Annotated in this window: 99 protein-coding genes, 2 pseudogenes and 1 riboswitch (1 of these 102 running past the window's edge); of the genes and pseudogenes, 43 read left to right on the forward strand and 58 right to left on the reverse strand. The window is 64.8% G+C overall.

The annotated features are described in order from the left end of the window. The 6 genes from AC1DLO_RS00005 to fabF all read left to right on the forward strand — a co-directional run. Positions 1-510, forward strand: a 510-nt coding sequence (locus AC1DLO_RS00005; protein ID WP_476888317.1) for a transketolase-like TK C-terminal-containing protein, incomplete at its 5' end; no start/stop codon positions are given. 188 nt (positions 511-698) lie between these two features. After that, positions 699-1,943: a PucR family transcriptional regulator gene (locus tag AC1DLO_RS00010; protein WP_476888318.1), complete on the forward strand. Its 1,245-nt coding sequence runs from the start codon at positions 699-701 to the stop codon at positions 1,941-1,943. Between the two features lie 88 nt (positions 1,944-2,031). Beyond that, positions 2,032-2,961 (forward strand): ACP S-malonyltransferase, encoded by a 930-nt coding sequence (locus AC1DLO_RS00015; protein WP_476888319.1) that lies wholly within the window; start codon positions 2,032-2,034, stop codon positions 2,959-2,961. Beyond that, positions 2,958-4,019, forward strand: coding sequence for a beta-ketoacyl-ACP synthase III (locus AC1DLO_RS00020; protein WP_476888320.1), 1,062 nt, complete (start codon positions 2,958-2,960; stop codon positions 4,017-4,019). Before AC1DLO_RS00015 ends, AC1DLO_RS00020 begins: the two co-directional genes overlap by 4 nt. A gap of 107 nt (positions 4,020-4,126) precedes the next feature. After that, positions 4,127-4,372, forward strand: coding sequence for an acyl carrier protein (locus AC1DLO_RS00025; RefSeq protein ID WP_184737393.1), 246 nt, complete (start codon positions 4,127-4,129; stop codon positions 4,370-4,372). Positions 4,373-4,512: 140 nt separating this feature from the next. Continuing rightward, a complete protein-coding gene (gene fabF, locus AC1DLO_RS00030) occupies positions 4,513-5,748 on the forward strand; it encodes a beta-ketoacyl-ACP synthase II (RefSeq protein WP_476888321.1) in 1,236 nt (411 codons plus the stop codon). A gap of 159 nt (positions 5,749-5,907) precedes the next feature. Here fabF and AC1DLO_RS00035 read toward each other — a convergent pair whose 3' ends face one another. The 17 genes from AC1DLO_RS00035 to AC1DLO_RS00115 form a co-directional block, all read right to left on the reverse strand. Continuing rightward, a complete protein-coding gene (locus AC1DLO_RS00035) occupies positions 5,908-6,411 on the reverse strand; it encodes a DUF3145 domain-containing protein (RefSeq protein WP_476888322.1) in 504 nt (167 codons plus the stop codon). Between the two features lie 269 nt (positions 6,412-6,680). Then, positions 6,681-7,646, reverse strand: coding sequence for a tyrosine recombinase XerC (locus tag AC1DLO_RS00040; RefSeq protein WP_476888752.1), 966 nt, complete (start codon positions 7,644-7,646; stop codon positions 6,681-6,683). A gap of 75 nt (positions 7,647-7,721) precedes the next feature. Beyond that, the gene (gene dprA / locus AC1DLO_RS00045; protein ID WP_476888753.1) at positions 7,722-8,864 is read right to left on the reverse strand and encodes a DNA-processing protein DprA; all 1,143 of its coding nucleotides are present in this window, start codon (positions 8,862-8,864) and stop codon (positions 7,722-7,724) included. A gap of 134 nt (positions 8,865-8,998) precedes the next feature. After that, positions 8,999-10,540: a YifB family Mg chelatase-like AAA ATPase gene (locus AC1DLO_RS00050; RefSeq protein WP_476888323.1), complete on the reverse strand. Its 1,542-nt coding sequence runs from the start codon at positions 10,538-10,540 to the stop codon at positions 8,999-9,001. Continuing rightward, positions 10,541-10,897 (reverse strand): YraN family protein, encoded by a 357-nt coding sequence (locus AC1DLO_RS00055; protein ID WP_476888324.1) that lies wholly within the window; start codon positions 10,895-10,897, stop codon positions 10,541-10,543. Positions 10,898-11,010: 113 nt separating this feature from the next. After that, a complete protein-coding gene (locus AC1DLO_RS00060) occupies positions 11,011-11,355 on the reverse strand; it encodes a DUF2469 domain-containing protein (protein WP_059387678.1) in 345 nt (114 codons plus the stop codon). A gap of 78 nt (positions 11,356-11,433) precedes the next feature. Beyond that, on the reverse strand, positions 11,434-12,207 hold the full coding sequence (locus AC1DLO_RS00065; protein WP_476888325.1) for a ribonuclease HII: 774 nt from the start codon (positions 12,205-12,207) through the stop codon (positions 11,434-11,436). After that, a complete protein-coding gene (gene lepB / locus AC1DLO_RS00070; RefSeq protein WP_476888326.1) occupies positions 12,207-13,142 on the reverse strand; it encodes a signal peptidase I in 936 nt (311 codons plus the stop codon). Before lepB (AC1DLO_RS00070) ends, AC1DLO_RS00065 begins: the two co-directional genes overlap by 1 nt. Next, positions 13,143-13,820, reverse strand: coding sequence for a signal peptidase I (gene lepB / locus AC1DLO_RS00075; protein ID WP_476888327.1), 678 nt, complete (start codon positions 13,818-13,820; stop codon positions 13,143-13,145). It lies immediately after the preceding gene. A gap of 76 nt (positions 13,821-13,896) precedes the next feature. Continuing rightward, positions 13,897-14,256 carry a 50S ribosomal protein L19 gene (gene rplS / locus AC1DLO_RS00080; RefSeq protein WP_059387674.1) on the reverse strand — a complete coding sequence of 120 codons (360 nt, stop codon included), beginning with the start codon at positions 14,254-14,256 and terminating at the stop codon, positions 13,897-13,899. Between the two features lie 288 nt (positions 14,257-14,544). Then, positions 14,545-15,390 carry a tRNA (guanosine(37)-N1)-methyltransferase TrmD gene (gene trmD / locus AC1DLO_RS00085; RefSeq protein WP_476888328.1) on the reverse strand — a complete coding sequence of 282 codons (846 nt, stop codon included), beginning with the start codon at positions 15,388-15,390 and terminating at the stop codon, positions 14,545-14,547. Beyond that, the gene (gene rimM, locus AC1DLO_RS00090; RefSeq protein WP_476888329.1) at positions 15,391-15,951 is read right to left on the reverse strand and encodes a ribosome maturation factor RimM; all 561 of its coding nucleotides are present in this window, start codon (positions 15,949-15,951) and stop codon (positions 15,391-15,393) included. It abuts the gene before it with no gap. Positions 15,952-16,080: 129 nt separating this feature from the next. Next, entirely contained in the window at positions 16,081-16,323 is a 243-nt protein-coding gene (locus AC1DLO_RS00095) for an RNA-binding protein (RefSeq protein WP_028267532.1), read from the reverse strand. 1 nt (position 16,324) lies between these two features. After that, entirely contained in the window at positions 16,325-16,747 is a 423-nt protein-coding gene (gene rpsP, locus AC1DLO_RS00100) for a 30S ribosomal protein S16 (RefSeq protein WP_184737373.1), read from the reverse strand. Between the two features lie 194 nt (positions 16,748-16,941). Continuing rightward, the gene (locus AC1DLO_RS00105; RefSeq protein WP_184737371.1) at positions 16,942-17,385 is read right to left on the reverse strand and encodes a hypothetical protein; all 444 of its coding nucleotides are present in this window, start codon (positions 17,383-17,385) and stop codon (positions 16,942-16,944) included. Between the two features lie 77 nt (positions 17,386-17,462). After that, positions 17,463-18,335: a VOC family protein gene (locus tag AC1DLO_RS00110; protein WP_476888330.1), complete on the reverse strand. Its 873-nt coding sequence runs from the start codon at positions 18,333-18,335 to the stop codon at positions 17,463-17,465. Positions 18,336-18,413: 78 nt separating this feature from the next. Beyond that, a complete protein-coding gene (locus AC1DLO_RS00115; RefSeq protein ID WP_476888331.1) occupies positions 18,414-19,508 on the reverse strand; it encodes an amidohydrolase family protein in 1,095 nt (364 codons plus the stop codon). A 109-nt stretch (positions 19,509-19,617) separates the two neighbouring features. After that, positions 19,618-19,725, forward strand: a riboswitch (TPP riboswitch). Between AC1DLO_RS00115 and thiC the strand changes: the two genes are divergently transcribed. Further along, positions 19,721-21,541 carry a phosphomethylpyrimidine synthase ThiC gene (thiC, locus tag AC1DLO_RS00120; protein WP_476914367.1) on the forward strand — a complete coding sequence of 607 codons (1,821 nt, stop codon included), beginning with the start codon at positions 19,721-19,723 and terminating at the stop codon, positions 21,539-21,541. It overlaps the preceding riboswitch by 5 nt. On the opposite strand, the gene AC1DLO_RS00125 is transcribed toward thiC, so the two are convergent. After that, entirely contained in the window at positions 21,542-22,291 is a 750-nt protein-coding gene (locus AC1DLO_RS00125; RefSeq protein ID WP_184737363.1) for an alpha/beta fold hydrolase, read from the reverse strand. 56 nt (positions 22,292-22,347) lie between these two features. Continuing rightward, positions 22,348-23,919, reverse strand: coding sequence for a signal recognition particle protein (gene ffh / locus AC1DLO_RS00130; protein WP_476888333.1), 1,572 nt, complete (start codon positions 23,917-23,919; stop codon positions 22,348-22,350). Between the two features lie 151 nt (positions 23,920-24,070). Here ffh and AC1DLO_RS00135 point away from each other — a divergent pair, with 151 nt between their 5' ends. Further along, positions 24,071-25,471 (forward strand): glucose-6-phosphate dehydrogenase, encoded by a 1,401-nt coding sequence (locus AC1DLO_RS00135; RefSeq protein WP_476888334.1) that lies wholly within the window; start codon positions 24,071-24,073, stop codon positions 25,469-25,471. A gap of 99 nt (positions 25,472-25,570) precedes the next feature. Here AC1DLO_RS00135 and AC1DLO_RS00140 read toward each other — a convergent pair whose 3' ends face one another. Then, positions 25,571-25,909 (reverse strand): P-II family nitrogen regulator, encoded by a 339-nt coding sequence (locus AC1DLO_RS00140; RefSeq protein WP_028264639.1) that lies wholly within the window; start codon positions 25,907-25,909, stop codon positions 25,571-25,573. After that, positions 25,906-27,240 (reverse strand): ammonium transporter, encoded by a 1,335-nt coding sequence (locus AC1DLO_RS00145; protein WP_184737357.1) that lies wholly within the window; start codon positions 27,238-27,240, stop codon positions 25,906-25,908. Before AC1DLO_RS00145 ends, AC1DLO_RS00140 begins: the two co-directional genes overlap by 4 nt. 226 nt (positions 27,241-27,466) lie before the next feature. Here AC1DLO_RS00145 and AC1DLO_RS00150 point away from each other — a divergent pair, with 226 nt between their 5' ends. Then, positions 27,467-28,702 (forward strand): MFS transporter, encoded by a 1,236-nt coding sequence (locus AC1DLO_RS00150; RefSeq protein ID WP_476888335.1) that lies wholly within the window; start codon positions 27,467-27,469, stop codon positions 28,700-28,702. 30 nt (positions 28,703-28,732) lie between these two features. Here the strand turns inward: AC1DLO_RS00150 and ftsY are convergent, their stop codons facing one another. From ftsY to AC1DLO_RS00185, 7 genes and pseudogenes are all read right to left on the reverse strand, one after another. Beyond that, positions 28,733-29,956 carry a signal recognition particle-docking protein FtsY gene (ftsY, locus tag AC1DLO_RS00155; protein WP_476888336.1) on the reverse strand — a complete coding sequence of 408 codons (1,224 nt, stop codon included), beginning with the start codon at positions 29,954-29,956 and terminating at the stop codon, positions 28,733-28,735. Positions 29,957-29,976: 20 nt separating this feature from the next. Next, positions 29,977-33,570 carry a chromosome segregation protein SMC gene (smc, locus tag AC1DLO_RS00160; RefSeq protein WP_476888337.1) on the reverse strand — a complete coding sequence of 1,198 codons (3,594 nt, stop codon included), beginning with the start codon at positions 33,568-33,570 and terminating at the stop codon, positions 29,977-29,979. A gap of 98 nt (positions 33,571-33,668) precedes the next feature. Continuing rightward, positions 33,669-33,833, reverse strand: a pseudogene (locus AC1DLO_RS00165) (bifunctional DNA-formamidopyrimidine glycosylase/DNA-(apurinic or apyrimidinic site) lyase); the annotation flags it as partial. A gap of 282 nt (positions 33,834-34,115) precedes the next feature. After that, positions 34,116-34,325 (reverse strand): helix-turn-helix domain-containing protein, encoded by a 210-nt coding sequence (locus AC1DLO_RS00170; RefSeq protein ID WP_193593483.1) that lies wholly within the window; start codon positions 34,323-34,325, stop codon positions 34,116-34,118. A gap of 2 nt (positions 34,326-34,327) precedes the next feature. Continuing rightward, positions 34,328-37,441: a type I restriction endonuclease subunit R gene (locus AC1DLO_RS00175; RefSeq protein ID WP_476888338.1), complete on the reverse strand. Its 3,114-nt coding sequence runs from the start codon at positions 37,439-37,441 to the stop codon at positions 34,328-34,330. Continuing rightward, positions 37,438-38,604 (reverse strand): restriction endonuclease subunit S, encoded by a 1,167-nt coding sequence (locus AC1DLO_RS00180; protein ID WP_476888339.1) that lies wholly within the window; start codon positions 38,602-38,604, stop codon positions 37,438-37,440. Before AC1DLO_RS00180 ends, AC1DLO_RS00175 begins: the two co-directional genes overlap by 4 nt. A 47-nt stretch (positions 38,605-38,651) precedes the next feature. Next, positions 38,652-40,598 (reverse strand): type I restriction-modification system subunit M, encoded by a 1,947-nt coding sequence (locus AC1DLO_RS00185; protein ID WP_476888340.1) that lies wholly within the window; start codon positions 40,596-40,598, stop codon positions 38,652-38,654. 530 nt (positions 40,599-41,128) lie between these two features. Here AC1DLO_RS00185 and AC1DLO_RS00190 point away from each other — a divergent pair. Together AC1DLO_RS00190 and AC1DLO_RS00195 are read left to right on the forward strand one after the other, a co-directional pair. Further along, positions 41,129-42,595 carry a recombinase family protein gene (locus AC1DLO_RS00190; RefSeq protein WP_476888341.1) on the forward strand — a complete coding sequence of 489 codons (1,467 nt, stop codon included), beginning with the start codon at positions 41,129-41,131 and terminating at the stop codon, positions 42,593-42,595. A 67-nt stretch (positions 42,596-42,662) separates the two neighbouring features. Beyond that, on the forward strand, positions 42,663-43,376 hold the full coding sequence (locus AC1DLO_RS00195; RefSeq protein WP_476888342.1) for a hypothetical protein: 714 nt from the start codon (positions 42,663-42,665) through the stop codon (positions 43,374-43,376). A gap of 24 nt (positions 43,377-43,400) precedes the next feature. Here the strand turns inward: AC1DLO_RS00195 and AC1DLO_RS00200 are convergent, their stop codons facing one another. Both AC1DLO_RS00200 and AC1DLO_RS00205 read right to left on the reverse strand, forming a co-directional pair. Further along, positions 43,401-43,559, reverse strand: a complete 159-nt coding sequence (locus AC1DLO_RS00200; protein ID WP_476888343.1) for a hypothetical protein — start codon at positions 43,557-43,559, stop codon at positions 43,401-43,403. 135 nt (positions 43,560-43,694) lie between these two features. Next, entirely contained in the window at positions 43,695-46,358 is a 2,664-nt protein-coding gene (locus AC1DLO_RS00205) for a UvrD-helicase domain-containing protein (protein WP_476914368.1), read from the reverse strand. Between the two features lie 467 nt (positions 46,359-46,825). Here AC1DLO_RS00205 and AC1DLO_RS00210 point away from each other — a divergent pair, with 467 nt between their 5' ends. The 3 genes from AC1DLO_RS00210 (at position 46,826) to AC1DLO_RS00220 (ending at position 48,724) form a co-directional block, all read left to right on the forward strand. Next, positions 46,826-47,770, forward strand: coding sequence for a hypothetical protein (locus tag AC1DLO_RS00210; RefSeq protein WP_476888345.1), 945 nt, complete (start codon positions 46,826-46,828; stop codon positions 47,768-47,770). Between the two features lie 266 nt (positions 47,771-48,036). Then, positions 48,037-48,336, forward strand: a complete 300-nt coding sequence (locus AC1DLO_RS00215; RefSeq protein WP_476888346.1) for a DUF4193 domain-containing protein — start codon at positions 48,037-48,039, stop codon at positions 48,334-48,336. After that, a complete protein-coding gene (locus AC1DLO_RS00220) occupies positions 48,308-48,724 on the forward strand; it encodes a hypothetical protein (protein WP_476888347.1) in 417 nt (138 codons plus the stop codon). Before AC1DLO_RS00215 ends, AC1DLO_RS00220 begins: the two co-directional genes overlap by 29 nt. A 307-nt stretch (positions 48,725-49,031) precedes the next feature. Here AC1DLO_RS00220 and AC1DLO_RS00225 read toward each other — a convergent pair whose 3' ends face one another. From AC1DLO_RS00225 to AC1DLO_RS00235, 3 genes are all read right to left on the reverse strand, one after another. Beyond that, entirely contained in the window at positions 49,032-49,850 is an 819-nt protein-coding gene (locus tag AC1DLO_RS00225) for a nuclease-related domain-containing protein (protein ID WP_476888754.1), read from the reverse strand. Between the two features lie 873 nt (positions 49,851-50,723). Then, positions 50,724-51,125: an SHOCT domain-containing protein gene (locus AC1DLO_RS00230; protein ID WP_476888348.1), complete on the reverse strand. Its 402-nt coding sequence runs from the start codon at positions 51,123-51,125 to the stop codon at positions 50,724-50,726. Between the two features lie 166 nt (positions 51,126-51,291). Beyond that, positions 51,292-52,206: a hypothetical protein gene (locus AC1DLO_RS00235; protein ID WP_476888349.1), complete on the reverse strand. Its 915-nt coding sequence runs from the start codon at positions 52,204-52,206 to the stop codon at positions 51,292-51,294. Between the two features lie 184 nt (positions 52,207-52,390). Between AC1DLO_RS00235 and AC1DLO_RS00240 the strand changes: the two genes are divergently transcribed. Then, positions 52,391-53,338, forward strand: coding sequence for a hypothetical protein (locus AC1DLO_RS00240; protein WP_476888350.1), 948 nt, complete (start codon positions 52,391-52,393; stop codon positions 53,336-53,338). A 162-nt stretch (positions 53,339-53,500) separates the two neighbouring features. Here the strand turns inward: AC1DLO_RS00240 and AC1DLO_RS00245 are convergent, their stop codons facing one another. The 4 genes from AC1DLO_RS00245 to AC1DLO_RS00260 all read right to left on the reverse strand — a co-directional run bounded on the left by AC1DLO_RS00245 (position 53,501) and on the right by AC1DLO_RS00260 (position 57,134). Next, positions 53,501-55,552: an ATP-binding protein gene (locus tag AC1DLO_RS00245; protein WP_476888351.1), complete on the reverse strand. Its 2,052-nt coding sequence runs from the start codon at positions 55,550-55,552 to the stop codon at positions 53,501-53,503. A 216-nt stretch (positions 55,553-55,768) separates the two neighbouring features. Continuing rightward, the gene (locus tag AC1DLO_RS00250; RefSeq protein ID WP_476888352.1) at positions 55,769-55,975 is read right to left on the reverse strand and encodes a zinc finger domain-containing protein; all 207 of its coding nucleotides are present in this window, start codon (positions 55,973-55,975) and stop codon (positions 55,769-55,771) included. Positions 55,976-56,101: 126 nt separating this feature from the next. Continuing rightward, positions 56,102-56,272, reverse strand: coding sequence for a hypothetical protein (locus AC1DLO_RS00255; protein ID WP_160147650.1), 171 nt, complete (start codon positions 56,270-56,272; stop codon positions 56,102-56,104). A 10-nt stretch (positions 56,273-56,282) separates the two neighbouring features. Continuing rightward, positions 56,283-57,134: a hypothetical protein gene (locus AC1DLO_RS00260; RefSeq protein ID WP_476888353.1), complete on the reverse strand. Its 852-nt coding sequence runs from the start codon at positions 57,132-57,134 to the stop codon at positions 56,283-56,285. A gap of 205 nt (positions 57,135-57,339) precedes the next feature. On the opposite strand from AC1DLO_RS00260, the gene AC1DLO_RS00265 reads away from it, so the two are divergent. Beyond that, a complete protein-coding gene (locus tag AC1DLO_RS00265) occupies positions 57,340-58,512 on the forward strand; it encodes a hypothetical protein (protein ID WP_476888354.1) in 1,173 nt (390 codons plus the stop codon). Here the strand turns inward: AC1DLO_RS00265 and AC1DLO_RS00270 are convergent. Beyond that, positions 58,493-58,984, reverse strand: coding sequence for a helix-turn-helix domain-containing protein (locus AC1DLO_RS00270; RefSeq protein WP_142938930.1), 492 nt, complete (start codon positions 58,982-58,984; stop codon positions 58,493-58,495). The two genes, AC1DLO_RS00265 and AC1DLO_RS00270, sit on opposite strands and share 20 nt — an antisense overlap. Before the next feature lie 442 nt (positions 58,985-59,426). On the opposite strand from AC1DLO_RS00270, the gene AC1DLO_RS00275 reads away from it, so the two are divergent. The 20 genes from AC1DLO_RS00275 to AC1DLO_RS00370 all read left to right on the forward strand — a co-directional run bounded on the left by AC1DLO_RS00275 (position 59,427) and on the right by AC1DLO_RS00370 (position 89,658). Further along, on the forward strand, positions 59,427-59,810 hold the full coding sequence (locus AC1DLO_RS00275; protein WP_071416501.1) for a hypothetical protein: 384 nt from the start codon (positions 59,427-59,429) through the stop codon (positions 59,808-59,810). 172 nt (positions 59,811-59,982) lie between these two features. Then, a complete protein-coding gene (locus tag AC1DLO_RS00280; RefSeq protein WP_476888355.1) occupies positions 59,983-61,284 on the forward strand; it encodes a hypothetical protein in 1,302 nt (433 codons plus the stop codon). A gap of 58 nt (positions 61,285-61,342) precedes the next feature. Continuing rightward, positions 61,343-63,661, forward strand: coding sequence for a phage tail tip lysozyme (locus tag AC1DLO_RS00285; protein ID WP_476914369.1), 2,319 nt, complete (start codon positions 61,343-61,345; stop codon positions 63,659-63,661). Between the two features lie 134 nt (positions 63,662-63,795). Continuing rightward, positions 63,796-64,770, forward strand: a complete 975-nt coding sequence (locus tag AC1DLO_RS00290) for a hypothetical protein (RefSeq protein WP_476914370.1) — start codon at positions 63,796-63,798, stop codon at positions 64,768-64,770. Beyond that, on the forward strand, positions 64,770-65,492 hold the full coding sequence (locus AC1DLO_RS00295; RefSeq protein ID WP_476914371.1) for a hypothetical protein: 723 nt from the start codon (positions 64,770-64,772) through the stop codon (positions 65,490-65,492). The genes AC1DLO_RS00290 and AC1DLO_RS00295 overlap by 1 nt, the downstream gene beginning before the upstream one ends. Before the next feature lie 73 nt (positions 65,493-65,565). Continuing rightward, positions 65,566-66,372: a hypothetical protein gene (locus tag AC1DLO_RS00300; RefSeq protein WP_476888359.1), complete on the forward strand. Its 807-nt coding sequence runs from the start codon at positions 65,566-65,568 to the stop codon at positions 66,370-66,372. Continuing rightward, the gene (locus AC1DLO_RS00305; RefSeq protein ID WP_476888360.1) at positions 66,369-67,100 is read left to right on the forward strand and encodes a hypothetical protein; all 732 of its coding nucleotides are present in this window, start codon (positions 66,369-66,371) and stop codon (positions 67,098-67,100) included. Before AC1DLO_RS00300 ends, AC1DLO_RS00305 begins: the two co-directional genes overlap by 4 nt. Positions 67,101-67,152: 52 nt before the next feature. Further along, positions 67,153-67,689 (forward strand): hypothetical protein, encoded by a 537-nt coding sequence (locus tag AC1DLO_RS00310; RefSeq protein WP_476888361.1) that lies wholly within the window; start codon positions 67,153-67,155, stop codon positions 67,687-67,689. Next, on the forward strand, positions 67,689-68,705 hold the full coding sequence (locus AC1DLO_RS00315; protein WP_476888362.1) for a hypothetical protein: 1,017 nt from the start codon (positions 67,689-67,691) through the stop codon (positions 68,703-68,705). Before AC1DLO_RS00310 ends, AC1DLO_RS00315 begins: the two co-directional genes overlap by 1 nt. 94 nt (positions 68,706-68,799) lie before the next feature. Further along, the gene (mobL, locus tag AC1DLO_RS00320) at positions 68,800-71,076 is read left to right on the forward strand and encodes a relaxase MobL (protein ID WP_476914372.1); all 2,277 of its coding nucleotides are present in this window, start codon (positions 68,800-68,802) and stop codon (positions 71,074-71,076) included. A gap of 159 nt (positions 71,077-71,235) precedes the next feature. After that, positions 71,236-71,775, forward strand: a complete 540-nt coding sequence (locus tag AC1DLO_RS00325; RefSeq protein ID WP_071416492.1) for a hypothetical protein — start codon at positions 71,236-71,238, stop codon at positions 71,773-71,775. 87 nt (positions 71,776-71,862) lie between these two features. Then, positions 71,863-72,657 (forward strand): hypothetical protein, encoded by a 795-nt coding sequence (locus AC1DLO_RS00330; protein WP_476888364.1) that lies wholly within the window; start codon positions 71,863-71,865, stop codon positions 72,655-72,657. 25 nt (positions 72,658-72,682) lie between these two features. Next, a complete protein-coding gene (locus tag AC1DLO_RS00335) occupies positions 72,683-72,955 on the forward strand; it encodes a hypothetical protein (RefSeq protein WP_476888365.1) in 273 nt (90 codons plus the stop codon). Between the two features lie 153 nt (positions 72,956-73,108). Further along, on the forward strand, positions 73,109-74,875 hold the full coding sequence (locus AC1DLO_RS00340) for an AAA family ATPase (protein ID WP_476888366.1): 1,767 nt from the start codon (positions 73,109-73,111) through the stop codon (positions 74,873-74,875). Between the two features lie 132 nt (positions 74,876-75,007). Beyond that, positions 75,008-77,077, forward strand: coding sequence for a hypothetical protein (locus tag AC1DLO_RS00345; protein ID WP_476888367.1), 2,070 nt, complete (start codon positions 75,008-75,010; stop codon positions 77,075-77,077). A gap of 125 nt (positions 77,078-77,202) precedes the next feature. Then, a complete protein-coding gene (locus tag AC1DLO_RS00350; RefSeq protein ID WP_476888368.1) occupies positions 77,203-81,297 on the forward strand; it encodes a type IV secretory system conjugative DNA transfer family protein in 4,095 nt (1,364 codons plus the stop codon). 166 nt (positions 81,298-81,463) lie between these two features. Next, positions 81,464-87,025: a hypothetical protein gene (locus AC1DLO_RS00355; RefSeq protein WP_476888369.1), complete on the forward strand. Its 5,562-nt coding sequence runs from the start codon at positions 81,464-81,466 to the stop codon at positions 87,023-87,025. Position 87,026: 1 nt separating this feature from the next. After that, complete coding sequence (locus AC1DLO_RS00360) at positions 87,027-88,781, forward strand: hypothetical protein (RefSeq protein WP_476888370.1); 1,755 nt, start codon at positions 87,027-87,029, stop codon at positions 88,779-88,781. Between the two features lie 30 nt (positions 88,782-88,811). After that, a complete protein-coding gene (locus AC1DLO_RS00365; RefSeq protein WP_476914373.1) occupies positions 88,812-89,177 on the forward strand; it encodes a hypothetical protein in 366 nt (121 codons plus the stop codon). A 109-nt stretch (positions 89,178-89,286) separates the two neighbouring features. Then, complete coding sequence (locus tag AC1DLO_RS00370) at positions 89,287-89,658, forward strand: HU family DNA-binding protein (protein WP_071416746.1); 372 nt, start codon at positions 89,287-89,289, stop codon at positions 89,656-89,658. 235 nt (positions 89,659-89,893) lie between these two features. Here AC1DLO_RS00370 and AC1DLO_RS00375 read toward each other — a convergent pair whose 3' ends face one another. Next, entirely contained in the window at positions 89,894-90,268 is a 375-nt protein-coding gene (locus AC1DLO_RS00375; protein WP_476888372.1) for a hypothetical protein, read from the reverse strand. Positions 90,269-90,421: 153 nt separating this feature from the next. Between AC1DLO_RS00375 and AC1DLO_RS00380 the strand changes: the two are divergent. From AC1DLO_RS00380 to AC1DLO_RS00400, 5 genes and pseudogenes are all read left to right on the forward strand, one after another. Next, positions 90,422-90,982, forward strand: a pseudogene (locus AC1DLO_RS00380) (ATP-dependent DNA ligase); the annotation flags it as partial. 113 nt (positions 90,983-91,095) lie between these two features. Continuing rightward, positions 91,096-92,577: a tyrosine-type recombinase/integrase gene (locus AC1DLO_RS00385; protein ID WP_476888373.1), complete on the forward strand. Its 1,482-nt coding sequence runs from the start codon at positions 91,096-91,098 to the stop codon at positions 92,575-92,577. Positions 92,578-92,681: 104 nt separating this feature from the next. Beyond that, complete coding sequence (locus AC1DLO_RS00390) at positions 92,682-94,307, forward strand: hypothetical protein (protein WP_476888374.1); 1,626 nt, start codon at positions 92,682-92,684, stop codon at positions 94,305-94,307. Next, positions 94,304-96,349, forward strand: coding sequence for a hypothetical protein (locus AC1DLO_RS00395; protein WP_476888375.1), 2,046 nt, complete (start codon positions 94,304-94,306; stop codon positions 96,347-96,349). The genes AC1DLO_RS00390 and AC1DLO_RS00395 overlap by 4 nt, the downstream gene beginning before the upstream one ends. Beyond that, positions 96,346-96,759, forward strand: coding sequence for a hypothetical protein (locus AC1DLO_RS00400; RefSeq protein WP_476888376.1), 414 nt, complete (start codon positions 96,346-96,348; stop codon positions 96,757-96,759). Before AC1DLO_RS00395 ends, AC1DLO_RS00400 begins: the two co-directional genes overlap by 4 nt. A gap of 196 nt (positions 96,760-96,955) precedes the next feature. Here AC1DLO_RS00400 and AC1DLO_RS00405 read toward each other — a convergent pair whose 3' ends face one another. The 9 genes from AC1DLO_RS00405 to AC1DLO_RS00445 form a co-directional block, all read right to left on the reverse strand. Further along, positions 96,956-98,029 (reverse strand): LacI family DNA-binding transcriptional regulator, encoded by a 1,074-nt coding sequence (locus AC1DLO_RS00405; RefSeq protein WP_476888377.1) that lies wholly within the window; start codon positions 98,027-98,029, stop codon positions 96,956-96,958. Positions 98,030-98,149: 120 nt separating this feature from the next. Beyond that, positions 98,150-99,151 carry a sugar phosphate isomerase/epimerase family protein gene (locus AC1DLO_RS00410; protein ID WP_476888378.1) on the reverse strand — a complete coding sequence of 334 codons (1,002 nt, stop codon included), beginning with the start codon at positions 99,149-99,151 and terminating at the stop codon, positions 98,150-98,152. A 1-nt stretch (position 99,152) separates the two neighbouring features. Next, positions 99,153-100,301: a Gfo/Idh/MocA family protein gene (locus AC1DLO_RS00415; protein ID WP_476888755.1), complete on the reverse strand. Its 1,149-nt coding sequence runs from the start codon at positions 100,299-100,301 to the stop codon at positions 99,153-99,155. A gap of 65 nt (positions 100,302-100,366) precedes the next feature. Beyond that, a complete protein-coding gene (locus AC1DLO_RS00420) occupies positions 100,367-101,485 on the reverse strand; it encodes a Gfo/Idh/MocA family protein (RefSeq protein ID WP_476888379.1) in 1,119 nt (372 codons plus the stop codon). Continuing rightward, entirely contained in the window at positions 101,482-102,234 is a 753-nt protein-coding gene (locus tag AC1DLO_RS00425; protein WP_476888380.1) for a sugar phosphate isomerase/epimerase family protein, read from the reverse strand. Before AC1DLO_RS00425 ends, AC1DLO_RS00420 begins: the two co-directional genes overlap by 4 nt. Before the next feature lie 85 nt (positions 102,235-102,319). After that, positions 102,320-103,216 (reverse strand): carbohydrate ABC transporter permease, encoded by an 897-nt coding sequence (locus AC1DLO_RS00430; protein ID WP_476888381.1) that lies wholly within the window; start codon positions 103,214-103,216, stop codon positions 102,320-102,322. 12 nt (positions 103,217-103,228) lie between these two features. Continuing rightward, the gene (locus AC1DLO_RS00435; protein WP_476888382.1) at positions 103,229-104,188 is read right to left on the reverse strand and encodes a carbohydrate ABC transporter permease; all 960 of its coding nucleotides are present in this window, start codon (positions 104,186-104,188) and stop codon (positions 103,229-103,231) included. A gap of 2 nt (positions 104,189-104,190) precedes the next feature. Further along, the gene (locus tag AC1DLO_RS00440) at positions 104,191-105,486 is read right to left on the reverse strand and encodes a sugar ABC transporter substrate-binding protein (RefSeq protein ID WP_476888383.1); all 1,296 of its coding nucleotides are present in this window, start codon (positions 105,484-105,486) and stop codon (positions 104,191-104,193) included. Positions 105,487-105,653: 167 nt separating this feature from the next. Then, positions 105,654-106,736 carry a LacI family DNA-binding transcriptional regulator gene (locus tag AC1DLO_RS00445; RefSeq protein WP_476888384.1) on the reverse strand — a complete coding sequence of 361 codons (1,083 nt, stop codon included), beginning with the start codon at positions 106,734-106,736 and terminating at the stop codon, positions 105,654-105,656. A gap of 320 nt (positions 106,737-107,056) precedes the next feature. Between AC1DLO_RS00445 and AC1DLO_RS00450 the strand changes: the two genes are divergently transcribed. After that, complete coding sequence (locus tag AC1DLO_RS00450; protein WP_476888385.1) at positions 107,057-107,515, forward strand: hypothetical protein; 459 nt, start codon at positions 107,057-107,059, stop codon at positions 107,513-107,515. Between the two features lie 69 nt (positions 107,516-107,584). Next, complete coding sequence (locus AC1DLO_RS00455; protein ID WP_476888386.1) at positions 107,585-108,118, forward strand: hypothetical protein; 534 nt, start codon at positions 107,585-107,587, stop codon at positions 108,116-108,118. 64 nt (positions 108,119-108,182) lie between these two features. Here AC1DLO_RS00455 and AC1DLO_RS00460 read toward each other — a convergent pair whose 3' ends face one another. The 10 genes from AC1DLO_RS00460 to AC1DLO_RS00505 form a co-directional block, all read right to left on the reverse strand. Beyond that, positions 108,183-108,440: a hypothetical protein gene (locus AC1DLO_RS00460; protein WP_476888387.1), complete on the reverse strand. Its 258-nt coding sequence runs from the start codon at positions 108,438-108,440 to the stop codon at positions 108,183-108,185. After that, positions 108,437-108,778 (reverse strand): hypothetical protein, encoded by a 342-nt coding sequence (locus AC1DLO_RS00465; protein WP_476888388.1) that lies wholly within the window; start codon positions 108,776-108,778, stop codon positions 108,437-108,439. Before AC1DLO_RS00465 ends, AC1DLO_RS00460 begins: the two co-directional genes overlap by 4 nt. Before the next feature lie 54 nt (positions 108,779-108,832). Next, the gene (locus tag AC1DLO_RS00470) at positions 108,833-109,339 is read right to left on the reverse strand and encodes a hypothetical protein (protein WP_166185572.1); all 507 of its coding nucleotides are present in this window, start codon (positions 109,337-109,339) and stop codon (positions 108,833-108,835) included. Then, the gene (locus tag AC1DLO_RS00475) at positions 109,332-109,703 is read right to left on the reverse strand and encodes a hypothetical protein (RefSeq protein ID WP_056387433.1); all 372 of its coding nucleotides are present in this window, start codon (positions 109,701-109,703) and stop codon (positions 109,332-109,334) included. Before AC1DLO_RS00475 ends, AC1DLO_RS00470 begins: the two co-directional genes overlap by 8 nt. A gap of 157 nt (positions 109,704-109,860) precedes the next feature. Continuing rightward, on the reverse strand, positions 109,861-110,355 hold the full coding sequence (locus tag AC1DLO_RS00480; protein WP_476888389.1) for a phosphatase domain-containing protein: 495 nt from the start codon (positions 110,353-110,355) through the stop codon (positions 109,861-109,863). Positions 110,356-110,383: 28 nt separating this feature from the next. Beyond that, entirely contained in the window at positions 110,384-110,668 is a 285-nt protein-coding gene (locus AC1DLO_RS00485; protein ID WP_476888390.1) for a hypothetical protein, read from the reverse strand. After that, entirely contained in the window at positions 110,665-110,928 is a 264-nt protein-coding gene (locus tag AC1DLO_RS00490; protein WP_476888391.1) for a hypothetical protein, read from the reverse strand. The genes AC1DLO_RS00485 and AC1DLO_RS00490 overlap by 4 nt, the downstream gene beginning before the upstream one ends. A gap of 2 nt (positions 110,929-110,930) precedes the next feature. Beyond that, entirely contained in the window at positions 110,931-111,632 is a 702-nt protein-coding gene (locus tag AC1DLO_RS00495) for a hypothetical protein (RefSeq protein ID WP_476888392.1), read from the reverse strand. Between the two features lie 36 nt (positions 111,633-111,668). Further along, a complete protein-coding gene (locus AC1DLO_RS00500; protein WP_476888393.1) occupies positions 111,669-112,610 on the reverse strand; it encodes a hypothetical protein in 942 nt (313 codons plus the stop codon). Between the two features lie 62 nt (positions 112,611-112,672). Continuing rightward, positions 112,673-115,343, reverse strand: partial view of an AAA family ATPase gene (locus tag AC1DLO_RS00505; protein WP_476914374.1) — the 3' portion only. 623 nt of this gene lie beyond the right edge of the window; the window shows 2,671 of its 3,294 coding nt (coding positions 624-3,294); its start codon lies off the right edge, out of view; the stop codon is at positions 112,673-112,675.

Here is a 115,343-nt window from a genome sequence, read left to right on the forward strand (position 1 = left end):
CCCCGCGCGCAGATCCTCGCCTCCGGCGTCTCGGTCCCCTGGGCACTGGACGCCCAGCGGATCCTCGCCGAAGACTGGGGAGTCTCCGCGGACGTGTGGTCCGTGACCTCCTGGAACGAACTCCGACGCGACGGACTCGCCGCCGAAGAACACGCCTTCCTCAATCCGGGCCAGGAACCGCGTACCCCGTTCGTCGCGCAGCAACTGGCTGGTGCCACCGGACCGGTCATCGCCGTGACCGATTACATGAAAGCCGTCCCGGACCAGATCCGCCAATTCATCCCCAACGAATTCGCCTCCCTCGGCGCCGACGGCTTCGGCTTCTCCGACACCCGCCAAGCCGCACGACGCTTCTTCAAGAACGACACCCACTCGGTCGTCGTGAAGGCGCTGCAGCTACTCGCCCGCCGTGGCGAAGTGGATGCCCAGGCTCCGGCCCAGGCAATCGAGAAGTACCGCCTCCTCGATGTCAACGCCGGGACCACCGGCGGCGCAGGCGGCGAAAGCTAAACCTCAAGCGAAGCGAATCTAAGTCAGAAGACCACGACGGCGGTCCACACCGGAAGGTGCGGGCCGCCGTCGTGCTTTAACTCCCCGCACAGCGCTGCGCGGCCCGGACGCTCGCGTGACCCACACCAAGCGCAGTTGTAGCCTTCGCACAAATGGAGCTTGCGGACGATGCGCCGTATGCTCAAGGCATGGCAGAGCCGATTCAAACCCCCGCTAAACGTAAAGCGGCTGCGCGCGCGGTGTCACCCGAAAAGGCTGAGACCCTGAAGCGGCTCCGTGCCAATGTGGGGCAATTGTCCACCACCACCATGCGCAAGCTTGAGAAATCACTGCCTTGGTACAGCCGGCTGAGCTCCGACGAACGTTCAGCGCTAGGCTTGGTTGCCCAAAACGGAATCGCGGCTTTCGTGACGTGGTACGAACGGCCCAGCTCGCCGTCGTGGATCCTGACGGATGTCTTCGGCAATGCTCCCACTGAGCTGACCCGCTCCATCAGCCTTCAAAAGGCCCTCCAGTTGATCCGGATCGTGGTCGACGTGGTGGAGGACCAAGTGCCTGTGATTGCGCCTGAAGCCGACCAGCCTTCGTTGCGCGAAGCGGTCCTGCGCTATTCACGGGAGGTGGCTTTCGCCGCCGCGGACGTCTACGCCCGAGCCGCGGAATCGCGCGGTTCCTGGGACACCCGGCTCGAAGCCCTGATTGTCGACGCCATTCTCCGCGGCGAGAACACTGATGCCCTTCGATCCCGCATCGCAGCCCTCGGTTGGAAGGCCCAGGAACGCTTCACCGTGATGGTGGGAAACTCGCCGTCGGAGCCGAGCGCGAGCTATGTGAGCGAGCTGCGCCGGACGGCCGGACGCTATGCGGAGGACGCCTTGGTTGGTATCCAGGGCGACCGCCTGATCCTCATTCTGGGTGGTGTGCAGGACCGCGACACCGCATATTTGAAGCTGAGCGAACTGTTCGCCCCGGGCGCGGTGGTGTATGGACCGGAGGCCGGCTCCCTGCTGGAAGCGAGCAGTTCTGCGCAAGCAGCCTTCGCCGGGCTCACGGCGGCCAAGGCGTGGCCCTCGGCTCCGAGGCCGGTGGCCGCCGACGACCTGCTCCCGGAACGCGTAGTCTCGGGCGACGACGCCGCGCGCCGTTCCCTCATCAAGAACATTTACCGGCCCCTCCTCGCAGCTTCCAACGGGCTCGTTGAGACGCTGGGCACCTATCTCGAGCTTGGCCATTCCCTCGAAGCAACTGCCCGCGAGCTGTTCGTCCACGCAAACACAGTGCGGTATCGTCTCAAGCGCGTCTGCGACGTCACAGGGTGGGATCCGCTCCTCCCCCGGGAGGCTTTCGTACTCCAAACTGCCTTGGTTGTGGGCAGGCTTTCGGCCCAGCCAAAGGCGACGTCGGAGCGTCACGGTACCCGATCCGCGGGTTGAACCGTTGTAGACTTCCTACAAACTGACCCAGTGAGCTTGGTGTACGCAAACACCAGTAGTTCACGCGGCAATTTGGAAAGCTGGTTACGTGCTTGCAATCGTCTGCCCTGGACAGGGCTCCCAGACCCCTGGATTTTTGGCCCCTTGGCTGGAGCTCCCTTCCGTAGAGGGCCATTTGGCCTCCCTGAGCGAAATCGCAGGCATCGACCTCAAGGCCCACGGCACCACCTCCGATGAAGAAACGATCAAGGACACCGCTATCGCGCAGCCCTTGATCGTCGCCGCCGGACTCGTGGCAGCGAAGTCCCTGTTCGACGTCGAACTCAGCACCCTTCCCATCGTTTTGGCCGGGCACTCGGTCGGTGAGATCACTGCCGCGGCACTTGCGGGTGTCCTCAGCGAAGAAGAAGCTATGACGTTCGTCCGCGAGCGTGCCAACAACATGGCGGCCGCCGCCGCCGTCACCCCCACCGGGATGAGCGCCGTCGTCGGCGGTGACCCAGCTGAGGTTCTTTCGGCAATTGCGGCTGCGGGCGCAACGCCCGCGAACGTCAACGGCGCCGGGCAGACCGTGGCCGCGGGCACCTTCGAACAGCTCCAGGCCCTCGCTGACAACCCGCCGGCCAAGGCCAGGGTGATCCCGTTGAAGGTCGCCGGCGCGTTCCACACCTCCCACATGGCTCCGGCCGTGGACGCGCTTGAAGCACTCCGGCCCTCGCTCAAGCCGCAAGCCCCCACGGTCCCCTTGCTCTCGAATTTCGATGGCCAGGAAGTAACGGACGGCGGCGCCGCCGTCGAAAGCCTCATCGCCCAAGTCTCACGCCCGGTGCGCTGGGATCTCTGCATGGAGAACCTGGTCCAGCGCGGCGTCACCGGACTCATCGAGCTCGCGCCGGCCGGCACCTTGGCCGGGCTCGCGAAGCGCGGTATGCCGGGCGTCAAAACCGTTGCCGTCAAGACCCCGGATGACCTGTCCGCGGCACTTGCACTCTTCGCAGAACTGGAGGGAGAAGCATGAGCGCCCCCGTACTCAAGCAAGCACCGACCAACGAATACTCACGCATCGTAGGCATCGGGGCATACCGCCCGGACATCATCGTCACCAACGAAGACGTCTGCCAGTGGATCGATTCCTCGGACGAATGGATCCGCCAGCGCACCGGAATCGTCACCCGCCACCGTGCCGCGGCCGATGTCAGCGTCATCGACATGGCCGAGGGAGCTGCCCGCGAGGCACTCAAGCAGGCCGGCATCGAGGCTTCCCAGCTTGGTGCCGTCATCATCTCAACCGTCACGCACCCGTATGCCACGCCGTCCGCAGCCGCTGCACTCGCCGACCGTTTGGGCGCCACCCCGGCACCGGCCTACGACATTTCCGCGGCGTGCGCGGGCTACTGCTATGGCATTGCCCAGGGCGATGCGTTGGTCCGTTCCGGCGCGGCCGAATACGTTCTGGTGGTAGGCGCCGAGAAGCTCTCGGACGTGATCGACAACCACGAGCGCACCATTTCCTTCCTGCTCGGCGACGGTGCCGGCGCAGTGGTCATCGGCCCGTCCGACACCCCTGGTATCGCCCCTTCGATCTGGGGATCCGATGGAAGCAAGTGGAACGCGATCGGCATGACGCATTCCCTCGATGAAGTCCGCAACCTTGGCGAGACTGCCCGCCATTCGGATGAATCCGATGATCAGGCCATTATTTCCGCCGCACAGGATGTTTGGCCGACGCTCCGCCAGGACGGCCAGACGGTCTTCCGCTGGGCCGTCTGGGAAATGGCGAAGGTTGCCCAGCAAGCCCTCGACGCCGCTGGCATAGAAGCCTCGGATCTTGCGGCTTTTGTCCCCCACCAGGCGAACATGCGGATCATCGATGAGATGGTCAAGAAGCTGAAGCTCCCGGAGACGGTCGTTGTTGCACGCGATATCGCGGAAGCCGGCAACACCTCGGCCGCTTCCATTCCGCTGGCCACGCACCGTCTCTTGCAAGAGAACCCGGGACTCAGCGGTGGCCTCGCCTTGCAGATCGGATTCGGCGCCGGCTTGGTCTTTGGTGCCCAGGTAGTCGTTCTTCCGTAGTTTGGACTGCTCTACCCCCAACTGAATAGTGCTTTGAAACCCAAACCGTATCCGCGGTTTGCCCCCATTTCCGGCAGCAGCCGGCACAACAAGAAAAGGAGCCAACAATGGCTAGCAACGAAGAAATCCTGGCCGGCCTGGCTGAAATCGTGAACGAAGAGACCGGCCTCGCCACCGACGCCGTCGAGCTGGACAAGTCCTTCACCGAGGATCTGGACATCGACTCCATCTCGATGATGACCATCGTCGTCAACGCCGAAGAGAAGTTCGGCGTCCGCATCCCGGACGAAGAGGTCAAGAACCTGAAGACCGTCGGCGACGCCGTCAACTTCATCTCGAACGCACAGGCCTAGCCTGGCATCAACTGTGCCGGACTTCGGGTGCGACCTGTTGCATCCGAAGTCCGGCACAGCTGCTTTATTTCCCAGAGTTTTTTCCTGCCTCCCCAGTGAGAACAGCACGTGGGTTGGCTGATCCGACAGAGAGTGATCGCATGGCACGCAAAGTAGTCATAACCGGTCTGGGCGCCACAACGCCCATCGGCGGCGACGTCCCCACGATGTGGAAGAACGCGCTCAAAGGGGTCTCCGGTGCCCACACGCTCGAGGACGAGTGGGTTGCCAAGTATGACCTTCCGGTCCACTTTGCCGCCCGGTGCTCGACGCCGGCCCTCGAGGTCCTGAGCCGCGTTGAAGCCAAGCGCATGGACCCGTCCACGCAGTTCGGCGTCATCGCCGCACGCGAAGCTTGGGCAGATTCCGGTATCACCGAAATCGACCACGATCGCCTTGCCGTTGCTTTCGCTACTGGCATCGGTGGCGTCTGGACGCTCTTGGACGCTTGGGACACCCTGAAGGAAAAGGGCCCTCGCCGGGTACTGCCCATGACGGTCCCCATGCTCATGCCGAATGGCGTCGCCGCAGCCGTCAGCCTTGACCTTGGCGCACGCGCCGGCGCGCACACTCCGGTTTCTGCTTGCGCTTCGGGCACCGAAGCCATGCACCTCGGCCTCGACCTCATCCGTTCGGGCAAGGCCGACGTCGTCGTGTGCGGTGGCGCCGAAGCCGCCATCCACCCGATGCCCCTCGCCGCGTTTTCCTCGATGCAGGCGCTTTCCCGCCGCAATGACGATCCTGAGCACGCTTCGCGGCCATACGACCGCGACCGCGACGGCTTTGTGATGGGTGAAGGCGCAGGCGCCCTGGTCCTGGAAGCCGAAGAGCACGCCATCGCCCGCGGTGCGCGCATCTACGCTGAGCTCGCCGGTACGTCGGTCACGGCCGATGCGTACCACATCACGGCACCGGACCCGGAGGGTCTGGGCGCTACCCGCGCTTTGAAGGCCGCTATGTTCGATGGCCGCATCCAGGCCGAAGACGTGGTACACGTCAACGCCCACGCCACGTCCACGCCGGTCGGCGACAAGCCTGAGTACACGGCGCTCCGTGCCGCCCTGGGCGCGCACGTCGACAATGTGGCGGTCTCTGCCACCAAGTCCCAGATGGGCCACCTGTTGGGTGCTTCAGGGGCCGTGGAAGCCGTGCTGACGGTGCTCGCGGTCTATGAGCGCCAGGCTCCGTTGACCATCAACCTCGAGAACCAGGATCCGGAGATCCCGCTCGACGTCGTCACTTCCGCACGCACCTTGCCTGCCGGTGACATCGTGGCTTTGAGCAACTCCTTCGGTTTCGGCGGCCACAACGCGGTCATCGCCATCCGCAACGTCTGACCCCGTCGCGGCCGGTTCGAGGCACAAGGCAGGCACAAGAGGAGGGCCCCACCGTGGTGGGGCCCTCCTCTTTGCTATGGAAAACCTGTCTTTGCTCTTTCGCGCGGGTGCCTGGGCCTCGCGGGGCTTAGCCGGGGCTACGCTAAGGCCGTGCGGGGCTTAGCCGACCTGATGGAGCCAGCGGACGGGTGCACCTTCGGCAGCGTGGCGGAAAGGCTCGAGTTCTTCGTCCCAGGCCTCGCCGAGCGCCAATGAAAGCTCGTGATACACAGCCGCGGAGTCCCCCGCTGCCGACTCATAGGCGTAGCGGATACGGTCCTCGGTCACCATGATGTTGCCGTGGACATCCGTGACGGCATGGAAAATACCGAGCTCCGGCGTGTGCGACCAACGCGCACCGTCCACGCCTTGGCTGGGCTCCTCCGTGACTTCATAGCGAAGGTGCGCCCACCCGCGCAAGGCCGACGCCAGTTGTGCGCCCGTTCCCGGGACTCCCGCCCAGGACAGTTCGGCACGGAACATTCCGGGCGCGGCCGGTTGCGGGGTCCACTCAAGATCGGTCCGCTTATCAACGACCGATCCGATGGCCCACTCAACGTGAGGGCACAACGCGGTAGGGGCCGAATGAACAAACAAGACACCGCGAGTTGTTGCAACAGACATTCCATCCTCCATAGCTGTAGGTACGTCTTCCCCAACGACCTCTGCCTGGATGAAAAGTTTGCTGCGCGCGTGCCGCGCTGTTCCGGTTTCCCTAGCCTTCTATGATTTTTTCCACAGCGGAAGAACATTCAAGTTGAAGTTGAAAGTTCCCCGACATTGCTTTCATTTTGCCGTACGGACCGGAATTACGCCAGTGCGATTCGCGGATGCACTGATTTCGTCCCTTCGGGGCTCTTCAGACTGCTGCGGGATCCCCAGACCGCGTTCCCTTAGGCGCGCGGATGGGCCTGTTGATAGCTCTTGCGAAGCCGGTCCACCGACACGTGGGTGTAGATCTGGGTTGTCGCGAGACTACTGTGTCCAAGTATCTCCTGCACCGCGCGCAAATCCGCCCCGCCGTCCAGCAAATGGGTAGCAGCTGTGTGGCGCAGGGCGTGGGGCCCTGTTGCCGCGGTATCCCCCAGCGCCGCCAGGAGGTCATTAACCACGCTTCGTGCCTGGCGTTGGTCGATCCGGTTGCCCCTCGAACTGAGAAACAGCGCCGGCCCGCTGCGCTCGGCAACTAGCCGCGGACGACCCCGACGGAGCCAGTCGTCGACGGCGAGCGCAGCCGGTACCCCGTAGGGGACAGTACGTTCCTTATTGCCTTTGCCGAGCACACGGAGGGTCCTGCGGTCTGGGTCGAGATCATCGATGTCGAGGCCGGCCAGCTCTCCGACACGGATTCCCGTGGCGTAGAGCAGCTCGACGACGGCCCGGTTACGCAGCGACATCGGGGAGCCATCCGCGGCCGCCTCGGCCAGGCTTTCGAAGATCCGGGCGACTTGCTGGTGGTGAAGGACCCCAGGGAGTGTGTGATCGCGTTTGGGGGCTTGGAGGCGAGTGGCCGGGTCGGATGCAATCAGCTCTTCCCTCAAGGCCCAAGAAGTGAATGCCCGGGCCGTGGCTGCGTGCCGGGCGAGAGTCGCCCTTGACCTGCCGGTTTCGCTCTGTGCGCCCAGCCAGCGACGCAGAGTGCCAAGTTCCAAGTCCGTGAGCTCCTCCACGCCCTCTGTGACGGCAAAGCCCAGCAAGTTCTCGATATCGGCGATGTACGCCCTCACAGTGTGAGCGGATCTGGCCCGTTCGCCTTCGAGGTAGCGCCGAAAGTTCGCCACGGTCTTGGCGAGTGCTTCGGGGAGCGGTTTCTCTTCCACCCTTCCACTGTGCCAGCAGCGAGGCCGGGCTGGTGGCATCGCCACGTTCCGGGCAGAGAGCCTGATTCGGGTCGGCTGGATCCCGCTCAATTCCGCACCCCCTCATCCGCTCGCTCAACCCCGCTTCCCCGACCTCTTCCAGGCACCGCCCACAGATACTGCCAGTCCCAGCAATCCGAGCCGTCCAAGCCCGGCCCGTACCGACCCGGGGCTAAGTCCGGCTACAACGGCGAGCTTCTCCACCGAGCTCGTTGAACGGACTGGTAGGGCATCCAACAGAATGAGGTCCTCGAGCGTGAGCCCATCGTGGTCGGAAGCATCTGTTTCCTTATCCTCGGCGAGAGCTTCACCACTGGACCCCGCCAGTTCGGCAATCTCGCCGACATCCGTGACGCAAACAGCCCCGCCGTCCCTGAGAAGCCGATGGCAGCCAGCGGAGTTGGCACTATGTATCGATCCCGGAACTGTTGCAACGGCCCTGCCTATGGATTCGGCATGGTGGGCAGTATTCAGCGCGCCCGAACGCCAGCGGGCCTCCACCACAACTGTCACACCTGCCAAAGCCGCGATGATTCTGTTGCGCTGAAGGAACCTGTAGCGGGTGGGCGCCGAACCCGGGGGAACCTCTGCGATGACCGACCCTTGATTTGCCACGGCACGGAGCAAATCCTCATTCCCGGACGGGTAGTACCTGTCCACTCCCCCTGCCATCACCGCGATGGTCGGCATGTCGCTGGTACCCCCGGTCAGCGCGCCACGATGGGCATGGGCGTCTATTCCGTACGCGCCTCCCGATACGACGCTATAGCCGCGCTGGCCCAACCCGTAGGCGAAGTCACCGGTCACTGATGCCCCATAGCTGGTGCTGTCCCGGGAGCCGACAAGGGCAACCACCCGCCGCAAGGGTGGAAACTCCACTTCGAGTCCACGCCACCATAGACACAACGGTTCATGCAGGCCAAGATCAGCCAACTGAGCTGGCCACATCGGATCGCCGGGGATGATCATGCGGCCACCAAGGCGTTGCATCGTGGCAAGATCCCGGTCGGGGGCCAAGTCCGGAATCCTTGGCGCCCAGCGACGCAATGCGGCAGCCAATCCGGCCCCTGCTGCGGAGACCCCGCTGTCAACCAGCAAGGAACTCACCTCTTGCTCAAGCTCGGGACCAGGGAGGAGCTCACCGATCGCTATCCTGAGACCATCGACGGCCCCCGCGGCCTGCACCAAGGCGAGTCCGGCAGCGTCTTGTGGCTCCATCAGCCTCGAGAGCGCTGCCCGGGCGAGGCGCTCTTTCGATCGGTCCGCGGTCCCGATTCCGCGCACGGACGGCGCGGCTTCCGAGGGAGGCGTTTCGCGCGGTAGCGGGTGGTTCTCAGTCATGGCGTGTCCTTTCATGCGGCCGCAACCGCCTGCCGCAGGCCAAGGGCCTGCCCGATGTCATCGCTGTGGGGCCGGTCCCGGTGACCCAGATCCGCAAGCGTCCATGCAAGGCGCAGGACGCGGTCGTAGCCTCTCGCGGTGAGGATTCCACGCTCAAGGGAAGTATCCAGAATCTTCGTGGTCGCAGAGGGGAGGCGTAGTTCGCCGCGCAATACACGGCCGGGAATCTGCGAGTTGGTTTCCATCCCAAATCTCCCCAAGCGTTCACGCTGCCTTGACCGGGCGGCATGGACTCTCCCGGCGACCGTAGCTGTGTCCTCCTCCGCGCCGGATTGCCCGAAGTCGGCAAGGGATACTCGTTCCACTTGAAGCTGGATGTCCACCCTGTCCAACAAAGGTCCTGACATACGCCCGAAGTAGCGGCGCCGCATCACTGGAGTGCAGGTGCAATCGACTCCTTTGCCAGTGGCCTTTCCGCACGGGCAAGGATTCGCAGCAAGGACCAGTTGGAAACGAGCCGGGTATGCTGCGGTACCGGCCGAGCGGTGGATGACCAGCTCACCGCTCTCCAGGGGCTGCCGCAGGGCGTCCAGAACGCGGCGTTCGTACTCGGGCGCCTCGTCCAGGAACAGGACGCCACGATGGGCTCGTGATGCCGCTCCCGGCCGTGGCAGGCCGGAGCCACCACCGATGATGGCGGCGGCAGTCGCACTATGGTGGGGGTTCTCAAAAGGCGGGCGGCGCAACAGCTGTACCGAATCAACGTGGACGGCTGAGAGTGAGTGGATCGCTGTGACCTCCATGGCTTCTTGGTCGCCCAGATCCGGCAAGAGTCCCGGGAGCCGTTCGGCGAGCATGGTCTTGCCGGCACCAGGCGGGCCGCACAGCAACACATGGTGTGCCCCGGCCGCCGCAACCTCGAGCGCACGGCGGGCATCACCCTGCCCCGAGACATCGCAAAGGTCCGGAACAACCACAGTGCCGCTTTTGCCGTCGCCAATAGCTTCACCATCGACGGGATCGTAGTCGAGGGCCAGATCCTGGGGGTCAGCCCCGAAATCAAAGGCCAAACGGGCCAGAGTCTTGTAGCCGCGAACCACCGCCCCGGGAACCAACTCCGCCTCGGCGACGTTTGCCTGGGCCACCACGATCTCGGGGTGGCCCGCCTGAACAGCCGCCATGACCGCCGGCAAGATGCCGCGAACCGGCCTCAACCTGCCATCCAGTCCCAACTCGGAGATGAAGACCGTACCTTCGGTGGAACGGATATCACCGGCAGCGCGCAATACCGCCATGGTGATCGCGAGGTCGAACCCCGAGCCACGCTTGGGCAGCGAGGCTGGAATCAGGTTTGCGGTGATCTTTCGACGGCTGAGGGGGATGCCGGAATTCTGGGCGGCCGAGCGAATACGCTCCTTGGCTTCGTTCAAGGACGCGTCCGGCAGGCCCAGGATCACGAAGTTCGGGAGGGTCTGGCCGATATCTGCCTCGACCTCCACGATGTAGCCGTTCAGGCCCAACAGTGCAACGGAGTAAGTCCGTCCCACGCCCATCTAGCCCACACCCCTGAGGTGCTCCAACTTTGGTTCGCCTACGCCGTCGTCGATGACCCCCACGACATCCACCCGGCGGCGTGAGGCGCGCAACTCGTGATCACGGCACCAGGACAAAGCCAGGCGGTGCAGCCGAGCAAGCTTGGCTGCATCAATGGCTTCGAAGGGATGCCCGTAGGCCAGATTCTTCCGGGTCTTGACCTCGGCAATCACCAAGATGTCGCCGTCGAACGCCACGATGTCGATCTCCCCCTCGTGGCACCTCCAATTGCGGTCAACAATGCGCATCCCTTGGGTTTCAAGGAACCCGGCAGCCAGCGTTTCACCGTGCTGGCCCAACAAGTCTTTGGCTTTCATAACCACCTCCGCTACCAGCGTGGAGGCGCGGAGAGTCCAAAGACAGGGAGGAGTTTGGCTATGTGGGAAACTCCGTCAATGGCACGGTGTGGAGGAGAAGTTCGCGAGCTGCCCTAGTTGCCCAGGTTGCCGAGATCGCCCAGATCGCCGTCTTTCGGCAAGGAAAGTTCCTCGCTCCGCGGCAGTTCTTCGACGTTGACGTCCTTGAACGTGATGACCCGGACATTCTTCACGAAACGGGCCGAACGGTAGACGTCCCAAACCCAGGCATCTTGAAGTGTCAGGTCGAAATAGACCTCGCCGTCGGCGCTGCGAGCCTGCAGGTCGACGTGGTTTGCCAGATAGAACCGGCGCTCGGTCTCGACAACATAGCTGAACAAGCCGACGACATCGCGGTATTCGCGGTAGAGCTGTAGCTCCATGTCGGTTTCATAGTTCTCAAGATCCTCGGCACTCATAGTTCCATCTTGCACCATGGAGCGGGCACTCGCCGCAACGCTGGCACGGCCGGCGTCCGTCACAGGAAAAAGCGGGGGCTACAGCAGGTTCCAACTGGTCCGGTGGTACCGAGTAGGGCCCAAGGAGCGGAGGGCCTCCCGGTGTGAGGAAGTAGCGTAGCCCTTGTTCTCGTTCCAGCCGAACGCCGGATACTCCTCGTGCAGCCCAACCATGATGCGGTCCCTGGCGACCTTTGCAAGCACGCTGGCGGCCGCCACGCTGAGGCAGCTCATGTCCGCCTTCACCCGCGTGTGAACGGGCGCCTCGCAAGCAGGCCCGGGAGGCTCGGCGTCGAACAACGATCCTTGAACTTGAGGCGAGAGCCAGTTGTGGCTCCCGTCCAGCAGGACAAGGTCCGGATGCACGCCCGCGGCGAGGATCTCGAACCAGGCGCGTGTTCCAGCAAGGCGCAAGGCGCCGACAATTCCCAGCGCATCGACCTCCGTCGAACTTGCGTGGCCCACTGCCGAGCCAACGGCCCATTCGCGAACCAACGGCTCCAGCCGTTCGCGGTCTTCAGGCTTGAGCAACTTGCTGTCACGGACATCGGCGAGCAAGCCGTGGTCCCGAAGATCGACGACGGCGATCCCCACCGAAACCGGTCCGGCAAGGGCTCCACGGCCTACTTCGTCAACGCCGGCCAAGAGCGTGACTCCAGGGGCCAGGAAACCCCGTTCGACATCCAGGGTCGGAAAGGCGGCAGGCTGTTTGGGCTTCGTCCCCGGGGTCTTCTCCGCTCCGGAAGTCCGCCCCGTCCTAGCCGGAGCGGCTGTCCTAGCCGGCGCGGCCGTCCTGGCCCCCGCAGGTGCCATCACTTGCTCGCTGGAGCGGTGGGCGAAGCCGTCTTCTGTGGCGACGGCGCGGGAACATTGCGGAAAACCTCGGAGTGGTTGTCCAGGATCTGCCAACGGTTAACCGGCCAGGCAATAACGGTGGCTTTACCCTCCACGTCGGAGATATTGATGAAGCCACCGTTGACAGCTTGGTGTTCGCGGGAATCCGCCGAGTTATTGCGGTTATCACCCATAACCCAAATTTTCCCCTCCGGGACCACTACATCGAAAGACTTGGCCATCGGAACCTGGGCAGGGTTGATGTAGCTTTCGTTGAGGACCGTGCCATTGACGCTGACCCGCGCGGAACTGTCACAGCACGAGACCCTGTCCCCGGGCAGTCCGATCACGCGCTTCACGAGGTGCTGATTGGTCTCATCCGGGAGTAGTCCGACAAAGACAAGGCCATCCTGGAACCACTTGAAGGGCCCGGGCGCTGACTTCTGCGTGGGCGGCAGCCATCCCTGGGCGTCCTTGAAGACCACGATATCGCCACGTTCCAGAGCGAAGGGCTTGGGGACCAGCAGGTTGACGAAGATCCGATCGTCAACGTCGAGGGTGTTGACCATGGACTCCGAGGGGATGAAGAAGGCTCGGAACAGGAATGTCTTGATCAGGAAGGACAGCACTACGGCGATGACCACCACGGTGCCGATTTCCTTGAGCCAACTGAGGAACGGACTGCCGTGGTTCTTGGCTGCGGCATTGGACTCATCGGTTTCGTCGGCAGCCCGCCGTGCGGACCGGCGAGGAGACTCCTGTTCGTCTGGCTGTTCCGCCCCTTGGCCCGCCGACCCTCCGGAGGCCCGATCGGCGTCGTCCGCTGCGAGCTCGCTGGCGGGAGCGGACGGTCCGTCCAGGAGCCGGGCGTCGTCGTCGTGCCGTTCTGGCGTCCCGGGAGTTGTCTCCGGCATCTATTGTCCGTTCTTCGTGGTTGTACCGGCCTGCGCAGGGCGAGCCAGTTCTGCAAATCTATCAAGCGGCCAGATGATCCGGACCGGACGCCCAATGACACGCTCCAGCGGCACCATTCCTCCACCGGGTGCGCCCAGAAGGTTACGCGAATCGGCCGATCGTGAACGGTGGTCCCCCATGAGCCACAATCGGTCATTGGGGACCATGACGTCGAATTTCTGCTCGCTCGGCGTGTCGCCCGGATACAGATAGGGTTCCTCAACCGGCTGACCGTTGACGGTGAGTTTGCCGTCGGTGCCGCAACACACGACGTGGTCACCGGGAAGCCCTATGACACGTTTGACGTACGTTGTATCGCTTCCCGTGAGGCCCAGCCAGTGGCCTGCTGCGGCCGCGGCGTCGGCGAACGGGCCTTTGCCGCTGTTCAGGGGGGCAAAGGTGCCCCTGCCGTCGAAGACCACGATGTCTCCCCGGCGAATGGGATCTGCGGCGAAATCAGTCCTGGACACAAGGATGCGATCGCCTGTCCCCAGGAGCGGCTCCATTGACTCAGAGGGGATGAAGTACACGTCGATCCACAAGGACCGGACCAGCCCGCTGATGGCCACGGCCAAGACCAATGCGAGCAAAACAAAACGCCAGCCCTGTTTCCGGGGCTGGCGTTTTGCGTAGTCCATGATTCGTTTCCTGTTGCGTTGCGGATTTCTCCGGCGCTGGCCGGACACGAATCCAGGACCCGCTTTGGTCGAAGACCTACTTGCCGGTGGCGAAGTCGCGCTTTTCCTTGATCTTCGCAGCCTTACCGCGCAGTGCGCGCATGTAGTAGAGCTTGGCGCGGCGGACGTCACCCTTGGTGACGACCTCGATCTTTTCGATGATCGGGGAGTGCACCGGGAAGGTACGCTCTACGCCGACACCGAAGGAAACCTTGCGGACGGTGAAGGTTTCGCGAACACCGTCACCCTGGCGGCCCAGGACGAAGCCCTGGAATACCTGGACACGGGAGTTCTTGCCTTCGATGATGTTCACGTGAACCTTGATGGTGTCACCCGCGCGGAACTCGGGAACATCGTTACGCAGCGAAGCTGCATCTACGCTATCGAGGATATGCATTAATCCACTCCTGGTGAACGCCACAGGTCATCCACTTTGGGTCACGGCGGGCAAGCCCGGGGCGCGAGGCCGTCCGGAAATTACCGCCGAAGATTTCAAAGTCCAGCACCACCACTGATTGGCGGTTCCGGGTTGTCAGGCTGTTGGCTACGCTCCCCCTGTGGCAGGCGCGAACCCAGTAGACACAAGGGTTAATTCTGCCATACCCCGGGAGTTCCGGCCAATCCCGCGGATGCGGTCCGACTTTCGTGGTCCATGGGTGGACGACACTGCCCGACGGCGGCCGGCTCAGTCGGAGACGTCGTCGTGAGGGCGGTGCCGCAAATGGCCGTCGACGACGTCGTACCCCAGTTCTCCGAGGGCCGTACGGTCCGCACGAGTCAGGCCGCCGGCGTCGAACTCCGCGAGGAGATCCGGACGGCGCTCTGCCGTGCGACGGAACTGTTCGTGGCGCCGCCACTGGGCGATCTTGCCGTGGTTGCCACTCAAAAGGACGGCAGGCACGTCACGATCGCGCCACGATGAGGGCTTTGTATAGACCGGGTACTCCAGCAGGCCGTCTGAGTGGGATTCCTCCACTAGGGATTCGGGGTTGCCGACCACGCCTGGAAGCAGCCGTCCGATCGCCTCTACCATGGCCAGGACCGCGACTTCGCCGCCGTTGAGGACGTAGTCCCCCAAGCTGACCGGGCGGACCGTGAAGTGTTCGTCCGCCCACTCAATGACGCGTTCGTCAATGCCTTCATAGCGGCCGCAGGCGAACACGAGCTGTTCTTCTTCGGCGAGTTCATAGGCAAGGGCTTGGTTGAAGCGCTCCCCCGCCGGTGACGGGACAACCAGGACCGGCTTCTTCGCAGGCGCGTCCTGCGAGCTCCCAGAGCCGCCACTTTCGGTTACAGCAACCCGGGCAGCGGCAATGGATTCCAAGGCCTGGGCCCAAGGCTCGGGCTTCATGACCATTCCTGCACCACCGCCGTAAGGAGTGTCGTCCACGGTGCGGTGCTTGTCGGTGGTGAAAGTCCGCAGGTCATGGACGTTCAGTTCCAGGAGCCCATCCTGACGAGCCTTGCCTATGAGGGAAAGTTCGAGGGGCGCCAGGTACTCCGGAAAGATGCTGACGACGTCGATCCGCATCTAAGCATCGTCCTTGTCTTCGGAGTCCTCAGCATCGTCGTCGGCGGATGAATCCGTGTTCAGCTCAAAGAGGCCCGGCGGAGGCGTGAGCAACACGTAGCCGTCCTCGACGTTGACCTCGGGCACAATCTCCTCGACGAAGGGCACCAGGATTTCCTTGCCATCCGCGCTTTCAATGACCAGCAAGTCCTGGACGGGCATGGTGTTGAGTGCGGTCACCTTGCCCACGGCCTGCGAGCCGACACGGACCTCAAGGCCGACGAGCTCGTGCTCGTACCAGCCCTCGTCGTCGTCCTCGTCGAGTTCTTCGGTTTCGATGAAGAGCTTCGCGCCGCGGATTTCCTCGGCTTGGTTGCGCGTGGAGATCTCTTCGAAGCCGAGCAGCAGGATGTCTTTGTTCCAGCGGGCGCTGCTGATGGTCAAAGGACCGGCCTTTGCGGGCTCAACCACGAATTCGGTCCCGGGGACAAAACGATCTCCCGGCGCGTCGGTGAGCACCTGGACGGTGACTTCGCCGCGGATTCCGTGGGGCTTGCCGATTCGGGCAACCTGGAGCTGCATGGGGATTCCTCTGATTTCTTCCCTGGGGCCGGCTTCGGACCAAGGCTGGAGTTTGGTCGTAAAACAATCCGGCCCCTCCACCATAATCTGGTGAAGGGGCCGGATCTAAGACAAGTATTGCTGAGCGCGTTACCGGCGACGGTCGGTGTCGACGACGTCGACCCTGACCTGCTCGCCGCCGGCCAATGCCGCAATCACCGTGCGCAAAGCGCGTGCGGTGCGGCCTTGGCGTCCGATGACCCGTCCGAGGTCGTCCTGGTGAACACGTACCTCGAGGGATTCCCCGCGGCGGTTGTTCTTGGCACTGACCTTGACGTCCTCAGGGCTGTCAACGATCCCCCGGACCAGGTGCTCGAGCGCTTCTGCCAGCAATTTACTCAGCCTCGGTGGTCTCTGCTTCAGCGTCAGCGGGAGCTTCAGTTGCTTCCGACTGCTTGGCCTTCTTGGTGATGGCTTCCGGGATGATAACGGAACCCTTCTCCGGTGCAACGAACGCAGGCTTGGCGACCTTGGTCTTCAGCGTGCCTTCCTGGCCCGGGAGACCCTTGAACTTCTGCCAGTCACCGGTGATCTTGAGGATCGCAGCGACCTGCTCGGTCGGCTGGGCGCCGACGGACAGCCAGTACTGTGCCCGCTCGGAGGCAACCTCGATGTACGAGGGCTCCTCGGTGGGGTGGTACTTGCCGATCTCTTCGATCGCACGGCCATCGCGCTTGGAGCGGGAGTCCATGACGACGATGCGGTAGTACGGTGCGCGCATCTTACCAAAGCGCTTAAGGCGAATCTTTACGGCCACTTTTGTGGTCACTCCTGTTTCTGAAACGGGGTTGAGCCCGTCGTTCTGCACCCGTGGGGCGGGCCATACTTGAGGGTTCGAAGGACAAGATGCACACACGGAGAGAGGGGCCGCGCGGATCGAGTACCTGTCCATTGTGCCAGATGGCAGACGGTATTTCGAACTACGTGCCCGTGTGGCGGGTTACCCCGGAATTACTGCTCGGCTGACCAGACGTAAAGACCGGCGCGCTCGGCCTTCTCGACGTCGCTGGCGAGGGCCGCCAACTGCTGCACATAAAGGCGGGACTGCTGGGCATCGAAGGGCATATCCTCTTGGGCTGCCCAGCGCTCGGCGACGTCGTCGAGGACACTGCCTTCGCCCTCAGTCTCGTAGCTGAGAAGTTCGGACAATGCACGCACCATGGCCCCTGGAACACCCAGCAAAGCGTCACTGGTGACGTCCACCAGGGCCAACTCGTAATCGGCGCCGGCCGCGTGCACGGCAGTGCCTGCGAGGTCGCCGAGCTGTTCTACTTCGAAATCGCTGATTCCCGGGATCCGTACCGCAGCACCGGAAACGTCACTGCCCTTCTCCAGGGCGGCGGCCCTCTTGAGTGCTTCATCGTGGGTGGCAACAAAGATTTCAGCAAAGCCCATGGAAACTACCCTCATTCATTCGTGCCGACGGAGCTGCGGCGTGGCCGAAAGGTATGCGCCACGCCGCAAACTCCAGCCTAGCGGACGGCGACCCGCAGCCGGTTGCGCCATGGATCCTCGAAGCGCAACTCCTGGCCCGTGTGGTGGGACGAAATGCCGGCAACCTTGAGGCGATCGGCGAGCGCGCCGACGTCGTCCCCTGACGGGACTTCAATCACAACCTCGCCAAGGCCCAGCGTGTCCTTGCGCGGGCCGGCGCCGCGGCTGTTCCAGACATTCATGGCCATGTGGTGGTGGTAGCCGCCTGCGGAGACGAACAAGGCCTGCCCATGCCAACCGGCGGTCTTCTCGAAGCCTAAAGTGCCGACGTAGAAATCGTGGGCAGTCTGCACGTCGCCCACTTGGAGGTGGACATGCCCGACGCCGGCGCCTGCCTCGTGCTGGCCGGTCACCGCCTTTTCGCTCAGGTACTGCTGGAGGTAGCGCTGCGGAGGGAGGGGCAGGCTGTCCATGACAACGGACGTGCCGTTCCACTCCCAGCCTTCGCGGGGCTTGTCGTAGTAGAGCTCGATGCCGTTGCCCTCGGGATCGGTGAAGTAGAAGGCCTCACTGACCAGATGGTCCGCACTGCCGACGAAAGCGTGGGGCTCGTACTGCGCGGCGGAGGCAACGGTGGCGGCGAGCGAGGACTGGTCTTCGAAGAGCAAAGCCGTGTGGAAGAGTCCAGCTTCGCCGCGGCCCGGGATCTGGAGGCCGGAGGCCGGAGCCAAGTGAACCAGCGGCTTGCCGACCCTGCCGAAGTAGAGTCCGCCATCCTGCTCGGCGACGACGTCCAGCCCCAGTGCCCGCTGGTAGTAGTCGCTCATGAGCTTCATGTCCCCCACCTTGAGCATGACAGTGCCCATGGTGAGCTCGGCAGGAAGGAGATCCTGGCTGGATGTGGTGGTCATGTGAAACTCCCGGCTTCTTGTGGCGCCGCCCTTCGGCAACCTCTATCTATCTAAATTACTTGAAGCTTCAATTTATTCCTAATGCTGGTCACTTCCCGAAATGCGCCCCCTGAGCACGGTGCTTTGCGGCTCCAGCACCACCTCAAGGGACGCGCGGGGATCTTTTGCGTACAGCACGACGTCGGCATTGGCACCTTCGCTGATGCCGTCGGCACCCAGCCACTCGCGGGCGGACCAGCAGGCAGCATCGAGCGCAGCGGCCGTCGGCAATCCGGCCTGGTGTAGTTCCAGGATTTCCTCGCCGATACGGCCATGCTTGATGACACTGCCGGCGTCAGTCCCGGCATACACGCGCACTCCGGCGTCGAATGCCTCGCGGACCCGCTCATAACGACGCTCCCACAGCTCGGTCATATGGGTGGCGTAGCGCGGGAACTTTGTCTCAGCCTGCTTGGCGATGACCGGGAAGGTAGCAATGTTGATGAGCGTCGGGACAATCGGCACCCCCTGGTCGAGCAACCGCGGAATGTGATGCGGCAGGAGGCCGGTGGCGTGCTCGATGCAGTCGATGCCGGCGTCGAGCATGTCGTCGATAGTTCCTTCGGCGAAGCAATGGGCCGTCACCCGAGCTCCCTCGTCGTGCGCGGCTGAGACGGCGTCCTTGACGCTGGCGGCCGGAAAGGACGGACCCAAGTCCCCGAGCGAGCGGTCGATCCAGTCTCCTACGATCTTGACCCAACCGTCTCCGGACCGGGCCTGCTTGCGTACGGCCTCCACCAGATCTTCCGGCTCGACTTCCTCTGCCAGCCCGGGGATGTACCGGCGCTGCCTGGCGATGTGCCGGCCCGCGCGGATGATCCTCGGCATGTCCGTCCGGCGCTGCAGCCAGCGTGTGTCACTTGCGGAGCCGGCGTCGCGGATCAAAAGTGTCCCGGCGTTCCGGTCCGCCATTGCCTGAAGGCGCGCGGTCTCCTCGTCAACAGCTCCGCCCTTTCCCAGTCCAACATGGCAGTGGGCGTCGACAAGGCCGGGGAGCACCCATCCGTCCAGGACAACGCTCGGCGCGGCAGCAGGCCGCAGAAAGGTCAGCCGTCCGTCGACCGACCAGAGCCCGCGCCGTTCGTCCCTGGGCCCTGTGAGGACGGTGCCGCTGAACTCGATGATTTCTGGCATGCTTCCACACTAAACTCCGGCGCGATCGCCTGCTCGGTCACATCTGTCCTGGGTCACATCTGTCCTAAGTCACATCTGTCGTAGGTACCAACGGCTGTGGTAGCTTCGTCTACGACCACACGGGGGCCCTTGCAAGGGCTGAGATCGGGCTGATGCAGCCTGCGACCGTTGAACCTGTCCGGGTAATGCCGGCGAAGGAAGTGAGTAATCCTTTGAGTACCAAAGAAACACAGCTGAGCCCTACCCAAAACGGATCAGCGCAGGAAGTGACCCAATCCCTCAAGTCGCATTCCCTCGCGTTCCTGGAGGATGCCGAGGCGGGAATCCGGGTACCGGTCACGGAAATCGCCCTGGAACCGTCCCCCAACGGCGAGGCGAATGCGCCCTTCCAGGTGTACCGTACCGCGGGGCCCGGGAGTGATCCGGTGGTCGGCCTTGAGCCGTTCCGCAGCGAGTGGATCGAAGCGCGCGGCGACACCGAGGCATATAGCGGACGTGAACGGAACCTGCTCGACGACGGCAAGTCGGCCGTGCGCCGCGGCGCCGCCTCCGCGGAGTGGAAGGGCGCACAGCCGGTGCCCCGCCGCGCCGTCGAAGGCAAGACTGTCACCCAGATGCACTATGCCAAGCAGGGCATGGTGACGCCCGAGATGCAGTTCGTGGCACTTCGCGAAAACTGCGATGTTGAACTGGTCCGCAGCGAAGTCGCCGCCGGCCGGGCCATCATTCCCAACAACATCAACCACCCGGAATCCGAGCCGATGATCATCGGCAAGGCCTTCCTGGTGAAGATCAACGCCAACATCGGCAACTCGGCCGTCACCAGTTCCATCGCCGAAGAAGTGGACAAGCTGCAGTGGGCCACGCAATGGGGCGCAGACACGGTCATGGACCTGTCCACGGGCGACGACATCCACACCACCCGCGAATGGATCATCCGCAACTCCCCCGTGCCGATCGGCACCGTGCCCATCTACCAGGCGCTGGAGAAGGTCAACGGCGAAGCCAACAAACTCACGTGGGAAATTTTCCGCGACACCGTCATTGAACAGTGCGAGCAGGGTGTGGACTACATGACCATCCACGCCGGCGTGCTGCTGCGGTACGTGCCGCTCACCGCCAACCGCGTGACCGGCATCGTTTCCCGCGGCGGCTCCATCATGGCGGGCTGGTGCCTGGCCCACCACGAGGAAAACTTCTTGTACACCCACTTCGACGAACTCTGCGAAATCTTCGCCAAGTACGACGTCGCCTTCTCTCTCGGCGACGGACTGCGCCCGGGAGCGACGGCGGACGCCAACGACGCCGCACAGTTCGCCGAGCTGGACACCTTGGCCGAACTGACCATGCGGGCCTGGGAGTTTGACGTGCAGGTCATGGTCGAAGGGCCGGGCCACATTCCGTTCCACTTGGTGCGGGAGAACGTGGAACGCCAGCAGGAACTGTGCAAGGGCGCGCCCTTCTACACCTTGGGCCCGCTCGTCACCGACGTGGCGCCGGGCTACGACCACATCACTTCGGCCATCGGTGCCACGGAGATTGCCCGCTACGGAACCGCGATGCTGTGTTACGTCACACCCAAGGAACACCTGGGCCTGCCGAACAAGGACGACGTCAAGACCGGCGTGATCACGTACAAAATCGCTGCCCATGCTGCCGACCTCGCCAAGGGACACCCCGGCGCCCACGAACGCGACGACGCCTTGTCCAAGGCCCGCTTCGAGTTCCGCTGGCGCGACCAATTCGCACTGTCGTTGGATCCAGTCACGGCGGAGTCGTTCCATGACGAGACCCTTCCTGCCGAACCGGCCAAGACAGCGCATTTCTGCTCCATGTGCGGACCGAAATTCTGCTCCATGCGCATCAGCCAGGACATCCGCGACGAATACGGTTCAGCGGATTCCCAAGCAGCCATCGCGGAAATGTACAGCGGCATGCGCGAAAAGAGCGAGGAATTCCTGGCCTCCGGCGGCAAGGTCTACCTGCCTGAGCTGGAAGTTCCTTCAGGAGCGAAGTCAGGAAGCCTGAACTGATCAGGAAGCCTGGACCGACCCGGCGCGGCTGACGTCCGCAATGAAGGAACGGATGATCCGGTCTCCTTCAACTGAGTCATGAGGCCGGTGTCCTCCTGCCGCAACGCGGTGGAGGGCGCCGGTTTCCTGCAGGTACCCGGCGATCTCTTCGTAGAGCGGTTCCCATCCACCGGTCAAGACAAGCGTAGGAACTCCCGGGACAATATGCAGGGGCGCCTCCCAGGGTGGCGCCTGCAGCCGCAGGCGCCGGGCGGTACGCCGGGCCTCCGGGGTACTGAGGACGGCTGCTTCGGAGGAAAACGCCCGGCGGACGAACTCACGTTGGTAATCGTCATCGCTGAGTTCGTGCCGGATCCGGAACAAGGGTTCCATCAGCGCCCGGTAGGCCGCAGTGGCGGGCAGTTCAGCCGTCAAAGAAAGGCATGCCGGTTCAACCAACACGAGGGAGCGGACCAGGTCCGGCCTCTCCACCGCGGCCAGCATTGCGGAGATAGCGCCTTGGGAATGCGCCACGACATGGCCACCACGGGCCGGGCCGGAGGATGACGCGGCTTCTCTCGCTCCCAAGCATTCCAGCACGATGTCCACATCTGCGGCGACATCGGATTCCAAAGGCTCCGCCTGCGCGTCAAAGCCGTGGCGTTTGAGGAAGAGCGCGTCATAGTCCAGTGCCATCCCGTGTTGCTTCGGCCAAGCGGCAGCGCCGAACGTGCCTGCTCCATGGACGAACACAACGCGCTGCTTTTGCATTCATCCAGCCTATGGCACGGGGCTGACAACCAAACTCACTGGCCGCTGGGGGACGGTTACTTGCCGCCGAGGAACTTGTCGAAGCCCTTGGGCAGGTTCAGCTGCGCGGGGTCGAAGTCGCCGGCACCCTGGCCGAATGCCGCGCCGGTGGGAACAGCCTTCGCCCGCTTGTTCTCGGCGTCTCGCAATTCCTGGGCGGCCTTGGCGGGGTTGCCGGAACGGGCCTTCTTCTTCGGCGCGCTCTTGGCACCCTTGCGCGAACCACCGCCACCGATGCCGGGCATACCCGGCATCCCCGGCATGCCGCCGCCCTGGGCCAGCTTCTTCATCATCTTCTGGGCCTGCGCGAAACGCTCGAGGAGGCCGTTGACCTCGGAAACGTGCACGCCGGAGCCTCGGGCGATGCGGGCGCGACGGGAGCCGTTGATGATCTTCGGAGCCAGGCGCTCATGCGGAGTCATGGAGCGAACGATGGCCTCCACGCGATCGATCTCGCGCTCGTCGAACTGCTCCAGCTGCTGGCGGATGTTCTGCGCACCCGGCATCATCATGAGCATCTTCTTCATGGAACCCATGTTGCGGATCTGCTGCATCTGGGCGAGGAAGTCGTCCAGGGTGAAGTCTTCCTGATCGGCGAACTTCTTCGCCATCCGGGCCGCTTCGTCCTTGTCCCAGTTCTTCTCGGCCTGTTCGATCAGGGTGAGAACGTCACCCATGTCCAGGATGCGGGAGGCCATGCGGTCCGGGTGGAACAGTTCGAAGTCGTCGAGGCTTTCGCCGGTGGACGCGAACATGACCGGCTTTCCGGTGACGGACGCGACCGACAGGGCGGCACCGCCGCGGGCGTCGCCGTCGAGCTTTGACAGCACGACGCCCGTGAAGTTGACGCCTTCATCGAACGCAACGGCCGTATTGACCGCATCCTGGCCGATCATGGAGTCGATCACGAACAGCACTTCGTTCGGGATGATCGCCTGGCGGATGCGGCGCGCCTGGTCCATCATTTCGGCGTCGACGCCGAGGCGGCCAGCGGTGTCGACGATCACGACGTCGTGCAGCTTCTGGCGGGCTTCGTCGACGCCGGCGCGTGCGACGGCGACAGGGTCGCCGGTGGGAACATCCAGGTCTGATGTGGTGCCCGGGTGCGGTGCGAAGACGTGGACGCCAGCGCGTTCACCGACGATCTGGAGCTGCGTCACGGCGTTGGGACGCTGGAGGTCGGCGGCAACAAGTACGGGGCTGTGCCCTTGGGCCTTGAGCCACTTGGCGAGCTTGCCCGCGAGGGTGGTCTTGCCCGCGCCCTGCAAGCCGGCGAGCATGATGATGGTGGGGCCGGTCTTCGCCAGGCGGATACGGCGTGTCTCGCCGCCGAGGATCTCCACGAGTTCCTCGTTGACGATCTTCACGATCTGCTGGCTCGGGTTCAGGGCCGCGGAAACCTCGGCGCCCAGAGCACGTTCACGGATGCGCCCCGTGAACTCGCGGACCACGGAAACAGCAACGTCCGCATCCAACAGGGCGCGGCGGATCTCCCGGACGGTGGCATCGACGTCGGCCTCGGTGAGGCGACCCTTGCCACGGAGATTCTTGAAGGTTGCTGTCAACCGGTCAGAGAGTGAATTGAACACGCGCCGTGCACTTCTTTCAATGGTCTACGAATGGCGGCCATTCCGGCGCGCCAACATCTTGACGATTCCTGCCCCAAACAAATCTGACTCAACTGAGGGACTCGACTATCTAGGGTACCAAGACGCGCCTGCAAGATGGCATGCTGGCACAGTGACCAGCAAAACAACAGTCAAAACGTTGCTCATCCTAGGCGCCTCGGGGGACTTGACAGGCCGGCTGCTGTTGCCCGGCCTTGCCAGGCTTGTGGCCGGCGGGCTCGCGGAAGGCCTCAAGCTTGTGGGGGCGGGTTCCGATCCCTGGACCCCCGAGCAATGGACAAAACGGGTCCAGGGCGCCTTTGAGGAGGCTGGAAAGGACGCCGATGCCGCAGGAAAGAAAGCAGTCGCGGCCATGGAGGACAGCACCACATACCATCAGCTGGATGTCACGGCCGATGGCCAACTCGCCACACTGTTGGCTGGACTCGAAGCTCCGGTAGCCGTCTACTTTGCCTTGCCGCCACACATCAGCCAAAAGGCCTGCGAAGTCCTCACCGCCGGAGATCTGCCGGCCGGGACGCGGCTGGTGATGGAGAAGCCGTTCGGATCCAGTCCGGAATCCGCCCGGGAACTCAACAAGACCCTAGCCGCCCTGGTCCCGGAAGACCGCATCCACCGGGTGGACCACTTCCTCGGCAAAGCCACCGTCCTGAACATCCTGGGCCTGCGCTTCGCCAATAGGTTCCTCGAACCCGTGTGGAACCGGGACCATATCGAAAAGGTGGAGGTCATTTTCGACGAAGACCTCGCACTTGAAGGGCGTGCCCGCTACTACGACAACGCCGGTGCCCTGAAGGACATGATCCAGAGCCATTTGCTGCACATCATGGCACTCCTGGCCATTGATGCCCCCGCCACCATCGGCGAGCGCGATCTCAGGGGCGCGATCTCGACGGTGCTGCGTGCGAGCAGCATCAGCGCGCCCTACCGGAAGACCACCCGCAGGGCCCGGTACAAAGCCGGCCGGAGCGGTGGGCATCCGGTTCCGGACTATGCCGCCGAGGAGGGTGTTGATCCCGCCCGGAACACCGAGACGCTTGCGGAGGTTGAGGTGTCGATCGACAATTGGCGCTGGAAGGGAGTCCCTTTCATCCTTCGCTCAGGTAAGGCATTGGGACTCATGCGCAAGGAAGCCATCATCACCTTCCGGCCTGTTCCGCATCTGCCGGCCGGGTTCCAAGGCGTGGACTCCCCCAACCAGCTGCGTATCGGTTTCGGTCCGGACACACTCCAGCTCGACGTTGACGTCAACGGTCCCGGAGACATCTTCACGCTTGACCGCGTAACGCTCAACTCTGAACTGAATGCTTCCGAGCTCTTGCCCTACGGAGAAGTCCTGGAGGGGGTCATCACCGGCGATCCCTTGCTTTCCGTCCGCGGAGACACCGCGGTGGACTGCTGGAGGATCGTCGAGCCCGTGCTCAAGGCCTGGGCCAAGGATTCGGTGCCGCTTGAGGAGTACGACGCCGGTGGGGCCGGTCCCGCGGACTGGCCCACCGCCGTCGTGGGCTAGGGGGTCGGAGGCTAGCAGGCCGGTCGACTTCGGAAGCGCAAACGCGAAGGCGGGCCGGGTACCTTTCCAGGTACCCGGCCCGCCTTTGCGTTAGGTGCTTCAGATGGCTGCTGCGCCGCGTTCGCCCGTGCGGACACGGACAGCTTCGTAGACGTCCACGGTCCAGACCTTGCCGTCGCCGGCGCGGCCCGTGTTGGAGGAAGCGATCAGGACATCGAGGATGTCGTCCGCCTGCTCATCCGTGGCCAGGACCTCGACGCGGATCTTCGGAAGCAAATCCACGTTGTACTCGGCTCCGCGGTACACCTCCGTGTAACCCCTCTGCCGGCCGTAGCCGCTGGCCGCGCTGACCGTCAGTCCCTGTACCCCGTAAGCTTCGAGCCCCTCTCGGATGGCGTCGAGCTTCTCCGGGCGGACGATCGCCGTGATGAGTTTCATGCCTGGACACTCTCCTTGCCTGATACGGATGCTTCGTCAGTGGCTTCGGCGGATGCCTTGCCGGTGATGAGGTCGTGAAGCGGCTGGAAGCTGCCTCCGTGTCCTCCGACGCCGAACTCGTACGCCGTTTCGGCGTGCAGGCTGAGGTCTGCACCGGCGATTTCCTGGCGTTCGGAGATGCGGAAGCCCATGAGCTTGTGGATCGGGTAGGCGATGATGAACGTCATCACGCCGGTGAAGACAATCGAGCAAAGCGCCGCGAGGGACTGTGCCACCAGCTGGGTGGTACCGCCGCCGTAGAACAGGCCGGCTGCGCCCTGGGTCGGGGTGGCAAGGAAGCCGATGGCAACGGTGCCGATGATGCCGGACACCAAGTGGACACCGACGACGTCCAGGGAGTCGTCGTAGCCAAGCTTGAACTTCAGGCCGACGGCCAGGGCAGACGCAACACCGGCTGCAACGCCGAGGGCAATGGCACCGAGCGGGGAAACGTTGGCACAAGCCGGCGTGATGGCAACCAGGCCGGCGACAACACCCGAAGCAGCTCCGAGCGAGGTGGGGTGGCCGTCACGGATGCGCTCCACGATCAGCCAGCCAAGCATGGCTGCTGCGGGTGCGGTGAGGGTGTTGATCCAGATGAGGCCCGCCTGCTCTACCGTTGCTGCTGCACCGGCGTTGAAGCCGAACCAGCCGAACCAGAGGATGGCCGCGCCGAGCATCACCAGGGGCACGTTGTGCGGGCGGTGGTTCGGGTCCTTGCCGAAGCCCTTGCGGTTGCCGATGATCAGGACGAGGATCAGGCCGGCAACACCGGCGTTGATGTGCACCACGGTGCCACCGGCGAAGTCGATGACCGGAGCGAACGTCTGGCCGAACCAGCCGTCCTTCGAGAAGAGCCCGCCGCCCCACACCATGTAAGCCATGGGTGCGTAGACCAAGGTGGCCCAAATCGGGGTGAAGAGCGTCCATGCCGAGAACTTGGCGCGGTCCGCGATGGCACCGGAGATCAGGGCCACGGTGATGATTGCGAAGGTGGCCGCGTAGCCTACCTTGAGGAGGTCTGCAGGATCCGTGAAGTTGTGCAGGCCGAAGTGGCTGAACGGATTTGCGAAGAGCTGGAAGAAGTTGTCCGTGTTGCTCGTGGACATCGAGGCGCCCCACAAGACCCAGACGATGGTCACTGTGCCGATGGCGATGAAGCTCATCATCATCATGTTCAGGGCGGCCTTGGCACGGGTCATGCCGCCATAGAAGAATGCCAGGCCCGGGGTCATGAACAGCACGAAGGCTGACGCGACCAGGAGCCAAACGAGACCGGCGCTGAATTCCATGGTCTACGTCCTCTCTGCTCTTTGTTGCGGACTTTGCCGCCTGTCCCAACGCATTTGCGTTCTATGTAAGAGTTTTGCGGGGCAGTGTTTCACCTGCGAAGGTTTTAGATTGCAGGGCTGTTACAAGAACTTCTCGAAGGTAAATGGTGCATATCACGCTTGTTACGGGTATGTTTCGTCAGTTCCACATTCCCTGCGCCAACACGACCCGGAGGATCCCGACACGATGACCGCAAGCCCCAAATCCCGCGCAAATCAAGGGGCCAGGGCCACGAAGGCTGAGATGCCCCGGGACATCAAGGTGATGTTGGTGGCAGCGTTCCTGATAGCACTGGGTTTTGGCCTCGTCGCGCCCGTACTTCCGCAGTTCGCCACCACCTTCGACGTCGGCGCAACGGCGGCCGCGGTGATCGTGAGTATTTTCGCCTTCATGCGTTTGGTATTCGCTCCGGCAGGAGGTGCCCTGATGGGCCGCTTCGGCGAGCGTCCCGTGTACATTGCGGGGTTGCTGATTGTGGCGGCATCGACGGCGGCATGCGCCTTCGCCCAGAACTATTGGCAGCTGCTGGTCTTTCGGGGCCTCGGCGGAGCCGGTTCCGTGATGTTCACGGTGGCAGCGATGGGACTTTTGATCAGGCTGGCCCCTCCCGAAAGCCGCGGGCGGGTCTCCGGCGCGTACGCTTCTGCTTTCCTGATCGGTAGCGTCCTCGGCCCCGTGGTAGGTGGGTTGCTGGCCGGGTTCGGGCTGCGCGTTCCGTTCCTCGCCTACGCGGCAGCCCTGGTCCTCGCGGCCTTGGTTGTACGCACGCAGCTGACGGGCCGTTCAAAGGCTGCGATCCAAGGGGGTGCGGCGGGGCCGGCGATGCACATGAAGGAGGCCCTGGGCGATTCCGCCTACCGGGCCGCGCTGTTCTCCAGTTTCAGTAACGGCTGGGCGACCTTCGGCGTGCGCATGGCCACTGTGCCATTGTTCGCGGTGGTTGTCCTCGCCGCTGGTGCAGGTTCCGCGGGATGGGCCTTGGCCGTGTTCGCAGGGGGCAACGCGCTGGCACTGACCTTCTCGGGCCGTCTTGCCGACAGCTTCGGCCGCAAGCCCATGATGCTGCTGGGCCTGGTTGTCACAGGCTTGGCCACCGCCGCCATCGGTTTGACGAGCAATCTTCCCGCGTTTTTCGCGGCTTCCGCTGTGGCCGGCTTCGGCTCGGGTTTGCTGAACCCTGCCCAGCAAGCCGCCGTCGGGGACATCATCGGTCGTGGCCGTTCCGGTGGCAAGGTCCTGGCGGTCTTCCAGATGGCCTCCGACGCCGGAGCAATCGTAGGCCCGGTACTGGTTGGCCTTCTGGCCGACGGTTTTGGCTACGGCTGGGCGTTCGGCGCAACCGGCGGCATCCTGCTGCTCTCGGCCGTCGGCTGGTCCGTAGCACGCGAGCCGATGCAGCGCCTAGTTCAGCAGGGCAACTAGTTCAGCAGAGCACCTAGTTCAGCAGGGCACCTAGTTCAGCAGGGCGTCGACGAAGGCCTCCGCCTCGAACGGGGCGAGGTCGTCCGGGCCTTCGCCAAGGCCAACAAGCTTGACCGGTACGCCGAGAGCCTTTTGGATTGCGACGACGATCCCGCCCTTCGCGGTGCCGTCCAGCTTGGTGAGCACGATTCCCGTGATGTTGACCACTTCAGCAAAGACCTTTGCCTGGTTCAAGCCGTTCTGGCCGGTGGTCGCATCCAGCACCAGCAGGACTTCGTCCACTTCGGCCAGCTTCTCGATGACGCGCTTGACCTTGCTGAGCTCGTCCATGAGGCCGACCTTGTTCTGCAGGCGGCCGGCGGTGTCGATCATCACGACGTCCACTTCCTGCTCGATGCCGGATTTGACGGCCTCATACGCAACAGAGGCGGGGTCCGCGCCGTCCACATGTGACCTGACAGTTGCGACGCCGACGCGCTGCCCCCACGTGGCAAGCTGCTCCGCAGCCGCCGCCCGGAAAGTATCAGCAGCGCCCAGGAGAACGTCCTTGTCCTCGGCGACGAGAACGCGCGCGAGCTTGCCCACGGTGGTGGTCTTGCCGACACCGTTGACGCCGACCACGATCATGATGGCCGGGTGGTCTCCCTTGCGCTCCACGTTCAAGCTCCGGTCCATGGTGGGATCCACGAGCTTGATGAGTTCCTCGCGCAGGAGGGCTTTGACTTCCTCCGGGTTGCGGGTGCCTTGGACCTTCACCCGTTCACGCAGCGCATCCACCAGTTGCATGGTGGGCTCGGTGCCAAGGTCGGCAAGGAGCAGTGTTTCTTCGACTTCGTCCCAGACATCTTCGTCGATCTTGTCGCTCGCAAGAAGCGCCAGGAGACCCTTGCCGAGAATGTTGTTGGATTTGACCAATCGCGCCCGAAGCCTGTTGAGGCGGCCTTCCACCGGCGCAGGCGTCTCCACCTCGATGAGTTCAAGTCCCGCGGCGTCGTCAGGAACGTCGGTCTCGGGAACGGCAAGGTCGGTGGGCTCGGCGACGCTGCCGGGCGCCGGGCGTTCCCGCACGGACCCGGGGGCGTCGTCGACGATCGTTCCGCCGCCAGCCGACGCCGTACCAACGGGATCGTTGGCGTCGCGCGTTCCAGCGTAGGTCGAGGAGGACTTCCGCGCCTTGAGCAGGACAGGAATCAGCCCTCCGACCACCACAATGGCAGCGACAATGGACAAAATAATGGGGAGGAGATCGTTCACTCCCCTAGCTTCTCATAAAGCTAGACGTCGGCACCGAGCCTCTGACTGATGACGGTGGACACCCCGTCGCCCCGCATTGTCACTCCATAGAGCGCATCCGCGACTTCCATGGTCCTTTTCTGGTGGGTGATGACAATCAGCTGGCTGGACTCGCGCAGTTCTTCGAAGATCGTGATCAGCCGGCCCAGGTTGGTATCGTCCAGCGCGGCTTCCACCTCGTCCATGACGTAGAAGGGGGAAGGCCGCGCTTTGAAAATCGCCACGAGCAGGGCGACGGCCGTCAGCGACCGTTCGCCACCGGAAAGCAAGGACAGGCGCTTGATCTTCTTGCCGGCGGGCCTTGCCTCAACCTCGATGCCGGTGGTCAGCATGTCGTCGGGGTCTGTCAGCACCAATTTTCCCTCCCCGCCGGGAAAGAGCCGCGCAAACACGTGGTCGAACTGTTTGGACGTATCGGCGAACGCTTCAGCGAAGACCTGCTGGACGCGGCTGTCCACTTCCTTGATGATGTCCAAAAGGTCTTTTCGGCTGGACTTGAGGTCTTCCAGCTGCGTGCTCAGGAATTGGTGCCGTTCCTCGAGTGCCGCAAATTCCTCAAGCGCCAGGGGGTTCACTTTGCCAAGCGCAGCGAGGTCCCGTTCGGCCTTCCGGAGCCGTTTCTCCTGCTCAGCGCGGACAAAGGGAACACCCTCCGCGACAGGGTTTCCGTCTTCGTCCACCGGGGCGCGAAGTTCGGCCCATTTGTCAGTGGCGGCTGCGGGCACAGGAACGGGCTGCTCCGGACCGAAGTCGGCCACGAGTTGTTCCGCCGACAGGCCAAGTTCTTCGATGGCTCGCGTCTCCAAGGCCTCGATCCTGAGCCTTTGTTGGGCTCGCGCGAGTTCGTCGCGGTGCACCGAATCCGTCAGTCCAGCCAGTTCCTGGGCCAAGACGTCGTTGGTGCTACGGACATCGGCAAGTTCCTTCTCGCGCTGCTCACGGACCGCCTCCGCGAGGTCGCGAGCGCGGGCGGCCAAGTCCACTGAAACGTCGACAAAGCGCACTGTCTTTTCGACGGCGGAGGCCACTGCCGAGGCCCGCTCGGCTTGGGCTTTGCGCCGCAGGGCCCGACGCGCTGCCTCCTCGCGGGCACGCCTTTCGCTTGCGGCGGCGCGTTCCAAGGATGCAGCGCGGTTGCTGGTTGCCGCGAGTTGCTCCTCGGCACTGCGCAGCCCTAGCCTGACCTCCATCTCGCGGGACCGGGCTTCGCTGGCAGCCATCGACAAGCCGTCCCGGTGCTCTGTGGAAGGCTCTTCTTCCTGGGGGGCTTCTTGTGCCGCGGCCAACCGTTCCGCCGCAAGCTCAAGGGCTTCCTCGGCGACGGCGATGTTCAGTTCGGCCTTGGCTAAGGACTCGGCCAGGCGGTCGCTTTCCGCGACGGCGCTGCGCAACTGGGAATTCAGGTGTCCAAGCCGTTCGGCGACGGCAGCCAGCCGGGCATCCGAGTCGTGGAGTTTGTCCAGGGCCGCATCCGCGCGCTCCTGGGCGTCGGCCCGGCGCGCCTCGGCTCCCGCAAGGGCGAACTTGCCACGTTCAAGACGGGTGGTGAGCTCCAGAAGCCGGGCTTCGGCGTCGTCTACTGCGGCTTGGACCTCAAGGAGCGACGGTGCCGTGGCCGATCCGCCGTCCACAGTCAGGGCCCTAAAGACGTCCCCCTCGAGAGTCACGGCGGTAAGCCCCGGGTTGCCGGCAATGAAGCTTGCCGCTGCGTCCAGTCCATCGACGACGGCGGTGAGCGCCAGGAGGGCTACCGCGCCGCTGGCTTCAGGACCATCGGCCTGAACCAACTCAGTGGCCCAACGCACGCCGTCCGGTAACTCCGGCAGTTTCGACAAGTCGAGCTCCGTAGCGGCGGGCGGGACCACGTCCGCCAGCAAAAGGGAGGCGCGTCCGGCGTCGGCGTCTTTCAGCAACTGCATCGCAGCGACGGCTCCCGCGGCATCGGCCACCACCACGGCGTCGGAGGCACTGCCGAGCGCTGCGGCCACGGCGGCCTCATAGCCGGGCTCCACAGTCAGAAGGGAGGCCACTGAACCCACGACCCCGGGATGGCCTGAAGACAAGATCCGGGAAGAGCCATCCTTGCGGTTGAGGCCGAGCTGCAGGGCATCGCGGCGGGCGACGAGCGCATCGCGTTCGCGGACCTCTTCCCGTTCGGCGGCTTTCAATGCCTCGATCTCGGCAGTGATCTGGTCAAGAAGGGCGGTGGCGTCCTCGTATTCGGCGTCGAGGCTTTCCTCACCGTCTTCAACCCCGGCCACTTGCGATTCGAGGGCCGTGAACTCGCTTTGTGCGTGGCGACGGCGCTCCTCACCGGCAGAAAGCGAGTCCCTGAGCCTGCCCCGTTCGGCCTCGGCTGCCTCAGCCCGGGAACGCGCGGCAGCCAATTGACCCACGAGTTTCGCGAGGCCTTCACGGCGATCGGCTGCTGCCCGCAGCACGGCTGTCAGCCGCTTGTCCTCAGCCGCGGCAAGGTTCTCGGCTTCTAGTTTGGCAGCCGTGGCCTCGAGAAGCGCTGCCTGCTTCGCAAGGATGTCGTGCTCCAGCTCCGACTGTTCCTGCCGGACCCGGGCGGCCTGCCGGTCGAGGTGGTCCGGGTCGCGGCCGGAATCCGGGGCCGCATCCGCGGAGCCGAGGAGGCGGCGACGCTCAGTGGCGAGCGAACCCAAGGCTCGAAGCCGGTCCCTGGTTGCCGACAATTGATACCAATTGTCCCGGGCCGCATTGAGCCGGGGTGTGGCTTCGGCCGCAAGTTGCTCAAGACGGACCTGGCGTTGGCGGCCCGCGCCGAGCTCCGCTTCAACCGTCTCGCGCCGCTCCTTCAACGCAGCTTCGTCGGCGACATCTTTCTCCAACGCTTTGGAGAGCTGAACGAGCTCGTCTGCCAGCAGCCGGGACTTTGCGTCTCGAACGTCGAACTGGACGCTCTGCGCGCGGCGGGCGACTTCGGCCTGTTTACCCAACGGTGTGAGTTGCCGGCGGATTTCTGCCGTGAGGTCGCCAAGGCGCTGCAGGTTTGCCTGCATGGCTTCCAGCTTCCGGACAGTCTTTTCCTTACGGCGCCGGTGCTTGAGGATGCCTGCGGCCTCTTCAATGAATCCTCGGCGGTCCTCAGGGGTGGCGTGCAGGACGCGGTCCAACTGCCCCTGCCCTACGATCACATGCATTTCCCTGCCCAGGCCGGAATCCGAGAGCAATTCCTGGATATCCAGGAGACGGCACGGCGAGCCGTTGATGGCATACTCGGATCCGCCGGTCCTGAAGAGCGTGCGGGAAATGGTGACTTCGCTGTATTCGATCGGCAGGGCGCCGTCGGCGTTGTCGATCGTCAGCGCAACGTGCGCGCGGCCCAGAGGGGGCCGCCCCGATGTGCCGGCGAAGATGACGTCTTCCATTTTACCGCCGCGCAGGGTCTTTGCACCTTGTTCGCCCATGACCCAGGCCAGCGCGTCAACCACATTGGACTTGCCCGAACCGTTGGGGCCGACAACGGCCGTGACGCCCGGCTCGAAGTCGAACGTCGTGGCCGACGCGAACGACTTGAATCCCCGGACAGTCAAACTTTTCAGATGCAAGGTGTTTCGGATCTCCTGAGTGGCTGATTTCCCGTTCTCAATCTACTGCCCGACGGCGGAAATCCCCGGATTTGCGGGGGCATACCCGCGAATCCGTGCTACCAGCGGCCGTTGCGCGGCTTCGGCTGGCAGATGGGGCAGGTGTAGGAAGAGCGGTTCATGAACTGCTCGCGTTTGATGACACCCGGCAGCCCCACAGCGGCGCAGCGCCTGCACGGTTCGCCCGCCCGCCCATAGGCATCGAGGGATCGGGCGAAGTATCCCAACTACACACGTTTGTGACATTCACTCATTCGTCAGTCGAATCGTTAGTCAACTCGTCACTCGATCACGATTCGACTCACTGTCGGGCGGCCCTGTCCCGACGAGTCTTCGCTTCGAGCAGGGGCAGTAACGCATGGCTCTTGGGCAGGCTCGTGTTTCGAAGCCTGCCGGCGGGAGACGTCGTCAGCGCCATGGTCTTCCCTCCCTCATTAATCGAGACGACCATACTGAGGACCACTGACACAAGATGCGCGGAGACAAGCTGAAGGGGATCCGCATAATTAGCCGTCGCTCCTGAGCTCGAGCTTCAGGCCCAGCGCCTGCGCGACCTTCGCGATGGTCGCGGTCGACACGTCGTGGTTCGTCTCGACGCGCGCTATGGTCGGGCGCGACAGCCCGGACTTCTCCCCAAGCTCCGCCTGCGACCACCCCTGCTTCTTCCGGGCCTCGCGGATGACGTCGCCGAAGCCTTGCTGCTCCGCCTCGCCCATGCTCATTCCGCTGCCGGGTCGGAGCCCGCGTCCGCGTCGGGGCGGTGCTGGGCATGGAGCGCGTCCGCCGCGATGTCGGCGATCTGCCCGATGAAGGCCGGATCCGTCATGTACGACTGGATTTCCTTCGACTCGTTGACTGTCTTCAGCACCGCGAGCCCTACGGCACCGCTGAAGCCCTCGGATGCCTTGAGCTGGGAGAGCGTATTGTTCTTCGCCATCGCCACGGCCTCCTCGTTGGCGTCAAGGAAACCCCAGAAGGTCGTGATGAAGCCGGAGACGCTCTCAGGACTCACATCGACGCCTTTGGCCTTGAACATCTCGTTGACCTTGTCGATGGCCTCGTCGAGGGGGCCCTTCTTCGGCGTGGCGCTGCCGCCGTACTCGCCGTCGAAGATCGGGAGCTTGATGCCATCCTGGCTACCTTCGCTGAGCGAGTGGTCCTCCTCGATAGCGGACGGGACGAGCTTGACTCCGGAGAGCTGAACGCCCTCAAGGAAGCTGTCGTCCCGGTCGTCGCCGTCAGTGTGCAGGTTGCGTCCCAGCAAGGTCGCGAGGATGGCGCGGCGGTGCAGCTCCGGGTCCTGGTAGTCGACGATCTGGCTGAGGAACTGCCAGGCGTTGCGGTAGCCGAGGACGTCGGCGCGGAACGACTGCAGCGCCTCCTTCTGCTTCTTGTCCTTCGAGAGCACGGCTTGACGCCACTGGCCGCTCCAGCGGTTCTTGATCGGGGCCAGCGCCTTGGCGATCGCCTCGCCGCCGGCGTCAGTCAGGAACGTGTCGGCGACGGCGTCCATCTCCTCGTGGGTGTACAGCCCTGTCGTGTCGAGCCGCTCGCCGAGTGTGATCAGGGCGTTCGGGTCCACGTCACCGTCGACGTGCGCGTCGGAGTAGTAGAGCTTGAAGTCGGCTTGGACGCTGGCCGGGGTGTTTCGGAAGTCGACGACCATCGGCGCGGTCTTGCCAGGGTAGATGCGGTTCAGCCGCGAGAGGGTCTGCACGGTCGCGACGCCCGAAAGCTTCTTGTCAACGTACATGCCCATCAGGCGCGGCTCGTCGAAGCCAGTCTGGAACTTGTTCGCGACGATGAGGACGCGGTAGACGCCCTGCTCGCGGAACGCCCTGCCGACATCGCTGACGCCGTTCACCGAGATCTCTGTGACGCTCTCGCCGTCCTCGTCGGTAAGCGAGCCCGAGAACGCGGCGAGCGTGTGAAGCTCGTACCCCTTCTCGGCGATGTAGGCGTCCATCTTCCGTGACCAGCTCAGCGCTTCCATACGTGAGCTGGTCACGACCATGGCGCGCGCCTGGCCGCCGAGGAGCGGTTGTACGTTCCGTCGGAAGTGCTCGACCACGACCCGGACCTTCTGTGCGATCGCCGTTGGGTGAAACCTCGCGTAACGGACGATGCTCGAGACCGCTTCGCCGGTGTTGACCTGGACCTCGCTCTCTGACTCCTCGCCCTCGAGGGTGTTCTTCACCCGGAGGAACATGTCATAGGTCGAGTAGTTGGTGAGGACGTCGAGGATGAAGCCTTCCTCGATCGCCTGCGCCATCGTGTACGTGTCGAAGGCCTCCCAGCGCTCTCCGACCTGGTTACCGAACAGACGCAAGGTCTTTCCCTTCGGCGTCGCGGTCAGGGCGACGAAGGTGATGTTGGCCGAGGCCGCGATGGCAGAATCCTTCGCCGCCATGAGATCGTCGGCACTGATCTCCTCGTCGGGGTCGAGGTCGACATCGACGAGGAGCTCCTTGAGCTGATTGGCCGCGGAGCCCGACTGGGACGAGTGCGCCTCGTCGGCGACGACGGCCCAGCGCCGGCCCCGCAGCTCCTCGGTGTCCTCGATGAGCTTCATGACCTCAGGGAAGGTCTGCAGGGTGCAAGTGATGATGTGGTCGCCCTCGATGAGAGCCTTCTTGAGCTGGGGAGACTTCGCCCCGGACTTCTCGCCCACGGCGACGACGAGGCCCGTGCTGGACTGCACCAGGTTCATGTCGTCGCGGATGTTCTCGTCGAGGACAGTGCGGTCGGTGACGACGATGACCGAGTCGAACGTCGACTTCGAGTCGGCGCTCATGTGGCGGATCAGGCGGTGGCTGAGCCAGGCGATCGTCTTCGTTTTGCCCGATCCGGCCGAGTGCCAGATCAGGTAGCGCTTGCCCGGGCCGTTCGCCTCGACGTCGGCGACCACGCGCTCGACGGCCCGCAGTTGGTGGAACCGCGGGAAGACGAGCCTGCCATCACCCTTCTTCCCGGACTTGTCAGGCTCGAAGAGCGCGAAGTCCTTGAGGATGCGCATGAAGGTGGGACGAGCAAGAATTTCGCGCCACAGGTAGTTGGTCGATGACCCCGTGCCCGAGGGAGGGTTGCCCTCGTGTCCGTCGTTGCCCTGGTTGAAGGGCAGGAAGACGGTGTCCCCGCCCTCCAGCTTGGTCGTCATGTAGACGAGGTCGTTCGAGACCGCGAAGTGGACCAGCGCACGGCCGGGAGCGAGGAGCGGGCGGCTCCTGCCGGGCTTGCGGTCTTCCTTGTATTGGCGGATCGCGTGGTTGACGGTCTGCGTGTTGTCGGTCTTGAGCTCAAGCGTGACGACCGGCAAGCCGTTGGCGAGGAGCACGACGTCAATGCTCTCGTTGGTCTTCGTGTCGAAGCGCACCTGGCGAACGATGCGCAGCCGGACCGAGTCTGCCGCCTCGACGACCTCGATCAAGTTCGGGTTCGCTGGCGGGAAGGCCATCATCGGCCCGAACTTCGCGGCGGGGCGGCCGATCTGGGCGTAGGAGAAGCCCTTTCGCAGCACGCCGAGCAGGCCGCCGACCGGGTGCCCTGTCGTCGGGTCCATGCGCGTCGTCTTGGCGAGCTCCTTGGTGATGTGCTCAAGGAGCTTCCGCTCAGCGGCGACCTTCTGCTCGCCTACCAGGTCCTCGGGCACGGCCTTCTCGAATTCGTCGGGGTATTGGGCACCCAGCCAGTGCAGAACGTCGGCCGGCACCATGGCCAGGCCTACGTCCCAGCCGATCGGCTTCCCGTCGTCCTCGTATAGCCAGCCCCGCTCGGCCAGCTCGGAACAGAGATTCTCCTCGAACTCGCGCTCCATCAGCTGCGCGTTGCTCATGCGATTTCCTTCCGTCCGGTTACAACGTCGAGCAAGAAGGCAGACGAGTGCTCCACGAGGAGGTCTCGAAGTCTGGCGATCTTCCCCAACATCTCGTCGATGCGACCAGTGACGTCGTCGAGATGACCTGCAATGCGCCTCTGCTCGTCCATGGGAGGCAGGGGCAGGGGCATCATGTCCAGCGCGATCTTCGTGACCCGCTGGGCATTTGGGCGGACGCCTGTGCCGATGGCCCCGAAGTAGTCCACGTAGCGAGGGCTCCGGAGCAGATGGTGTACGTAGCGGGGGTAGAAGCGGGGCGAAATCCAGAACGCCTTATAGTCAGGGCTGATATAGCCGGTGAGTGACGACACCCCCAGTCCGCCGTGGTTGAGCCACATCATATTGGCGGCAAGTTGGCTAGGCCTCACAACCCGATAGTTTGCAACGTCCTGCGACGCCTGCTGACCGTCGGTTCGAGAGTTCAGCTCGACTCCTCGGTACTCAGAGATCGAGAGCAGAGGTCCTGGCGGATCGTCGCCGTTCCGCTCGGTGCTCTCGGTGAAGTCGTAGCCGAACTTCGTGCGGTCCCAGTGCTCAGGCATGCCGGACAGCGGGGACTTTGCGTCCTCGTGCCGGCGCGAGTCATCTTCGGCGAGGCCGAACAGGGCAGCAGTGTCGATCGCCCGTGCTCGCAGCGAGTCGGTGAGTTCATCGAGCTTCGCAACCATGGCGTCGACCTCGTCGAGCATGGCCGCGAGGCGGCGCTGGACATCCAGCGGCGGAAGGGGGACCCGAATGCGCGACATCCGCGTGAAGTTCGTCGACCACAGGTCATCGACAATTCCGGTGCCCCAGCGGAAGAACTCGTCCTGAAACGCGATGCTGCGGAACAGGTGGTGGCCGTACTCGGGGATCAGGAGGTCTGGCCTCGGAGTCATGACGGAGTATACGACCGAGACGCTCCCGTCCTGGCGCGCCAGCCCAGACGCCCCGCGCCTGTCGGATCGCGAGTTAATGACCAAGTCGCCGGTTCGAACAAGCTTCCGATCGCCTTCGGTCTGCGACTTGGCGACGCCGGCAAGCTGGGGCGTGACACCCAGCTTGCCGACCGACAGTGGTGGGTACGCGGTCTCGTCCACCTTCTCGTTCCGCTCGACGACGATAGACCCGATGGGAGCCATAACGAAGGCGGAACTCTCGAGCAGCGACTGGTGAACCGCCCGAACTGTCACTGATCGCTCACCAGCTTGAACATGTCGGCGAGTTCGCCCATGAGGCCCTGCACCTCGGCGTCAATCTCGTCTAACGGTCGCGGGGCGCGGGGCGTGTAGAAGATCCGCGTGAACGGGATCTCATTGCCGTGCTTCGCTTTGCTCTCTTCCCACTGGACATCAGGAGAGAATGGGATCACCTCGCGTGCCATGTGCTCATCCAGATCCTCGCTCAGCGGCACGCGTTCCGTCATCTTCCACCCGCTCGATGTGACCGCATTTCCTTTCCGATCGATGGCGGGCGGCGCTGAGTCATCAGGCACTGCCATCGCCTTCATCACAGCGTCCACCAGGCCCAGCGGGGCCTTCAGCCCGGCTGCTTTCGCTGCCTTCGGGAAGGCTTTTGGCAGGTCGTTCCAGTTCGTACCGTCGAGCGATTCGAGCACGGCCGCGTGGTCTTCCGTGAAGTCTTTGCGCTCGCGAAGGCCCTCAACGACATCGTCGCTGAATCGCGCGGCGAAGTGAGCCTGCTTGTAGACGGGGACGTCTCGGAATCTGAAGTCGTCAGGAGTGAGCACGCGGGAGATCTCAGGATCCGCTTGCTCGAAAGCCTTGTACGCCTCGAGCACCGGATCCCGGTCCGCTGGGCTCATCTCGCGGCGCTTCTCGCCCATCGGCCTGCGCAGCAGAGTCCACTGGTCTGATCCGTCAATCAGCTGGATCTTGCCTTCGCGTTCCGGGTCCTTGTTCGTATCGAGGATCCACACATAGGTCGGGATACCGGTCCCGTAAAACATGCCGGGCGGCAGGGCAAGGATGGCGTCGATCAGGTCCTCTTCAAGGAGCCACTCACGGATGGCCGTCGGCCCCTTGTCTCCGTTGAAGAGCGGAGCCGCGTTCGAGACTACTGCTGCACGTCCTCCCTGACCGTTCTTGCCGGCCGGGCTCAGCTTTGACGCACAATGCGCCAGAAACAGCATCTGTCCGTCACTGATGCTCGGGAGGCCGTGGCTGAACCGAGACCCCAGCTTCTTAGCCTGCTCCCGCACGGACTTCTCCTCGACCTCCCAGTCCATGCCGAAAGGTGGGTTAGAGAGCACGTAGTCGAAGGTCTGCCCCTCGTAGAGGTCCTCGAGCAGAGTGTTGCCATGCTTGATCGCGTCGGGGCGGCCACCCTGGACGAGGAGATCCGCCTTGCCGAGGGCGAAGGCAGAGGCCATGAGCTCCTGACCGTAGAGCGTGACGTCGACCTTCTCGTTGGTGCGCTTCAGGGCCTCCTGCGCGATCAGCAACATGCCGCCGGAGCCGGCCGTCGGGTCGTAGACCGAGCGCGCGGCGTGGTCAGCCGCGATCATGTCATCGTCGCCGCCGACTAGCACGTCGACCATGAGCCGAATGGCGTCGCGCGGCGTGTAGAAGTTACCTGCTGCCTTGCCTTTTTTATTGAAGGCCCGGTACATGACGTCCTCGAAGACGTCACCCATGCCTGTGTTGCTGAGGCTGGTCGGGCTGAGGTCGAGCGTGGAGAAGTGCTTGACGACGGCGTGCAGGCGGTTGGCGTCGGCTAGTACTTTCGCGCGCCGATTGAAGTCGAATGATACCCAGATATCGGCAATGTTGTGGGAGAACCCGTCGATGTAACTTTTGAGAGATTTGTCCACGTTGTCGTCTACAGATGCAATCGTCGCCAAGTCCAGCGGGGACACGTTGTAGAAACCCAAGCCGAATCTGTCCTTGACCGCGATGTCGATCAGGTGCTGGGGCATGTCGGCGAATGAATCGACATACTTTATGACGTCCTCTTTGCTGTCTGCGAGCATGCACTCCAGACGGCGGAGCACCGTGAACGGAAGGATGTAGTCACCGTAGTCCTCCTCGTCGACGATGTTGCGCAGGTACTTGTCAGCGGTGTCCCAGACGATCCGCGCGGTCGTTTTCCTGGATGCCTCTGCCGACTCGGCCATACGTGCTTGCTCCTGCTCGTTCGCGATAGTGTCCTGTATCAAGGACTTTACACGGATCCGTGTATCAGCAACGTGACATCCTGCCTCGTGTCTGAGGCGAGGCACTCCCACGCAAGTAGGTACGCGCCACGTCTACGCGACCATCACTTTGCCGAGCGGCGCACTCGCCGGGAGGCCGGCCACGGTGGCTGTCGCGGTGCCGGACGGAAGGACCGCCAGGGCTTGCCCTTTCTGGTCCGCGGCTACAAGACCGGTTTCACGCTGAGCACGACGACCAAGAAGCCGGCGTTGGCAACCGCGGCCAAGACGCAGGTTGCGAACAGCACGGGGAAAGACAGAGTGGTCGCGGCGCACCTCCCGAGACGGCGTTTTCCCTGGAGAGGGGCGAGTTTGGCCCAGTGGTCCGTGCGTCGCGCGGGGCGATAGGAACCCAGTCAAGAATGGCATGCGGCTGACCGCACTGGCCGCTCGAACACGAGCATCACCGCCGTTCACACGTTTATTGCATTGATGCAGTTAGGCTCAGATACGTGACCCTTGCTGCTGTGTACCTCCGCGTCTCCAAGTCCGACGACGACTCGGACGAGTCGCTGACCCTGGAGACGCAGCGACGACGCATCCGCGCCTTCTGCGAAGCGCGCGACTGGGAGTACGGTCCGGAGTACATCGACGACGGCATCTCAGCGACGAAGGCCCGCGACGCGACGACTCGCTGGGCCTCGATGCTTCAGGACCTGCGCGCGGGCAAGTTCGACGTCGTCGTGGCCCGTGACCTCGACCGCCTGCTGCGGACCTTGCAGGACCTGGTCAAGCTGATCGACCTCAAGGCGAAGGTCGCTACCGTCGACGGCGACATCGATCTGACGACCGCCGATGGCGAGTTCAGGGCGACCATGCTCGCTGCGGTGGCAAGGTTCGAGATCCGGCGCAAGTCCGAGCGAGCCATCCATGCCAACGAGACAAGGCGTCGTCGTGGGCTGCCCATCGGCCGCGTGCGGATCCTTGGCTACGACGATGACGGGGTGACGCAGATCGACGACGAGGCGGCGGCTGTCAAGAAGGCGTTCGAGGACTATCTCAACGGCACAGGCATGGCCCAGATAGCCCGCGACCTGAATGCCCAAGGCTTCACGACGAGCCGAGGCCGGCCGTGGAGCACTCACAATCTGCGCTCGATGTTCGGCAACACCCGGTACAAGGGGATCATCTCGAAGTGGGAGTCTGACGACAAGAAGCGGGCAGCGGGCGCGAGGATGTCCGACAAGTCCTATGCGGGCGACTTCGACCCCATCGTCACGGCGGACGTCTGGGACAGGGTCCAGCTGCTGCTCAACGACCCGCTTCGCGAGCGCGACTGGGGGACCGACCCGAAGTACCTGCTCAGCGGGATCGCCCGATGCGGGCGCTGCGACGACGACACGCGCCTGTTCACGCAGTATTACCAGCGTTCGGCGTACACGGGGAAGGACGGCGTGTATAGGGAGTTCGAGCCGAAGAGGCTGTACGCCTGTCTCAAGCACAAGCACCTGTCGCGGACGGCGCAGCCTGTCGACGACTTTGTCGAGGAGCAGGTGCTGTGGCGTCTGAGCCAGCCGGACGCCATGGCACTGTTCGACATCGCCGAGGACAAGTCGATTGACCGCAACAAGCTGCAAAATGAGCTCGACGAGCTGCGAAAGAAGTACAGCGGGCTCGCACGCCTCTTTACAGCAGGGATCCTCGATGAGGAGGGCGTCCGGGAGGAGTCGGGGCGCATCCGCGGCCTGATGCTCAAGATCGAGGGACAGCTTGCACCGCCGCCCAGCAACCCAGGGCGAGACCTGCTCCAAGGAGGGAACCTCATCGAGGAGTGGAAGGATCTGGAGCTCTCGCGCAAGCGCTTCATCCTGGAAAAGATCGCAACGGTCACGATCCTGCCCGCACCGCCGGGGAGCGGTCGCTCGCGCGGCTTCGACTCCTCTCTCGTGGACATCGACTTCACTCCCCGGTCGGCATAGAGGATTAGCCAGGCTCTCGCATAAGTCATTTGATAGATGAGTCGAATCGTGTAAAGTCATCTATCAGATGACCATTCGATTCGACCCCCGGCTGACTGACCAGGCGGTCCTTCGATCTTCCGAGGGGGGACGTATGCGCCTGGACGTGATGATCGCGGCCGACAAGTACGGCTGCAACCACGAGACGCTTCGACGCTTGTTCAAGCAGGGCGGTATCGAGGGTCGATACGAGACGTACCCCGGGCGCAACGGATCCGTCCAGAAGAGGCTCACCTTCGACGAGGCCGATCTCGAGGCGGCCTTCGCAGGCCCGCTGGCGCACATCCGCGATCGCGCGAACCACACCGTGGACTTCGGCGATGCAGGCCGGCTCGACGTGCGCGAGGCGGCTCAGCGCCAGAACTGCAGCGAGGCCCGGATTCGCCAGTCGTTCAAGCGTGGCGACCTGCGAGGCGAATACGCGATGCTCCAAGGACGCGGAGGCCGGCTGGTGAGGAAGCTCACCTTCGATGAGGCCGCACTGGACGAGTGCTTCGGCAGGGAGATGACGGCCCAGGCCAGGCACGAGGCGCATGTGGCGAAGATCCGGGCGACGGCAGTGCCGCTTACCGATGAGCAGAAGAGCGCGATCGCCTCGGTCTTCATCGACCACCTGCGGGAGAAGCGCGCGGCCGAGCGAGCGGGGGCCGACGGCGCGGCCGACGCCGTCGACGAATCGGGGGAGTTCGACGAGGACGACGAGGACCAGGTCCAGCGCGTTGGCCTTATTGCGGCCTCATGATGCCTCCTAAGCACGACCTTATCGTTACTCGAACTCCTGCAGCATTCTGGCGACACGAGCATTGAGCTCGTCTGCCTGCCTGAGGATCTTGGCTTCCTTTTCCTGACTGATGTGTCTGGCTGGCGGGACCGGAGCTGGCTCGGTCTGCGAGAACTCGATGACAGTAGCTTCGGCGAACGGCACGAGCCGCTCCCCCACAGCGCCATGGCTGCCCTTGCGGTTGACCCGACGTGGGAGGTGCGCCTGGAGTTTATTCAGAACCCGAGCACACCCGCGGAGCTCATCGCGGACACGGCAGTCTCCGTCTTGCGCGACGCACTAAGCATCCGCGAGCTTTATCGTTCCGGTGCAGATCGGGTAGCCAGTGCAGCCGAAGAACTGCCCGTACCGCCCATTGCGTTCCTTTACGGTGCGTTTCTTGCATTTCGGGCAGACCACCGGAGTGATGTCATCGCCTGTGGCGGACCGGATCTTGAGGACTCGGTCTCGGACCAGTTCGAGGAGGAATGCTGATTCTGCGCCGCTGCGGGTGACCAGGAGCGCGGAACGCCGCGCGCGGGTCAGCGCTACGTAGAACAGGCGTCGTTCCTCGGCGAACGGGTAGGGATCCGGTGCCGCCATAGCCAGCTGCAGGAGTCGATCGTCCTCGATGGTGCTGGGGAAACCGCTCCTCTCAAGGCCGAGGACGACCACGTAGTCGGCTTCTTTTCCTTTCGAGGCGTGGACGGTGTTGAACTGGACGGTCAGGTTGGCGTATCTCGCTTCCAGCGCCGAGGTGACATCGTCCTTGGACCGGGAGTACCGGCCGAGCAGCAGCACAGTGGCTGGCTCAGTGAGCTCTGAGTCAAGGGTTGTCAGGTGCTGCCGAACGGCCGATCCGTAGTGGCTGCGCTCCCGTACACTGACGGCGCATACGGTCTCGACAGCCTCCGGCGCTGAAGATCTGACGTTCTTGGAGATTTGATTGGGGTTTTTCATCACGAACCGGCCGGCGACGTCGCACAGGGACTGCGGGGACCGGAAAGTACGGTCCAGCCAAATCGTTGAGCCAGCGCCGAACCAGTCATCGAAGCCGGTCATCACGCTGAGGTCTGAGCCCGCGAAACGGTTGATGGACTGCCAGTCGTCGCCGACTGCATACAGGAAGGTATCGGGTGTCTTCAGCAGCGCCCGTACCAGCGCCGCACGGGCAGAGCTGGTGTCCTGCATCTCGTCGACCATGACGAGCCGGTAAGGGCTCATCCACCGGCCCGACTCGACGTGATCGGTTGCGAGATTCAGCATGTCCTCGAAATCGATCTGGCCCGGGGCTCGGAGCTGATGGTCCCATTCGGCGAGGATGACGCCGTACAGACGTGTGAAGAGCCTGGCCCGCAAGGTTCGGCCGGCCCGTTGCGTCAGCACGTCAGGCGTGAGGCGGTTGCCCTTCGCGTGTGTCATGAAGGACCGCATCAGCGCCACCATCGCCTGATCGCTGATCGGCGGTTCCCCGAGTGCCTCCCTGTAGGGGTCTTCCTCGAGCTGGATTCCGTGTCGGCGAAGCTCCTGTTCGAGGTGCTCGAACCCGGACCCGTCCCGGATGGTTGCCGAGGTTGTCTCGATAAGTCTTGTGCTGTATCGAGTGTGGGTCTGACGCCGCCACGCCATACTTTCGGCATACCCGTCAAAATGTGGCGGCGGGTTGCCGTCTGAACCGAGCGCCCAGTGCTCATGCCAGACGTCGATGTCCGGATAGTAGAAGTCCGGCTGATACTGACGGTGGTGCGCGTCCGCAACGTCGTGCGCGTAGGGTCGCTCGTATTCATATCGGACGCCGTTGAGGAAGAGCCAGTTGGCGATCATCACCTCTTCCTGGCTCTTGACGACCTCTCCAGCGAGAGTGCCGAAGCCGTTACTACCTGTGTTCCTGTCCGACTTCTCAGGATCGGCTTCATCCCCGAGATCCGGCAGCTGCCTGCCGAACACGAGCCTGAAAAGGTCCCAGTCCCGCCGGAAGGCCGGGTCACGGTCGCGCAGGCCATCCACGATCCCCGCAAGCCGTCCCATCCCATTGTCCCTGGGGAGGTCATCGGGGAGGGCGGGTTTGCGCCCGGTCGCCTCACCGACGATGCGCAACCCGAAGGCATGGAATGTGCTTGATGCTACCGAAGCGCCGTCATCGCCGAGGCGGGAGACGAGCCGCTCCGAAAGCTCACCGGCTGCCTTTTTGTTGAATGCGAGGGCGATGATCTCCATCGGCTGTGCGATGCCACGCCGGATCGCATACCCGGCGCGGGCTACCATGGTCGAGGTCTTCCCGGAGCCCGCGGCCGCGATAACACGCACCCGGTTGTCGAAGCAGACCGTCGCCCTCGTCTGCTCTTCCGTCAACGGCGACTTCTCGACCTTGCGGAAGAAGTCCGCCAACTCGTTTTTCTCCCACTCCAGGAACGCCTCGTTCCGCTGGGCAGCCCACCTTGACAAGTCAGTGGTGCGGCAGGCGTCGACTGCGGCACGCTGGTCCTCACGTTTACCCCTGGGAAGCCCGGAGAGCCTCGGATCGCTGTCGGCAGCCAGCCACACAGCGACGTCCGGACGGGAGCCCTCGAGCGCGGCGATCGTGTCCTGGTCCGCCCACCGTAGTCGGTCCATCACATCCCGGACCCGGGACCACCACAGGCTGGCCGCCTCGCCCTGCTCCTCAGCCTTTGAGAGCAGGGCGGCGAGATGCCGTCGCTCATCGAGCTCGGAGTGGTACGCAGCGGCGACCTCACGCACCGCGCGACGAGACAGCCCATTGAGCACTACTTCTGTCCGGCGAGGGAGGGTGATGGAGATCCGCCTCGAACCTTGATCGACAGCAAGCCCGAGGACGTCCAGTACATCGACCGCGAACTCTTGTGGAATTCCGCGGACATGCAGACGGCCCTCGCCGATCGCCAGGACCCATGACCCTGCGCCCATGAACATTCGAGCCCACCAGCCTGGCTTCCATTCCGTCATGCTTCCCCTGAACATGTTCAATAACCGGCCACTTGCCTTCGTTCCACGGTATCAGCGCGAAATTGTGCGTCGTCGAGCGCGTTCAACGGGTTCGTGCCGCGTTCGCAGCCTACCGGCAACACGACCAAACCGACGGACTGGAGTGGGCTGTGCTCGATGAGATGTACCGCCGACTCCCTCGACACGTCATCAGCCCCTTTCGCCTTTCCCAAGCCTGCGGCACACGTCCGCCACGATCGCCCTGGACAGCGGCACCTCGCTGCACGCGTTGCAGGGCCGCATGTGCCATGCCGATCCGCGGACCACCAGAAGATATGACTAGGTCCGGAACAACCTGCTGAAGTCCGCCGGCTACGACGCCGCCAGGGCACTGGCGTAAATCCGCTGGCCAAAGCCTTGGGGCCAAGTAGTTTGGAACCGTGAACGAGATAAATGCGGCAGAAGTGACTCCACCCGCTTCCGAGCCCGTGACCGCGATCTATGAGCTGCCCGTTCCGATTTGGGTGTCCTGTGCAGCTCTAGGCGGGACCTACTCGTCCGGGTACGGCAGTGTTCAGTTTGACGTGGTGATGCCGCAGGACAGGCCCCCCGCAGGTGGTCCCCCTGCGATCGACGGCGTTGCGGTCCCTGAGTCCCGCGACGGGGAGTTGGTCGAGTGGACGATAAAGTCCGCAGGGTGGATTGCTAAAGAGTTTCAGCCGGCGACCGCATTGCGCCGAATCGTCATCACGGCTGTCGAGGCTCCGATTGATGAAACCAAATCATGGCGGGGTCCTGACCAGCAGCTCGGAGAGTGCATCAAGTTCTGGTTCGACCATGTGCGTTCCTGGGTCGAGATTTTCACCGGACAGGATCTCGATCCGGATCATAGGGTCTACGATGCGGAAACGGTCGGGGCCGGACTGACCTTCATTGCTCCACAGCACGAAGGCGCTCTAGGTATTCGACTCACCACCCGTCACATTCAGCCGGTCACCGCTGCTGAATGGCAGTCGATTCTTGCCGCTGTCCGTGACGGTAAGGAGCCGCCCCTGGAGTACCTTCTTATCCGGGACGCGCATGCGGCATTCGCACGCGGATTTTACCGGCGTACAGTGATCGACGCCGCGGCTGCACTTGAGATCGCACTCGTCCGCATTCTGGACGAGAGGATTGGGGATCTTCCGGAGCGACAGCGTGCGCGCCTGGAGGCTCGGCCGACCCTTGGCATTTCCATCGACATAGCGAAAGTCTCTGGGTTTGAGTTCGACGTGACCTTCGAGGATCTGAAACGCCTGAATGATGCCCGTAATGACGCTGTCCACCGGGCCCAGGTGCCTGACTACTTCGATACCGTCAGCTTGCTTCAAGTGGCCGGTGACTTCCTTGGAACCTCCGTTCACACCAAGGATGCGTCAGCCCCTACAGATTGAGGTGTGGGCCTCATCGTTGGCTCTTGGAGCGGTGGCCTCGCCGGTGTTATCTTCGCGCTTATGGCCGCAGCGGGCTCGTCGACCGTGCGGCAACTTCGTGTTGGCCGCCGCGCATGAGGCTCCCCGGCGGCAGCACGATCAGGGTTGCAGGTCAAGCGCCCCTGGTCCAAGCGCCCGCGCAGGAACGAACTGTTTTGGGAATTCTTCCCGTGTCCTGTACGTTGCAGGATCGGTAATCCCCATCAACAGAGAAGAGATGCACCTCCGTGGCAACCGATTACGATGAACTGCGCACCGACGTCAAGGAATCCCAGGAAAACTCCCTGGAGGCCCTGAAGTCCGCCAAAGCCCCGGATGCGAAATCCGTGGTTCAGGAGCTCGACGAGGCTGACGCCCTGGACGGCCTGACCCCTGGCGGGGAGTTCATTGCCGAAGAGCTGGTCGTCCAGGTCATTCCGCAGGCTGACGACGAGTTCACCTGCTGGTCCTGCTTCCTGGTCCGTCACCGTTCGCAGAAGGCCCGCGAGAAGGGCGGCCATGCCTACTGCGTCGAATGCGAAGGTTGAGCGGTTTTGGCCGGCTGTCCCGGAGCATATCTGGAACAGCATCCGCGAAGAATTCACCATGCCGACAGCGGCAGACCTGGAGACGCATTTCCTATCCCTCGGCGACCCGGAGGCCATGCTCCGGGCAGTTCGGGTATTCATCGGCGAGGGAACCTTCTGCCCGGGCTTCCAGCTCAAAGATGGGCTCTTCCACGAACCTGTGCTGCGCCTCTTTGACCAGGCGATGAGCCTGAAGATTCCGCATAACGTGTTCGCCGCCTGGATGGTCAGCCCACTGCCGGCAGAAACCCGTTCCCGGCCAGTGGACATACTGGGCAGCATGACGCTGCTCCAGAGCTCCTTGGTCGCTTTTGGTGACAGGTACCGGCCGGCCGAAAAGCGTAATTAGCGGCTTGGCTCTGCCGTATCCGAAGTCAGTTGGCTTCGTGGAGGGCATGGATAAATGGCTGCACATGTACCCGACCCAGCGGGCATCCTGCCCGCGGTCCAGAATCTGACGAACCTCGCGAAAAGCTCCGCAACGGCGCTTGGCACGGGCTTCCCGAACTGTCGCGACGTCGAGGGGGCCCATGCTTCATCATGGGAGGCTGGGCAGGCGGCCGGACCGCAAATTCACTACCGATCGATGCCTGACTTCGTTCCAGCAAGCTATCCCTCAGTGTGGTTCCGAGCGGCCTGGAACGTGGGCACCTGACTCAAGCAGGCTTGAACCGGGAGGCTAACGACTCATGCACCGCCGCCACATCAACGTCGCCGGCCGACATTTCTACAAGTAGTTTTGCTAGCCGTTTCGGCCAAAGTACATGAACGCCATGGGTCGAGAATGCGCCCCCGATCAGGGGCCAATCGGCTTCGATAAAGCACAGCGCCCCGGTGACCGGAATATCCCCGACGAGGTCTTGCACAACGTCGACCTGTTTGAGCACCCCATCGACCAGCTTCGTGCAATCACGTCGGCCGACGAGGAGCTTCTCCACGCGTGGGCGCAGGATGCCACCCTCGACCTTCAGTTCAGGCCGTCCCTTGTACCTTTTGGCGTCGATGACCCAGATACCACTGCGAGTGATGGCGATGTGGTCGATGTTGGCTTTCGAGCCGGGAATGCGTCGGTCGTGAAGGACGGCCAGGCCATCGGCGGCCAGGGCATCCAGCCGAGCGCCGAGGCGTTCCTCGCCAATCGCGCCTCGATCCCAGGATTTGGTGCTTTGGCGTTCGTCAGAGAGGACGACTGCGATGCCGCCGAATGGACCCCACTTCTCGCGGAGCTTTTCCTCGTCTTTCGCTTTGCGGCGCTCATACTCGCGTCGGGCTGACGAGCCAGCGATTCCAGACTCAGTGGACAACGAGTGATCACCAACTCGTTCCAGGTGGGGGGTTGTTTCCGGGGTCTCGGTGGCACACTCCAAGCATCGGACGGTCTTCGTATCGCTTTCATAGATCGCTTCCGTCCCTGCCGGAAGAGATGCACCGCACAGCCGACACGCTCCGGCGTACCGGAGCCTCATCTTCTTCATGAGGACACAGGGTGGAGCATCGACACGGACCAAATCTGCTTGTAGATCACGGCGGCTAAACCGCGGATGTGCTTTGCACGGATCAATCCTCGCCACGGCAGCGTCCAGACCTTGCAAACTTGCCCCAGGATCTTAGTGGAAATCTCGTACCGCCGGCCTTCCGGCGAGCTGTGATGACCTCGGACGAACGCCCCGTAGGTCACTATGGTGTCTGCTGGCTGTCTGTATCCGGGAATTCACGGAGTGTGGCCGCTATGGCTCTGACTGCCGCCGGGTCCTCGGTCCAGTGCCGTGAGGTACGTGTACAGGCATGGAAGTTTGTCACTTTCGATGCCTTGGCCGCCTCAGTTAGTTCTGCCCACGCTTCCCGCAGTTCCGCTTGGAGCTCAGGTGATATGGGCGCGTCTGGGACACGTCCTGCCGCCACGACTGGACTCATGGGTGCCGCGGTTGCGTCTTTTCGCCGAAAAAGACTTCTAAGACCCATTTCTGTTCCCCCTTTCCCCTCTGCCCAGAGTATCAATGTCCCTTCAATACGTCCCGACACTACGACCGAGCGCCCAGCCCCGACCTCGCGGATAGCTGCAGCTGAATAGTCGCACTATTCGGCTGCGGCGGGCAGCGTTTCCAACGCCGGAAACAACCCTTATCCATGCCCCAGACAACGAGAAGAACAACAACTTGGCACTCCTTCGTTTGACGCCTTAGTCCAGTCGATGTTCCATGCGCGCTGCTGTAGCGTGGCGTGCTGAAGGCCTGCCGGTCCCCCATCGGTGGGCCTTCTTTTTCCCTCGCTGCGGGGCACAATGGGCAAATTCTTGGCCGAAGTTACCCCTGAAGTCGCTATGAGACTGACGAAGCAACCGCTGGATATCAGTCCGCAAGGGTACTGAGCTTGGCGGCGCTGAATTCCTCGTCAGAGAGTGCACCCTTCGCATGGAGTTCTGCAAGGAGAGCCAGTTCTGCCGCTAAGGACCTTCTGCCCCGCATTTTGCCAAACAACCTCCGATGCCCGCCCGTGCGGGCTTGGGCTGCCGCTGGTTCCTGCGTCTGCCGTCGTGATGAACCTTTGATGGCAAATGCGATGAGTAGGGTTATCGCGAGGACGCCTAGCGCGATTCCTAAGGGGGCTCGGAACGGCTCGGTTGCGTTTGCCACGACGGCAATAACCACCGCAGCAACTGCACACGTCCCAGCTATCCGAAGCCACCCTCGGCTGAGGCTGAACGCAAATATGTATTGGCCTGGTTCGGTCGGTACTGCATGTTGGTTCATCTGCCGAGGATAGCCCTACGAATCCTCATAGAACATCTCCTGAACGCGACGAACTGCCGAACGCTGAACTCGGCATAGGCGTCCTTGGTCCGCTTCTCGTTCCCATCGAGGGTGTAGTTCATGCGACCCTCCCAAAATACGAAGTCAAGATCGCCTCGTTGTGGACTCAAGCGTTGTCTGGGTTGTCGAGTTGCTTGCGCAGCCGCCGGACTTCAGCCTCCGCCGCGGCGAGTCGAGCCTCGATCTTCTCCCGATCAAGGTTCGTAGACGGGCGTGGTGCCGGCCTCGTCCTCGAAACGAGCCAGCCGATCCGCTGATAGCCAGTGATCCGCCGCACATGCGTACACGTGAAGCAGTCCCTCTCGGGCTCGGGGCGCGGCCAGCGCAGATCGATCATCTTCCGGATGTGGTCTCGCTCGAAACCCCTTTCAGGCCATCCAGGGTTATCCACTGCCGCCCAGCTTTCCTCGAAATCACGGCGGATCTCCACGATGCGCTCCTCGGACACCAGCTTGGGCCCGTCCTCAGGCTTCCAATCCACATCAGTGCAGACTTGCTCATAGTGCCCGCAGGAGAGCCTGACCCGCCAGAACGCCGACGAGTGTGGCGTGGGTTTCCGGATCTTCGCCCAGTCCTCGGCGTCCATCCAGTCGTAGTCAGGTTCCTCAGCATCAGCTGGGAATTCCGTGATCTTCCTGTCGACCCACTCGACGATGTCACGATACGGCTTGGCAGCGGGCCCATGGTCAGTCGTACACCAGAACTCCCCGGAGGGAAGCCTGCGCTGACTGATGAGGTCGGGGTAGCGGCGATCGTCCGGATAATTGTCTTCGCCGTGCGTGTAGACCTCGTGCGTACATCCGCACTCCAACTGGACGCGCCAGCGAAACATGTTCTTGGCTTCCGGGACGACGAGCGGCCAGAATACCGGGTCGTACTGCTGACGCAACTGGGCGACACCCTCCTCGAACTCCCGGAGGGCCTGCTTCTGGGGCCGTGCCCGCCCCGGTACCCGCGTCTGCAGTCTCCCAGGCTCAGGAGTCTGGTCATCGGAAACAGTGTCAGCCTTGGCCGCGCTCATTCTTTGATCCTCGCCCAGAGCACCGGACAAATCGAGGGAACGCGCGGGGCACCACAGCGAAAACGTAGTTTTGAACAAAAGCCAGGTCCTGCGCAGTTCCAGCTGATGGTTTCTCGTTCGGCTAACTTGTTGGCACCAATCTGCTAGGAGACAGCAGCCTGGTGTGGACGGATAATGAGCGGCTATGGAACCAAATGCTGAGGTTTCCCGTGGTCCGTGCCCGGGGGAAGAGTGGGCCTACAGGCTGCGTGACGATGCGCCGTCCGAGCGGGTGCACATCGTGGCGGTGCACCAGGAGGGTCGAAGATTCCGGGTCGACATCCGTCACTTGGACGGCCATTCACCGGGCAGGGAAGAAAACGTCCCTCGTTCCCGACTCAAGGTGCCGTGGGAAGACGTAGTCGCGTACGACACCTCGATGGATGGCTGGAGGCGGCTCAAGGCCGAGTCCATCGACGAACACGAGGCGTCGGCCCTGTGGGCCGCACTGGAGCTGGTGATACCTTCGGAGGTCGCCGAGCTATCTGTCGCTTCAAGCGACGATTCATTGACGGTCCACGATCACGGTGCCTTCGAAACGCTCACCGGACAGACCGTGGCTGCCTTCCAATCCCGATTTTCTTGGCTGGTTCATGACGGCGAGGTGTTCTTGTCGCCGCGTGCGGCGCTGGCTGTCGTGGAGCTGGCCTGCCGCAGGAACCCGGCCCCGGTCCTGGACCTCGTCATGGCCGAGGAAGCAGTGGCTCGAGAAAAATCCAAACGGGGCGGAACAATTGAAAACTGGGAAACCCGGGAACCGGTAGCCACTTCAGCTGAGTTTGAATACGACTATTACCTGCGCCGCCAAAGACCCATTCATGAGATGCTCCGTCAATGGTGCGGTTACGGCTCGGTGACGGCTCATGAACGGCTCTTGGCTGCAGAAGCGGAAGTCAATCGCCTCGACGTCCTCCTGACATGGGCTGTGGACCACATCCGCAGGACTGACAAGGGCACCGCAGAAATGATCGAGAGGGAGCACGAGGAGGACCGCATCACCCCTTACACCATCCGTCCGGTTCCCCAACGCCCGCTGAAACCGCACGAAATGCCGCGGATAGAAGTACCCACCCGCCGCGGCTGGTACCGCTGACACCTACCCACCGGCTCAAGACCTCAGGTCCAACGCCTCCAGCCTGACGATCAGCCCATCGGGACCTCCATCACTTGACTAGCTCTGGCACACCTCCCCGAAGGTCCCACAACATCGGACATGCAGCCGTGCTACGCGGAGGAGCATGTCGCTGATCGTCGCCTAGCTCGACGGCAGGCCGAGCCTATCGAAGAACGCCCTGTTCCGCTCTGTGGCCGCATTGACGAGACCGTCGAAGCTGATGACTTCGACGTAGGCCTTGTAGGGCTCGATGTAGCCGAAGTACCCGAGCCCGTCATGTGTTTTGGTCAGGGTCGACAGCTTGCACATGCGCTCCATCGTCGGCGTCAGGTCGGCGATGACATAGCAGAAAGCCGGCGGCTCCTGCGCGCTCGACGGGATCGGTCGCCCAGTTGCAGTCGCCGCCTTGCCCTCACGGACGCGCGCGACGTAGTCGAGGCACTGTGCGATGGGGTTCTTATCCTCCGCCGTCGCATCATTGCGCATGGGACGCTTGAGCTCGACGACGACGATCGACTGCAGCGGCAGCTTCTGCCCTTCGGACGCGAGCACGGGCAAGTCCGGCTCGAGCACGCGGGTTGCCAGAATGTCTGGTCTGTTCGTCGAGGCATCGTCCGTGACGGGCATATTCTTGAACGTCTTGTCGGACGCGAGGTAGTCGTGGAAGACGAGCCGCTCGTCGAGGATCCACAGGTTTGACGCGTCGACCCCGACCTCGTTCGAGTCCTGCCGCATCGGGAAGAGCAGCTCATGGATTCGGTCCTCGCGGGCGTACTTGCCGTTGCCGTCCGACTCGATGAGTTTCGCGAGGATGTCGAGGGTCGTTCGTCGTCGGGCGACGTAGTTCGCCAGGTCGGACTGGTTGAAATCCTTCACTGTCACGAGGTACTTGGCGAGGCGCTCGTCGTAATCTTCGGGCTTGTCGCCGCTCGAATCCGCGAATACGGCCTGGCCCTCTGCCAGTAAATCGGTTTCGATCCTCTGGGCATGCTTGTGCAGCTCCATTTCGAGGTCGGTGTCCTTCATCGACGGGTCCACGACGATCCCGGCTGATTCGATGCGCTTTATGAGCGGGCGGTACTTCGGCCCCTTGGTGCTCACGTATTGGTGGATCCGCTCCTTGCTCGCGACCCGCGCCGATGCCAGCGGCTCCGTCAGCGCCTTCGAGACCTCCTGCAGGACGCCTGTACGGATGTCGTCGAGCGTCGGCTCGTCGATCAGGGCGTCGCCCGCCATGCGCTCCGGCAGGTCGAAGTCCGTGCGGTCGGCCCTGACGTGGTCGTTGAGGTAGGTCGAGGACAGGTAGCAGACGTAGGTGAACTCGGTTGAGGTGCCGTCTTTCATGCGCGCGTAGAGGCCCGGCAGCTTCCCCGCGATGCTCTCGTCTTTGACGACCCGGTTCGCGGCGCACCAGTGCAGGCGCGGCGTCGCGTTGCGGGCCGAGGTCTTGAGGCGCAGGTTGAGCATCTCGAACGTCTGGCCCTTGACCTCGAACGACGCTGCCGTCTCGGAGTGCCCGAGCTCTTCGACAAAGTCCTTGAGCGAGAACGTCTCATCGTCGTCAGACACGAACACGTCGGGAGCGCCGCCGTCGCGGAGGAAGTACCAGATACAGTGCTCGAAGATTTCGCGCGCGATGGCCTCAACCGTCTTCGCCGCGCTCTGCTGGTACGGCTTCTTGAAGCCCTCCAGACACACAGAGCTGCCGGCATCGGTCAGTCCGTCGGGCGCGTCGTCGCGCACGACGTCCTGACTGACCGAGAACCTGAACTGACGTCCCGCAAGGGTCCCACCCTCGTAGTAGGCGCTGCGCACCTCGACGCGATCGAACGCCACCAGCCAGAGCAGCCGGCCCACGCCGCGGCAACCCATACCGGCCTTGTAGTCGCTGTCGAGCGTCTCGAAGGACGTCATGTTGTCGGGCGTGAACCCGATGCCGTTGTCCTCGACGCTGAAACCGGTGATGATCTTGAGCGGTGCGCGGCCGGGAGAGCCCGCGCTAAGGTCGAACGCGCCCTGCCGCTCCCGGTGAATCCGGACGGTGAGACGCCCTCGGCCAGCGGCATCGTCGGGGAACCGCGCGTCGATCGCCTGGATGCCGTTGACGACCGCCTCGTGCAGCGGGAGCAGCGCATGGGTTTTCGGCAGTGTCGTGTTCCGCACCCGCCCTGCCAGCGACGTCTTCAGCGCCATGGTACGTCCTCCATTCGTTCGATGTTATGGACATTAGCCGCGACCACTGACGTTGAAACTGATCATGCCTCGTTCCAGTCTGACTCAACCACTCGGCCGGCAAAACATGAATGTCAATGGGAAGAGCAGTCGAGCACGGCCACGTCCGGATCCCCAACGTGACGGTCGCGCGCCCTTGGATCACCATATGCTCATCGGCCTCCGCTGACGCTCAAGCTAGCGATTTCGCTGGCAAACCGGGCAAAAGTGGCTGGAGCGATTCATGAACTTTTCGCGTACGATCGGCGTTTCGCATCGCTTGCAGGGGTGCCCAGCGAGCCAATAGACACTTAGACTTCGGGAAAACCAAACCCAACTTCCCACGTTAAGTGGGCAGCGCTGGAGCGATGAGCACCACGTGCGAGTGGAGGAAATTCCTGTCATTACAGGGAACACATCACGCGAATACTTAAGGACATGTCCCCGGGGGACTGCACACTTAAGTGTGCATGCGCGCTGACCTGCGGTTATGTCCGAAAACGGACATCCCGGCGTGGGAGTTTTGGAGGCTCAGCTCTCGTCGAATGGCAGGCGGACGACCTCATCGCCCGGGTCTTCCGGACTTGCTGGCGGAGCTGCGCTCGGGTGGTCCTGGTACAGCGCGTCCGAGGCGCTCTGGTCGTAGGTGTCGGAGAGGCCTGCACCCTTGGTCCCGAGGACCTGCTCCCAGTTGAATCCCATGCACACGATTTTATTGGCCGTTATCGAATTCGCGAAGGATCGCCTCGACGCGCGCGGTCAGTTCATCGGCGCGCTTGAGGATCTGCTCTTCCTCCTCGCGCGACATCTGCCGCCGGGGGCTGGCCGGCATCGCAACTGCAGCAGGCACCGGCGCAGGTGCGGGGTCCGGACCGTCGAGCAGCAGGGCCGCGGCACTGATGACCGCCGACAGCGAGGATGGGTGCATGGAGCGGTAGGCATCGATCCATCCCCAGCGGTCCACGGCTGGCAGCATACCGACGCAGAGGTGCCAGTCCGGATTGGGGTCCGGCCGAAGGTGCCGGTGCGCGGGGCCGTCTTCGTCGCGGCGGTTCCCCAGGACCCGGACGGAGCCGTGCGACCACCCGCTGTTGGTGCCAATCACATCAAGCCACGACCAGGTGGCGCACGCCGGGCAGGCGCTCGGGTCCTCGGCGATGCCAATCCACTGGCGCAGCTCGCGCATCCTGTCCGGCCTCAGCCCAAGCGCACCTGACCTGTCCAGTCCGAGGCCTCCGTGGGAGCGCGGCGCGAGCAGCACCGCCGCGAACAACATCCGGCGCAGCCGGAGCCGGAAGACCCAGTGGGTGTCCGGGTGCTGGATGATCGCGGTCCCACGCCGGATCAACCGCTGCAGGGAATCAGGGTCCTCCCTGTGCCCGCGCGGCCACGCGGGGGCTGGTGGATCTTTGGGAGCCAGCTGCCGGCGCAGTGTCGAGAGCACAGCCCTGGACGGCTGCACCTGTTGCACAAAGCGAGAGACTGTGGCCTCGTCGATTATTCCGGCGGGCACACCCCTGACCAGGCACCAGTCGGTCCAGAGGTCAGGAAGCGCCGTCGTCATCCTCCTGATTCTTCCACCGTCGCCGTCGGAGGGGCCCGTCAGAACAGTCAGCGCGTCACGCGACGGGTACCTCCCTCCATGGCCCGATAAGCGCACTTACCAGAGACCCGGTTCAAAGCTGCCCCGTCGATCGCGGGTATGGGGAATCGCCACTGACAGACCATTGCGACTTGGATTCTTCGGCCAGTGAGTCGAGACTGGAGTCATGGCAGCACAGGCGAGGCTTGCAGCACTCAGCGCTCCGACGGTCCCGCCGGAGCCGGAGGTGGACGACGAGCTGCGTGAGCTCGAGGAGATCTCGCGGTCTTTGGAAGGACACACGCTGTCTGCTGCCACCCGGCGCGCCTATGCCACGGCGTGGCGTGCCTTTGATGACTTCTGTACCGGCCACGGACTGGAGGCGCTGCCTGCGCATCCGGAAACCGTCCGCTGGTACGTCGCCTGGATGTCCACGCAGCTCGATGACGACGGGCTCCCCCGGTTCTCTGTCGCGACGATCCGCCAGCGTCTGGCCGGTATCGGCGAGAGGCATCTGCGCGGCGGGTTTCTTGATCCCACGGCCCACCGCGGCGTGGTGGATCTCGTGCGCGGGCTGGCCAAGCTGCGGGCCACCAGGCCCCGGCGCAAGCGCCCTCTGCTTCTGGACGACGTGGTCCGGATCATCGCGGTGATGGAGCACGACACATATCCGGCAGGCGTGTCAGCCACCAGGGACGCCCTGGCGGTGTGGCTCGGGTTCGCAGGGGCCCTGCGCAGGAGCGAGGCGGCGGCCCTGACGCTGAACAGGCTCGAGCTGCACCCGGTCGATGGTGTCCACGTTCATGTGGGGGCCTCGAAGGCCGACCCGGAGAACGCGCTGCCGGACGTGGTCGTGCTGCCGTTCGGGAGCTCGCCGGCATCCTGTCCCCCGTGTGCGGTGCACCGTTGGGTCGTGCTGCTCGGGCTCGCCCGGCAGGACGACGCGCGCACACGGCGTCGCGGGATCCTGCAGCAGCTGTTCTCGTACGGTCTCGAGGAGCACGTCTGCGGGGCCGCCGGCTCAACGGCGCTCATCAGCAGCGCCGACCTGGCCTCGGGCGCGCCCCTGCTCCGGGCAACGTACCGCAACAGGAAGGACGCCCGGATCCATGCACGGGCGGTGAGCGGCGACGCGCTGCACACGATGCTGCTCTCGCGCATGGTCGAGGCCGGGATGAACCCTGCTGCCTACGGCTTCCACTCGCTGCGGGCCGGGCACGTAACCCAGGCGCGGCGCAACGGTGCGAGCACGGAGGAGATCATGCGCGCTGGCCGGTGGAGCCGGGCAGCGACGGTAGACGTCTACGACCGCGAGTTCAATCCTGCGGTACGCAACAGCGTCATGCGTCTGGGGTTGTAGACCCCTCGATGCCGGGGGCAACCCGGTGCCCGTGCTGGTCGTCCTCCTCGACCGGGACGCGGGCGTCGATGCTTTCCAGGAGGCGGAAGTCGACGACACCTTTGAGTTGAGCGCCGCCGCCGAGCACTTGAATGGCCTTGGAGAGCCGCAGCACCTCCAGCCTGTTCTTCTCCCACTCGCGCTGGGCCGCTGCGAGGTCGGCGAGGTACTGCTGCAGCTGGGCCTCGCTCTCTGCCTCCGGATCCTCGGCGACCAGGATCGCCAGGGGGACGTCCAGGGCCTTGGAGGCGGCGACCGCCTCGTCCAGGCGGACGGCGCGGATTTGCTGCTCTATCCGGGTCACCGCCGAAGGGTCGACGTTCGTTCCGAGGATCTCGGCAATCCTGCGGGCCAGCTCAGCCTGGCTGATGCCCAGGCGTTCCCTCTCCTGTCGCAGTCGGCGGGCGAAGAGGTCTCCGGGCAAGGCGTTCATCTGGTTTGGGCTCCTGGTCGGGTACATGGGCGCGAAGGGCTCAGCAAGAAGCGTATGCCGAGCCGTGCCGGAGCCGCACACCGCGCGCCCCGTCATGTGAAATCTACACGTTTTTGAGCAGAACGTCAGTCCTACCGCCGACACCTCGTTTGCGCTGGTCTTCGAGCACATTCCGGACTCGTATCCGACTCGTCACTAATACGACTATGACTGATTACTCGAATGATGTAGATTGGTCACTGATGATGTGCACGTATACGAGTCCCTAGAGAGGGGTCGGCCGCATGATTGCAGGCATTTCGTCCCGCTCAACGGGGAGTCACGTCGCATCGGGAGAGACCATTGATAGGGCGCTGTGCTCTGTCTAGGCGAATCGGTTATGCCAGTCGCCTCGTGACACATGTCATGCAAGCGACCATTCGATAGGCGAGAGGAAAGAACCATGACGAAGATTTACGAGGCGGCATTCGAGCGGGTCGCCCTGCCCACCGCGGCGTGGGACCTGACGAGCTTCCTGGAGAACGCGAAGTCCCAGATCCAGCTCTGGGGCGGGCTGCTGCTCATGCTCCTGGGTGCGGTCGGACTGGTCTGGGGCGGCGTGCTCCTGATCAAGAAGCTGATGGCTACCCCGCAGTCCGCGGGCCAGCAGCAGGGCTGGGGCACCATCGCCCTGCTCATCCTGGTCGGCGGCGCGCTCGGTACCGGCGGGTGGTCGCTGATCAACACCATCGGCTCCGGCGGCCAGAAGACCCTCGAGGACCTCGGCGGCGGCTCGGTCCTCGTGCAGACGGTCAGCCACGTACTGACCAGCGGCGTCCTGGGCTAAGCCCGGCGCGGCAGGAATCAACGGCCGGGCACACAAAGCGTCGACGGACCGCACCGGGTCGGTTGAGGTCACCAGGCCTCAACCGGCCCGGTGCGTCGTTTCCGGGGTCGGACGACGGCGCTGACGACGAGCAGGACAGGCAGAGCAAGGAACAGGACGAACGGGAACGGACATGGGGATCAAGGACAAGGCGCTGGCCTTCGGCAAGCGGTTCAAGCTCGACTCGCACCACGCAATCGAGCGCTTCGGGGTGTTCTTCGGCATCTTCGCTGTGATGGGGCTGGTCGTGGTGGCCGGCTCGGGTGCCGCCGCCTTCAAGGCGGGCAGCGACGCGGTGTCGCACACCGCGCTCTACAACACCGAGTTCACCTCCTCGAAGACCCAGCTCAAGGGCACGGTCGACGGGGTCTACACCAATCACACCGGCAACAGGGCACTGGTCATGATGCACTTCCCCGCCAGCGCGGCGATCTCGTACAACGCGGCGGACTACCAGGCCTTCCTGCTGGGCACCAACGACAAGCTGCAGACCGAAAAGGTCAGCACCAGCGGAATCAGGGGCACCTTCCACGTCTTCGGCTCGACCGGTTACGTCGGGGTCCTCCTGGACGCGGACCGGCCCTTCGACCGGCAGGTGCTCAACCTGACCGTCCGCGCGAACGCCGAGCTGACCTACGACGAGCGGCAGCAGAGCAGGGATGACCAGGTCGTGGGCGACTCGAGCTTCAAGAAGTACGACCAGTGGCGCGTGATCATCAACCCGGGTGCGTCGGGCACCACCGACATCCCGGCCCTGGACGCGGCCAGCTTCGACCCGGCCCGGGCCTATTACGACGTCGTGCTGAAGACCCAGGAGCAGCAGACGCGGGACAAGCTCGACCAGAAGCTGCTCGCGATGCGCACGAGCCTGAAGCAGGTCGAGTCGTACACCTCCGACCTGGCGACCACCAAGGTCGATGGGCTTTTCCTCCGTCCGCCGGCCGTTCCGACCTCCATCGCAGGTGATCAGGTGGCTGGTGCCTCGGCGGCCGAGGCCAAGGACGGGAAGGCGACGCTCGAGCTGAAGACGGGCCATGTCGTGCCCGGCGGATTCGACTTCAACTGGCGCGCGGGCAACGTCTATGACGGCTACCTCGACACGCTCGTGCCCGCCGGGAAGGGCTATGTGCAGTTCCTCGCCGACAAGCGCGCCGAGGGCAGCGACAGCACGAGCCAGCAGGTCTCGGACAAGAAGTGGGTCCTCTCCGACGGCACCGACCTGAAGAAGGACTACCGGTCCTCCGATGTGACGATGCGCCCGCTCACGAACGTGATGAACAACCTCTCCCAGGCCTACCAGGACTACGGCAAGGCCAAGTCGGAGTACCAGTCCGGGCTTCTGCTCGAGCTGCTCGGCCTGGACGTGAAGCTGCGCGATGTGCAGTCCAACAGCACTGCGAACTCGGCCGGGGACTTCCTGACCGTCTATCACTGAGCGCGCTCCACGGAGCGGGCAGTCACCACCCAGGCATCGAGCCGGAAAGGACAAGCTTATGGCCATCGACAAGCCGACGCGGCGGGATGACCCGACCCGGCGCGCTGCATCGCCCCGCGGGGACCGCAGGTCCGCCGACGGGGGTGCGAAGGAGGAGTCGCAGCCCCCTCGTCGTGAGGGGTCCGGCGAACGCCGCGCCGGGCCCCGTACCGGAGCGGCCTCCGCTCCTTCCCCGTCCGGGGATGCAGCCAAGGGCCTGCCGAAAACCCCGGGGGCCTCCCCCGCGCCGCAGCCCGTGGACCCGACGCCTGCGGGCCGCGGGTCGAAGCACCTGGGAACCGCACCGGCCCCGGACGCAGGGGCTGCCGCTGGCAAGGCCACAGGTGCGGCCGACACAGCCAGCAAGACCAGCAAGACCAGCAAGGCTGCCAAGGCTGCCAAGGCTGCCAAGGCTGCCAAGAGCCTTGACGGTGTCGCCGCCGGGGCGGCCGGGGGAGCTGCCCGCAAGGCGGTCGAGGGCGACGGCAGCAGCGCGGTCCGCCGCGGTGCCGGCCGGTACGCGGGAGCGGCTGCCTCGGGAGCTGTCGCCGGGGCCCAGGCCGGAGCCGCCGCCGGCGGTGTCGGCGCGCTGCCCGGGGCAGCGGTCGGCGCTGCCAAGAATGTGGGCCTGGAGACCGGCAAGGATGTTGTCGACGGTGCGTCCAAGGTCACCGGCGGAGGTCCGGACGCCGAGCCTGCCGACAAGCGGCTTGGTGCCGGGGGCACCGGCTACGAGCGGACCTCGCAGAAGGAGAAGGACGGCCAGCTGCTGTCCAAGACCGCTAAGGGTGTCGCCGTCGGCGGCACCGCGGCGGCCGCTCCCCCGGCTGCGGGGCTTCTCATGGTCATGGCCTTCCTGAAGTGGCTCAAGACCATGTTCTTCGCGATGCTCGCGATGGCCGCCAACGCGGCCAGCATGATCTGGGGTTTCATCCTCGGGATTGCCAAGGCGGTCGGGCACACGATCGCAGCGCCGTTCATCGCACTGGGCGGGCTGGTCGGCAAGGCGGCAGGAGCCGTGTTCGGGGTCACCGTGACCGCCACCGTCGCCCCGGTGGCCACGGCCGCATCCGGGGTGGCTGCGACCGTTGCCGCGGTGGCTGTGCTCAGCACGGTCCTCACGGGTGTGCTCGACCAGGCCGGCCTCGATGGCGGCCGCGGCTCGACCATGACTAACTGCATTGTCAACGTCAGCCGCAACGGCCCCGGCGCTGACGTCCCGGCGAACACCGAGGCGAACGCCCGGGCGGTCTACTCCGTGCTGAAGACCTGGGGCATGCCCGAGGAGAACATCGCGGGCATCCTGGGCAACTGGTCGCAGGAGTCGGGCGTGGACCCCACCAGCGTGGAGGGCATCTACAACGAGCCCTACCAGATCGGCCCGCGCAAGCAGACCGCCTGGGACGGGAACTTCACCCACATTCCCGGCCAGTCGCACGGCGGCATCGGTCTGGGCCAGTGGTCGAACGGGCGAACCACGATGCTCCTGGACTATGCCAAGTCCAAGAACCTGGACTGGTACACCATCAAGGCCCAGCTGGCATTCATGGCGGAGGGCGACAGCCCGGGGGACGTGGCCGTGTTCAAGGACATGATCAAGACCTCGCAGGGCTCTCCCTCTGCTGCTGCACTGCACTTCCACGACAAGTGGGAGCGCTCGGCCGACAACGCCTCACAGCTGCAGGAGCGTAAGGCCGACGCCGAGATGTGGTTCGGCAAGATGAGCGGCTGGACCGTCGACACCTCGGTCGTGGGCGGGGTCCAGGACATCGTGGGCGGCATTGTCGACACGGTCGGCAGCGGGCTCCGCTCCATCTTCGGCAACTGCGACAGCGACACCAAGGTGCGCCCGGGCAGCCTCGTCGACGGCGGCATGAACGAGGAGCAGGCCCGGCAGCTGATCGACCTGTACAACCAGGAGGGCGACAAGTTCCTGGACGACAAGTACGGCGCTGGCGGACCGGGCTCCTGCGGCGACAACCACGCCATGAACTGCGTGTCGTTCTCGGTCTACTTCATGAACAAGTACACCTCGTTCCAGCAGTACCCGCCGGGCGACGGCATCCAGACAGCCCACGCGATCGCGTCCATGACGGGCAAGCAGGTCTCGAGTACGCCGACGGCGTACTCGGTCGGTTCCGGGCCGGGTACGGGGTCCGCGGGCCACACCCTCGTGGTGCTGGGCGTGCAGGGCGACAAGGTCATCCTCGGTGAGGCCGGCTACTGCGCGTTCATGGGCCGCGTTCGCGTTGACAGTGCGGAGCGGATGAAGTCCGAGGGGTGGGTGTTCGTCGACGTCACGGACCTCATCACCACGGGCGGCAACCTGCCTGCGTAGCCGGCGGAAGCAGGGCCGGTGTCCGGACGATCCGGGCACCGGCCCTTTCTGCGTCCCGATCCGTGCACAGTAACCTGTCGAATGGGGCAGACTCGTTATTGAATGACCATTACAGATAGACTTGGGAGTCATATATGAGGACAACGCGAGAAAGGGCGGGCATCGTGACGAGTGCGGACGATGATGCGCGTGGCAGGGCCGGGGACACGGTCAAGGACGAGGACGGCGCGCCGAAGAAGCTGAAGGCCCCCGCTACCCGCAGGCGGGTCAGCGGGGTCGAACTCGAGGCCCGCTTCGAGGGCTGGCGCTCCGAGCGGCGCGGAGAGCGGCAGGCACGCACTCCGGAGGAGTCGGCGCGGCGGACGCGCCTGGTTTTGAGCGCCGCAATGGGCGTGGCGATCCTCGGGCTCGCGGCGGCCGCGGGATTGAGCGGCAAGGGATTCGAGGCGGAGCACGCGGCCAACGCCGACCGGCTCTCCGCGCTCCAGGTCCAGATCGAGGATGACAGGAGCACTCCCGTCGCCCCGGATCTGCCCGGAAAGATGACGCGGCTGATGGAGGCAGCCGCAAAGGACGCCCAGAAGGTTGCGGAGGCCCAGCAGCGCTTCGCGCAGCTGCACTACGAGGCGGCGACACAGCCCAATGCGGGCAACGGTACGCCGAACGCGGCGACACTGCAGATCGCCGAGCACCGCCGGACGCTGGCACCCCTGTTCAGCCCGCGCTCGTTCCTGGCCGACGAGAAGGGGGCCTACTCCTGGACCTCTGTGACGCCGTTCGACCCGAGCACGCAGATCGACCCGCGGTTCCCCTGGTACGTGCGCTACGAGGGTTTGAAGGCTTCCTCGCCCGGAGCATACGCATGGTCGATCGAGTCGGTAATGCCGGACCTCGCCACCCAGGACGCCACGGGCACCACGGGCACGGCGCGGGTGATCTGGCTGTGCCGGGACACCGCGGGTGGACAGGTGCTGGCGTGGGCGAACGCGGCCTACTCCTACGACGGGAAGGCCGGGACTTTCGCGGATCTCAAGGTCGTGGTGACCGCCGCCGGCGCGGAGCACCAGCAGGGCGCATCGACGACGGGCAACGGAAGCGGAGAGGGCTGATGATGCAGGAGCAGCAGATTGACGGCACGGACGAAACGGCAGCGCCGGAACCGGGCTTCATGCGGCGCAACGCCCTGGTGGTCGGGGTCGCGGTACTGCTGGTTACCGCCGTGACGGTGACCGGCCTGACATGGGGGTCCCAGCGCGGCGCACTGGATCAGCAGCAGCGGAGGATCACGGGCCTTCAGGGTCAGCTTGCCTCGGTCGGGACCGCGAAGTCCGAGCAGGTCGAGCAGGATGTCATGCAGTCGCTCGGCGTGAGCCAGAGCCGGATCCACGACGACACGCAGATCGTGGACCGCCTGGTGAAGACGGCATTCACCTGGGACTCCGGCCAGGCCTACGAGGCCGCTCGCCGGGACCTGAAAGAGCGCTACCACCTGTCCGAGGACGAGCAGTTCCTGAAGCAGTTCATGCCGCCGGCGCGCTTCAACGAAGACGCCTCGGGCAAGCGCTACTACTACATCGACACCCAAGGGCTGAACTCGGCGGTCAATGCCGACGCGGACCTCGAGGTCGTGAAGGTCACCGCGGACGAGTACACGTATGCCGTGCAGGTCGAGGTTGCGGCTACCTCCGATGCGGTGTCCCAGAACAAGGTGGCACCGGATCGGGTCAAGTCGTACCGGACCGTGCTGGTGTACCTCACCGTCGACGCGCAAGGGAAGGTCTCTGGTCTGTCCGCCATTCCCGCTGGCGGTTCGACTCATCATTCCAGATGATCCAACTCCCTTTCGACTCATCTTCTTGATAGAGTTGTACTGGTATTCGAGACGAAGAGCGAGTTGAGGGTCAATGGCATCGACAAAGATCGGCGAGTCGGGTGTGCAGGCTGACAAGCCTGTCCGCAAGACCCGCTTCGTGGCCGCGCCGGACGCCGGTGCGGCACCGGGCGACGCCGACCCCACTAGGGACGGAAATGTCCCGGGTGCACTGATGAGCCGCCGGGCGGCCATCGGGGGGGTGTGCATGGGGGCAGCTGCGCTGCTCTGCTTCCTGGCCGGCGCAGGTCTCTCTGGTGGCGAGGCCACCGTCAGCCACGACAAGGCTCAGCAGATCGTCTCCCTTCGCGAGCAGATCCGCACCGCCGAGGTGCGCACCGACGCCCTCCCGGAGGCCAAGGACGCTGACCGCGCCCTGGTCACCGCACAGGGAGCTGCGGAACAGATCGCCCGGTTGCAGAACGAGTACCGCCACCTGACACCCTCGGTGGCGGACTCGGGCGGGACGCTGGACCAGGCTGCCGCCGAGCCGACGCGCCGGAACCTCACCCCGTACTTCGCCCCCGACGTCGGGCAGGCCACGCTCCAACCCTGGTACCTGCTGGCCTCCGACAAGGACGTCGCCGCGGGCAACGAGATTCCGATGAGCTTCGACTCCGGCTTCAAGTGGGTCGCCCAGCGCCCTTACTCGGTCGAGGTGGACGGCACGATCCGGGTCACCTGGTTGGCGGTGCAGACCCGCCCGGCGGCCGGGCAGGCCCCGGCGGTACTGGCCTGGGCCCGGGCTGACTACGACATGACCCGCAAGAGCTTCTCCGGGGTCCAGACCGGAACGACGACCACGGGCGAGGCCCTGCGGCAGGAGGTGAAGGCACCGTGATCGAGGACGTGAAGGACTGGGTGCGCGCGAGGGCCGGGAAGGTCCTGGTCTGCAGCACCGGAACGCTGCTGGCGCTGTCGCCGCTCTCTCTGGCCCCGGCACTGCTGGCCGACGGTTCGGCGGACGCCGACGCCAAGGCCGACCAGCTCATCGTCCAGCTCCAGGGCAAGCAGGAGGACGCGCAGGCGGCACTTGAGACCAAGCACGCCCGGTTGCTGGCTGCCCTGCCGGGGATGGATGCCGAGCGGGCCGACCGGGACCGGGCCGCAGCGCGCTCGGTGCTGCTGAGCCTGACGGATTCCTCGGCTGCCTCGCGGACCGTCAAGGAGACGCAGGCCGACCTCGACGCCCGGTACGCGTTTCTCGGGACCTCGTCCCGGATCCTCACCGAGTTCATCCCGGAATGGATGGCAGCGACCGGTGCCGGAAAGGGCGCGGGGACGGCGTACCAGCTGGCCGACTTCGACGTCGACGTTGCCGCGGTGAAGGGCCTGGACTACTCCTACATCGGAGTGGCGCGCCTGGACCCGGTCTCCGCCGACGGCAAGTCCACGGCCAAAAGTGAGTACGTGGTCTTCACCTTCGCCACCGGACAGGACGGCACGGTCGCCTCGTTCGAAGCGTACCGGGCCTCGGGCCGGACGCGGGACCAGCTTGTCGCGCAGAGGCCGCCTGCCTCTGCTTCACCGGCCGAGACCGCCAGCCCCGGACCCAGCCACAGCGGCTGACCGGCGGGACACCCGCACAAACACGACACGACAACAACGAAGGACGAGACGAATGACGATCCAGACTCTGGACAAGACCGGCAGCGCGACCGAGCACGAAGCCCGGGTGGAGGCTGCCACTGCAGTCCCCGTCGAGAAGGCCGCGGCCAAGCCGAAGCCCGGGCGTGGCCCTTCGAAGCTGGCCGGCGCGCTGCGCCGTCTGGCCCCCGGGAAGGGCTCCGGCGGATCGCCGGTGCTGATCTGGGCGGTGTTCTTCCGCTCGGTCGTGCTCATCGCCGACTACGTGCTGGCCTCAATGACTGCGATGGTCGTGATCCCGATGCTCGGCGCGTGGCTGCACCGGCAGTCGGGCGCAGCAAGCGGCGACCTGACCATGGCCGGGACCGTCGCGATGTGGATCGCCCCGCTGCTGTTTGTGGTCCTGTTGCTGGCCGCCGCGGAGATCGCCGCGATGCGCGGGATGTGGCGCTGGTCCACCCGCCGGATCCGGGCTGTACGCGACGCCCGCACCCCGGCGCTGGCCCCGGCCACCTCCGCCCCCAGGACCACCCGCCCAAGCAAGAAGACCAACCGGAAGAGGAGCAACTGATGCGCACTGCTGGACTGATGATGAATGACGTGTGGGCCGACCGGGCCCTGCGGGAGCGTGGCGTGCAGGCGCACCGCTACGACGGCCTCGATGCCCAGATCGGGGTGCTGGTCGACTCTGTCGAGCTCAAGCACCGCGGCAAGGAGGAGAACTACCGGCCCTACCTGCACGTCGTGGGCGAGCTGCGCTCGATCACTCCCGCCGAGCCGCTTCCGTACGGGATCACCCAGGTGACCTACTCGCACGGCCAGGGCGAGAAGGTCGACGCCTTCTACGAGTTCGACGACGAGCAGCTGGTCGCACTGGCGGCCAAGGGCTACTTCAGCCCTTCGTTCACTGTGCCCGACCAGCTCACGGGGATCGAGTGGGAGCTGCCCGCCAGGGCGGATGCCCTCGTGCTCACCCCGTCCGGGGACCAGGCCGATGCCCCCGTGGTCTTCATGAACGTGCACCGCATCGCCGATCTCGAGATCGACCTGGCCTCCACCGAGTACGACCTGGCGGCCTACTTCGCTGATCGCTCCAAGGATGGTCATGGTCCGGTCGAGTCCGTCGTTGACCAGCGGGGCCTGCGGGCCCGCTCCGACGCGATCAACTCGCTGTTCAGCGAGGACGAGCTCGACTTGGTCGCGCAGGCGGAGAACCTCCAGCGGCCGGAGGCACAGCAGCCGGCTGCCAAGGGCGTCACCGCGCAGTTACTGGCGGTCGAGGCCGAGATCACCGCGGAGCGCAAGCAGTATCAGGCTGAGCTGGAGCGCACTGAGGGCACGCCCGAGCACCTGTACCACCAGCGTGTGGCCCCGGCCCTGCACCTGGACGGACCGGAGGATGCTGCCGCCCCTGCGGACGCGGAGCCGGATGCCGGCGCGACCCACGATCTGGACTTTGGTCTGGATGAGGAGGCCACCGGGCAGGAGGTGCCCGCGCCGACGCTCGAGGAGCGCAAGCGCGAGGCCTCCCGCCACGCCGCCGACCTCGACTTCGGCGAGGAAGACGGGCACGGTCTGGGCCACTGAGGCCGAGGCGGGCAGAGCAGTCAGGACGGGCCCCGGTCGCTGGAGGACAGCGGCCGGGGTTCTGTGCATCCACACGACGGAGGGATGAGGCGGGATGGGCCTGAAGCAGTCAGTGGTCATCGTCAATGAGTTCAGTGTGCCGCTGCCCGGCGGCAAGGGGTCCCGGGGCGGCACCCCCGGCGACTACGTCACCCGGTACATGGCGCGCGAGCAGGCGACTGAGTCGCTCGCGCCGATCCAGCGGCTGCGCACGGACGACTTCATCCTGCGCTACATGGCCCGCGAGAGCGCGGTCGAGCGCGCAGGGACGAGCAGGGTCGAGGCCAAGACGACAATGCGCCAGGCCCAGGGCGATGGCGGCGTGGCCTTCGGCTACGGCTCAGTGTCGCTCTCCGACGAGCAGCTGCGGGCTGCGTCCCGGGACATCCAGAAACACTTCGAGAGCGGCAAGACGGTGCTGAAGACTGTGCTCTCCTTCGATGAGGAATACCTGAAACGGCACCGCATCGTCGGCGAGGACTTTCACTGCGAAGGCCGCGGGGACTACCGCGGCCACATCGACCAGATGAAGCTGCGGATGGCGATCATGCACGGGCTGGAGCGGATGAGCTCGGGCACGAGCGGTTTCGACGACCTGCGCTACGTCGGCGTGATCCAGGTCGACACCGAGCACGTCCACTGCCACCTGGCGATGGTCGACGCCGGACACGGCCACCTGGCCAAGGACGGCACCCAGCGGGGCAAGCTTCTGGACCGGCACAAGTCCCGGTTGCGGCGCGGCGTGGACGCCTGGCTGGACGAGAAGCAGGCCGTCGCGCACCTGTCCAGCGCCGTCGGTTACGAGCGCAGGAACGTGACGACCTTCATCAAGCGCTGGGCACACGAGCGCATGCGCTCAGAGGCCCTCCCCCAGTTCCTGCTGGCCTGCCTGCCCGCCGACCGCTCGCTGTGGCGCGCCGGAACCAACGATCTGCGGATGCGCAAAGCCAACCGTCTGGTCTCCGAGCTGGTGGCCGAGCAGCTGGAGCGGCCGGGCTCTCCGCTGCCGGCGGCGATGGAGAGGGTCGTGGAGTACGCCAATCAGCGCCGGGAGGCCGAGGGTCTGCCCACCGACGCGTGGCAGCGCCTGGTCGACGCGGGCCGCAACCAGATCACCGAGCGGGCGGTCAACGGGGTCTACCAGATGCTGCGCGCCCTGCCCGAGGAGGAGCTGCGGGTGCGTACGCCGATGCTTGAGGTGATGGGTATGGACTACGCCGAGATGGCCGCCCTGGCCGCAGAGCGCCAGCAGCAGCACGGCAGCTCGGAGGACGATGTCGTCTCCTTCGGCTTCCGGCTGCGCAGCTATGCCTCCCGCCTGCAGCATCACAAGTCCAAGGCCAGCGCCTACCGCGACCTGGCCCGGCAATGGGAGCGTGCCGAGAAGGCCGAAGTGGCCGTAGAGGACTCCCGGCCGCTCTACGACTTCTACCGCTACGAAGAGGACTGGCACCGGCGGGTGATGAGCAAGTACCAGCACTTCCTGCCGTTTGTCGGCGACGCCAGCCAGTGGTACGCCCAGCAGCAGGAGGTCGCCGCGTACGGCCAGCGCCTGCTCTCGCTGATGGCGCTGCGCCAGGACGCCTCGCTGCAGCGGATGAAGGACGCCGACCAGGCCGAGGAGATGGGCCGCGAGATCTACGGCCAGCCCGGCGGACGGCACCTGACCGCGGGCAAGGCCGGACGGGCGGTGCTGGACGCGCGCATCGAGACGATGAAGCAGGTCTACGACGAACGGCTCCAGGAGCTGCGCACCGACCTGGCCGACTCGGGGCTGGTGCTCGTCGCCGGTCCTGCTGACCAGCGCAGCGCCGTCGCCGGCGGGGATCCGGAGGTCTCCACCCAGCTGTCGATCGAGACGGGGACGGTGCACCCCTTCGACGAGGTCAAGGCACTGGACCTGCATCACCTGGGCTACGACTTCGTGGCCGATGTCGAGATCGGCGAGCGGGCACGGCGGGAGTTCACCGCAGCCGCGGCCGAACGCCGCCGGCTGCTGCTGGGGGCCATGGAGTTCCTCGACCAGTCAGGCCAGTCCGAGGCGATCGCCGACCTCCCTGTCGACGACATCGCCGCGATGACCCGGGTCTCGCGGGAACTGGTTCCGGTGGAGGACGGCTCCACGCGGCCGGTTCTGCGTTCGAGGATCGCGGCGCTGCGCGAAGAGCAGGAACAGGCGGCCGGGATGCGCCGTTCGAAGGCCTCCTCGCTCGACGCCGGCCTGGTGGTGCGTGTCCAGCAGCGGGTCGACGCCGCGGTGGCTGGTGCCGGGGTCCTCCCCGGCCCCGAGCAGGAGCCGGCAGGCCGGTCCGACGGCATCCAGCACGAGTAGGGACACGAGTCGAAAGATCATTCCAATGGTTGCGGAATGCTCTATAGGAGTATTAGTGTATAGAGCAGTTCGGCAGGCACTTCGGGGCTTTGCTCGGACGACGTGAATGATCAAGGCCGTTCTGCCGAGTGGCGGACGGAACGACGAAAGGACGAGATCATGGCACTTCTCAAGGGCAAGGGCGCAATGACCGGGGTCAACCTCATCGCCAAGGTCTATGACAACGGCGCGACCAAGGACGGCAAGTCGCACTACGCCGACATCCAGGTCGACGCCCGCGACTCGCGCGGACCGGAGCAGAGCAACCTGCACCTGAAGTCCGAGCGCGTGAAGGGCCCGGACGGCAAGGAGCGCTTCGCCAACACCGCCCCCTACTCGGTGGGCCAGCTGGAGGAGATCGTCAAGGCCGCGGGCCCGAATACGGAGCCGCTGCTCAACAAGGACGGCGAGAAGGTCGGCACCGTCTACGGCTTCAAGGGCAACGTGATGCCGGCCTCGCGCGGCACCGGTCTGGTGGTCAACACCAAGTCCGTGGAGGCCAGCGACTTCAAGGTCGACGCCAAGACCCTGGACAACCAGTTCGCCTCCATGAAGGCGGCCAAGGAGGCCCAGGCGGCTGCCAAGCAGAGCCAGGCCGGTCCGGAGCAGACCGCCCAGGCCGAGCAGGTCGTCGAGGCCGAGGCCCCCGCGGTCGGCTGACACCGATCCACGGCTCAGCAGAACTCATTGAAAGGCCCCCGGAGAGACCTCTCCGGGGGCCTTTCGCATAGAGAGGAACGAATCATCATGGCAGATCTCAGTAAAGGTTCCCAGGGCCGACCGGAGCACGGCCAGCGCCCGACGTCGTACACGCCCGAGCAGCTGGCGGCGATCCGCGGGGCCACCCCCGATACCGGAGAGCAGCGGGGCCCGAGCTCGCAGGCGGGCCTCGGCGCGGTGCGGGGTCCCCGATACAGCGTGCCCTCCTCCCCCGCTCCCGGCCAGCCGGGCTCGAGGTTCAACCCCAACGTGGTCGAGCGGCGGCCGCGCCCGCAGGCTGAGCCGGCACCGGGGATGATCACCTCAGCGGATGTGCCGAAGCCGGAATCGTCCAGGCAGGAGCAGCCCCAGGCGAAGCAGGCCCATGCCGGCGGCACGGTTCAGGGTCCGGTGAAGGTCCCGCTCACCCAGCGGGCCGCCCGGTCGAAGGTCGGACAGGCCGTGCAGTCCGAGGGCCTCCGCGAGGGAGCCAGGCGGCTCGGCACCGAGGCCATGCGGGATTCCGCGGCCCACACCCAACGTGCCCAGCAGTCCGGTGCATCGACCAGGGGCGTCGCCGCCAGCGCCGCCAGGGGAGCTGCCGTGGGTGCAGCCCGCGGGCTGCACACGGAGCTGGCCGGACATGGCGGACAGAAGGCCCCCCAGGGCTCCGCTGCCGGGGCGGAACTGGTCGGGCGGATGGGCTCGGTTGTCGGCCGTGGTGCTCAGGAGCAGCTGCCGGGCACCACGCCGCAGGGACGGAAGCCGGTCAGCGAGAGGTACGACTACCAGTTCGAGGGCCAGGGCGGGCCCGAGGGCACCGAGCAGCAGCGCGGGGCCTGAGACAGGCACGGAGGAGGAGAAGGCTATGGCGACGAACGATCCCAGCCCACTGAGCGGAACGAGCCTGCTGGAGCTGGGCCTGGACGAGATCACGGCCCCGGACGAGGGCAAGGACATATGGGCCGAGGCCGGGCGCGCACTGGTCGACCGCGTGGGTGCCTCGATGCGTCAGCAGCGGGAGGCGAACGAGCGGGCACGGCGCGACCGGGAGTCCAGCAGGCCGCTGAGCGAGCGGTACGACTACCAGTTCGAGCAGGATGGAGCTTCGTCCCAGGAGGACCGCCAGCAGGGGCTGTGACAGCACCCCTACGGAGTGAATGGCCAGGAGGCCCCCGGATATGAGTCCGGGGGCCTTTCGCCGTCCTATCACAGTCGTGCCGAATGGTGTCATGATAGACTTTCGACTGATCTATCAGATGAATTCAAGTCTTGGCGAGAGGTCTTCCACGGCATGTTCCATGAAGTGCACCTGAATGAGGGCTATCCGCTCCTGTCGAAGCTGTCGGACCCGCTCAAGAGGGCCGAGCGCGAGATCGTCGGCCGCGAGCACGAGAAGCTCCAGCTGCTGGCCTCGATGAGCAGGCCGGAGCTGTGCAACGCCCTGCTCCTGGCCGAGGCAGGTACGGGTAAGACCGCTCTCGTCCAGGCCACGATGGCCGCTGATGCCGAGCGGCTCTATCTCGAGGTCGATCCGTCCCGGATGATCTCCGAGGCCGGCGACTCGAACCGCATGGCCGCCATGCTCAAGGGCTTCTTCGACGAGGCCGAGCACTTCGTGGCGGACGAGAAGCAGGAGCTGGTCCTGTTCATCGACGAGTTCCACCAGATCATCCAGCTTTCCGACGCTGCGGTTGAGGCGATCAAGCCGGTGCTGGCGGCCTCCGGGGCACGCGGCATCCGAATCATCGCCGCGACGACCTATGACGAGTTCCACAGGCACATTGCGCCGAATCAGCCGCTGGTTGAACGGCTGCAGCGCATCAACCTGACGCCGCCGGACCAGGAGACGACGATCCGGATTCTGCAGGGCATGGCCGAGCACTACGACGTCGCCGACCAGTTCTACGACGATCACATCTACCGGCAGATCTATGAGTACACCGAGCGCTACATGCCGGCGAGCTCGCAGCCGCGCAAGTCGATCCTGGTGCTGGACAGCATGGTTGGCTGGCACCGCCTCACCAAGCGGGCGCTGGACCGCGATCTGCTCTCGGACGTGCTCCAGGAGTCCCTGGGCGTCAACGTTGCCTTCAAGGTCGACGGCGCGAAGATCAAGGAGCAGCTGGACTCGAAGGTGTTCAGCCAGGACCTGGCCACGCGTGCGGTCGCGCGGCGGCTGCAGCTGTCGGTCGCGGACCTGAACGACAAGGGCCGGCCGGAGGCCTCGCTGCTGTTCACGGGATCGACCGGCGTGGGTAAGACCGAGCTTGCCAAGCAGCTGGCACGGCTGCTCTTCGGTGACGACCAGCGCCACCTGATCCGCTTCGACATGTCCGAGTACGCCCAGGACTCCTCGATGGACCTGTTCCGCTCCGAGCTGACGAAGCGGGTCTGGGACCTCTCGCACGCCGTACTGCTGTTCGACGAGGTCGAAAAGGCCTCGGCGATGGTCACCCGCCTGCTGCTGCAGGTGCTCGACGACGGCCGGCTCTCCGACGACAACAACCGCGAGGTCAGCTTCCTGAACACCTACATCGTCATGACGACGAACGCAGGCTCGGAGATTTACAAGACCATCGCGCAGTACGCGGCCGACGACACGGGCTCGGGCGAGCAGCTGCTGAAGTACGACAAGCTCATCCGCCGCTCGATCACCGAGACCTCGGCGGATAACCGCTTCCCGCCCGAGCTGTTGGGCCGTATCGACGCCATCGTCCCGTTCCAACCGCTCTCTGAGGACACGCAGCGCAAGATCGTGCGCAACAAGCTGCGCCACATGGTGCAGGAGGTCCTCATCAAGCACAACGTGCGGGTGGACATCGACCAGAGGGTCCTGCAGTACCTCATTGACGACAAGGGCGACACCGACTCCAATGCCGGCGGTGCCCGTGGCGCGGTGGCGAAGATGACCGACGAGGTCACCACCGGAGTGGCGACGTTCATCAACGAGCATCCCTCTGAGCGGCGGATCCGGATCGACGTCGTCGGCGAGCTGGCGAGCGACCACAAGGACATGCTCACCTCCGATGCGTGCATCGAGGTGAGCGCCGTGCGCTGATCTGCGCCAGCGGTCATTGTGGGCCATTCGGCGTCGTGTCGAATTGTCTATCATTGCACCTATCGACTCATAAGCGATAGGATACTCATATACCAGACGAACTGCGTTTCATCATCGAAGGGATCGACACCAATGGGCATTCTGGGCACGGCTGCGGGAAGCCGGAACAAGGATCGGAAGAAGAAGCCTGACGAGCTGCTGTCGTCCGTGGTCAGGGAGACGGCGATCCCCGCAGCAGTCGAACTGCTGCGGTCGAACGCGAAGTTCGTCTTCCCCAGCGGCACGGCGTGGGTCATGCTCGTGCTGGCCGCCGAGTCCATCGGCGGGCTGAGCAAGCGGCACGGCCGCGACGAGGCGAAGGGCTCGCTCATCGAGCTCATTGACTCCGACCAGATCAAGACCGTCGCCACGGCAGAGATGTTGGGCGAAGAGGTCTTCGGCATCATCCCCAACACGGAGACGCTTGCGCGCATGGAGGAGTACTCGCTCCTGGCTGGCGCGGAGTACTCCTGGGCCGTCGTCTGGCAGAAGCCCAGCGGCGAGCTGCTGGTGGACCTGGTCGCCGAGGCCACGTTCAAGCAGGCCCAGGAGGTCGCTTCCGGCACGCTGAGCCTCGAGGAGGCTGTCGGAGCGCAGGCCTGGCGCGAACACAGCGGCGTCACCACCGACGAGCCCGGGACCCGTCCCGCGGCGGACGCGGACGCTGTTGCTGCCGTGGATACCGCCGACGAGGGTGACCCGATCTTCGACTCGATCTCCGGCGAGGACGAGGGTGCCGGTGACGAGCCGGTCTTCGACGCTGCGGGCGATGAGCCCGTGTTCGACGACGAAGCCGTCGACTTCGGAGACGAGGACGCGGCCCCGGTTGCGGTGGAGCCGGAGCCCGGCTTCGACGGCACGGCCGGCTTCGAGGAGTTCGACGAGGAGTCCGGTCCCGTGACCGCCGACGATACGGCGTACGCCCCGGCCGAGGAGGAAGCCGTCCTGCTGGAGAACCAGGAGCAGGTGCGCGAGGTCATCGCCCGCCGCTTCCTCTCCGAGGACCTGGACCTCGACGTGCGCCTGGACGAGTTCAATGCGACCTTCGCCATCGGCGCGCCGGTCGTGCAGATCGAGGTGCCGCAGGGTGCGACCGAATGGCTCGGCGACCAGGTCGCCCAGCTCAACCGGCAGGCCAACGCCGACCTTGCCCAGCTGCGGTGGGCGCACGAGGACGAACTGCGCACGCTGTACGTGAACCTCATGTCGTTCCACGTCGAGCAGGTCATCCGTGACGTGGCCACAGACCGCGAGGGCTCGCGCTACAAGGCACTCAAGGACGGCACCGAGGCGGCGCACCGCGAGCGGGAGTCCGAGAAGGAACAGCGGATCCGCACCCGCAAGGCCGAGATCGTCCAGGACTACGAGGCCCAGGCGAAGAAGCTCGCCGAGCAGGCCGCCCTCCAAGCGGAGATCCAGTACAAGGAGCGCAACCGGTCCCGCATGGAGCGCGAGCAGGCCGACGCCGTCGCCGAGATCGAGCGGGTGCTCGAGAACTCCTACTCGCACGACCGCCAGGAGATCCTGCGCGTGCGCCGCTCCGACGCCGCCCTGAAGATGCAGGTCGGTACTACGCGGATCTTCGAGGTCCTGGCCGAGAAGCAGAAGGCCTACCTCGAGGCCGAGGAGCAGCGTCTGGGGCAGTGGAAGGCCGAGATCCAGCGGATCGTCGACGACAACCGCAAGGCGGACATCGCCCAGGCCGAGGCTCTGGCAGAGCACCAGCGCACCACCGACGAGATCGGCGTCCTGCGCCGCGAGCAGGAGGCGCTGCTGGAGTCGATCCGCAACGAGCACGCCGACCGCATCCGCCGGATGGAGGACGAGCTCGACCGCAACCGCAAGGACGCGATCACCCAGATGCAGGCCCGCGAGACGGAATGGCAGCACAGCCTGTCCCTCGAGAAGGAGAAGACGGACTCGGCCACGCAGCGCAACACGGACCTGCTGCAGCAGATGGAGGTTGTCGAGGACTCGGTCAAGCGCCGTTACGAGGCGCGGCTGGAGGAGATGGCTGCGGACAAGGAGTCCTACGCCAGCGAGCTGGCAAGGGCTTCGGAGATCCAGAGCCGCTACAACAAGATGCTCATCGCCCTGATTGTCGCGCTGCCCGTGCTCGGCGGCCTCGCCGGCTTCATCGGCGGGGCAGCCATGGGCGGCTGAACCGACTCGGAGATCGACGGGGTTTGACGGCGCATGGGGCTCGCACCCCGTGCGCCGTCGGCGTCTTCCGGGATCACAACAGGCGCAGGACACACAGACACACGCGGAAACAGGTAGGGAGAACCATGGCAGGCAGCAAGCGCAGGGCGGCACGGCCCAAGGCCAGCGGCTGGGAGAAGATCTCGGCGCGTCGGCCGGAGGAGACGCTGACGAACCGGGACGTCTATGAAGACCAGCAGCTGGACCGCGGCGAGCGGCTGAGCAAGAAGTCGAACACGTCAGGCCTCGTGCTCGCCGGCGTCGCTGGCCTGCTGGTCGCGATCGTGGCGTGGGTGCTGTACTCGGTCATTGCTACGGCAGTGCTCACGCTCGGGGCGACGATGGGCGGTGGCCTGGGCGGAAACAGCAGCGGAAAGCCGGACTCGTACTACGTGGAGGACACCACGACAGGCCAGGGCGGGGCCCCGATGACGTGCTACCGCGCCGTCAACGAAAAGGGTAACCCCGAGATCGGCTCGAAGTGCTACCCGGATCTCAAGGACGTCCCGGTGCCAGCGTGGTGGACCCACGCAGGCAGCGCCGCCCAGGACGCCCCAAAGGCTGACCAGGGGGCCACGCCCACGGCGACGAACGTTGGCGGGCAGCTGGGGTCCGTCACCGGGTTCAAGCTCTTCCTGACGCTGGGATCGGGCGCGCTGGTCATGATCGTGATCTCCACCTGGACCGGACGCCAGGTCGCCAAGCACAACGCGACGGTCGACCACACGGACATCAACGACCACCGCAACGACCAGCACATCGCGCTGCCGGAGGAGGTCCAGCAGAACTACGACTGGTTCCCGGACGCCGGTGCGCACTCGGGGGTGCAGGTCAGCTCGATGATCAGTCACATGATGCTCAGCAAGAAGGGGCTGGGCACGGTCAAGGTCTCCCGGCGCGCAGAGTCCGACGTGATTGACCAGGACGGCAACATCGTCTACTACAAGGGTGAGGTCATGGACGGCGACGACGGCGAGCCGCTGGTCGAGACCCTGCCGCTGATCGACGAGGAGTTCGGCGAGGCGCTCTTCGACGCCTCGGGCCTGCCCCGGGACAAGCGGCTGCGCCGGAAGTATGACGCAACGGTGATCCCGTACAACCCGCCGACCGAGGAGAGCCGGCGCAAGGCCAAAGAGGCGAAGGACCCTGGGAAGCTCCAGGGCGCGAACCGTGACAAGCTCGGGCCCTACCGTACGGTGTCGGACCTGATCACCGATGACTGGGAGTTCCCGGCGTACGAAGTCCAGCGCCCTGCCGGTGCCTACATCGTCGACACTGCTCCCGTGAACACGATGGTGCTGGCCATCACCAGGGCGGGCAAGGGCCAGACCTACATCGAGCCGATGATCGATATGTGGTCGCGGGAGAAGAAGCCCTCGAACATGGTCATCAACGACCCCAAGGGCGAGCTGCTCGTCAAGAATTACATCCCGCTGGTCACGCGCGGCTTCGAGCCGGTGCAGTTCAACCTGATCAACGCGATGAAGACCGACATCTACAACCCGCTGGGCATGGCCGCCGACGCCGCCCGCGAGGGCGACTCGACCAAGTGCGCGCTCTACATCGAGAACATCGGCGAGGTTTTCTTCCCGCTGGACGGCGGTGAGGACCCGGTCTGGCCGAACGCGGCGAACAACGCCTTCAAACGGGCCGCCTACGGTCTCATCGACTACTACCTCGAGGAGGAGCGTGAGCTGCGCGAGTACGCAGCAGCCACCGGCATGGACCCGGGCACGCTGGAGCAGCGGCTGGACGACATGTGGGGAAAGGTCACGCTGTACAACTGCTACCAGCTCTTCGTGCAGCTGACCTCGAAGAAGTGGAAGAACCCCGCTGCCGAGCTGGAGAAGCGCATCAAGAACGGCGAGTTCGAAGAGGACGAGGACGCCCTGGCCGAGGAGCAGGCCAAGGTCGCCGAGAAGGACTTCCTATGGGAGGGCAAGGCCGAGCAGGACCTGCTCACGCTCTACTTCAACGCCACCCAGGCCCTGCCGCGCAACTCGATGCGCACGCTCGTCGGCAACGCCCACAACGCCCTGGTCGCCATGGCCGGTGCGGAGAAGATGATGTCCTCGGTCTACGGCATCGCGATCACGGGCATGAGCTTCTTCACCGACCCGACGATCTCGACCCTGACCTCGGGTAAGCCGAGCCAGAACACTGACCTGGCGGGCCTGTCCTTCCCGCGGCGGCTGGGCGTGCGGTTCTCGCCGAACTTCATGAAGCGCGACCACCTGCTCGGCCAGATGGCGAGCTGGTCGGCGTACGCGGACCCGATGTTCATCCAGAACCTTGGCAAGGACTTCGAGCACTCGGAGATTGTCGGCCGCGTGGGCTGGGCTCGCTACAACTTCAAGGGAATCTTCCCCGGCGACGAGGCCTGGCTGAAGCTGGAGCTGAAGAACCCGCAGAGCGGCATGCTCGTGCGCACTTTCTACTTCCACTTCCGCAAGAGCTACCAGCTCTCCCTCAACGGCCGGCACTTCGTGGTCGAGCCGGTCACCGGCAAGAAGATCGTGAAGAACGGCGTGCTGCGCGAGCTGCGGCCGGTGCGCGAGGGCGGCACCCGCGACGGGAAGATCCTCTCGTTCCAGCCCGGCGACACGACCTTCCCGAGCCGCAAGCTGGACTTCTCCGGTGGCGGGCACCCCGAGGAGGTCGAGGTCCGGGCGCGCGCGATCACGCAGACGATGGCGCGGTACTCGGAGTCGCCCAAGGCGGTCTTTCTCGTCACTCCCCCGCACCTGATGAAGTACGCCAAGCTGATCCTGATCCTGGTCAAGCAGCTGGTGGACGTCTCGTTTGACCAGTCGTACATGACTAAGTCGAACCAGAAGCCGCTCTACCGCACCCGGTTCATGCTCGACGAGCTCGGCAACCTGCAGTCCGACGGCAACGGCATCGCCGGCTTCGAGACCATGCTCTCCATCGGCCTCGGCCAGGAGCAGCAGTTCACGCTTATCCTGCAGACGCTGCAGCAGCTGCGCGACGTCTACGGCGAGTCGGTCGACAAGATTGTGCAGGGGAACACGAGCAACATCGTCTTCCTCAAGTCGACCGACGACTCGATGATTGAGACGCTGGAGAAGATGAGCGGCAAGACTCACCGTACCCACGCCAGCTCGAAGCAGATCACGCAGAACCTGGACAAGGTGGTCGGCGGGAAGACGGACGGAGCGATTTCGCGCACCTGGTCGACGGAGGAGGAGCCGCTGATCAAGTACAACGATTTCGCCTTCCTCTCGCCGCGCAACTCGATCGTGCTGCGCGCCGGCGACGCGCCGGTCTGGAACCGCAACGAGACGATCCTGCCGATGTCATTCAAGCTGCTCGGCAACACGATCACCCACCCGGGGCACGAGTACTCGCTGCAGACGATCCCCACGCTCAGCTCCGCGATGGAGTTCGACGTGCGCATGAACCAGCCGGACTTCGTCAAGATGCTCGACAAGCGCATGGCCCAGGCGGTCAGGGCGGCCGACGCCAAGACGCTCTACCAGGAGACGTACGACTACAAGGACATCGACATCGAGCGCCTCGACCCGGACGTCTACTCGGACGAGGTCATGGAGGTCATCACGCGGATGGTTTTCACCGACGAGAGTGGCGATCCCAACGCCCCGGTGGTCGTGGACCCGGACGACTACGAGGCCATGATGCTGGGCAACGACGAGGAGTTCCTGGAGGACGTGGAGGTGGCCGCGACCGTGGCTGCCCACCAGGCGACGCAGAAGGACCACAAGCGCCTGGTCTACGCCGAGGGCACGGTCAGCAAGGAGATGCTGATCAATCTCGACGGCTCGGCGAAGGTCAAGGCCCTGGACCTTGAGATTGGTGAGGCGTACAAGACCGCGCTGGTGGAGATGCAGCGGGACCGCGAGCACTTCTCAGTCGGCGGGGACGGCGAGCTGCGCAGCGCCGACGGGTCAAAGACCTACATCAGCCAGGTCCGTTCCGATGCCTACACCGACGCCGCCCGCAGGATCAACGGCCAGATCAGCGACGAGGGCTCGCGCGTGTTCGCCGAGCAGGACGTGACCGAGGAGGATCTGCGGTCGCTGGCCACGGTCAAGGTGCACGCCGCCTTTTACACGTACCTGGCCTCGCTGCCCAGCTGGGAGGTCCTGGCCGACGGGGCTTTCGACCGGGCCATGGCCGTAGAGATGAAGTCCCGGGGGTAGTGCCAGCGGGTCTATTCGCTCCGTGCCGGGACAGTCGATGCAATTCGACTGTCCAGGCATTCGTCTTTTGGCTCGCTTCTAACTCGTCTATCGCCTCCATTCGAATCATCAGGGTATGATCTATACATAGTTATGTCCCCGAGCGTCCACAGGAGGCTGAGTAGCAATGAAGAAGGCACACGGACTGAGGCGGTACTTCTACGAGTACGTCTTCTACAAGGCAGTCGAGCAGGCCCGGGAGCAGAGCGGGGAGATCATTCCGATCTCCCAGGCGAAGGCCATCCGTGCACGGGTCGACCAGATCCTCAGCCAGCGCGGAACCGCCCTGGCTGATCCCGGACTCGGCGTCACCGCGTGTCTGACTGCGATCGACACGGCCTTCTCCGAGCGCGTCCCGGACTACGAGGCGCAGTTCGGCGACCACTCCCCCGCCAACGAGCGCTACCAGACGCTGCAGCGCGAGTTCACCCGTGCCACGGGCGTCGGAGCGGAGATCGACCCGCGTTCGGCGCGGCTGCCGATCAGCCCTTACGACCCGGCCTGGTCCGAGCGCGCGACGGTGAAGCGCGCAGGTACCGAACTGCTGTACATTCCCGACGAGACGATCGTGAAGAACTCCGGCGGCGAGGTGGAGTCCTTGTCTGAGCCGCGCCGCGGGAACATGACGCTCTGGCGGCTCGACGAGGACGGTAAGCCGTACGAGGCCGGCCGTGCCATGACCCACGACGACGCCGCAGGCCTCACGGCGCTCATGGACAAGATGAGCCGCCAGGAGTACGACCAGGTCCGCGAGTGGGTCATCGACGGCGGACGCGACCCGCAGACCGGCCGCGTTGACCGCAACCGTTTCATGTCCCAGCGGGCGGTGGCGCGCTCGGCGGCGCTGCTCGAGGAGCTGAAGTCCCAGGGCGTGGCCTACGAGGTCCTGCGCGACCGTGAGCCCGGGCAGATCAAGGCCCGGATCTCCGGGACCGGCATGGAGATCCGTCTCACTGACACGCGCCAGGAGGAGTACGCCGGGGCGCGCATCTACGACAACGGAACGGTGCTGCGCTACAGCACCAATCACCGGGTGCCCGGCGGCATGGCCGTGCCCGCCCCGACTTCCGAGGACGCCGTGCGGCTGTTGCGTTTCGCCCAAGGCCTGCCCATCGAACGCGAGGATCTTCCCGGCACGGTGGTCGGCGTCGTCGGCTCCAGCCACCCCGAGCATGGCCGCGGCCGCTCCCTCATCGACGTGCCGGACAGCTATCACGTCGACCGCGAGAGCATGTTCGTCGTCGCGGACTATGTCGTCCCCGGTGAGAGCGCCCCGCGCCCAGGGTCCAAGGTCATGTTGCGCCGGGATGCCAAGAACCGCTCCCTGCCGACCTTCTTCGTGGACGCAGAGCCGGCCGAGGCCTACGGTCGCGAGGCCGTGGACACCGCGCGGGAGAACCTGCGCGCCGCCCTGGGCGTCGAGGAGCTGATCCTGCGCGCGGAGTCTGAGCTGCAGCGCACCGAGGGCGCGCTCGACGAGATCGAGCCCCCGGAGTATGCCTCTGACCCCGAGGTCGCGGCGATCCAGCGCTCTTACTGGGACGTGCTCACCGGAGCGCGCAGCGAGCTGCTGCGTCCGGGCGCGACCGAGGAGATGTACCAGGAGCGTCTGGAGGAGATCGGCGAGCTGCAGGCCGGTGAGCTTCCGGACCTGGGCAACCTCGTCTATGGTGGCACGGCCGCCGACAAGGTCCGTGCGCACGCTGATGACGTTCCGTTCGAGCTGGTCGGCACCTGGGATGCCGAGCCGCACCTGATCGACGGCGAGTGGCTCGACCAGCGCTTCGACCCCGCCCGCGTCGCCAAGTACATGACCAGCCCGACCGGCCAGTGGTCGAACCTGGACAACCTCGCCTCGGCGCTGCGCCGCTGCGGGGTGCCTCCCACCGAGCTCATGGGTACCAGCTTCCAGGCGACCCGCTTCAAGGACCGGATCGTCTCCTTACACGCGGCCACCGCCGCCCCCATCGCCGAGCATCCCTCGGAGTTCATGCGCCGGATCGGTCAGACCGTCCGGGAGAGCATCGAGCGCAACGCCGCGACGCCGGGTGAGATCCTGGTCGACGCGCAGGGCGTCATCAGCTGGACCGCCGAAAAGCTGCGTCGTGACGGCAAGGCCACGCCGGTCTCTGGTGAGATCGGCCAGGTCTTCGATGTCGGCAGCCATGGGGAGATTGTCACGCGCTTCGCCAGTGGCGAGAACGCGCTGATTGTTCCCGGCTACGAGGCGCGGATCAAGGCCCAGACCCCGGGCGAGGCCCCCAAGTCGGTCGAGGAGCGCACGGTGCTCCGCGGCTACGAACAGCTGATGCACGAGCGCATCCAGTACCAGCTTGCCGGTGACCTCGTCTCCGGCCGCAGCCGGACCGGCGAGCCGGCCTCGCTGAACGCGGTGTACTCGCAGCTCTACGGCACCAAGCACCCGGTTGACTTCATCGAACGGGCCACGACGTATGAGGTCGACCCTGCCACCGGCAAGGCCACCGCACGGCTGGACGAGTGGACGGCCTCGATCCTCGAGACCGAGGCCAAGCGCGTGCGCTACTCCAACGAGATCAAACAGGGCTCGACGATCTACGCTGAGTACCGCGCCGAACGCGATCGCACCGACCCGGCCGACGACAACGTCTTCGACGCCTGGCGGCTCACCGGTGGACGGAACATGACGGTGCTCACGGGAACCGACCGTAACCATGTGACGGCTCCCGGCGGCTTCTTCGATCCGGTGATGACCGGCGGCGCGACCAACCAGGGCATCGTGCGCTACCTCACCGAGGACGCCGCCGTGCGCCCCGACGGCACGATTGAGCCGGGTGACCCGGAGACCGTGACCGGCTCCCGCGCCCCGCTAATGAGCCGGCCGGAGCTGGAGACGCTTCGCTATGACCCGTTCGACCGGCAGCAGATGACGGCCTCGACGATCATGCAGTCTTCCGAGGTGACGAAGCCGACCGGCACCGCTCTGATGACCTTCGGCGGCTGGACGGCCGACGACCCGATCGTGGTGTCGACGGAGTTCTCCGAGCGACACCGCATCCGCGGGGCCGGTGGCCAGCTGCGCGACCTCGTTGTGGGCGACAAGATCAGCGATCTGCACGGCAACAAGGGAGTCGTCTCTCTGGTGGTCGACCGCCACATGGACCCTGACGAGGCCCGTGCCCAGGGCCTGGAGCAAGAGGTGGCCTGGTTCAGGGAGAACCCGGGCATCGACGTGGTGATGAGCCCGTTCTCGCTGATCTCCCGCCGCAACGCCGGATCGGCGCGCGAGCTGATGGGCGGTGCCGTGGGCGACATCCGCCACCCGGCCGTCCAGGGCCCCGAGGCCGGGCCGGTCGACGGAGGGTTGGGCGAGATGCGGTTCGTGGTCACCCACATGGCTGTCGACGAGAAGACCAAGATCTACGACGACGAACAGGTGCGCGCCGGCAAGGGGCGCAAGGCCTCCTCGCAGCTGGCCTGGGCGCTGCAGTCCCAGGACTGCCCTGCGATCATGCGCGAGTTCTACGGCCACAACTCCGGTGCCGAGTCGAACCTGCGTGAGTATCTGCTGGTGGCGGGACTGGACATGGAAGCCGACGGCACCCTGCGTGTCGTGGGCCAGGCCGAAAGTGTCGACGAGCGGCCCGAGCGCCGTCTGATCCCGATGCCGGAGCTGATGCGCACGCAGCCGCGCAGCGAAGGCGCGACGCCGGGGCTGAACACCACGGCCATGCGCAAGTCCTTCGGCGACCTGATCGGCGATCGCGGCGGCGACATGGAAATCCCCTTTCCGCTGACCTACCCGACGGGTCAGCTGACCGAGACGGTCAGCGCCACTTCGTGGAAGCTGCCGGTGCTCTCTTCGCACCTGCGCAGCGGCCAGGAGTTCGACGACGGCACGTCGGTCACGCACGACTACACGCGCAGCTACCAGGACGTCTTCGTCGAAGCCTGCCGCTACCGGTACATGGCCGAGCAGCTGGACGACCACGGCCTGTCGCCGGACAAGCGCGCCGAGGTACGCCGCGGCATGAGCGAGTCCGTCTCGCGGGCCCAGCGTGCCTTCGAGGCCATCACCACGGACGTGCAGAACCGCGTGCTGACCGGCAAGAACAACATCTTCAAGACCGGGCTGATGAGCTCGCGCCTGTCGGACTCGGCAACGATGGTCTGGACCGCCGACCCTCGGCTGGACATCGATCAGATCGCTCTGAGCTCGGTCAAGGCCGGGCAGCTGGGCCTGGCCGAAGGCGATCACGCGCTGGTTTGGCGCGACCCGGTCCTGCGCGACGCCGGCGTGCGCTACATGCGCGTGGCGATCGACGACCGGCTCACCGGCGCGGCGATCAACCCGGTGATGGACCAGTGCTTCGACGGCGACTTCGACGGTGACGCGGTCGCCGTCGTGAGGCTGCACAGCGAGCCCGCCAAGGCCGAGGCGATGGCCAGGCTCTCGGTCGGAGCGAACCTCCTGGACACCGGCGTGGTGAAGGCCGACGGCTCGCACCCGCTGGCCATGCAGGTCTCGCTGGACACCCAGGTGGCGCTGTCCAAGAGCCCGGAGCTGGCGGAGAGCCTTGAGAGTGCCGTCAAGGAGGCGAACCGCCTGCGGTTCGTCAGCGATCCGCACGAGGTTGCCGCCGGCCACGAGGTCCTCGTCGAGGAGCTCAGCGATCTCTATCGCTCGGCACAGCGCGGCGAGTTCGGCTCGGCGCTGACCTTCAGCAGCCGCGAGGCGCACCTGCAGAGCGTGCGCGAAGTCTGCGTCGAGACCGGGGCCAAGGGCAGCGAGAAGAAGCTCGGGGACTACGCCCGCAACCTCGGCGACGAGCAGGGCACGCCGGGCATCACGCAGGAGGACCAGGAGGCCTCGATGTTCGCCACGGCGATCAAGGCCCACGGAACGGGACTGGGTGGCTCGTTCTCCCAGCGTGCGGTGCGCGCCCTGCGTGGCGCTGACCTGAAGGCGGTGCTTGAGGTGACCTATCCGGTGACCCAGTCGATCCTGCAGGCCAAGCACGACGCTGCGGAGGCACGGCACAAGTACGAGATGCTGCAGGGTCGCGGGCGCGATCTGTGGCGCGGCCGCAAGCTCGAGCACACCGGCCCCGGCCAGTGGCGTCCCGAGTTCGCCGACGGCGAGGCGGTCCAGGCCACGGCCGAGGAGTGGGAGGCCCAGTTCGTCGAGTTCTACGAGGCCAAGGACGGGTTCAACGTTTCGGTCAACCCGGACTGCGTCGCCCGTGTGGCCCGCGCGCTGGAGGACCCAAAGTCGGGCCTGGTGCGCAATCTCGAGGAGGACCAGTCCCTGGCGGGCACGGTGATGGACCGTATGGCCTACGGCGGCGACTTCGAGGCGCTGGTGCAGGCCGCGAAGAACCGCGAGAGCGTCTTCGACGGCGAGAAGAACGAGCAGTTCGCCTCAGCGGGCACCCGCCGTGCCCGGGCCGCGGCGGCGCGCGAGCTCGACGCGTTCGCGGCGCACGGCCTCGACGGGCTGGACGGCCTGGACTCCGCGGAGGCCGCCGTGGATGCCTCGGTTCTCAAGCGTGACGTGCTCGCGCAGACCGGGGACGGGGCCGCCAGGGCGCGCGGTGCCAGCCGGCGCTCGGCACACGCCGTCGGCGTGGACGGCCGTCGCCCGGCCTGGACGCCGAGCTACGAGACCGGGCAGCAGCAGAGTGACGACGACTATGGACTGGGAGGCTGACATGACACAGGACACGGAGCAGGAAATGGGTCCGGGCGGCAGGGGCCGGGGGCGCAAGGCACTGCCTGTCGACCCGTTGGGCCACGTCCATCCTGTGTACGGGATGGACGACGGGGAGGAGGACATCATCGACGCGGAGATTGTCGACGAGCCGGACACGCAGGCCGGACACGACACCTCACGCGGGCAGCGCGAGCGGCTGCGCGACCGTGCCCGCGGCTTCTTCGGGGCCACGACGCGGGAGCGGACCGAGGAGCGGAAGCGTCAGCGTGCACGCGACCAGGAGCGCGCTGCAGCCGACGATGACGGCCTCGACGACCGGGAGCGGCTGCTGAAGCTCCGGGCGGAGACGCGGCTGGCGGGCGAGGCGTACATGCAGACGCTGCGCGATTCGAAGCTGCTCGTGCCCGGCTTCAACGACGGTGAGCGCACGAAGGAGTTCGACGCGATGCACGCGGTCTACATGCAGATGATGATGCAGGGCTGCCTGCGTCCGCTCACCCGCGGCGTGAACCCGAACTCGGTCATCCAGGCCGCCGGCATGATGATGGCAATGCGGATGCTCGCTCCTGACTTCAGGAAGGAGATGGACTCCTACCTGCAGCCGTTCAAGGACAAGGTCCAGGACCGGATCGACGCGAAGACCCGGCACATCGGCGAGAGGGCCGAGCGCCAGGCGGCCCTGGTCGGAGATCTGTTCGGGGGCGCACCGGAGGCGCAGGAGGCCGCCGGCGACGACGGCGGGAAGCAGTCCGGGAAGTCGGGCGGGCGGTGGGGCACCAGCAGGGACGACTTCCTTTCCCGGCGCTGGCGTACCCGCCTGGAGGACCTGGAGCGCCGCGAGCGGGGCAACCGTGAGCTGTTTACTCCCGAGTCGGCGGCCATGACCGAGGTCGCGCTCATGGAGAACGCCTTCTGGAAGATGCGTGACCCCGAGCAGGACGCGAAGCAGGTCAACGCTAGCTACAAGGCCCTGCGCAAGCGCCTGCGCCAGCAGATGGAGGACGACGGGCTCGACCGTGCCGAGGTGGTCAAGCGCGCCCGGACGATCATTGGCGAGCGGATGGAGTCCGAGCCGGAGCTGCGCCTGATGTTCAACGGCGTCGCGCACGGCCGCATCGTCAAGGCCCCGCCGCACGAGGCCCGCCTCGCGGGCACCGGCAGGGTACGCGAGGTCTGGACCGGGGAGTTCGACGACCACCTGGGCCGGCGGATCCCCGACGAGGGCATGTTCACGCTGCGCCTGCCGATGGAGCCGGACGAGCACCAGGTGCAGCTGGCGGAAACCATGAAGGCGGCGATGCTGGACGGCGTCCAGCGTGGCGACGGACAGGCCCTCGGCGGAAGTGTCATGGGCTACATGATCGGTTTCGCGGCCAAGAAGCAGGGCCTGGACACCCGCGGGCTGCCCGAGGACCTCCAGCAGCGCCTCGACCAGTCCGAGAGCATGCTCGCAAGCATGGAGATCGATGGTCTCTCCGACGAGGAGCAGCAGCGTGTCTACTCGAACGCCTACGTGGACGCCATCGAGGAGCTGAACAAGGAGGACCCGGACTTCGAGCACGAGCTCAAGCTGGCCCTCGGCGAGGACTGGCAGGACACGATGCGGGCCGCGGTCGACGATCCCGCTACTTTCCTGGCGGCGCAGCGCACGCGGCCCCAGCCCTTCCGACAGGGGCCCGGCCCCTCGGCCCGGCCGGGGCCGGAGGGTCAGTGGAGCCGCGACCGCGGAACCGAGGACTACCAGCCGGCATAGTCCGGAAACGAACGAGAAGGAGACAGGACCATGAGCGACGACCAGCAGGTAGAGAAGCAGGAGCGGTACGGTTCGCGGCTTGCCCAGATGTTCGGGTACGTGACGCCCGAGGACCGCGGTCGCTGGGAGCAGCAGCGAGCACAGAACAAGAAGAACGTCAATGCAACCAAGCAGGGTGCGAAGTCCTCGGTGAGCTCGATGATGGAGTTCGGCGACAAGAACATCAACGCCAAGCTCAACGCGGCCCACCGGATCGCCGACCAGCAGCGGTTCGACGAGTCCCACGACAAGATCGTCAGCACACGGCGCGATCCGAAGACCCGGTCGATTATTGAGTCAGTTGACTACGAGTACAAGGACGACCGCCAGTCCATTGATCCGGATTTCGAGCTTTAGTTGAATGGATACCGACAGGCCTGTGGATCGCTTTTCGACAGGCCTGTCGGATAAACTGGTTTTCAAGCAGGAAGCGGACGACGAGGGACGATAGGACAAAGGTGTGGGCATGAAGACGACGGTTCATCCGCGGATCAGCAAGCGTGGATTCATCTCGAAGGTGGCCGGCCGCAGCGGACAGCCGATCAGGGTGGTGAGTGAGGTGTATGAGTCGCTCATCGCGGAGCTCACCGACGCCGTGCGCCGTGGAGACACCGTCGTGCTCACCGGCTTTGGCCGCTTCGCCCGGCAGACGCACAAAGGCCACAAGGTCCGGTTCGGCAAGAAGGACGTGGATGACTACTCGGTACTGAAGTTCTCCGCGTCACGCAGCATCAATCGACGGCTCGATCCGGACGCTGACCTTGGTAATCCGGAGGCGTTGCGATTGATTGACGAGTTTGACGAGGCTGAGGAGGGCTTGGTCCGGGCGGCGGGATAGACGAGGGAAAGTTGCTCACGGAAAAAAAATAGGAACCCCGGCGATGCGGAAGCATCACCGGGGTTCTTATTTGTGCACGGGGCTGCAGGTGCTTTTGCTGCTTGGCAGCTTTGTGATCGGGCTGGGGGGCGATTCTTTGGTATGTCGGTTGGTTCTGGCAAAGAATCGGCACTGACAAAGCACGAGCTACGTTTAAGGAGTCCCCGGCAGCTGCGCCCCGGTAAATACCGGCAGGTCACAGGACCTTGATGGCGGCCTTTTGCCGTCGTTTGGCACTTGCGGTCCGGGCCGCTTCGGCAATGCTCCAGGCAGCCGATTCAGCAGTTCCGTTGGCCGGATGCACGAGGACACCGCGTGCGCCAGTAATGCTGTCACCTGTACGGGTGCTGGCATGAACGCAGTACCTGCGCTGGTTGTGCACGGTGTAGGTGACTTCCAGCTCGAGCTCGACATCCCAGATGTGTTGCTGGTCCCGCAGAGCTTTCTTTGTCGCCGCCAGGAACATCAGGGCCGCTGCATCTTCAATCTGCTGTGAGGTGGGTTCCTTGTAGCGCCAGCCACCGGCAGCTCCGGCAGACCCAGCGGTGTTCGTAACAGCTTCAGTGGACATGACGGCTCCTGTTTCGAAGGTGGTTGGTTTCCCTGATCGAAGAAGGACCCGGTCACAGCTTTGCTGTGACACTTCCCGGTGCTTGGTGATGTCTCCAGCCGGGAGGAAGCTTTGTTTCCACCCCTGCTTCGCTGGGCTTACGCTGTGCCCACGATGTTCGAAGGTTTACCGGCGGCTCTGCATCCTCCCGTTGCGCTTGCTTTGGCCAAGGCTGTGGAGTCGATTCCACGCGGTGATGCACTGTCCGGCGGTTCAGTTTTTGAGATGAAGTTCGACGGTTTCCGCGCAGTGTGCCTGGTCGGTTCGGATGGGGCGTGGCTCTACAGCAGACAGGTTAAGGATTTGAGCCGGTACTTTCCGGACGTGTTGGCTTCCGTGCGTGAGCAGATCCCTCCGGGCTGTGTTGTCGATGGCGAAGTTGTGGTGTGGTCCGAAGGGCGACTGGATTTCGATGCGCTGCAGACGCGCCTGGTGAGCTCAAAGGCGGCACTTGCGGAGCTCGTGATGAAAAGCCCTGCCTCGCTGATCGCCTTCGACATCCTGGCAGTGGCCGGGCAGGATACCCGCGGGCTCCAATTCCGGAACCGCCGGGCTCTGCTCGAGGAACTGGCGCGCGGGTGGATTCCGCCACTGCATCTGTCACCGGTGACCAGCGACCGGGCCCTGGCGGCCACGTGGTTCAGTGACATGACCGCCACAGGTGTGGAAGGAATTGTGGTCAATTCCCTGTTGAATAAGCGTGTTGATGCGGTTCAAGAGGGGTGTGAGTGGTGCGAGGATGGCGTATTTTTTGGGTGCCGGCGGGGCGGTCTGTCGAGTCGAAGCGATTGCCGGTCTTGGGCGGTTGGGACGGCCTGGCGAAGGACGAGGAGCGGGCGGGTGTGCGTCCTGGGACGCCCATCCTGCTGTCGCCGGACTGCCAGATCGATGGACGGTTGGCCCGTTTCCTGGTCCGTTCGTCCTTCGCCCGGCTGGAGCAGGAGACGAAGCGGAACTATGCGACGGACTATTGCGTCTTCTTCGACTTCCTGTGGCGTCGAGACAAGAACTGGGATGAGGCAGGCCCCGATGACCTGTGGGATTTCGAGGACTGGCGCACGAGGTCGCTGAGCAACCCGCGGCGGGTCGGCGGTGCCCGTTGGAATCGGGGCCTCGCGGCTTTGGGTCGCCTGTACTCGTGGGCGGTCAAGCAGGGATACGTGTCCGCGAGCCCGATTGAAACGCGGGAGGCGATCGGGCGGCACGGGCAGGCGGTGGAGGTGCCTGCCGCCCGGGCTAAGGATGCGAGGTCCAGTGATGTGCGCTGGCTGACGCCCAGGATGTTCCGGCGTTGGGTGGATGTGGGCTTGCGCGGATTCTCCGCGGACGGTGTGCCGGGCGCGGCATGGGGCGGGCGGATGGAGGACCGGAATTCGGCTTTCGCCAATCTGTTGTTCTCATCGGGTCTGCGTCTGACCGAGGCCGCTTCGCTTCTCACCGTCGAGATCCCCCAGTCCGAGGTAGGACACCGACGGTACTATTCGGGCCGGCTGGCCCCGGTGGTGACGAAGTCAAAGCGTGCCCGCACTTTCTATATGGCAGCACCGGTGGTGGGCGAGATCGAGGCGTACTGCGATGCCGGCCGGGCGAGGGTGATCCGCCGTGCGCAGCGGCAGGACCGGTATGACGTGCTGCCGCGGATGCGTCTGGTGACGTCGGTCTCCGGGCACCGGATGAAGGTCCTTCACTGGCGCGATCGCGACGGAATGCTCGGTGAGACGGCCCTGGCACGGGCAAGCGTCGAGGAACGGGCGAATCTTTTCACTGAAGGACCCGAGGGGCCTGAACCCCTGTGGCTGTGGCTCAATGAGTCCGGCCTGCCGTTTCAACCGGCATCCTGGGAGGGTGTGTTCCGGACCGCCACGGAACGGTGCGAGAAGACCCTGTCGGGAGAAAAGGGTGATGCTCCGTTCTGCACCCCGCACATGTGCCGGCATTCCTTCGCGCTCTACATGCTGGTCGCGCTCCACCACGCGATGGATGTCCGGCTCGGCCTGACACCGAAGGAGCGCCGCGACTTCCGCCTCCTCTACGGGGATCCCTGGCGGATGGTCCAGGACCTTCTCGGCCACGCGGACGTCGAAACCACCCGCAGGATCTATCTGGCCCCGGTCTCCGACCTCCAGCTCCACTCGCTTATCTCCTCGCCTGCGCCTGGTTCAGGGGCCCCGCAGGGAGGGGCGGCCGACGATGTCTCCTGGATTCTCGCCCGGCTCGCAGCCGAAACGGGCACGATCCAGGACCTGATTGACGACGAGGCTATCCTGTGAGCGGCCGAGGGCAGCGTGCTGCCCTGCCGCCGGAGCCCCACCACCGGCCGGTTCCGCGGCCCCATGATGGGCTGACGGTCGAGCACCGCGACAGGAAGGGACGGGTGGGCACGTTCAACTTCGACGAAATCCCGGTGGGCCCGGAGCTGCAGCGCGCCTTTGCCCGGTGGTTCGCCGAGAAGTGTGCTCCGGGCGGCGGGTGGGACTCGCTCCCGTCAAGCAAGGCCATGTGGTTCCGCCTTACCGCATTCGGGCGCTTTTGCGCCGAACAGGACAATCCGCCCCAGCGCCTCGTCGACATCACACCGGCGCTGTGGAACAGGTGGCGGATGCGTCGGCCGGAAGGCATCTACGGCTACTCACAGGTGATCGCACTGGGTGGCTTCCTCAGGAGACACGACGAGCTGAGCGAGGCCACGAGGTCCGCGATGGCCAAGCGGCTTCCCTTGGTCACGTCCACGGGACGGGCGTTGGCCCCGGACGAATTCGAGGAAGTGCGCGCCGCGGCCCGGAAGATCTTCCGCTCCGCCTACTTGAGGATCCGGGCCAACACAGAACATCTACGGCGATGGCGTGAGGGATCCTTCGAGCAGCAAAGCCCGGACTGGATCCTCGGAGAGGCCCTGGACTCGCTCGCCCGCACCGGATATGTCCCCTACATACTTCGCGAAAGCGGGACCAAACGTACTATTCACCGTTACGTCGCAGTCCTCGGCGGAGAGGCCCCGCAGTTCACGTGGATGCGGCTATTTCTGAGCCGGTCCGAAGCGTATGCGCTGGCCGTATTGCTCGTAATGGAGTTCGGACTGAACGCGACCGTGGTGTCGGAAATGCGCACGCCGCGGGCCTTGCAGCACGGCGGATCCGGTGGCTTCCCCATCTACCGGTTGGAGCTGGAGAAGCGGCGGCGGGGAGCCGGCCGCCACTTCGAGACCCGGAATGTCCCGGACACCGGCGCCGACACACCAGGGCGGCTGATCTCGAAGGCTCTGGAGGCAACTTCTCACGCGCGGGCCTTTGTCACTGCCGCCGACAGCGCCCTGGACTTCCTGCTCATCTGGCGGAACTCCCTGCCGGGGCCCAGGAACGCGTCCCCGGTGACGCCATTCGGGATCGGCCTGACGAAGAACGCGGCCGACTCCTGGCTCCGGGAAACCGGCCTAACCGGCGCTCCCCTGCAAAGACTGCGGAAGACGGTCAATGTGCTGTACCGCAGGGAGCCCGGCCAGAACAGCCAGGACACCCACGACGCGGTCTATGTCCTCCCCGAACCCCAGGCGCAGCAGGCATCCGTCCCGATCGTCGCAGAGGGCGCCGAGAGCGCACTCGCCCACGCCCGGCACACCGTCCTGCGCGCTCAGCTTGCCGACACGGCCCGCCCGGATTCCCAGGAGACCCCCACTGCCGCCTGCTGCGACTACAAGAGCAGTCCATTCAGCCCCCATGGAACGGGATGCCGGGCCTCGTTCCTGATGTGCACGGCGTGCCCCAACGCGCGGATACACCCGAAGCATCATCCCCGTCTGGCATACCTGCACCGCTCGTTGGCCAGCTTGCGTTCGGTCCTGGGCGAAGAGACCTGGGCATCGGACTGGGGCAACCCGTTCACGCGTCTGGAGGACCTCAAGCGCAGGCTCGGTGACCAGGTCTGGGCGACCGCCCTGGCCAGCGTGACCTCCACCGACAGAGCAATCATTGGCAGCCTTCTGGAAGGACAGTACGACCTGTGACCCTCGCAATCGAAGAGAGCGCTTCGCACCCGGCACTGCATGCCCACGCCATCCTGCCCGGTCTGGTCGCCGAAGGCTTCACCGGCCCGGTCCCCCGATACGGGGACCCGTCCTGGAGCCTGGACGCACTGGAGCACGGCCCCGGTGTATCGCGCACGACGATCCACTGGGAGACTGTGCCCGCGGCTTTCCGGGAGGAACTGCGGCACCTGACTTGGCTGCTGATCAACACTTCGCTGCCCGCCACCTTCCTGATCGGCAGACACCCTCGGTGGCGGACCACCGTATCACCCCGACATGTGTATCCCACCGTGGCGATATGGAGGGCATTCTGCCAATGGCTGGAAAAGAGGGGAAGCGCATCCCTCGGCGACTGCACTCCGGCAGACCTGCAGGCCTACGCCCTCCACCTCGCAACAGACCGGGCAATGACGCGCAACCCCGCCCAGAAAGTCCTCGCAGCCCTGACCCGGCTCTGGGCGCTGGACTCCTCGAACCCCTTCCCGGTCGGACTCTGCGAACCGCCGTGGCTGATAGAGGGCGCCGATGATTTCCTTCCGGCCGGGTCGTCCGTGGGCGAGAACTCGACAGAGCCGATCACCCCGGAAACCATGGGACCACTGCTGATCTGGGCCCTGCGCGTGGTCGACGACTTCGCCGAAGACATCCTCACTGCCGTCCAACGTAAAGAAGAAATACTCGCCAAAAGCAAGCAGAACGCGGCCACTCCAGAAGGCCAGGCTGCGCTCGAGGACTACCTGGGGCGCCTCATCGCAGCCGGCACATCGCCACCGAGCATGGCAGCCGGGAACAAGAGCGGACTCGCTGCGACGTACATCTCCTACGTAACGGGGGCGGCGGTCCATCAGGTCCACCATCAGGTATTCGCAGGGCGTTGGCGGGAACAGCTCTTGTCCGCCGATGGTCCCGCTCCCGTCTTCACAGAGATCTCGGGCACGGTCGATGGCCGCGCCTGGAAGGAATTCATTGACTACTCCGAGGCGGGGACCCTCAAGACCCATCTGACGACCGCGGCCTACATTGTGGTGTCGTACTTGACGGGAATGCGGCCCCGCGAGCTCCAGGGTCTCGAAAGGGGCTGCTGCCCGGAGCCGGAATCGGGGCGCTACCTGATCTACGGCCGCGTTTACAAGACGGCCGTCAACGACGACGGGAACCACGTCCCGCAGGGAACAATTCGCGACGTTCCCTGGGTTGCCATCGAACCGGTGGTACGGGCCATCCGCACCCTTGAGAGGATCAACCCCGACGGGTATCTGTTCGGAGACCTGCCGCCCGACACCATGAACATGCGCATCGAGAAGTTCATTACATGGGCTTCGAACCTCGCCAAGAGCCTGGACCGCCCCCACGAGACAGTCCCTGGGGACAAGCATGGCTCGATCGGGGTCTCGCGGTTCCGCCGGACGCTGGCCTGGCATATCGCCAGACGCCCCGGCGGGCTCGTCGCCCTCGCGGTTCAATACGGCCACATGCGCACCGCCATGAGTGCCGGGTACGCGTCACGGAGTCGGAACGGAATGCACGACCTGCTCGACCTGGAAACGGCTCTCGCAGCTGCCGACACGCTTGCCTCGCTCAACGAAGACATTGCGAACGGCGCGGGCATCTCAGGCCCGGCGGCGCGCAGAGCCATCAACGCCGCCCGGCACGCCCCCGAATTCGCTGGCACGATCGTCAACGCTAGGCAGGCCCGTGCGCTTTTGGAGAACCCGTCGCTGACCGTCTACGAAAATCCGTCCGCGATGCTCATGTGCGTCTACAAACCGGACCGCGCCCTCTGCAACCGCATCACCGAACGCGAAGCGCCGCGCCTGGACCGCTGCGTCACATCCTGCGCGAACATCGCACGAACCGATGATCACGCACAACTGATGCGACAAGAGGCGGAATCCCTGGAGAAACAGGCCCCGAAGGCGCCCGAGCCCCTCGGACACCGGCTCGAGGCCCGGGCCCGGCGGCTCCGTCAGGAAGCCGATCAGCACGAGCGTTCCCGCATTGTTATCGAGGAGAGACAATGAGCCCCGCGCAAGACGAACGCGCCCACATCCAAGCGGCCATGGAGCGAATCCTTGACGGGTACCCGGAGAGGTCAAACGGGGCCCTGACCGTCGTGGCCCTCGCCGCAGAAGCAGGAGTCCCGCGAAACGCGCTCACTCAGCGGCACCCCGACCTGAAGAACCTCTTCTACGAGCAGGTAAGAGCGTCCGGCGGGACACCAGACAGCGAACTACGCCTCCGGCGCGAGACAGCCAGGCTGAAACGGCTGCGGGAGGAAGACAGAAAAGTGATCCAGCAACTAAAGGCAGACAGCGAAGCCCTCATCGGCGCCCTCCACCTCGCACAGCTCCAAAATGAAGAGCTCCGACGGCGACTGGCAGAGTCCGGAGGCATGATCCATGCCATAGGCAGTAGTTTGACGCAGAAATGAAACGGCTTCCGCTAAACGACAAAGTGAACATGCCTCGCAGCAGCCATGGGAGATAGTCCCCGTACTACTGCGGTACCGCTGACAGGCACCGAAGAACATCCTCAGCAAGTCTGCTCCCGAAATCGGGTCTTGGAAAACCCCTCAACCTGCGCGGGCATCAAGACCGTCTGGGTCCTTACCTGCTCGTATGGCCTTTCTATTGTGGCAGCCACCGTGAAGGTCGGCCCGTTTCTTGTGGTGCTGCTGTTGACTGCCGAATCATGAGCTCTGGAGACCACGCGGCCGGGTGGGTGACGTCGCGGTCACCTTCCAAGGCGGCGAGGAGACTTTGTGCGCCCTGTGCCGCCCTCCGGGCTGAATATTGAATGACCGCCGTCAATTCCAGTGATTCGCCCAGGTCCTGGCCGTCCATTGCCACGATGGACAGATCTTCAGGAATCTTCAGGCCCTTCCGCTCGGCTTCCAACAGCACGCCCAGAGCCATCTCGTCGGAAGCGCAGACGATCGCGGTCGGCTTTGACCCGGGCACCGCCCAGAGACGGCTGAACGCCGTCCGGCTGTTGCGGATTACCCCTGGCCGACGTTCAATCCGGGCTTCCCTCAGCTTGATGCCATCAGCGTTCAGAGCGCTCGTCCAGTGTTCCAGTCCGCCTGCCTGCAGCCGGGTCCGGATCGCGGCCCCAAGTTCGCCATGGAAGAAGGCCAGGTCCGTGTGCCCGAGCTGAACCAGGTGGCGAATTGCGGTGGTTGCAGCTTCTGCCTCACTGTCGTCCTGTTCGCAGTGCAGACCGATCACGATGTGCGGCATCCCGTTCCGTTGCAGTTGCTCGATCTGGTCCTTTTCCAGAGTGCCGGCCCCGAGAACCAGAAGCGCGTCCACGCGTCGGCAGAGCATGTTCAGGTCCATGGGGAGCTGCGGACTGGCAGAGGGTTGCGGGAGATGGAGTAGAACCAGAGAATAATCCCGGCCGCGGAGTGCCCGCTCGGCTCCTTCAACAGCCGCGCTGTATGCAGGGTGACGAAGGGAGGAAGTCACAACACCGACGCTTCGTGTCTTGCCTGTGGCCAGCCCTGCGGCGGAGGCCGAGGCGGTGTAGCCCAGGGCCTGCGCGATTTCGAGAATTCTCGTCCGTGTGGGTTGGGCGACCCTCGGAAGACCCCTGATTGCGCGGGAAACGGTGGCCGTGGAAACACCGGCCGCCGCGGCCACATCTTCGATGCTGGCCTTGGGGTGGTGCGCCCGCGTTGCTCTACCGGCAGGCTGTATCAAAGCGAATCCTTTACAGTGTGGGGCCTGCACCCTCCCCCGGGAGGTCTTCGCGTTGGCCGTTATAGGGACCTAGGCGATGCCGCCTTGACCAACAAGCCGGGCGTGCAGGTGGTGCCGCTGCTAGTCCTGGCTGCCGAAGGCGGCGTCGAAGCTGGCCTGCGAGGGCGGGAAGTCGTATTTTTTGAGGTTGGCGAGGGCTTCGGGGGCGCCGTGGAGGCGGTCCATGCCAGCGTCCTCCCATTCGATGCTGATCGGTCCGTCGTAGCCGATCGCGGTCAGGGCGCGGAAGGAGGATTCCCAGGGCACGTCGCCGCGTCCGGCGGAAACGAAGTCCCAGCCGCGGCGCGGGTCGCCCCAGGGCAGGTGGGAGCCCATGACGGTGTTCCGGCCGGTGGGGCGGAGCTTGGTGTCCTTGCAGTCCACGTGGTAGATCCGGTCTTTGAAGTCCCAGATAAAGGAGACGGGGTCGATGCCTTGCCACATGAAGTGGGAGGGGTCCCAGTTCAGCCCGAACGCTTCCCGGTGCCCGATGGCTTCCAGGGTGCGCACGGTGGTCCAGTAGTCGTAGGCGATCTCGGAGGGGTGGACTTCGTGGGCGAAGCGGACGCCGTGTTCGTCGAAGACGTCCAGGATGGGGTTCCAGCGGTCGGCGAAGTCCTGGTAGCCTGCGTCGATGTCTTTTTCGGGGACGGGTGGGAACATCGCGACGTATTGCCAGATGGAGGAGCCGGTGAATCCGACGACGGTGCCCACGCCGAGGGCTTGGGCGAGGCGGGCGGTGTGTTTCATTTCTTCGGCGGCGCGTTGGCGGACGCCTTCGGGGTTCCCGTCGCCCCAGACCTTGGCGCCGACGATGGCTTGGTGGCGGAAGTCGATGGGGTCATCGCACACGGCCTGGCCCTTGAGGTGGTTGGAGATGGCCCAGACCTTGAGGTTGTATTTGTCCAGGATGGCGAGCTTGGACTCGACGTAGCCGGGTTCGTCCCAGCGCCAGGCGTCCAGGTGGTCCCCGGACACTGCGATTTCCAGGCCGTCATAGCCCCAGCCGGAGGCTAGGCGCGCGACGTCCTCGAAGGGCAGGTCGGCCCACTGGCCGGTGAACAGGGTGTACGGGCGGGGCATGTCAGGTTCCTTGTATCTGTGACGCTGGACTGGCGACGACGGATTGATGGACGGGGGTTACGGTGCTTTTGTTGTTGGCTGACTCTTCGACGGCGGCGAGCACCCGTTGAACCTGGAGTCCTTCTTCGAACGACGGTGACGGTGCCTCGCCGGAGTTAATGGCCAGCAGGAAGTCCCGGATCTGGTGGGTGAAGGTGTGTTCCCAGCCGATGATGTGGCCTTGGGGCCACCAGGCGTCCATGTAGGGGTGTCCGGGTTCGTTGACGAGGATCCGGCGGAAACCTTGCTCCCCGACCGGGGTGGTGGCGTCCAGGAAATTCAGCTCATTCAGGTTTTCCAGGTTGAACGTCAGGGCTCCTGCGGTGCCGTAGACCTCGATCTGGAGGCTGTTCTTCTGACCGGTAGCCACCCGTGACGCTTCGACAGAGGCGCCCATGTCGCCGGTGAGCCAGAATGTCGCCCACGCGGCGTCATCCACCGTGACCTCCTCCAATCCAGACGGACCAGGGCGCTGTACGACGAACGTTTTCAGCACCCCTGAGGCTTCAAGAACGGTTTGCCCCGTGAGGTAGCCGATTTGGTCAATGGCGTGGGAGGCGATGTCTCCCAGGGCACCGGAGCCTGCGGTTTCTTTGCGCAGGCGCCAGGTCATGGGCGATTCGGCGTCGGAGAGCCAGTCCTGCAGGTAGGCGGCGCGGACGTGCCGGACGGTGCCCAGCCGTCCCTCCGCGATCAGTTCCTTGGCGAGGGCGAGGGCCGGGACGCGGCGGTAGTTGAATCCGACCATGGACTGCACCCCTTTTTCCCGAGCGGCCCGGGCTGCCTCAGCCATGGTTTCGGCTTCAGCCAGGGTGTTGGCCAGGGGTTTTTCCACGAGGACGTGCTTGCCTGCCTGGAGTGCAGCAATGGCGATCTCGGCGTGCATCCACCCGGGTGCGGAGATGTCGACGATGTCGATGTCCTCACGGCTGATGACGTCCCGCCAGTCGGTGGCCCATTCGGTCCAGCCGTAGCTCGAGGCTGCGGCGGCGACCTGGGCGGCATCCCGGCCCACCAGGACCTTTTGCTCGAAGACCGGGACGTCGAAGAAGCTGGCGACGTTCCGCCATGCGTTCGAATGGACCCTGCCCATGAAGGCATAACCGATCATGGCCACGCCGAGGGGGCGGGTCTGTTCCTGCCGGCTGTTCTGTTCTGCTGACACGGCGCTCTCTCCTAGAGTGTTTGCGCTGACGGTTCCCAGTCCTCCGGGAGGGCAGCGGAGGCCGGGGCGGAGCTTTCAACGTCGATGAAAGCGCCCGATTCGATGGATTCGGAGATCGAGACCATGGTGTCCAGGACGTGGAAGGCGAGGTTGCCGGTGGCCCGGTGGGGAACGCCTGCCCGAATCGAACGGGCCATGTCCAGCACACCCAAACCGCGGCCGTCTGCGGGGCCGGTGGCCGGAACCGTGGTCCAGTCCTGGTCCCCGGCCCTCCAGATACGGACATCACCGGCGAATTCGTTGGGGTCAGGAAGGGAAATCGTGGCCTCCGTCCCTGTGATCTCCACGAATCCCGTCCGTTCGCGCGGGGATTCGAAGCTGAAGACGCTGTGGGAGGACGCCCCGCCGTCGAATTGGGCCACGGCGGAGACATGGGTGGGAACATCGACGGTGAATTCCGTGCCCGCATTCGGTCCGGACCCGATCACCCGGACTTCCTTTGCTTTGGACCCGAGGGCCGCGACCCTGCGGACAGACCCGAAGGTCTGAACGAGGGCCGTGAGGTAGTACGGGCCCATGTCGAACAGCGGGCCGGCGCCGTACTGGAACAGGAAACCAGGATTGGGGTGCCAGGATTCCGGGCCGGGCGTCTGGAACGTGGTCATCGCAGTGAGCGGCGTGCCGATGTCCCCGCGCTCAATGATCCGCCGCGCCGTCTGCAGGCCCGCTCCCAGGAACGTATCCGGGGCGCAGCCGAGCCGCATGCCCGCGGCGTCGGCGGCCTTCAACAAACCAAGCCCCGACTCCCGGTCCAGCGAAAACGGCTTCTCGGTCCAGACGTGCTTCCCCGCCCGGACCGCGGCGGTTGCCACTTCCACGTGCGCGGCCGGGATGGTCAGGTTCACGATGATCTCGACACCGGGGTGGTTCAGCGCCGCCTCAACCCCGCCCCACCCCGGGATGCCGTACTCCTTGGCCCGCGCTTGGGCGGCTTCTTCGAACAGGTCCGCGATGACATGGACCTTCAGGTCAGGAAAGCCTATGAGGTTGTCCAGGTACTGTTTGCTGATGTTCCCGGCGCCGATAACGGCGACGCCGACCGGCCCGCTGCCGGTGGCGGCGCCGCTCATGCCGGCTCTCCTGCGTTCACTGCCGCGTTCTCCAGATAGCGCAGGCTTTGGGTGATGCCCTCGAAGATGTCCCCTGCGTAGTCGTCGAACTCAACGACACCCACCTCAAGGGACCCGGCCGCCGCAATGACGTCCAGGACTGCGATCCGGCCCCCGCCAGCGGGTTGCTGGGCTTTGATGTCGGCAGTGATCGGGCCGTCCTTGATATGGATGAACTTCACCCGGTCACCGAGGCGCCGGAGGAGGGCTTCAGGATCCTGGCCTCCGACTGCCGCCCAGTAAACATCCACCTCCAAGACAACCTCCGGTTCCAGCAGCCCGGCGAGGTACTCGAGGGCGGTCTGGCCCTCGATCATCGACTCCAGTTCCCAGTCGTGGTTGTGATACCCGACGCGGATGCCGTACGCGGCGCCCTTCTTCGCCGCCGCGTTGAGCTTTCCGGCCGTGGCCCGGATGTCCTCGGCCCTTTGCCAGTGCTCTGCCGGCAGGAAGGGGTCAATGACCGTGGCGATGCCCAATTCCCTGGCAGCCTCAAAGATTTCGTCCTGGTCCTGGCTCATCAACGGTGCGTGGCCGGAAGGTGCCGTCAGGCCGTTCTGCGCCAGTGCGGCACCAAGCTCCTTGGCTGTGGCCACGAAGTCGTACGGCTCGACCTGGGTGAAACCGATCCCTGCGACCTTGCCGATGGTGCCCGGAAGGTCGGCCTGCATGGCGTTGCGGAGGGTGAACAGCTGAAGTGAATATGACATCCGTTTCCTTTTGAAATGGGCTTTGTGATGGGAAGAGACAGCGGCCGCGCCGGGCGCCGCGGTGTGGGCGGGGAGCCCGGAGGGCTTACTTGATGCCGGTCGATGCTACGCCCTGGATGAAGAACCGTTGCAGGGCGATGAACAGGGCCACGATGGGGGCGATGACCAGCACGGAACCGGCCAGGAGCAGGCCGTAGTCGGTTGCGTTCTCGCCGGTCGAGAACAGCGACAAGGCAACGGGCAGCGTGTATTTGTCTTCGCTCTGGGCGGCCACGAGGGGCCAGAGGAAGTTGTTCCACGATCCGAGGAATGTGAGGATCCCCAGTGTTGCCAGCGGAGGCCCGCAAAGGGGCATGACGATCCGGGTGAAGGTCCGCAGTTCGCCGGCTCCATCGATCCTGGCTGCTTCGATCAGGGAGTCCGGTATGCCCATCATGAACTGCCGCATCAGGAAGACGCCCAGGGGCGAGACCAGGAAAGGCAGGATCAGGGCCGGGTAGGTGTTGACCAGGCCCAGCTTGCTGACCATGACAAACAACGGAACGAACGTCACGACGCCCGGGACCATGAGGGTCACCATCACCAGCAGGAACAGGACCTTCTTGCCTGTGAAGTCCATCTTGGCCAGGGCGTAGCCGACCATGGAGCAGAACAGGAGGTTCCCCAGGACCGTGACGACGGCGACGATGATGCTGTTCATGAAGAAGGTGTTGATGTGCAGGTCGGTGAACCAGCGCACGTAGTTATCCAGGGTCGGGTCCTGCGGCCACCAGGTGACGGGCCGCCGCAGGAGCTCTCCCTGGGTTTTGAAGGATCCCAGCAGCATCCAGACGAAGGGCAGCACCGTCGCGGCTCCGGCAAGCACCAGCCCGGTATATACCCAGGCCTGTTTTCCGATGGTGGAATGCTTCCGGCGCGGTGTGACGGCCCGTCGCGTGGCGGGGCGGGCCGGCGCCGCGGGTGCGGTTTTTGTGTTGGTCATGGTCTGCTCGCTTCAGTCTTTGGAGCGGAGGGTGCGGAACTGGATCAGGCTCAGCAGGGCGATGGCCACGAACAATACGTAGCTGGCGGCCGAGGCCAGGCCATACTTGCCGAACCCGAACTGGTTGAAGGTGAAATAGCTCACCGAAAGCGTGGAGTCCAGGGGGCCGCCCTTGGTCATCACGAACGGCTCCTCGAAGAACTGCAGGAACCCGACCGATAGCAGGACCGCGCCCAGCAGCAGGGTGGGGCGAAGGATCGGCAGCGTGACCCTCACGAACCTTTGCCAGGCGTTGGCGCCGTCCACCTCGGCAGCTTCCAGGACCTCGGTGGGGACGTTCTGCAGCCCGGCCAGGAAGATGATCATCAGGGTGCCCATGTTGCGCCAGACCGCCATCAGGATCATCGCCGGCATGGACCACGCCGTACTGTTCAGCCAGTCCGGCCCCGCGATGCCCACCCAGCCCAGCACGATGTTCAGCAGGCCGTCCGGTTGCAGGATGAACCTCCACACGACCGCGATCGCGACGATGCTGGTCACCACCGGGGTGTAGAAGCCGACCCGGAAGGCGCCGCGGAACCGGGTGATCCCGTTGTTCAATGCCACCGCCAGGGCCAGCCCCGCGGCCATCGTCAACGGGATCCCGACGATCACGAAGTAGCCCGTGTTGAGCATGGAGTGAAGGAACTGCTGGTTGCCGAAGAGCTCGGCAAACTGGTCCAGGCCGACGAAGCCCACGCCGAACGGGTTCCGGACGTCCTTGCTCGTGAAGTCCGTGAAGGACAACACAAAGGAGGACAGCAAAGGCATCAGCATGAAGAAACCGAAAATGAGGACGAACGGCAGGGCGAACAACCAGGCGACAAGGCTCTTCCTGCGGCGTCGGGAGGCTGCACTACGGTGTTCCGGCGTCCGGGGCAGGCCGGCGGACGGAGTCCTGCCCGCCTGCCCCGTTGCCGCTGTGACGGCCATGATTACTTCCCGGTACCGATTTTATCGGCGGTGGCCTGCAGGTCCTTCATGGCCGCTGCGGGGTCCTTGCCGGCCTTGACGATCTGTTCCAGCTGGGTGTCTGCTGCCGCGGAAACCTGCGTCCAGGTGGAGATGGTGGGCGGGAAGTTGGTGTCCTTCATCTGCTCACCGAAGACCGCAAGCTTCGCATTCCCGGCCAGGCTGGGGTCCTTCCAGGCGCTTTGCAGCGCGGGAAGGCTCCCCGATAGCTTCTGCCACTTTGTCTGGACTTCGGGCTTGGAAAGCCACTGTGCGAGCTTCCAGGCTCCGTCCCTGTTTTTTGCGTCTTTGAAGACCACCAGGTCCGAGCCGCCGATGAAGGACGTTCCGGTGACCTGCTTGGGGAAGGTCGCCACCATGTACTTGTCCTGGAAACCAGGGCCGCCGGCCTGATCGAGCTGGGCGAGCTCGGATGGTCCTCCGATGAAGACCGGCGCTTCACCGTTGACGAATGCCGCCTCTGCGGCACCGGATCCGGTCGCAGGGTTTTTGTTGGCCAGCCCCTCTGTGAAGAAGCCCTGGTAGTACTTCAAGGCCTGGACGATTTCCGGAGTGTCAAAAGTCCACTTCGAATTGTCCTGGCTGATGAACTTCGCGCCGTTGGACCACAGGAACGGAAGCATGGTCTGGAAGGAGTCCGAGCCGCCCGCGGGAAGTTGGAGCCCGTATTTCACCCCGTCCTGTGACTTCAGGGCCTTGGCCATGGCAGTCAGGCCGTCCCATGAGGTGGGGAATTGAGGGTAGCCGGCCTTGGCGGCCAGGTCTTTGCGGTAATACAGGACCCGGGTGTCGACGAACCACGGCACCCCCAGGCTGGTACCGCTGATCTGTGTGGACTTCACCGAGCTCGGGAAGAAGGCCGAGCTATCGATCTCCGAGGGCTTGGGATCGAAGGCATCACTGAAATCGGTCATCCAGGTGGTGCCCATCTGGGCAATATCGGGCGTGGTGCCTCCGGCGATGGCCGTCTGGTACTTGTTGTGCGCCGCATCCCACGGGATGGCCGTGACATTGACCTTCACACCAGGGTTTTCGGCCTCAAAGTCCTTCAAGAGCCCGGGAAGCAGCTTTGCCTCATCCCCTTGGGCCCACAGATTAATCGTTCCGGTGGCGGCACCGCCTGCGACTGCCTTTCCGGTTTCCGGAGTGCTCGTGGCTGCGTTGTCCCGTCCGCAGCCGGTCAGCAGCAGCCCGGCGGCAAGGCCAAGCGCTGCGATCTTCCTGATGCGGACACGCGTGTCCCCAGTGGTTTGGATCATCGTTGTTCCCTTCGGTCGGACGCCCGGGGCGCCAGGTAGCAGAACGCCAGATTGATGCGCTTAGATGCTTGCAAACCAGGCACTCAATGCGCTTAGATCGGGCTGTAGCTCAATCTAAGCGCATTACTGTGATTTTGACAACAGTTTTCCGTGCGGAACTGCTCAGATCATCTTTTCGCGCAGCCGCAGCTTTCGCGCACCACAAGGTGCACCGGCAACTGCCTTTCAACGAGAGGGGCAACGGGCTGGGAGATGGCGTCGACCAGGATTTCCACGGCCGTGCGCCCCATCAGTTCCATCGGCTGGCGGACCGTAGTCAGTGTCGGGCTGACGAGCCGGCCCGCCACGATGCCATCAAAACCGGCCACCGCTACCTGACCCGGAACCGAAACTCCGGCGGCCTTGAGTGTCTCCATGACCACCAACGCTTCCTCATCATTGGCGCAGACAAAACAGTCCGGAAGGGAACCGGAACCCAGGAGGTCTGCGATCAGATCCGCAGTCACACCGCTGGCGCCGGGCCTGCTTTCCAATGCGGGCAGAACCTCCAATCCGCGGGCACTAAGCGCCGCGCCGAAAGCCTCGTACCTCGCTTCCGTCTCGACGTTGGGGATGCTGACGAACATCAGCTTCCTGAACCCGTGAACGCCAAGAAGATGCTCCATGAGCTGCCGCATGCCCGAGGCATTGTCCACCGTCACGTGATGGAGCCCGTCTATCCCGGACGGGTCGGAGAGTTCAAGAACGGGAATGCGGGCCGAGATGCGCCGGGTTACCTCTGCAGGAATGGTGCGGGGAAAAATAATCAAACCGTCGACCCGGCCGGCAATGTCAGTCACTGCCCTTTCGCTGCTGGCCCTGTTGCCGCCGCCGATCATCAGCGCGTAGCCCCGGCTAAAGCTCTCCAGCTGGACACCCCGCTGGACCTCGTCAACATAGACCGGGAACAGCCGGCAATCATCATTAGGCGCCACGACAGCAGCGGCCCGGTCTTTCTTCATTCCCTCCGCATCGGGCAGAAAATTCAGGAAGTCGAACGAAAAGAGCCCCAGTGCACCGGTACGGCCCTTGGCCAAGCCGCGGGCGCTGGCACTGGGCACATACCCGAGGGCCCGGGCAGCATCAATCACAGCGACTCGTGTTGAGTCTTTAACCCGGTGAGGCTGCGTGAAAGCAAACGAAACCGTGGCAATCGACACCCCAGCCCGCTCCGCAACGTCATAAACCGTCGGACTCTTCGCCACTGCCATCACTCCCCTTAACACGCAGACTATGCGCTTAACAATAGAGGCGAAAGCCGGGAGTGGATCTTGTCCCTCACGGCCGGGCATGTCGGCCCCCGATCCCGCCGGGTGCCTCGACCCGATGCATTCATCAAGGATTTCGGCTTGCACGGCCGGCTGAACGGCGTCGGACTGGGCCCGCAGGGTGAAAACCTCGGCAGTGAACGGGCCTTCTGCCGACTCCTTCCGACGTCGGTGGCGTCCGATTCCCTGGAGCGGGCCCGACGGTGGCCACTTAGTGGCCCATTTGGGATCAGGCCTGTCCTCGTAGCTTCAACACGCTGGAGTTGACAGGGAAGATCAAGGGCGAAGGGCAGACGTACGAGCCCCGGCGCATCTGGTTGAAGGTCAAGAGCAGAAGCGCCCTTGATGTGGTTCTTGCGGCGGTCATAGGTCCCATGGCACACCCGCGGGCAGCGGTGGTGGGTTTGCCGGTCCACGGACGGCTGCGCATTGTCGGCCGGTCAGGTTCCTTGGCAGCTCGTGCGGGAAGGGATCTGGCCACATATCTTCGTCCTCCCCGGGGAAGGCATCCATGGCCGGAGGAAATCAGCGAACGGGTGCTGGACCGCTTCACCAAGGAGGGCGGCACCACTCGCCTGACTTTGGTGGATCCTTTGGTCGTGGAGGTCTCTGCTGACGTTGCCTGGTCGGGTCAGGCATTCCGGCACCCGGTTCGTCTTGTTCGGGTACGACCCGAGCTGAACCCCGCTGAAATCCGCTTCCCGAATCGGTTACACCAGTGATGACGGCTTTCGACGAGGATCACTAGGGATGAGGATCGATGTTGGCGGGCCGTATGTGACCATACAGTAATGGAATTAGTGAACGTCATACCGTCCCTGATCACCGGCTTGATCACTGGCCTGATCGCCTTGGGAGGTGTGGTTTACACACAGCGTCAAGCCGCAGCCCGGGAAGCAGATAAGTGGGCTCGGGATCAGTCGCAATCAGCCGCAGAGCATGAGCGCCAACGTAGGTTGTGGGCAAAAGACCACAGATACAAAGCGCACTTGAGTTTCATTGCTGAGCACCGACGGCTTCAACATTGGATGGCCATTTATACAAGGGTGGGCATCCCTGGAACTGAAACCCCTCAACTTGACTGGACCAAAGACCTTTTTACGAAGCTCATGGACGTCGAACTGTTCGCTAGCGCCGAGGCAACGGTAGCAGCCCGACGTCTTGCGGGCGCTACAGCGAAGCTCCGAGAAGGCACTGTTGGCGCGATGATGGAAGCCGATGAGGCATTTTTCGCGTATAGGAAGCTTGTTCAACGCGATCTTGATCTCGATGAAACAGAGCTTCCGAGCTGGCGGGATGAGATTCAAACGTCAACTGAGGAGTAGGGCGCTTAAGGGGTTATTGTCTCCGAGCTGCCCACCTGGCGGGCTTCGTCAGCTCAACGCACAGTCAGTTGTCGGCGATAACGAAGATCACGAAGATGATGACGATCGGGATGAGCAGCACCCCCGCGCCGGCGGCGAGGTGCTCCCAGCTGAACGGCGAGTTGAGGAGGGCGATGAAGCCATCCCATAGGCCGCGGGCGGAGCCCACGGCCCAGGCGAAGAAGCCGGTAGCCCAGCCGATGACGGCGGTGACCGAGACTCCGCTGAGCGAGCACAGCCCCACGATCGTTCTGGTGTTCTTGAACATGGCCAGTCCCCTCATTTCCGGTCCTCGAACAGCAGGTAGTAGAGCCCAATGTGCGGGATGACGAGCACGGCGAAGGCCATCCAGGCCCGCTTCGGGTCCTCGATCACCCATGTGATCCCGTCTTTGACGGGTTCGGCGTAAGCGAGCACCGGCGCAAGAACATCGGTGCGGAAGACCACATGGAAGATGCCGTAGGCCATTCCCAGGGCGATCGCCAGGGCAAGGCTCCGGCGGATTGTCAGCTGCACCCGTGGGTTCATCCCCCGGCGTGGTTCCGCGACTGCCGGATCCCAGGTCTGGTGGTCCGTGTCGTAGTCGTGCATCACTTCATCCCGTCTCCATCGAATCATCATTCATGTCCATTCTATGAGAAAGGCTGAATGACGAACAGAAACGAGGCCCAATGGTCAGTCGAACTCGAGGTCTGCACCGACTGGTGCGGGTGTGTCGAGCCCCCTGCCCGCCTGCGGGGCATGGTTCTTCGCCGCGGATGCGCGGCGCTGGGCGGCGAGCTGGTCGAGGGTGACCCCGACGGGTCGCCCGAGGCGCTGGCCGGCTGTCCGGTAGACCTCACTGTCGCGCCGTGCGCCGATGGCGACGATCTCGCGCCGGGTGATGCCGCCGGGCGGCTCGGGCCTGATGTCGCGTGAGACGATGCGCAGCGGCGGCTTCTCATGGGGGTCCGCACCGACGTAGGTTGTGTCGCAGTCGGAGAGGTCGGCAAAGCGGGAGTCGTAGTCCAGCGGCTTAGTCGGGTGACGGCGGCCGTTGAGCCGGTGGAGCATGACGATGGTGGCCTCAAGGAGCGCCTCGTCCCGGCTGTGCGGATTCTTCAGGGCGCGCTGGTTGAGCCGTTCGATGTCCTGGCGGGCCCCAGGGCTGAGATGGACCTTGATCCGCAGCCCCTCAGTCATCGTCGAGCACCTTGCGGATCATTGACCGGGCGGGTTCGCCCAGCTCATCGCCGAGCTCATCGAGGGTCAGGCCGGGCTCCTCGGAGGCGTCGGAGGCACGGATGCGGCGGGAGAGCTCGGCCTGGAAGGCAGTCTCGTCGGCGTGGACCCGCCGGAGCAGGTCGACGAAGTCGGCGAACGGGATTACGGCGGCCTCGGGGACGTTCCCGTCACCGAAGATCAGGGGCTCGGCATCCCCGGCGCGGAAGCGCTCGAGCAGGGTGCCCAGGTCGGCGGCGGTAATCTTCTGGGTCGGGGCGACGTTCACGGAGAACTTCGGCAGGGAGCCCTCGCGCGGGGCCTGGGGGGTCTTGTCGTCAGTCATGGTTCCAGTCTATTCGTGGTCGAATGGGATGCCAGTGCCTCATATCCCACCATTCCTGATGGACACTGAGTCGCTGGGGAATGGCGTAGCGGGGCAGTTGAAGAGAAGCAGGCCCGCGCCCTGCGGCCCACTGCGGGTCGAGGGCACGGGCCATGCATCAGAACTCGCCCGAGCCGGGCTGGACGTCGAACACCGGCACGCCGAGGGCCTGCCAGGCGCGGATCACCCTGGGCCGGTCATCCAGCGCGAGCCGGACGTCCCACCGCCCGCGGATGAAGGCCTCGTAGATCTCGGGCTTGACGATGTCGTCCGGCCGGCGGTCGCCCTGTCCGCGCATGAACAGAGGGCAGCTGGCGGTCCACTCCCCCACATGTTGGATGAGCCAGGCGTAGGTCGCGCGGCCGACGTCCCAGCCGTTGTCGTCCAGGACCGGCCTGCCGGAGCAGAACACGATCTCAAGTCCGGCAGCGTGCAGGGCGCGCACGGTTTCGATCACTGGCGGGTTGGGCAGGTCCCAGGGGACGAGCCGGTACTCGTGGTGTCCCCTGATGAAGCGTCCGTCGGGAAGTGTGTGCGTGGCGACCGTCCCGTCGATGTCGACGATCACGGCCGGCGAGAGGACCGCGGTCGTGGCAGTGCTGATTTCTGTCATGGTGGGTCCCTCCTTCCGGGCGGTGAGGCTATTCAGTGGACGGACGCTCGGCCTCGACGTCGAGCGGGACGATCGTCCCGAAAAGTCCTGCAGCATGCTGTGACCCGTGCGGGACTGCCAGCAGGTCGGGACCATCGGGCATGACGCCGGACTCTCCGCATGCGGGACACGTCCATGTCCAGGTGACGGGCGCGTGCACAACGCGCCTGTCGATGATCACCCAGTCGAAGCGGTCAACCCAGTCCTCGCGGCCGAGAGGCTGGCAGAGATCGGCGTCGAAGAGCGCATCGGGCACTGGTGTCCGGCTGCTCATCGCACTCCTTCTTCGGCCGGTGCGGGACCGGGCTGGGCCACCCAGTACTCCCCGAGGGGCTGGATGGTCCCGTTCTCATGGCCATGGCAGGTCAGTTCGAGAGAGCCCGCCCATTCGTGGGGACCCTGGATGATCGCGGTGCCAGCCGGCACCTGCAGCGGAGCGTGGTCGTGGCCGTGGTAGTCGCGGCAGGCCGACTCGTCGTCGTTCACGAGCTTGAGGGCGCAGCACGCGCAGAGGATGAAAACACCGCTGGCCAAGGTCAGTCCCCGCCTTCCTGGTTGTCGTACTGGCTGACATAGCCGATGAGAAAGTTGTCGTCGACCGGATCGAAGCCGTGCCGCTCCGTGAACTCCGTGTGGTACTCGGCAGGGTCCCGGTCTCCCGGGTGCGGCCGGACGGAGCCGATCGCGTTGGCGATCCACTCCAGTTCGTCGGCACCGGACCACTCCGGCTTGGTGCCGAGGCCGAGGGCAATGGCGTCGACGATGTCGGTGTCGGTCACAGGTCCGGGGTTGCCGTTGGTCCGGGACAGCGGCCTGCGGCAGTCGGGGATGAATCCCATGGCAAGCAGGACGGTCACCGGCAGGTGGTGGGCGTGCCAGATCGCGTCGGCGGCGTCGGTGGGGGAATCGCCCGAGGAGAGTTCGCCGGAGAGGTACAGCCGGTAGCCGGCGACCTCGATGGTGTCCGTCTCGCTGGAGTTCAGCGCCTCTTCGAGCTCGTCGATGACCCTGCGGCCGACGCGTTTGATGACCTCCGGGCTCGGCTCGCCCTCGGCGTCCAGGTGCATGTCGGGGTCGAAGTCCTCGACCAGCTCTTCGAGCTGGGACTCGGGGTCGTCGAACCGGAACGATTCAGGGTCCGCGGTCTCCTCGACCATCAGGCGGCCGCGTTCGAAGTCGATCGGCTTGGTGCGGTCGGCCGGGACGGCGATGGCCGCGGTGAGCATATCGGCGCTCATGGGTTCTCCTTGGGTCGGGATGTGGGTGGGGTCGGCTCAGGCGGCGGATTGCTGTGTCTTCGCGGCGGCGTGCTCGCGGTAGAGTCGCACAGCCAGGTCGACGCAGTAGCAGGTGAACAGGAAGTGGATGTCCCAGTCGCGCAGGTCCCACTCCCAGGTGTCGGAGCCGACGGTGTCCTCGTGCTCAGCCAGCCATTTGTGGGCCTCCGACTCGCTGTCGGCGTGCCAGCGGGCGTCTTCGATGATTTCCATGCGCCGCTCGGCAGGGGAATGTCGTGGGACCTCGATGTCGGCGAGCTCCATCCAGTTGTGTTCCTCTGTGAGCCGGTCGAACTTCTCGTCGGGGATGCCGTCGGTGCTCCAGAGGGCAGCGCGCGCGGCAGCGGCCGCGTTCCGGCGCTCGTGGTTCAGCACGGTGCCGGTGGCCGCGAGGTGCTCCTGGGCGTTCCAGTGGGCCTCGAAGAGCGCCAACTGTGCGTCCCCGTCAAGGCCGCGCAGTTCGTGCAGGCGCGCCAGCAGCGCCAACTGCTGATGGTGGACCTCCTGGGCCTCGGTGCCGAGTCCCTCGCTTTCTTCGAGGTGCTCCCGCACCAGCTGGATGAAGAGATCCGGGTCGTACTGCTTTACTTCGCGGGAGCGGCCGCCGCAGAGCTTCTCGGCCCAATAGCGGAAGTCGATGCTTGGTGCACCGTCGGAGTAGTAGCCCTCGCTCTTGCCTGCCGACCCGAAGAACCCGATCATGTCTGGTTCCCGGGTGAACATGTAGCCGTCGGCGATGTCGCCGCTGGTGGCCAGGTGGCCGGGCCAGGTGGTGACGTCCCAGGACCACATGCGGGTCCCTGGGGCCTGGATCCTGAAGTGGCGGTAGAGGTCCTCGTCGTGCAGAACGACGAGGACGTGCTCCCGGGTCTGGGCGAGAAAGTCGGCGTACGTGCGGGCGTACGGGTTCTCGGGCTTGACGGTGTCAGGTGCGGACATGGCGGGTCCCTTCCGGGTCTGCTGGTCAGGGTTGTGGTCGGGGCCGTCCGCCCGGGCGGGGCTCAGAGGATCGGCAGTGGCCGGCCGGAGGGCTTGTAGTGGCCGTCGGCCTCGGCGAGCACGGCCTCGGTGAGGAGCACGGTGGCGGGCATGAGGAACGCACCCACGAGCGCGGCGAGGCGCTGCTCGTCGGCCAGCACCCGCTCGGGGATGCCGCCACGGGAGCTGAAGAACATGTCGGCACGCTCGATGAGGCTGGCCCGGCGGGCCTCTCTGGAGGTGAAGTGCTCGGCGACGGTCTGTCCGGGGCCGTACTCGGTGATCACCGAATAGAGCGCGGCGGGAGCCTCGGTCTTCTTGCGGGTCGTGCTCACGTAGACCTGGACGCCCCATCGGCGGCAGAGCTTGGCGATGGCGTTGACCACGCTGTCCGGGGCGCTCTCCCACTGCCCGGAGCTGGACTGGTACAGCTCGTGCACTTCGTTAGCGGCGGAGGCGTCGATTGCGCCCAGGACGACGTCCGAGGCGGTCAGCAGCTGCGCGCACATGCGCAGCCGGAACGCTGGCGAGGGGTAGTGGTCGTGGAAGACGATCCGGTCGTCGTGGCAGATGACCAGGTCGTAGGCGCTGTCGGGGCCCGGCACGAGCTCCTCTGAGCCGGCCTGGATTCCAGTGGCGGTCATGGCGTGCTCCTTCAAAGCTGCATTGGCTGTGTGTGTGGGATGGGAAGCAGGAGGCGCGGGCGCTCCGACCTCTCGTGGAGGTATGGCGCGCGTGAACGCGACGTAGAACATCCGCTTGGTGTCCTGGGTCATCTTGGCGTCCTCCTTGTAGAGGACGACGACGTTGTCGAACTCGAGGCCCTTGGCACCGTGGATCGTCGAGACGACGAGATCGGCCTTGGACTCGAGGTTCTTCCGCTTGCGCTCCTGGTTCTTCTGCTTGTTCACGTTCAGCTTCTGCTGGTTGCGCGTGATCTCGAAGGACAGGAGGTTGTCGCGGAGCCGGTCGAAGAACACGTTCGCAGGCAGGCTGCCCTGGTTGCACAGGGCCACCCAGCCGTTGATCGCGGCGCTGTTCTCGACCCACCACTCGGAGATGGTGCGCAGGATTGCCTTCTCGACGTTGACGTTTCCGGCATTCTTCGTCAGCTTGCCCATGTTGTCCTTGATCCCCTGGGAGACCACGAACGAGGCGTTGGCCGGCTGCACCTGCAGGACGTCGTTCCAGAAAAACTTGATGTACTTCGAGAAGATGTCCGTGGCGTAGACGCGGTCGCTGACGAGCGAGGCCACGTGCTTATTCGGGTAGGCCTTCTCGAGCACTTCCTGGATCAGCGCCACCTCACGGCGGGCGTAGGCCAGGAAGGCCACCTGCTCGCCGCGGTCCAGGCAGGCCTGAACGTACTCCGGGATCACCGTGTTGCGCACGAGCGGCTGCAGGTCGTTGGCGATGAAGCTGGTCAGGCGGGCCACCTCGTGGTAGTTGAGGGTGACCTTCTCCTGGAAGGAGTCGGCCGTGGGCACCGCCAGCGAGTTGGCCTGCAGCTGGATGTTGGCGAACTGGTTGGTCTCCAGACCGCCAAGCACGACGTTCGCGAAGTCGAGAATCTCCTGGTTGCTCCGGTAATTCGTCGTGAGCCGGAAGGTTGCGAAGACCCCCGAGCCCTCCAGCGTGTTGAGCGCCCTCGGGTTGGCCGAGCGGAACTCGTACAGCGTCTGGCTGGCGTCGCCGACGATGAACAGCGACTGGGCGTGCTTGGTGATGTACTTCAGCACGTAGATGAACTCGAAGACCGAGTTGTCCTGGACCTCGTCGATGATCAGGTACTTGCTCTGCACGTGGGCAGGCTCGGACATGTCATCGATCTTCTGGTAGCAGATGATGATCTGCAGCTCCAGCGAGGTCTGCTCGATGCGGTCGAGCAGCGCGATCACCTCGTCGAAGTGGTTCTCGACGAAGGTGTTCAGGGCCGTGAACGCGCCGGTCTTGTTCTGGTCGACCTCCAGCAGGCGGTGTCGGAACGTCGCCGCGAACTGGCTGTTCGGGTAGAAGATGTCGATCGAGTTGATGATCGTGTCGATGGCCGAGACCTTGTGGGTCGGGTGGTTCATCGAATAGATGTCGATGATCATCTTGGCGATCGTCATCGAGCCGACGTTCGGGTTCTTCTCCGTGATGTTGTCGGCGGCGGCGTTGGTGAACGACAGGACGGTGATGTCGCTGGCGGGCACCCCGCAGGTCTCGAGGTACTTGATGCGCTCGAGGATCACGGTCGACTTGCCTGTGCCCGCGCCGGCCTGCGTCATCACGAGCGGCTCGTGCGTGCTGAGCGCGTCGAGCTGCTGCTTGGACAGGTGCGGCGGGAAGGCCGGGGCCGTGGCCGGCTGGGGCGGCGTGATGAGCTGGCCCTTCATGCGCTCCAGGAGGTCGAGGGTGTGGTTCATCAGCAGGCTGAGGTTCTGCTTGGACAGCTTCGCCGCGATCGGCGCGGAGAACGTGGTGTCCAGCTGCTGGTGGATCCGGCGGTAGGCCTCCAGCGGGACGTTGTAGTTCTCCAGGTAGCGCAGCTGCACCGCGAGCATGTTCAGCTGCTCCTCGGTGGGGCTGGCCGGCATGTCCTGCACGTACTGGCAGACGGTGTCCGAGATGGCCTCGGAGTCCCAGATCCGGGCCAGGCGCGTGATGCGCTCGTAGATCGGGTACTCGTCCATCCAGTCGGCGAGCTTGTCG

It is taken from the genome of Arthrobacter sp. 01T419 (genome assembly GCF_056398865.1).

What these genes read in the sequence shown, in the direction of transcription:
- AC1DLO_RS00335 (WP_476888365.1), top strand. Translation starts at nt 72,683, where the DNA reads ATGGCGACGAACGATCCCAGCCCACTGAGCGGAACGAGCCTGCTGGAG.
- AC1DLO_RS00470 (WP_166185572.1), bottom strand. Translation starts at nt 109,339, where the DNA reads ATGACTGAGGGGCTGCGGATCAAGGTCCATCTCAGCCCTGGGGCCCGC.
- AC1DLO_RS00345 (WP_476888367.1), top strand. Translation starts at nt 75,008, where the DNA reads ATGGGCATTCTGGGCACGGCTGCGGGAAGCCGGAACAAGGATCGGAAG.
- AC1DLO_RS00310 (WP_476888361.1), top strand. Translation starts at nt 67,153, where the DNA reads ATGACGATCCAGACTCTGGACAAGACCGGCAGCGCGACCGAGCACGAA.
- AC1DLO_RS00375 (WP_476888372.1), bottom strand. Translation starts at nt 90,268, where the DNA reads ATGTCCACTGAAGCTGTTACGAACACCGCTGGGTCTGCCGGAGCTGCC.
- AC1DLO_RS00145 (WP_184737357.1), bottom strand. Translation starts at nt 27,240, where the DNA reads ATGGAATTCAGCGCCGGTCTCGTTTGGCTCCTGGTCGCGTCAGCCTTC.
- AC1DLO_RS00350 (WP_476888368.1), top strand. Translation starts at nt 77,203, where the DNA reads ATGGCAGGCAGCAAGCGCAGGGCGGCACGGCCCAAGGCCAGCGGCTGG.
- rimM (WP_476888329.1), bottom strand. Translation starts at nt 15,951, where the DNA reads ATGCAGCTCCAGGTTGCCCGAATCGGCAAGCCCCACGGAATCCGCGGC.
- AC1DLO_RS00360 (WP_476888370.1), top strand. Translation starts at nt 87,027, where the DNA reads ATGACACAGGACACGGAGCAGGAAATGGGTCCGGGCGGCAGGGGCCGG.
- mobL (WP_476914372.1), top strand. Translation starts at nt 68,800, where the DNA reads ATGGGCCTGAAGCAGTCAGTGGTCATCGTCAATGAGTTCAGTGTGCCG.
- AC1DLO_RS00175 (WP_476888338.1), bottom strand. Translation starts at nt 37,441, where the DNA reads ATGAGCAACGCGCAGCTGATGGAGCGCGAGTTCGAGGAGAATCTCTGT.
- AC1DLO_RS00475 (WP_056387433.1), bottom strand. Translation starts at nt 109,703, where the DNA reads ATGACTGACGACAAGACCCCCCAGGCCCCGCGCGAGGGCTCCCTGCCG.
- AC1DLO_RS00275 (WP_071416501.1), top strand. Translation starts at nt 59,427, where the DNA reads ATGACGAAGATTTACGAGGCGGCATTCGAGCGGGTCGCCCTGCCCACC.
- AC1DLO_RS00425 (WP_476888380.1), bottom strand. Translation starts at nt 102,234, where the DNA reads ATGTCATATTCACTTCAGCTGTTCACCCTCCGCAACGCCATGCAGGCC.
- AC1DLO_RS00365 (WP_476914373.1), top strand. Translation starts at nt 88,812, where the DNA reads ATGAGCGACGACCAGCAGGTAGAGAAGCAGGAGCGGTACGGTTCGCGG.
- AC1DLO_RS00220 (WP_476888347.1), top strand. Translation starts at nt 48,308, where the DNA reads ATGCCTACTGCGTCGAATGCGAAGGTTGAGCGGTTTTGGCCGGCTGTC.
- AC1DLO_RS00400 (WP_476888376.1), top strand. Translation starts at nt 96,346, where the DNA reads ATGAGCCCCGCGCAAGACGAACGCGCCCACATCCAAGCGGCCATGGAG.
- AC1DLO_RS00250 (WP_476888352.1), bottom strand. Translation starts at nt 55,975, where the DNA reads ATGACAGGAATTTCCTCCACTCGCACGTGGTGCTCATCGCTCCAGCGC.
- AC1DLO_RS00040 (WP_476888752.1), bottom strand. Translation starts at nt 7,646, where the DNA reads ATGCCACCAGCCCGGCCTCGCTGCTGGCACAGTGGAAGGGTGGAAGAG.
- AC1DLO_RS00495 (WP_476888392.1), bottom strand. Translation starts at nt 111,632, where the DNA reads ATGAGCGCCGATATGCTCACCGCGGCCATCGCCGTCCCGGCCGACCGC.
- AC1DLO_RS00150 (WP_476888335.1), top strand. Translation starts at nt 27,467, where the DNA reads ATGACCGCAAGCCCCAAATCCCGCGCAAATCAAGGGGCCAGGGCCACG.
- trmD (WP_476888328.1), bottom strand. Translation starts at nt 15,390, where the DNA reads ATGCGGATCGACGTCGTCAGCATCTTTCCGGAGTACCTGGCGCCCCTC.
- AC1DLO_RS00055 (WP_476888324.1), bottom strand. Translation starts at nt 10,897, where the DNA reads ATGAAAGCCAAAGACTTGTTGGGCCAGCACGGTGAAACGCTGGCTGCC.
- AC1DLO_RS00435 (WP_476888382.1), bottom strand. Translation starts at nt 104,188, where the DNA reads ATGGCCGTCACAGCGGCAACGGGGCAGGCGGGCAGGACTCCGTCCGCC.
- AC1DLO_RS00140 (WP_028264639.1), bottom strand. Translation starts at nt 25,909, where the DNA reads ATGAAACTCATCACGGCGATCGTCCGCCCGGAGAAGCTCGACGCCATC.
- AC1DLO_RS00480 (WP_476888389.1), bottom strand. Translation starts at nt 110,355, where the DNA reads ATGACAGAAATCAGCACTGCCACGACCGCGGTCCTCTCGCCGGCCGTG.
- AC1DLO_RS00370 (WP_071416746.1), top strand. Translation starts at nt 89,287, where the DNA reads ATGAAGACGACGGTTCATCCGCGGATCAGCAAGCGTGGATTCATCTCG.
- AC1DLO_RS00240 (WP_476888350.1), top strand. Translation starts at nt 52,391, where the DNA reads ATGGAACCAAATGCTGAGGTTTCCCGTGGTCCGTGCCCGGGGGAAGAG.
- dprA (WP_476888753.1), bottom strand. Translation starts at nt 8,864, where the DNA reads ATGGAGCCACAAGACGCTGCCGGACTCGCCTTGGTGCAGGCCGCGGGG.
- AC1DLO_RS00330 (WP_476888364.1), top strand. Translation starts at nt 71,863, where the DNA reads ATGGCAGATCTCAGTAAAGGTTCCCAGGGCCGACCGGAGCACGGCCAG.
- AC1DLO_RS00445 (WP_476888384.1), bottom strand. Translation starts at nt 106,736, where the DNA reads ATGGCAGTGGCGAAGAGTCCGACGGTTTATGACGTTGCGGAGCGGGCT.
- AC1DLO_RS00355 (WP_476888369.1), top strand. Translation starts at nt 81,464, where the DNA reads ATGAAGAAGGCACACGGACTGAGGCGGTACTTCTACGAGTACGTCTTC.
- AC1DLO_RS00325 (WP_071416492.1), top strand. Translation starts at nt 71,236, where the DNA reads ATGGCACTTCTCAAGGGCAAGGGCGCAATGACCGGGGTCAACCTCATC.
- AC1DLO_RS00010 (WP_476888318.1), top strand. Translation starts at nt 699, where the DNA reads ATGGCAGAGCCGATTCAAACCCCCGCTAAACGTAAAGCGGCTGCGCGC.
- AC1DLO_RS00260 (WP_476888353.1), bottom strand. Translation starts at nt 57,134, where the DNA reads ATGACGACGGCGCTTCCTGACCTCTGGACCGACTGGTGCCTGGTCAGG.
- AC1DLO_RS00270 (WP_142938930.1), bottom strand. Translation starts at nt 58,984, where the DNA reads ATGAACGCCTTGCCCGGAGACCTCTTCGCCCGCCGACTGCGACAGGAG.
- AC1DLO_RS00195 (WP_476888342.1), top strand. Translation starts at nt 42,663, where the DNA reads ATGACCATTCGATTCGACCCCCGGCTGACTGACCAGGCGGTCCTTCGA.
- AC1DLO_RS00465 (WP_476888388.1), bottom strand. Translation starts at nt 108,778, where the DNA reads ATGATGATTCGATGGAGACGGGATGAAGTGATGCACGACTACGACACG.
- lepB (WP_476888327.1), bottom strand. Translation starts at nt 13,820, where the DNA reads ATGGACTACGCAAAACGCCAGCCCCGGAAACAGGGCTGGCGTTTTGTT.
- AC1DLO_RS00115 (WP_476888331.1), bottom strand. Translation starts at nt 19,508, where the DNA reads ATGCCAGAAATCATCGAGTTCAGCGGCACCGTCCTCACAGGGCCCAGG.
- AC1DLO_RS00025 (WP_184737393.1), top strand. Translation starts at nt 4,127, where the DNA reads ATGGCTAGCAACGAAGAAATCCTGGCCGGCCTGGCTGAAATCGTGAAC.
- AC1DLO_RS00300 (WP_476888359.1), top strand. Translation starts at nt 65,566, where the DNA reads ATGGCATCGACAAAGATCGGCGAGTCGGGTGTGCAGGCTGACAAGCCT.
- AC1DLO_RS00105 (WP_184737371.1), bottom strand. Translation starts at nt 17,385, where the DNA reads ATGGGCTTTGCTGAAATCTTTGTTGCCACCCACGATGAAGCACTCAAG.
- AC1DLO_RS00230 (WP_476888348.1), bottom strand. Translation starts at nt 51,125, where the DNA reads ATGAACCAACATGCAGTACCGACCGAACCAGGCCAATACATATTTGCG.
- AC1DLO_RS00205 (WP_476914368.1), bottom strand. Translation starts at nt 46,358, where the DNA reads ATGACGGAATGGAAGCCAGGCTGGTGGGCTCGAATGTTCATGGGCGCA.
- AC1DLO_RS00060 (WP_059387678.1), bottom strand. Translation starts at nt 11,355, where the DNA reads ATGAGTGCCGAGGATCTTGAGAACTATGAAACCGACATGGAGCTACAG.
- AC1DLO_RS00110 (WP_476888330.1), bottom strand. Translation starts at nt 18,335, where the DNA reads ATGACCACCACATCCAGCCAGGATCTCCTTCCTGCCGAGCTCACCATG.
- AC1DLO_RS00050 (WP_476888323.1), bottom strand. Translation starts at nt 10,540, where the DNA reads ATGGGCGTGGGACGGACTTACTCCGTTGCACTGTTGGGCCTGAACGGC.
- AC1DLO_RS00020 (WP_476888320.1), top strand. Translation starts at nt 2,958, where the DNA reads ATGAGCGCCCCCGTACTCAAGCAAGCACCGACCAACGAATACTCACGC.
- AC1DLO_RS00035 (WP_476888322.1), bottom strand. Translation starts at nt 6,411, where the DNA reads ATGTCTGTTGCAACAACTCGCGGTGTCTTGTTTGTTCATTCGGCCCCT.
- AC1DLO_RS00500 (WP_476888393.1), bottom strand. Translation starts at nt 112,610, where the DNA reads ATGTCCGCACCTGACACCGTCAAGCCCGAGAACCCGTACGCCCGCACG.
- AC1DLO_RS00180 (WP_476888339.1), bottom strand. Translation starts at nt 38,604, where the DNA reads ATGGCTCCCATCGGGTCTATCGTCGTCGAGCGGAACGAGAAGGTGGAC.
- rplS (WP_059387674.1), bottom strand. Translation starts at nt 14,256, where the DNA reads ATGCATATCCTCGATAGCGTAGATGCAGCTTCGCTGCGTAACGATGTT.
- AC1DLO_RS00235 (WP_476888349.1), bottom strand. Translation starts at nt 52,206, where the DNA reads ATGAGCGCGGCCAAGGCTGACACTGTTTCCGATGACCAGACTCCTGAG.
- AC1DLO_RS00430 (WP_476888381.1), bottom strand. Translation starts at nt 103,216, where the DNA reads ATGACCAACACAAAAACCGCACCCGCGGCGCCGGCCCGCCCCGCCACG.
- AC1DLO_RS00455 (WP_476888386.1), top strand. Translation starts at nt 107,585, where the DNA reads ATGGAATTAGTGAACGTCATACCGTCCCTGATCACCGGCTTGATCACT.
- AC1DLO_RS00340 (WP_476888366.1), top strand. Translation starts at nt 73,109, where the DNA reads ATGTTCCATGAAGTGCACCTGAATGAGGGCTATCCGCTCCTGTCGAAG.
- AC1DLO_RS00415 (WP_476888755.1), bottom strand. Translation starts at nt 100,301, where the DNA reads ATGATCGGTTATGCCTTCATGGGCAGGGTCCATTCGAACGCATGGCGG.
- lepB (WP_476888326.1), bottom strand. Translation starts at nt 13,142, where the DNA reads ATGCCGGAGACAACTCCCGGGACGCCAGAACGGCACGACGACGACGCC.
- AC1DLO_RS00245 (WP_476888351.1), bottom strand. Translation starts at nt 55,552, where the DNA reads ATGGCGCTGAAGACGTCGCTGGCAGGGCGGGTGCGGAACACGACACTG.
- AC1DLO_RS00170 (WP_193593483.1), bottom strand. Translation starts at nt 34,325, where the DNA reads ATGGGCGAGGCGGAGCAGCAAGGCTTCGGCGACGTCATCCGCGAGGCC.
- AC1DLO_RS00065 (WP_476888325.1), bottom strand. Translation starts at nt 12,207, where the DNA reads ATGGCACCTGCGGGGGCCAGGACGGCCGCGCCGGCTAGGACAGCCGCT.
- AC1DLO_RS00290 (WP_476914370.1), top strand. Translation starts at nt 63,796, where the DNA reads ATGAGGACAACGCGAGAAAGGGCGGGCATCGTGACGAGTGCGGACGAT.
- AC1DLO_RS00410 (WP_476888378.1), bottom strand. Translation starts at nt 99,151, where the DNA reads ATGCCCCGCCCGTACACCCTGTTCACCGGCCAGTGGGCCGACCTGCCC.
- AC1DLO_RS00255 (WP_160147650.1), bottom strand. Translation starts at nt 56,272, where the DNA reads ATGGGATTCAACTGGGAGCAGGTCCTCGGGACCAAGGGTGCAGGCCTC.
- fabF (WP_476888321.1), top strand. Translation starts at nt 4,513, where the DNA reads ATGGCACGCAAAGTAGTCATAACCGGTCTGGGCGCCACAACGCCCATC.
- AC1DLO_RS00315 (WP_476888362.1), top strand. Translation starts at nt 67,689, where the DNA reads ATGCGCACTGCTGGACTGATGATGAATGACGTGTGGGCCGACCGGGCC.
- AC1DLO_RS00285 (WP_476914369.1), top strand. Translation starts at nt 61,343, where the DNA reads ATGGCCATCGACAAGCCGACGCGGCGGGATGACCCGACCCGGCGCGCT.
- AC1DLO_RS00280 (WP_476888355.1), top strand. Translation starts at nt 59,983, where the DNA reads ATGGGGATCAAGGACAAGGCGCTGGCCTTCGGCAAGCGGTTCAAGCTC.
- AC1DLO_RS00125 (WP_184737363.1), bottom strand. Translation starts at nt 22,291, where the DNA reads ATGCAAAAGCAGCGCGTTGTGTTCGTCCATGGAGCAGGCACGTTCGGC.
- AC1DLO_RS00185 (WP_476888340.1), bottom strand. Translation starts at nt 40,598, where the DNA reads ATGGCCGAGTCGGCAGAGGCATCCAGGAAAACGACCGCGCGGATCGTC.
- AC1DLO_RS00420 (WP_476888379.1), bottom strand. Translation starts at nt 101,485, where the DNA reads ATGAGCGGCGCCGCCACCGGCAGCGGGCCGGTCGGCGTCGCCGTTATC.
- AC1DLO_RS00440 (WP_476888383.1), bottom strand. Translation starts at nt 105,486, where the DNA reads ATGATCCAAACCACTGGGGACACGCGTGTCCGCATCAGGAAGATCGCA.
- AC1DLO_RS00460 (WP_476888387.1), bottom strand. Translation starts at nt 108,440, where the DNA reads ATGAGGGGACTGGCCATGTTCAAGAACACCAGAACGATCGTGGGGCTG.
- AC1DLO_RS00485 (WP_476888390.1), bottom strand. Translation starts at nt 110,668, where the DNA reads ATGAGCAGCCGGACACCAGTGCCCGATGCGCTCTTCGACGCCGATCTC.
- AC1DLO_RS00265 (WP_476888354.1), top strand. Translation starts at nt 57,340, where the DNA reads ATGGCAGCACAGGCGAGGCTTGCAGCACTCAGCGCTCCGACGGTCCCG.
- AC1DLO_RS00225 (WP_476888754.1), bottom strand. Translation starts at nt 49,850, where the DNA reads ATGAAGAAGATGAGGCTCCGGTACGCCGGAGCGTGTCGGCTGTGCGGT.
- AC1DLO_RS00295 (WP_476914371.1), top strand. Translation starts at nt 64,770, where the DNA reads ATGATGCAGGAGCAGCAGATTGACGGCACGGACGAAACGGCAGCGCCG.